The organism is bacterium (assembly GCA_019637795.1).
Lineage (GTDB): Bacteria > Desulfobacterota > Binatia > HRBIN30 > CADEER01 > JAHBUY01.
Genome location: JAHBUY010000003.1, coordinates 1 through 114,747, shown reverse-complemented (window position 1 = coordinate 114,747; position 114,747 = coordinate 1). Strand labels below are relative to the sequence as shown.

Genomic DNA, 114,747 nt, shown 5'->3' with positions numbered 1-114,747 from the left:
CGCGACGGTGCGCACCTACCTCGAGGGCGCGGGCGATTCGGAGCTGCTGGAGGCGCCGTTCGGCGCCGACGGGCGCATCGATCGCGACTGGCTGGCGCGGCACGTCGATCCGCGCACGTCCGCGGTCATCGTCGGCTACCCCAACGTCTTCGGCGTCGTCGAGGACCTGCGCGGCCTGCACGCCATCGCCGCGGCCCAGGGGGCGCTGCTGGTGACGGCGACCGCCGAGTCGCTGGCCCTGGCGCTGTTGCAGTCGCCGGGCGACTGCGGCGCCGAGATCGCGGTCGGCGAGGGGCAGAGCTTCGGCATCCCGCTGTCGTACGGCGGCCCGGGCGTGGGGCTGTTCGCGACGCGCAGCAAGCACGTGCGCAGCATGCCGGGCCGCCTGGTTGGCGAGGCGCACGACGATGCCGGACGACGCGGCTACGTGCTCACGCTGGCAACCCGCGAGCAGCACATCCGCCGCGAGCGGGCGACCTCGAACATCTGCACCAACCACGGGCTGGTCGCGCTCGCCGCGACCGTCTACCTCTGTCTCCACGGCAAGCACGGCCTGCGACAGCTCGCGCACCTCAACCTGACGCGCGCCCATCGCGCCGCCCGCGCGCTCACCGCCGGCGGACGCTGGCGGATGGCGTTCGACGGCCCGTTCTTCAACGAGCTGGCGCTGCGCGGCGCCGGCGCGCAGGCCGCGCTCGACGCCGCCCGCGCCGATGGCGTCCTCGCCGGGGTGCCGCTGGGCGAGTGGTACCCGGAGCTCGACGACGCGTTCCTGGTCGCCGTCACCGAGGTGCACGACGACGCCGCGCTGCTGCGGCTGGCGAGGGCGCTCGGCGCATGAGCGGGGCGCGGCGCGACAAGCAGGCCGGCCTGCTGCTCGACGAATCGCTGATCTTCGAGCACAGCGCGCCGGGGCGGCGCGGCGTCGACCTGCCGGCGGCAGCGGGCGCGCCGGAGGATCTCCTGCCGCCCGACCTGGTGCGGCCGCCGATCGAGGGCTTCCCCGAGGTGAGCGAGCCGGAGGTGTTGCGCCACTTCCTGCGCCTGTCGCAGTGGAACCTCGGCGCCGCCACCACCTTCTATCCGCTCGGCTCGTGCACGATGAAGTACAACCCGCTGGCCAACGAGGTGGCGGCGCGGCTGCCGGGCTTCGCGGATCTGCATCCGCTGGCGCCCGACGAGAGCGCCCAGGGGGTGCTGCAGCTCTGCTGGGAGCTGCAGGAGATGCTGGCCGAGATCTGCGGCATGGACGCCGTGTCGCTGCAGCCCGCGGCCGGCGCGCACGGCGAGCTGACGGGGATGAAGATGGTGCGCGCCTACCATCGCGACCGCGGCGGCGCGCGCAAGGTGGTGCTGATTCCCGCCAGCGCCCACGGCACCAATCCGGCGAGCGCGGCGCTCGCCGGGTACAGCGTCCAGACGGTGGAGGCGAACCAGGTCGGGCTGGTCGAAGCGGCGACGGTGCGGCGCGCGATGACCGACCAGGTGGCGGCGCTGATGATCACCAACCCCAACACGCTCGGCCTGTTCGAGCGCGAAATCGCCCAGATCGCCGCGGCGGTGCACGAGCGCGGCGCCCTGGTCTACTTCGACGGCGCCAACCTCAATGCCCTGCTGGGCGTCGCCAAGCCGGGCCGCATCGGCGCCGACGTGCTGCAGTTCAACCTCCACAAGACGTTCTCGACGCCGCACGGCGGCGGCGGTCCGGGGGCCGGTCCGATCGGCGTGCGCGCTCCCCTGGCGCCGTACCTGCCGGGGCCGCGGCTGGCGCGCGACGGCGACGTCCTGCGCTGGAGCGCGATGCCCGAGCGCTCGATCGGCCGGGTGCGCGCCTTCCACGCCAACGTCGGCATGCTGGTGCGCGCCTACGCCTACATCCTGGCGCTCGGCGGCGACGGCCTGACCCTGGCGACGCGCATGGCGGTGCTCGCCGCCAACTATCTCCGCGTCCGCCTCGCCGGCACGTATCAGTTGGCGCAGGACGCGATCTGCATGCACGAGTGCGTCTTCACCGACAAGACGCTCGAGCCGCACGGCGTGAAGACGCTCGACGTCGCCAAGCGCCTGCTCGACCACGGCTTCTACGCCCCGACCATCTATTTCCCCCTGGTCGTGTCGGGCGCGCTGATGATCGAACCGACGGAGACCGAGAGCAGGGAGATCCTCGACGCCTTCGTCGCCGCGATGGAAGCCATCGCCGCCGAGGCGGTGGCGTCCCCCGCCGCGCTGCACGCCGCGCCCACGCTCACGCCCGTCGGGCGCCTCGACGAGGCCCGCGCCGCCCGCCGGCCGGTGCTCCGCTGGTGGCCGCCAACCGACGCGCCACCGGGGGGCGCGGAGGACCGCTGAGCCTCCGGTCGTCCTCCGTGCCCCGCCGGGCGAGGCTCACCACCACCAGAGCAGCAGCAGTCCGACGACGATGCGGTAATAGGCGAAGGCGCGGAAGTCGTGGCTCTGCACGAAGGCGAGGAAGGCGCGGATGACCAGCAGCGCGCTGGCGAAGGCGGTGACGAGGCCGATCGCCAGTGACACGGCCTCGTCGGCGTGGATGTGGCCTGCGGCCTTCAGCAGGCTGAAGAGGCTGGCGGCGGTGAGGGTCGGGAGCGCGAGGTAGAAGGAGAACCGCGTCGCCGTCGGGCGGTCGAGGCCCGACAGCATGCCGCCGATGATGGTGGCGGCGGCGCGCGAGGTGCCGGGGTAGAGCGAGGCGATCTGCGCCAGGCCGATCGCGATCGCATCGCGCCAGCGAGTCGCCGCGAGGCTGTGCACCGTCGGCGTATGGGGGATGCGCTCGACCAGCCAGATGACGAGGCCGCCGACGATCAGCGCCCAGGCGACGGCGTGGACGCTGAACAGATGCTCCTCGATCCAGTGATGGACCAGGAATCCGACCGCCGCCGCCGGCAGGAAGGCGAGCAGCACGCGGCCGATCAGGCCCCGGGCGCCGGCATCGCGGGGCGCCCGGCGGGCGAGGTCGAGGAGATCCGCTCGGTAGTGCCAGAACACCGCCAGGATCGCGCCCAACTGGATGAAGATCTCGAACGTGTCGCGCTGCGCGACCGGAAAGTCGATCAGGTCGGCGGCGATGATCAGGTGACCGGTCGACGAGACCGGCAGGAACTCGGTGGCGCCCTCGACGATCCCCAACACCACGGCCTTCAGCCACACCAGCATCGGATCTCCCCTCACTTCAGGCCGGCGGCGAGGATGACGACGCCGCCCTGTGGTCCCAGCATCTGAATCTCGGTCGACAGGATGAAGTGGATGTTGCCGTCCTCCCAGCGCGCGCCGGGCGGCGGATTGCGGTCGAAGAAGCCGACGTTGCACGCCTGCTGCAGGCGCCGGTCGCTCCCCAGGGTGACGCGCGAGGAGCGGTTGGTGATGGTGAAGGCGATCATCTCACCGCGCGGGTCCATCACCGCCTCGGCCTCCACCTGCTCCTGGGCGGCGATCGGCGCCGTGAGGTCCTTCTTCAGCGAGATCCAGAAATTCTGGAAGACGCGGATGGCGACGCGGCGGACGAAGGGGGCGAACACCTCGGCCTTGGTGTTGAGCAGGGTGATGTCGCCCTCGCGCACGTCGGGCAGGTAGTCGAGCGTGCCCACCGGGCCGCTGGGAATGAACAGGCCGTCGTTGCCGCCGGTGAGCTGGCGCCGCGGTCGCTCCTCGGGCACGTCCTGCACGACTTCCGGCGGTTGGCCGTAGCCCTCCTGCGCCAGCCGCACCGCGTTCGGCAGCAGCCGGTCGATCGAGGGCAGCTTCGCCAGTTGCTGCGTCTCGCGTCCTGGCGGTCCATTGCGCGCCGGTTGCGGCCGCGGCGGCGCCGGCTTCGGCGGCGCCGGTTTGGCGGCCGGCTTGGTCTCCGGCTGCGACTCGCCCGGCTTCGGCTCGCCGCGCTTGACCTGCTGCTTCTCGACCGTGGTGTCGCGTTCGCTCTTGAATCGGGTGTCGGGCGGGACCTCGTTCTTGCCAGCGTCGGGCTGCTGCACGATCTGCTCGGGCAGGGGAATCTTCCGCTCGGGCTCCTGTTTCGGCGGCGGCGGCTCGGGTGGCGGGATCTCCGGCTTCGCCGGCTCCGGCGGCGGGGCCTTGGGGACCTGCTGTGGCGGCGGCTTGGGGGCCGGCGCCTTGGGGCGCGCCCGCGGCTCGATGATGCGCACCGGCATGGCGCCCGACTGCTGGAGCCGCGGCACCGAGACCGCGATCGTCGCCACCCACAGCAGCAGGAGCGCGTGGAGGGCGATGGACAGCGCGACACTGGTCGCCCGCCGGACGCGCGGATGCATCGCTTCAGACTAGCGAGGCGGGGGAAGGCAGGCCAGCGCGTGCGCGTGTCGGCGCCGCCGCGCGCGTGCCCAGGCGCGGCCCGCGGACGGCGTGTCGATGCCGCCTCGGTCTGCCTTGCGCCGTCGGCGGCCCTTGTCTAGGCTGCCGCCCATGTTCGGACTCGGCATCGGCGAGTTGCTCGTCATCCTCGTCATCGTCCTGATCATCTTCGGAGCCGGCAAGCTGCCGGAAATCGGCCAGGGGTTGGGGAAGGGGATCCGCAGCTTCAAGCGCGAGGTCGCGCGCCCGGACGAGATCGACATCACCCCCAAGCCGGACGAGGAGAAGCCGCCGGGTGGGGATCCGCCGCCTCAGGCGTAGCGCTGGGCGCGCACCACTTCCGTGGTGAAGGTGGCCGCCCCGGGCGGAACCTCGGTGAAGATCGAGACGAACGGGCAGTTGCCGCCCGGCTGCAGGCCCAGATCGGGCGGCGGCTTGATGCTGCGCAGGATGCCGACCTGGTGCACGCTGAGCTCGCGGATCTTCGCCTCCAGGGCGTTGCCGCAGGCGGTGACCTGACGGTCGAGCGGGCGTTCGCCGCCATCCTGCAGCGAGGCGACGATCTGCACCGAGCGAAGGGTGTCGGCCGACTGGTTGACCGCCTTGCCGGTGATCACGAACACCACCCTGCCGTCCTTGGTGCGCTCGTAATTGCCGCGGACGTCGACGAGCGCGATGTCGTCGCCTGGCGAGACGTCGCGCAGGGAGGCCCCGATCACCGGTATGCCGCGGGTCAGCCGGCTCGCCCAGTCCGGATCGTCGAGCAGGGACCAGGTCAGGGCGCCGTAGCCGCACACCACCACCGCCAGAAACACGAATACCGCTCGCACGCCGATGCCTCCCCGCCGCTCCACCTCTGCCGGCGCCGCTGCCGTCTTCTGCGCCGCGAACACGGGATCGACGAAGAGATCCTCGACGTCGTCCACGGCGGGTTGTGACGCCCGCGACTCGTCCTCTTCCTGGTCGTCGTCGCCCTCGTCGAAGCGGAGCGACTCCTGCTCGGGAACCGGCCGCGCCGGCCGCGGCCGCCGCGGCCGCGGCGCCGCCGCCCGTGCCCCCTCGCCGGGCTCGGCGGGAGCGTTGAGCAGGAAGGCGTCTTCCGGTACATCGTCCGAGGTCAGTTCGGGCGCCCGCCACTCGTCGTCGTCGTCGAACGAGAACGACATGTTGTCGTCCACCGGCGTCCGCCGCGGGCGGCGCGGCGACGCGGCCTGGCCGGGAGCGGGGAAGACGCGCCGACACCGCGCACACTTGAGCATCGACCGGCTGTCCGACAGTTTCGCCTCCAGACGGAAGCGCGTGCCGCAGTGGGGACACTCGATGATCATCAGCCGACGACGAGCGAGGGGATTCTATGAGTGACGAGGAAAAAGGCAAGGCGACGGGACCGGTGAGCGAGATCTCGGTGGTACTGCCGGCCTACAACGAAGAGGCCAATATCGAGCGCGTGATCCGTCAGGTCGCCGCCTATCTCGACCCGCTCGGGATCGATTACGAGATCCTGCCGGTGAACGACGGCAGCCGCGACCGCACCGGCGAGATCCTCGCCGCCGTCGCCCGCGAGCTGCCGCGGGTGAAGCCGCAGACCCACCCCCAGAACCGCGGCTACGGCGCCGCGCTGCGCACCGGCTTCGACGCGGCGCAGAAGCGCTACGTGTTCTACATGGACGGCGACGGCCAGTTCGACATCAGGGACCTCGACAAGCTGCTGCCGCTGGCCAGCGAGGACGTGATCGTCACCGGCTTCCGCATCGAGCGCCGCGACCCGCTCATCCGCCGCCTCAACGCCCGCCTGTTCGGCGGCTGGCTGGTGCGGGTGATGCTCAACGTCTACGTCAAAGACCTCAACTGCGCCTTCAAGCTGATCCCCAAGAAGGTCTTCGAGGCCATCAAGCTCGATTCGACCGGCGCCCTGATCAACGCCGAGCTCTACGGCCGCGCCATCCGCGCCGGCTTCGGCATCCGCGAGGTCGGCGTCCACCACTACCCGCGCGAGGCCGGCGTGCAGACCGGCGCCCACCTGAGCGTCATCCTCCGCGCCTTCTACGACCTGTTCCGCCTGCGCCAGCAGATCATCGCGACGCAGCCGGCCGTGAAGCCCCGGAACCACTGAGGAACATGAATGACCCAGAATGAACGCGAAGCCTCGCGCGAGGCTTCGCGTTCATCCGTGGTCATCGGTGTTCATCTGTGGATCCGGATCACTCCTTCGCCGCCGCGGGCGCCGGCGGCTGGAAGACCTGGATGCGGTTGTTCATGGTGTCGGAAACCGCGACCTTGCCGTCGGGGCCGGTGGCGATGCCGATCGGGCGGTTGAAGTCGCCGGCGCCGTTGCCGGTCTTGCCCCAGGCGCCGGTGAGCTTGCCGTCGGTGTAGCGCGCGAAGCGGTGCAGGTAGGAGTCGGTGACGTAGGCGCCGTCGCCGGCGAGCGCGATGTAGGGCTCGGTGTAGAACTCCTCCCAGCCGTAGACCGGGAACTCGCGCGAGAAGGTGCCGTCGCCGAGGAATACCTGGATCCGGCGATTGCCGGTGTCGCAGACGTAGACGTCGTTGTCCGGGCTCACCGCGATGCCCACCGGCTCGATGAGCTGCCCGGGGCCCGAGCCGTCGCTGCCCCAGTATTCGATCTGCACGCCCTCGCTGCTGAAGGCGACGATGCGCTTGTTGCCGGTGTCGGTCACGTAGACGTGGCCGTCCTTGCCGACGGCGATGCCGCGCGGGCCCCAGAAGCCCGGATCGGGCGCCCAGGTCTTGAGCAGCGTGCCGTTGGCGTCGAACTTCTGCACCCGGTGGTTCCAGGTGTCGGCCACGTAGACGTTGCCGTCGGGGCCGATCGCGACGCCGCTCGGGTCCTTGAACTGGCCCGGCTCACTGCCGTTGCTGCCCCACGTCGTCAGCACCGCGCCGTCGGGCGCGAGCTTGACGATGCGGCTGTTCTTGGTGTCGGCGACGTACAGGTTGCCCTGCGCGTCGTACGCCAGGCCGCGCGGCTCGTTGAACTGGCCGGCCTTGCCCCAGACCGCGAGCGGCTGCAACTGCTTCGGATTCTCCGGGTAGCCGCGCGCCGCCGGCGGCGGGTTCACGGTGACCTTGGAGAAGGTCATCCCCGGCTGGAGATCCTTGTGCACGTACATGATGCCGTCGCTCGAGCCGAGCGGGCTCCAGGCGTCGCGCGTGATCAGCCAGCGCGCCAACTGCGGGACGGTCGGCGTGTTCGGCTCCCACCAGCCGCGAATCTGGAACGGCACCTTCTCGTAGGAGTCGAGGAGCACCTCGTCGTGCACCTTGCCGACTTCCTTGTCGACGATCAGCACCGGCACGTCGATATCGCGCAGGTTGGCGGCCCAGTTGACCGGGTAGTCGCGCAGGTACCAACTGAACGGCCAGGTGGCGTTGCCCGACACCGCCAGCCGCGTCTGCTTGCCGGTGCCGAGCTGTTTGCCGACGTCCTCGATGCGCTCCATGACCTTGTTCACGTCGTAGGTCGACTGCACGTACGACAGCATCGTCTCGCGCCGGTGCGCCGGATCCTGGTCCGGCCGCGGCGCGTCGTAGAGGAAGTTGGCGTCGAGCAACGACCAGAGGGTCAGCGCGCCCACCGCCGCCGTCGCCAGCGCCGGGCCCGGCCGCCGCATGGCGCCGCTCTCGATCACCCGCCCGAACCAGCGCGCCGACAGGATGGTGAGCGGCAGCAGTTGCGGGATCAGCAGCCAGGGCACCTTCTCCTGCGCCCAGCCGTAGATGAACAGCATGCCCGCGCCCCAGACGACGCAGAAGCGCATGAAGCGGTCCGGCGCCGGTTTCTGCAGGATCGCCCCGAGGATCGCCGCCAGCGCCGGGAAGGTGATCAGCGGCTCGTAGAGCACCAGCTCGGGGACGTAGTAGTACCAGGGCCCGCCGATGCGCTTGATGGTCTGCTGGCCCCACCAGTAGGTGATCGCGTCGCGCACCGGCGCCAGGCCGAACCACTCCAGCTCCTTCGCGTTGGTGCCGAACGACGAGTACATCGCCACCCAGATGATGGCGAAGATCACCAACGAGGTGAGAATCGGCACGATGCTGCCGCCGAGGAAGCCGCCGGTCTCCCTCACCGCCTCGCCCAGCTTCTGTTCGCCGCGGGCGACCCCCCACAGCATCATCACGCCCAGGCCGAACAGGAAGATCGGCGTGATGAGGTACATGTCCTCCTTGTTGGTGAAGGCGAAGGCGAGGGCGATGGCGCTGACGTAGAGGTACTTCGACTTGCGGGTCTCGCCGTAGCGGAAGGCGAGGTAGACGGCCGCCAGGTTGCAGAGCGCCAGATAGATGTCGTGGCGGACGAAGCGGGTGAAGTACACCCAACTCGGCGAGAAGGTGACCAGCACCAGGAACGACAGCGCCCCCCAGCGGCCGATGTAGCGGCGCAGCGGCCAGGCGAAGGCGACCACGCCCAGGCCGAACACCACCGCGCTCAGCCGCCCGGTGAAGTCGTTGTCGCCGAACAGCAACATCATCAGGGCGGTCGAGAAGTAGAGCGTCGGCCCGTGGTAGACCGGGTCGTACTTGTACTCGCTGAACCCGTTCTTGAAGATCTTCCACGAGAAGAAGGCGTGGATCGATTCGTCGTGGTGGTACGGCCGCACTCCCAGCTCGTAGGTGCGCAGGAACACCGCCGCGAGGATGATCACGATATAGGCGACCTGCTCGATGGTGAGGCCGCCGATGGTGCGCCGGTCGAGCGCGCTCTGCTGTGATTCCATAGGGTTACGCCGCCCCCAAGCAGCTACGAAGCCACCGGTCCTAACGGGGCGGTTCCGCCTTGTCAAACCTGTCCGGCGGCGCGCGGACCGCGCCCGGACCGCCGCGATCACGCCGCCGGGGCATGCCGCGGCCCGCGACCGTCACCAGCGGGTCGCGCCGCCTCCTTGCGGCCGGCGCGCCGCCCGACTAGGTGCCCGGCGATGGAGCTGGAGCTGTCCGACACCGAACGCCTGCTGCGCGATACCTTCCGCCAGTACTTCACCACGCAGATCGACCCGCACGTACCGGCGATGGAGCGCGGCGAGCTGTTGCCCTATCCGCTGATGCGCCAGATGCACCAGGCGCTCGGCCTCGACCAGATGATGGCGTCGATGGGCAGGGAGCGCGGTGGCGGCGGCGATGGCGGCTTCGACGCCAACACGGCGCGTTACGCGCGCACCACCTTCACGGTCGAGATGGCGCGCGTCAGCCCGTCGTTCGCCCTCAGCTACGGCGCCAGCCTCGGCCTGTTCGGCGCCAACGTCGCCGGCAAGGGCTCGCCCGAGCAGGTGCAGCGCTTCGCGTTGCCGGTGCTGCGCTGCGAGAAGATCGGCTCTTGGGGGCTCACGGAGCCGGGCGCCGGCAGCGACGCCCTGCGCGGCATGAAGACCACCGCCCGGCGCGACGGCGACTCCTACATCCTCAACGGCAGCAAGACCTTCATCACCAACGCCCCGTTCGCCGACGTCTTCCTCATCTACGCCCGCGTCCAGGGCGGCGAGCTCGACGGCTCGATCCAGCCGTTCATCGTCGAGCGCGACACGCCGGGGCTCACCACCGGGCCGCCGATGCGGAAGATGGGGATGCGCGGCTCGCCGACCGGCGAGGTGTTCCTCGACGAGGTGCGGGTGTCCGCCGACCAGCTTCTCGGCGGCGGCGTGCGCCAGCGCGATCACGTCAAGTCGAGCCTCGCGGTCGAGCGCGGCGGCCTGTCGGTCCTCTCCTACGGCATCGCCGAGCGCTGCTTCGAGATCGCCCGCGACTACGCCCGCGGCCGCCAGCAGTTCGGCCAGGCGATCGCCAACTACCAGCTCGTGCAGGGCCGGCTGGCGCGCATGTACACGGCGCTCTCCAACTGCCGGCGCATCGTCTACGCCGACTACCTCGCCGGCCGGGCGCTCAAGGAATCGGTGGCCGACGTCTGCGCCGGCAAGCTCTATTGCGCCGAGATGGGCACCTTCGTCGCCTTCGAGGCCATCCACATCCTCGCCGGCAACGGCTACATGGAGGAGTACGTCGTCGAACGCCTGGCCCGCGACGCCAAGCTGATCGAGCTCGGCGGCGGCACCACCGAGATGCAGATCCTCACCATCGCGCGCGAGATCCTGCAGGGCTGAGGCGTCCGCCCCGCCGCGGCGCCGCGGCGATCGTCAGATCAGTTCCACGAAGCGCCCGATCATGGCGTTCACCTGATCCGGCACTTCCAGTTGGACGAAGTGGCCGGAGCCGACGACGCGGCCGGTGTGGGCGCGCCGACAGAGCTGGCGCAGGTGGGCGTGATCGGTGCCGCCGAGGCTGCGGGCGATGTGCAGGAAGGGAACGCGCAGCGCCGCGACCGCGCGCTCGGAGTCCCAGGCGGCGATGCCGGCGAAGCCGTCGCGCATCACGTGCTGCGGCAGGGCGGTCATCGCGGCGATGATCCGCTCGCGCCGCGCCGCGTCGTCCGAGGGCAGGAAGTAGAGCCGGCCGATGGCGTCGCGGGCGGCCGCCCGGAAGTCGGGTCCGGCGAGCGCGTCGAGCAGCGCCGCCCAGGCGCGGCGCGTCTCCGGCGCCGGTCCGATGGTGGTGTCGAGGGCGACGGCGGCGGCGACGCGCTGCGGCCGCTCCACCGCCATCTCGATGGCGATCGCGCCGCCCAGGCTGTGGCCGATCAGCAGCGGCCGCTCGAGCCCGAGGCGATCGCAGAGCCAGGCGACGTCGGCGGCGAGCGCCGGCACGCCGTAGTCGCGCCGCGGCGCGTCGTTCGTCCCGTGCCCGGGCAGGTCGATGGCGATCACCCGGTGGGTCGCCGCGAGCGCCGCCCGCTGCGGCGCCAGGTAGCTGCGATCGCAGCACCAGCCGTGCAGGAGGACCGCGGCCCGCTCGCCGCGCCCCGATTCCTCCCATGCCATCCGGCCGCCGCCGGGGGCGTCGCAATCCGGCATCCGCATGTCATAGGCGACGCGCGCCGCGCTCGCCAGGCGTCGCCTCCCGGCTGGTGCAGGGCTTGCTCGTGATGCGGCAGCAAAGCGATGACTTCCCGCACCACCGAGAGCTGACGTGACCTTGCGCGCACCAATCGCCCGGGCGCTTGCTGTGTGGGCCGCGGGCGTCGTGCTCGCCGCCGCGGCGCGCGCCGACCTCGCGGTGTACGGCGACGCCGTCGCATCCGGGTGGCAGGACTGGTCGTGGGGCGGCGTCAGCCGCGACTTCGGGCGCGCCGCGCCGGTGCACGGCGGCACGGCGTCGATCGGCGTCACCTTCACCGGCGGCTGGAGCGGGCTGCAACTCGGCCGCAACGACCCGGTCGACATCAGCGGCCTCGACCGCCTGCGCTGCTGGGTGCACGGCGGCAGCAGCGGCGGACAGGCGGTGCAGATCGTGGTCGGCAACCACCTCACCGGCGCCCACGTCGATCTCTCGTTCACGCCGGTCGCCGACACGTGGACGAAGATCGACGCCCCGCTCGATGCCCTCGGCACCACCCAGGTGACCTACGTCTACTGGTTCAACGCCACCGCCGGCGCGCAGGCGACGTTCTCGATCGACGACGTCGCCTTCGTCGCCAGCGGCCTGCCGACCCCGACCCCGCTCGGCCCCGCCGTCGGCCCCGCCCTGCAGGTCGACGCCGGCAGCGGCCGCCACCCGATCAGCGAGCTGATCTACGGCGTCAACTTCGCCGACGAGGCGCTGGCGGTGGCCCTGCGCCTGCCGGTGCGCCGCTGGGGCGGCAACGCCACCACCCGCTACAACTGGCGCACCGACACCGCCAACCGCGCCGCGGACTGGTACTTCGAGAACATCCCCAACGACAATCCGAATCCCGCCGCGCTGCCCAACGGTTCGAGCAGCGATCGCTTCATCGACGAGAACCGGCGCGCCGGCGCCGCGACGCTGCTCACCGTGCCGCTGATCGGCTGGACGCCGCGCGGCCGCGCCTACGGCTGCGGCTTCAGCGTCGCCAGGTACGGCGCCCAGCAGTCGGTCGACCCCTGGCGTCCCGACTGCGGCAACGGCGTGCGCGGCAACGGCACCCCGATCACCGGCAACGATCCGTCCGACGTCAGCGACCCGATCGGGCCGTCGTTCGTCCAGGACTGGATGGCGCACCTGATCGCCAACTACGGCACCGCCGCCGCCGGCGGCGTGCGCTTCTACAATCTCGACAACGAGCCGATGCTGTGGGCCGACACCCATCGCGACGTCCACCCGGCGCCGCCCGGCTACGACGAGCTGCGCGACCGCACGCTCGCCTACGCGGCGGCGATCAAGGCGACCGACCCGACGGCCGAGACCCTCGGTCCCGCCGAGTGGGGCTGGAGCGGCTACTTCTGGTCGGCGCTCGACGCCGCGCCGGGCGGCGCCTGGTGGAACAATCCGCAGGATCGCCTGGCGCACGGCAACCTGCCGCTCACCGCCTGGTACCTGCAGCAGCTCGCCGCCTACGAGCAGCAGCACGGCGTGCGCCTGCTCGACTATCTCGACCTCCACTACTACCCGCAGGCGAGCGGCGTCTCGCTCTCCGGCGCCGGCGATGCCGCCACCCAGGCCCGCCGCCTGCGCTCCACGCGCTCGCTGTGGGACCCGACGTACGTCGACGAGAGCTGGATCGGCGAGGCGGTGCGGCTGATTCCGCGCATGCGCGACTGGGCGGCGCAGAACTATCCCGGCACCAAGCTGGCGATCGGCGAGTACAACTGGGGCGCGCTCGACCACATCAACGGCGCCCTGGCGCAGGCCGACGTGCTCGGCATCTTCGGCCGCGAGGGCCTGCACCTGGCGACGCTGTGGGATCCGCCGACCGCCGCTCAGCCGGGCGCCTTCGCCTTCCGCATGTTCCGCAACTACGACGGCGCCGGCGGCGCCTTCGGCGACGTCGCCGTCGCCGCCGCCTCCGGCGACCAGGCCACCGTCTCGCTCTACGCCGCGCAGCGCAGCGGCGACGGCGCCCTGACCATCCTGGCGATCAACAAGACGGCGCAGCCACAGACCTCGACGCTCGCCGTCGCCGGGTTCCCCGCCGGCGGCGCGGCCCGCGTCTACCGCTACGCGCCGACCAACCTGGCGGCGATCGAGCGCCTGGCCGACCTGTCGATCGCCGGCGGCAGCGCCAGCATCACCTGGGCGCCGCAGTCGATCACCCTGCTGGTGGTGCCGGCGGCGAGCGGCGCCACCCCGACCGCGACGCCGAGCGCGACGCCGGTGCCGCCCAGCGCGACGCGGACGGCCACCGGCACGGCGACGCGCACGGCCAGCGCCAGCGCGACGCGCACGCCGAGCGCGACGCCGACGCGCACCGCGACCGCGACGCGGACGCCCAGCGCCACGGTCACGGCCACCGCTCCACCGGCGTTCCCGCTCTCCGGTCGCATCCGGACGAGCGCCGGCCAGCCGCTGGCCGGCGTCACCGTCGCGCTGCCGCCCAGCCTCCAGAGCGCGACCTCGGACGCCGACGGGTCCTATGCCGTCGCCGCCGCGCCGGGGATCGGGTTGCAGGTCGTCCCGCGCCGCGGCGGCGGCGCCGGCGGCGCCGGCGCCGCCATCACCGCGCTCGACGCCGCCTGGGTGCTGCAGGCGCTCGCCGGCCTGCGGCCGCTGACGCCGCTGCAGCGCCTCGCCGCCGACGTCACCGGCGACGGCACCCTGTCGACCCTCGACGCCGTCCTCATCCTGCAACGCGCCGTCGGCGGCGCGACGCCGTTTCCCGCCGCCCAGGCGTGCGCCTCCGACTGGCTCTTCGTTCCATCGCCGGCCCCGGCGCCCGGCCAGTCGCTCCTCCAGCCCGCGCTGGCGAGCGGCGCCTGCGCGCCCGGCGCCATCGCCTTCGCGCCGCTCGGCGCCGCCGCGAGCGGCCAGGATTTCACCGCCGTGCTGCTCGGCGACTGCACCGGCAACTGGTCGCCGTAGCGGGCGGACGCAGCGTCAGCTCGCCAGCTCGCGGTACACGGCGAGAACCCCCTGCAGCTTGTGCTCCCAGAGATGGCGGGCGCGGGCGAGCGCGGCGCCGCGCTCGCCGAGCTCCATGGCGCGCAGCGGATCGCGCATCAGGGCGATGGTGTGGGCGGCGAGGATCTCGACGTCGGGGTAGGAGCACACCAGGCCGGCGACGCCGTTCTCGACGACCTCGGGAATGCCGCCGGCGGGCGTCGTGACCACCGGCACGCCGAACAGCATCGCCTCGAGCGCCGTCATGCCGAAGGTCTCGAACGGGCTGGCGATCACCAACAGCAGCGCCGCCGTGTACTGGCGCTCCAGGACGTCGGGGCCGACCCAGCCGGTGAAGCGGGCGCGCTCGCGGATCGTCGGCGGCGCCTGCACCTCCCACCGCTTGCGCCACTGCAGCTCGGCGCGCAGGTTCGCCGGCACGCCGCCGGCGATCACCGCTTCCGCGTTGCGGATGCGCGCCAGGGCGCGCAGCAGGACGCCGAACAACATCGACGTCCCCTTCGCCTCGTCGAAGCGGCTCACCGCCAGCAGCGGCGCGTCGTCGTACGGCGTCGTGCGCGCCGCCACGCTGGCCCGCGCCGCCGGCGAGTCGTCGATGCCGTGCGGCGCCACGCGCAGGCGCGCCGCCACCGCGTCGCCGTACGGCGCCAGCGCCGCCGCCGCGGCCCGTGAGGGCACGATGATGCGGTCCGCCGCCGCCAGCGCCGCCTCCTGGCCGGCGAGGCTCCGGGTGTGCTCGGCGGTGCGGCGCAGGGCGTTCATCTCGCGCTGCACGACGTGCACCGTCTTGACCGCCGGCACGCCGAGGTCGTCGCGCAGGCTGGCGGCGAAGGGCCACAGCATGCCGTGATGGACGTGCAGCAGGTCCGGGCGCATGGCGCGCGCGAAGGCGCGCGCCGCGCCGAGGTGCTCGACCTGGGTGACGCGCAGCACCTGGACGCCGTTCTCGTCGGCCGGCTCGCAGGGCTCGGGCACCGCGGCGCGCGTCGGCCGCCAGGCGTCGAACGACAGCACGGACACCGACAACCCGTGGCGGGCGCTGGCGCGCACCAGGCCGCCGACCGCGGTCGAGATGCCGCCGAGACTGCGCGGCGGCAGGTCGCGGGTGAGGTGGAGGACGCGCATTCAGAGCCCGGCGAAGGGATCGCGCGCGTCCGGCGGCAGCGCCGGCCCGTGCGCGACGACGTACCACTCCTCGGCGAGCAGCGGCGCGAACAGGCGGCGGAAGAAGGGACCCGCGGTGTCGAGCTGCGAGTCGTGGGCGCGGCAGGCGGCGAGCTTGCGCTCCGCCAGGGCGCGCACGTCGAGCCGCAGCTCGACCTGTGCGGGGTCGACGCCGAGCGCGGCGGCGCCGGGCTCGCCGACCGCGCCGGCCCGCCGCCCGAGCTCGCGCAGGGGGGCGAAATGGTCGCGCGGGAAGACCGCGTGCAGCAGCCGCGGCGTCTGCGCGGCCGGCAGGGCGCGCACCGCGGCGGCGACGATCGCGGTCCAGGCGAGGTGGTCGCGGTGGCCGTAGGCGCCGTCCGGGCCGAGGCTCACCACCAGCGTCGGGCGCAATCGTTCGAGGTGCCGGCGCACCAGGGCGACGGCGGCGGCGCGGTCGGCGTCGGCGACGCCGCCGTCCGGCAGCTCGGCGAACGCCGGCGCGGCGACCCCGAGCGCCGCGCAGGCGTTCGCGAGCTCGCCGCTGCGGTGCGCCGCCAGCGCGCTGCCCTGGGGGATGTGGCGGCGGCGATCGACGCCGCGCTCCCCGCGGGTGGCGCACAGCAGGCGCACCTCGGCGCCGCGATCGGCGCACCAGGCGAGCAGGCCGGCGGCGAACATCTCGTCGTCGGGATGGGGAAAGCAGCCGAGCACGCGGCGCGCGGCGGCGGCCATCAGTGCAGCGCCGGGCGGACGGGCAGGGCGGCGACGATCTCCGCCTCCGCGTCGAGGAGCTGGGCCAGGCGGGCGGACACCGCCGCGCCCGGCGCGACGTCGTGCGCGAGGCGCACGAACAGGGCGTGGTGGCGCGCTTCGGCGCGCGTCAGCTCGGCGTAGAACGCCCGCAACGCGGGGTCCGGCAGGCCCGCGGCGAGGAGGCCGAAGCGCTCGCAGGCGCGCGCCTCGACGATGCCGAACACCAGCAGCCGGTCGAGCAGGAAGGTGTGGACGTCGGCCTTGCGGATGAGCCGGTGCAGCGCCCCCATGTAGGCATCGGGCGCGTCCTGGGCGAGGCCCTTGTCGCGCTGGCGGAGCAGCGCGTGGACGCGGGCGAAGTGCTCGAGCTCCTCGCGCGCCAGGGCCACCATGGCGTCGACCAGCGGGTGTCGCTCCGGGTGCTGCACCGCCAGTTGCAGGGCGCTTGCCGACACCTTCCGCTCGTTGGCGGCGTGGTCCTGGAGGAAGGCGTCGACGTGGTCGCGGACGGCGCCGACCCAGTCCGGCACGGTGGGCGTTCGCAGGCGCAGCATCGTGCCGAGACGGTTAGCCGAGGCGCGCGAATTTCACCACCGCGCCGGCGCCGGAGGGGGCCGCCGGCCGATTGCCATCGGGCCATCGCCATGCACAATGCGGACATGCAGACCGCGACCACCGCCGAGGAGGTCCTGCGCGCGTTCGATCGCTACGCCTACCGCGCCCGCCAGTACGGGCTGACGGTGTCGCTGGCCATCCCGGGGCGGCTGTTCGGCCTGCTCCGCTCGCCGTTCACCCGGTTCGACCGCGAGGTGATCGCCGTCCTGCAGCGCCGGTACGAGGCCCTCCTCGCGCGCGACCTGGCCAACGTCGAGCGCGGCGACTATCCGCGCGACCTGCTCTATCAGTTGCCGCTGCTGCGCTACCTGCGCCAGGTGCCGGCGGCGCTGACCGATCTGCCCCGCTTCCTGTGGCGCAGCGTCGCCGAGCGGCACGACGACCTGCCCGCCGACGTCGATCGCAGCCGCTACCCGCACTACTACCTGCGGACGTTCCACTGGCAGACCGACGGCTGGCTCAGCGACCATTCCGCCCGTCTCTACGACCCGAGCGTCGAATTCCTCTTCGCCGGCACCGCCGACACCATGCGCCGCATGGCGATCCCGCCCCTGGTGGCGGCGCTGCGCGGCATCGCCCGGCCGCGCCTGCTCGATGTCGCCTGCGGCACCGGCCGCTTCCTGCTGCAGCTCAGCCGCGCCCTGCCGGGCGCCAAGCTGTACGGCGTCGACCTGAGCCCCCCCTACCTCGAGCACGCCCAGACGCTCCTGGCGGGACGGGGGGTGAGCCTGGTGAACGAGAACGCGGAGGCGATGCCGTGGGCGGACGCCTCCTTCGACGCCGTCGCCTCGGTCTTCCTCTTCCACGAGCTGCCGTCCGACGCGCGCCGGCGCGTCGCCGAGGAGATGTTCCGGGTGGTCAAGCCCGGCGGCGCGGTCGTGGTCTGCGATTCCGCCCAACTCGCCGACAGCCGCGAGATCGAGCCGGTGCTGCGCCATTTCCCGGCCGCCTATCACGAGCCGTACTACAAGGGGTATCTGCGCGACGATCTCGCCGCGCTGCTGGCCGAGGCCGGCTTCGCGGTGGAGTCGAGCGAGCCGCATCTGGTATCGAAGGTCGTGGTCGCCCGTCGTCCGCGCCGCCCCGCGCGGCGGCGGACGGGACGCCCGTGAGGACAGGGAGAGGAACATGACGCAGTGGCGACGAAACGCGGCGATGGCGCTGGTGGCGATCCTGCTGGCGGGTGGCGCGCACGCCGCGCAGCCAGTTCCCACCGCGCCCGGGGTCGAGGAGCACGAGCCCAATCCGGGTGCCGCGCTGGCCGCGGCGGGCCTCAACGTGCTGTTCCTGCCGCTGCGCCTGCCGCTGACCGTGCTCGGCGCCGCGCTCGGCGGCCTGACCGGATTCATGACCTTCGGCGGCAAGCACGCGGCGGACGACGTCTTCGGCCTCGTCGACGGCACCCAGGTGATCAACGTGCGCGTGCTCGAGGGCCGCGAGCCCTTCTGCATCGGCAGCCTGGACTGCCCCGCCACCCGCTGATCGGGCGCTGGCCGCGGCGAACGAACGGGACGCCGCGGTTAGGCTGTTAGGCTGTTACGCTGTTAGGCTGCTACGGGCCTGAAGCTCATGACCCTAACAGCCTAACAGCCTAACGGCCTAACAGGCTAACAGCCTCGCGCGACGTCACACCCGCCGGCCGGCCAGGTGGCCGTCGAAGATGGCGCGATCGATCCAGCGCGCGGCGACCGCGTCGCCGACCCGCGCGACGCTCGGCACCCGCCCGCGCAACGCGTGGTACAGCCCGTCGTCCGCTGCCCCGTGGGTGCGGATGACGAGGCGGTCCACGTCGCGCACCACGTCCGTCTGGCGCGAGAACACGTCGACCAGCGTGACGCTGCGGTCGCCGGCGGCGACCACGCCGGTGTTCGGCCGCCAGCGCATGCCGGCCTGCGCGGCGCGCGGCAGCGCGTAGCCGGCGGTTTCGCGGTCGAGCAGCATCGGCGTCGCCAACGGCGTCGCCACCGTGACCTCGACGCCGCGGCGGGCCAACAGCTCGCCCAGGCCGATGCCCTCGATGTGGCCGACGACGTCGAAGACCACGACGCGCCCGGCGAGCTGGTCGAGCTGCACCAGCGCCGCTTCGTGGTCGAGCGCGAACGGCGGCGCGGCGCCGGGGATCGGCAGCAGCGGCCACGCCTTGGCCGGCGCGTCGAGGGTGGGGCGGGCGCCGGTGGCGACGATCACCGCGTCGGGGGCCAGCGCCAGCACGCTCTCCGGTGTCGCCGCGTGGCGCAGGCGGACGTCCACGCCGCGGCGCGCGCACTCGCCGATGCGCCAGTCGGCGAACGCCGCCAGCTCGCCGCGGCCGGGCAGGCGCTCGGCGAGGCGGATCTTGCCGCCGAGCGCGTCGCCGCGTTCGAGCAGCGTCACGCGATGACCGCGCGCCGCCGCCACCCACGCCGCCTCCAGCCCGCCGGGGCCGCCGCCGATGACCACGACGTGCTTCGCCGCCGCTGCCGGCGTCAGCGTGCCGAGGCCGAGCTCGCCGTCGCGGCCGACCGCGGGGTTGGTGACGCAGGTGATCGGCAGGCCCTGGGTCAGGTTGCCGTAGCAGCCCTGGTTGCAGCCGGTGCAGCGCCGGATCTCCGCCGTTGCGCCGCGCCGCGCCTTCGCCGGCCACTCCGGATCGGCGATCAGCGCCCGCACCAGCGTCACCGCGTCGGCGTCGCCGCGCGCCAGGATCGCCTCCGCCTCGGCGGGCTCGAGGATGCGATGGACGGTGAACACCGGCGTGCGGGCGACGGCCGCTTTCACCGCCCGCGCCGCGTACGAGGCGAAGGCGTGCGGCACGTACAGCGGCCGCACCATGCCGATGCCGGAGATGCCGACGCTGACGTCGAGGAAGTCCACCAGCCCGCCCGCTTCGAGCCGCGCCGCCACCGCCGCCGCGTCGTCGGCGGTCAGGCCGCCCGGCGTCTCCTCGTCGCCGACCAGGCGCAGGCCGACGGCGATGCGCGGCCCGACCGCCGCGCGCACGGCTTCCAGGACCTCGACGGTGAGGCGCAGGCGATGCTCCAGGCTGCCGCCGTAGGCGTCGTCGCGCCGGTTGCTGCGCGGCGAGAGAAACTCGTGCAGCAGGTAGCCGTGCGCGGCGTGCAGCTCGACGCCGTCGAAGCCGCCGGCCGCGGCGTGGCGCGCCGAGTCGGCGAAGCCGGCGATCACCGCGGCGATGTCCTCCGGCTCCATCGGCTTCGGCGGCTCGAGCGAATTCGCCACCGCCGACGGCGCCCACGCCGGCTGCTTCGACCACGGTCCCTGGTTGACGCCGCCGTTGTGCGCGAGCTGCAGGAAGGCGAGGGCGCCGTGCGCGCGCACCGCGCCGCTGACGGCGCGGAAGTGCGGCACCGCCTCGGGACGCCAGGCGCAGGCGTTGTTCGCCATCTGGTAGGCGGTCGTCGGATGCACCTGCGCCTGCCCGGCGATCACCACGCCGGCCCCGCCACCGGCGCGATCGGCGAGATAGCGGCCGAGCCGCGCGCCGAAGAAGCCCGGCTCGCCGACCACCGGATTCGGTTCCGAGAACATCGTGAAGTGGGCGCCGAAGACGATGCGGTTGCGCGCCTCGACCGGCCCGATGCGCAGCGGCGTGAACAGGTGCTCGAAGGCCACCCGGCGCTTGTAGCCCCGGGCTCGGGAAGGGCAAGGGCTCGGGGTGGGCGCGGGGCGATGGGCCACCGGGCAGCCCGCCGGCACGGCCGGGGCGCGGGCGGCACACGGTCACCGATCACTGGTCACCGGACGCGCCTTTGTTCTACAGGGCGACGCATGGACTACCGCCGACTGGGCAATTCCGGACTCAAGGTCTCTCGCGTCTGCCTCGGCACGATGATGTTCGGGCGCTGGGGCAACGCGGACGTCGACGACTGCGTGCGCATCATCGACGCCGCCCTCGACCAGGGCGTGAACTTCATCGACACCGCCAATCGCTACAACTGGGGCGAGTCGGAGGAGATCGTCGGCCGGGCGGTGCGCGGCAAGCGCGACCAGCTCGTGCTGGCGACCAAGGTGTTCATGCCGGGCGCCAACGGCGTGCTCGACCGCGGCACCTCGCGCCGCCACATCATGCTGCAGGTCGAGGAGAGTCTGCGCCGTCTCGGCACCGATTGGATCGACCTCTACCAGTTGCACCGCCACGACAAGGACACGCCGCTGGACGAGGTGCTGAGCGCGCTCGACGCGCTGGTGCAGCAGGGCAAGGTGCGCTACCTCGGCGTCTCCACCGGCCACGCCGCCGATCCGGTCGACCTGCAGTGGCAGGGCTGGCGCATGGTCGAGGCGCTGTGGCGGTGCGAGCGCAACCGCTGGCAGCGCATCGTCTGCACCCAGCCGCCGTACTCGATCTTCGCCCGCGACGTCGAGCGCGACGTCTTCCCGGTCTGCGAGCGCTTCGGCATCGGCGCCATCGTCTGGAGCCCGCTCGAGGGGGGCTGGCTCGCCGGCCGCTACCGCCGGGGACAGCCGGCGCCGCCCGACTCGCGCGGCGCCAACGAGACCGAGTTCGGCATGTTCGTGCGCGACAACTTCGATCTCGCGAGCCCGCGCGGGCAGCGCCGGCTCGAGGTGGTCGAGACCCTGGTCGGCATGGCCGAGGAGCTCGGCGTGCCGCTCGCCGCCTATGCGCAGGCGTGGGCGCTGCGCCACCCGGCGGTGACCAGCATCATCGTCGGCCCGCGGCTGATGCGGCATCTCGACGCCGGCATCGCGGCGCTCGCCGTGTCCATTCCCGAGCCGCACCTGGCGCGCATCGACGCGCTGGCGCCGCCCGGGACCCGGAGCTGACCGGCGCCGCCGCTCCCCTCACCGGGCGTCGCCGTTGGCGGGCGGCTGCTGCTTCTTGAAGAGTTGGTCCAGGATGCCGCCCAGGCCCTGCCCGATCGCGCCGCTGCCGCCCTTCTTGAGCAGGTCGCCGACGAAGCCGCCGACCTGTTTGCCGACGACGCGCTCGAGCTCGTCGGCGGCGACGGCGAGGGCGACGTCGCGCGCCACCGCGACGAGGATGATGCGGCCGACCTCCGCCGGCGCCACGCCGCCCTGCTTGACGCCGATCGCCGTCAGCTCGAACGGCGACAGTTGCTCGCTGCGCGTCGTGCCGCCGGCGGCGCGGCCGTCGATGGTCACCTCGCCGCGAAGCAGCTCCAGGCGGTGGATGATCAGCCGCCGCCCGCCCGCGGCCCCCCGGCGTCGCGTGCGTTCGGCCGTCGGGGTGCCGTCGGCGGCCGCGCGCGCGGCCCGCCGCTGCGTTTCCAGGTTGCGGCGGATGACGTCGATGTTCGCCGTGCCGGCCGCGTTCACCTGATAGAGGACGCGCGGGTCGACGACGCGAACGGTGTCGATGACCAGGGGGTCGCTGAACAGCGAGGAGAGGTCGAGATCGATCTCGACCTCCGCGAGCGACAGCGCGTTGGGGTCGGTGAAGCCGGGCGGATTGGCGACCGTCAGCCCGCGCAGCCGCGCCCGGCCGGTGACGAGCTGGATGTCGACGCCGTCGACGCGCACCGCGGTGCCGGTCACCGCCGCGCCGCGCTCCTCGATGGCGCGCCGCACCGCGCCGTCGAGGCGAACCAGGATCACGACGACGCCGACGCCGATCACCGCCGCGACCGCGGCGGCGGCGGTCAGCAGCGTCCGCCGGTTCATGCCGCGGCGGGCAGCGGAAAGGTGACGCCGGTGAGCTGTTCGGAGAGCGCCCACAGGCGGCGCGCCGCCGCGGCGTCGCGCGAGCGCGCGTTCGAGGTGACGGCGCGCGGGTGCCCCCACAGCTCGCCGAGGCCCGACGGTCCATAGTACGCGCCGCCGCGCGCCTCCGGCGCCACCGCGGCGTAGAGCTGCGGCAGGGCGCCCATCGCCGCGCTCTGCGCGAACAGCGCGTTGCCGAGGTCCATGAGGCGCTCGCCGAACGACGAGCCCTGCATGCGCGGTCCGGCGGCCTGCAGGTTGGTGGCGGCATAGCCGGGGTGGGCGGCGACGCTGATCGCGCCGGCGCCCGCCGCGACCAGCCGGCGCTGCAGCTCGTAGGCGAAGAGCAGGTTGGCGAGCTTGCTCTGCCCGTAGGCCGGCCACTTGCGATAGCCCTGCGCCCACTGCGGATCGTCGAAGCGGATGCGCCCCATGCGGTGGGCGCCGCTGCTCACCGTCACCACCCGCGCGCCGGCGGTCTCGAGCAGGCGGTCGAGCAGCAGGCCGGTGAGGGCGAAATGGCCGAGGTGGTTGGTGCCGAATTGCATCTCGAAGCCGTCTGCCGTCTGCCGGTAGGGCAGGGCCATGACGCCGGCGTTGTTCATCAGCACGTCGAGGCGCGGCTGCGCCTCGCGCAGCGCGGCGGCGAAGCGGCGGATGTCGGCCAGGCTCGAGAGGTCGAGCGCCATCAGGGTCGTCCGCGCCCGCGGATGGCGGGCGTGGATCTGCTCTTCGGCGGCGCGGCCCTTGGCCTGATCGCGGCACGCCAGGACGACCTGCGCCCCCTTGCCGGCCAGCGCCAGCGCCGCTTCGAAGCCGAGGCCGCTGTTGGCGCCGGTGATGACGATCGTCCTGCCGCCGAGATCGGGGATGTCCGCTTCGCTCCAGCCAGGCATGCGGCGGACGCTACCACAGAGCGCCGCGCGGGGCACCGAGGCTGGTGCCGCCGGTGCCGGGCGCGGGGCGATTCCGTTCACTGGCCGGTCAGCGCTTTGAACCGGGTGCTGGAGCTCTTGCGGTTGGTGGTGAAGACGGCCTCCCAGCAGGTGGATCCGTTGCTGAGCTGGGCGGTGACCCGGCTTTGCTGGTCGAACGGCAGACCGGCGCCCGCCAGGTCGAGACCCAGGCCGGAGCCGTAGAGGCGCAGCTTGGTCTTGCCGGCGGCGCCTGCCTTGAGCCGGATCGACTGGATGCCGTCCCGGGCGCGGGTCCGATCGACGTAGCGGAAGCCGCGCCGCGACTCGGTCCAGTTGGCGCCGGCCGGCACGCGGTGCCAGAGCGCGAGAACGTCGCTGCCGGCGGACTGATCGTAGACGCAGAAGCTGTACGCGGTGTCGAGACGCGGATCGCCGAAGTCGACCTTCGCCGTCGCCTCTCCGGCGCGCAGCTTCCAGGTCAGCTTGTCGCGACGGTCGGCGGCGGCATCCCGCACGGCGAGCGCCGCGCCGCGGTCGACGGTCGTATGACGGCACGCCGGCAGCGGCGGCCGCGTCGTGCACACCGACGGCTCGCCAGCGCAGATGTGGCAGGCCTCGATGTGGCAGGCGGCATCGCAGCCGTCGCGAGCGGTCGTGTTGCCGTCGTCGCATTCCTCTCCGGCATCGAGGCGGCCGTCGCCACATGCCGGCAGCGGTGTTGCGGTCGGCGGGGGCGTTGGTGTGTCGGTTGTGGTCGGAGTGGCGGTGGCGGTGTCCGCCGGTGTCGGCGTCTCGGTCTCGCTCGGGGTCTCGGTCGCCGTGCCGGTGCTGGTGGGCTCCGGGCTGTCGGTCGCCGTGGCGGACGGTTCCGGTGAGGCGGTGTCGGTGGGGGTCGGCACGGCGGTGTCGGTGTGGGTCGGCACGGCGGTGTCGGTGGGAGTCGGCACGGCGGTGTCGGTGTGGGTGGGCTCGGCAGTGTCGGTGGGGGTCGGCACGGCGGTGTCGGTGTGGGTGGGCACGGCGGTGTCGGTGGGAGTCGGCACGGCGGTGTCGGTGTGGGTGGGCTCGGCAGTGTCGGTGGGAGTCGGCACGGCGGTGTCGGTGGGGGTGGGCACGGCGGTGTCGGTGGGAGTCGGCACGGCGGTATCGGTGTGGGTGGGCACCGGGGTGTCGGTCGGGGTCGGCTGCAACGTCTCGGTGTACGTCATCGTTGCCGTCGCCGTCTCGGTGGGCGCGGGCGTGTCGGTATGCGTCGGCGTTGCCGAGTTGGTCGCGGTGAGGGTCGCCGGCGGCGTGGGGCTGGATGTCTGGGTCGGGGATGAGGTCGCCGTGCTGGTGGCGGTCGCGGTGGCGCTGGTGGTGTTCGTGGCCGGCGGGGTGTCCGTGTTGGTCGGTACCGCGGTCGAGGTCGCGGTGGCGGTTGCCGTCGCGCTCGCGGAGGCGGTGGCGGTCGCGGTCGATGTCCGGGTGGCGCTGGCGGTCGCGGTGACCGTCGCCGTTGGCGACGGGGCGGTGTAGTAGACGGTCACCGGGATGCAGTCGAGATAGTCCGGATTGACCGGCGACCCGAGGACGCTGTCGACGCGCAGCCGGAAGTTCGCGTCGCTGAGCTCGCCATCCGTCCAGGCGCGGCCCCACAGATCGCTCGGCCCGCCCAGCAGGTAGTCGGTCAGCGGCGCATTGGCCGGAAAGGCCGATGTCTGTTTGACGGCGGTGAAGGTGGTGCCGCCGTTCCAGGACAGGGAGACCTCGAGGCGGTGCGTGCCGGCGGTGCTGTCGGTGGCGCGCGCCCGCACTTCGATGCCGGTGATCGCGGCACCGCTCGGCAGGGAGAACCCGTAGACGTGGTAGTCCTGGATGCGGTTGTTCTTGGCGTCCGCCGACACGTCATCGCAGGCGAGGGCGTTGGTCGGGTTGTTGAACCCGCTGCCGACCGCCGTCGTGGCGCTGGGGTGGCGCTCACCGGTGGAGGCGGCGGGAGCAGCCGCTGGAGCCAGGACGAGGGTCAGGATGGCGAGATGCGGGGTCAGAGCGCGCAGCATGGTCTGGCCCGGAGAGCATGTCCTGTGCCGGGCCGGTGTGTGGCCGCCGGTCCATCGGGCTGCCGGTGCCATGCCACCTGCGGTGACACAGTGCGGCATAGTCCGCCGGCACTTCGCTGACGCAACTGACGCCGCATGGCACTGGCGAAGCGCCTGGCCGGTTGAGTGGCGGTTCGTCGCCGACCCGCCCTCCGTCGCCCGGGGCGGTCCACGACCGCTCCGGCGGCGCCCCGCCAGCCCTTCCGGCGCGGCGGGTCAGGGTTCGCGCGACGTGGCGGCGGCGAGGAACTCGACCACCGCCGCCGTGAAGGCGTCGTTGCGGTCGCCGGCGACCATGTGGCCGGCGCCGGAGACGTCGGCGAACCGGGCGTGCGGCGCGAGGGCGAGGAACTCCTCGGCGGCTTCCATGGTGACCAGGTTGCTCATGCGGCCGCGCACCAGCAGGGTCGGGATGCGCAGGGCGCGCGCGGCGGCGAACAGGCGGTCGTGCTGGCTGTGCACGTCGGGCGGCCGCTTGCCGCTCATGAACTGCGGATCCCAGTGCCAGCGGTAGCGCCCGTCGGGGTGGCGGCGGAGGTTCTTCGCCAGCCCGTCGAGGGTCTTCGGCCGGGTGCGGTGCGGCACGTAGGCGGCGATGGTGTCGGCCGCTTCCTCGAGCGAGGCGAAGCCGTCGTCCAGGCGCGCGTTCATGAACTGGATGATGTGCTGCGTGCCCTCGGGGTCGAGGCGCGGCGTGACGTCGACCAGGACCAGGGCCGAGAACACCCCGGTCTCCGCCTCGCCCTGGGCGATCAGGGCGGCGAGGCCGCTCAGCGACGCGCCCACCAGCGCCGGCGGGCGGTCGAAGGCGCGGGCGATGGTGACGAGGTCGCGGGCGAAGACGTCGATCGAATAGTTGCCGTCCGGCGACCAGCCGCTGTCGCCGTGGCCGCGCAGGTCGACGCACAGCGCGTACCAGCCGCCCTGCGCCAGCGCGCGCGCCGTGCCGCCCCAGGCGTGCCGCGTCTGTCCGCCGCCGTGCATCAGCAGCACCGGCGGCCGCGCCGGATCGCCGTAGCCGTCGCCGACCAGGGTGATGCCATCGCTGGCAGTGAACGCGCGCCGCATCGGAAGGAGAAAAGAGCCTCGCGCGCCGGCAGTCAATCCACCCGCGGCGGGCGGCCGATCCCGGCCGCGCGCCGCGTCTCCACGCCGGCTCTTTCTTTTGGCTGCCGACTCTGGTTGTGCCTCCGGCATGTCGCTCGAGCCCGCGCTCATCCGCTACTTCTCGGCCCGCCTGGACGACGCGCACGAGGTCGAGGTGACGCGCTGCTTCCGCATCCCAGGCGGCGCCTCGCGCGAGACGTGGTCGGTGGACGTGCGCTGGCTGGACAGCGTCGGCAAACGCCGGGCGCAGGGATTCATCGTCCGCCGCGATCCGGAGGCGAGCCTGGTCGAGGGCTCGGACCGGCGGGTCGAGTTCGACTTCTACCGCTCCTTCGCCGACTCGCCCGTCCCGGTGCCGCGGCCGCTGTTCCTCGAGACCGGGAGCGAATGGCTGGAACGGCCGTTCTTCGTCATGGAGCGGATCGACGGCTGCGAGTCGCAGTTCACGGCGCTGCTCGATCCCGGCTTCGCGCCGTACCGCGCCGGCCTGGCGCGCCGCATGTACGAGGTCCTGGGCGACATCGCCGCGACCCCGATCGCCGACCTGCCGGCGACCGAGAGCAGCGCCGTGCCGGCGCCGGCGGAGTGCTGGCGGCGGGAGCTCGACCACTGGTCGGGGATCATCGCCCGCAACGCCAGCGAGCCGCAGCCGATCGCCGAGGCGGGCATCCGCTGGCTGCGCCGCCATCCGCCGCCGCCGCCGCCGCGGGTGACGGTGGTGCACGGCGACTACCGCACCGGCAATTTCCTCTACCGCGGCAGCGAGATCCACGGCGTGCTCGACTGGGAGATGGCGCACTTCGGCGATCCGCTCGAGGACATCGCCTGGTCGTTCATGCCGGCGTGGCAGTGGGCGCGCGACGGCCGCGCCGGCGGCATCGCCGACGAGGCGGAGGCGCTGCGGGTCTGGGAGGCGCGCAGCGGCCTGCGCGTCGACCGCGACGCGCTGCGCTGGTGGCAGGTGTTCAGTTGCGTGAAGGCGCAGGGCATCTGGCTCACCGGGGCGCGCGAATTCGCCGACGGGCGGGCGCAGGACATCATGCTGGCGTTCACGTCGTACTGGCTGATCAACGCCCAGGATCGCTTCCTGCTGGCGGCGCTGGGGAGGTCGTCATGACGCCGACGGTGCCGATCGTCCTCAACGGGCTGGCGCGGACGATGCTGATGGAGCTGGCGCCGCAGGTGACGGGCGCCTACGCCGGACAGACGCTGCAGCTCGCCGGCGCGCTGGCGATGATGATCGCGCAGGAGTTCGACCGCGCCGCGGCGCGTCTGGTCGAGGAGAACGCGGCCATCGAGGCGATCCTCGCCGACAGCGGCGACGGCGAGCTGGCGGCGCTCGCGGCGGCGCGCCAGCCGTCGCTGCTGGTCAGCGACCTGCAGGCCCGCAACCGCGATCTGCGGGCGGCGCTGACCCGCCTGCACGCGCACGTCGAGACCCTGGATACGCCCGCGGCGCGCGCCCTCGAGGCGCGCATCTGGGCCGAGCTCGTCGCCTCCACCCGCCGCCGCCTGCTCGACATGGCCATGCCGAGCTGAGCGGCGGCCAGCGATCAGGGCGCCATGTCGAAGAGGTCGCGGAAGCCCGACGTCGCGTGCGGGCCGATGATGAGCTGCTCGAGCACGCCGATGCCCTGGCGCGCGCCGCAGGTGGCTTCGCACACCGCCTGGACGTGGAGATTGAGCGGCACCGCGGGATCGAGGTCGGCGAGGGCGAAGGACTCGCCGTCGGCGACGTCGTCGCCCACCCGCATGCCGTGGCCCCACGTCGGGTGCTGGTAGCCGAGGCCGACCATGGCGAAGTTGTAGAGCGGGCGCAGCGCGATCCGCAGCGGCTCGCCGCCGGCGCGGCCGAGGGTGACGGTGGCGCGGCGGGCGTGGCGGGTGCCGGGCTGGAAGTCGATCGCCCAGTCGACGCTGGTCGCCGCGACCGGCGCGCCGCCCACTGGCGCGATCGTGCCCGCCTCGTGCCAGCGGCTGCCGTCGGCGTCCTCGTTGACGTCGAAGTGGGTGCAGAGATCCTCGAAGTTGACCGGCGCCCACAGCCAGAAGAACTGCGTCGGGCCGACGGCATCGGGCTCGCGCTCGCCGACCGGGCGGATCCCCCACGAGCGATCGCGCGATCCCCAGGCGCGGTCGGGGGTCAGGGCGATGGTCTCCCCGGCGACCGTGACGTGGCCGCTGATCGCGACGTGCTGCGTCAGGCGCGTCGAGTCCATGAACACCATGCCCTGGTGGGCGCGGTGGAAGCGCGGCTCCTCGATGACCCCGGCGCGGGCGGTGAAGGTGAGATCGGCGCTCAGCTCCCACGGGTTGGGCTCGACGACCAGGCGCAGGCTGCGCAACGGCTCGACCACCTCGACCCGGATCGGTCCGACGCGGCTGTCCATGCGCTCGTCGCCCAGGCGGCGCGAGGCGCGGACGACGTACTGGCGGCCGCGGTGGACGACGTTGAACGCGGCGTCGGCGACGCCGCGGTTCGGGTACTGGCCCATCGCGCCGGCGAGGAACAGGGCGCCGTCGCGCGTGTAGCCGTTGAAGAAGTAGCGGTCGTAGAAGTTGCGCTGGCCGCCGCCGGCGACGGCGATGGGGTCGGCGGTCTGGTGGATCGGGTAGTCGTCGGCTCGGGTGATCATCGGCGCTCCTGTGGTCGGCGGGACGGCGCGGGACCTGGCGCCGGCCGGTCCGGCGTCCTCGCGGTCGCGGCGCCGCGACCGCGTCGGGTTGGGGCAGGGGGCAGGCGCACCGGAGTGTCATAGGCAGAGCGCCCGCCCAGCGTCCATGCGCGGGCGCCGGACGGGCGGAGGATTTCGCTCCGCGCCGTGCGCCGACCATTGCAATTCGCCGCGGGCGAATGCTCAACTTCGGAAACGCGTTCGGGGCTCGGTCGGCAGTCGATCGCAGCGGCCGACGCGGCGCGCATTCGAGGTTCGCGGGGGGACAGCATGGCGTACGGCAGAGCGGCACGATCGTGCCTGGGCTGGGTCGCGGTGGCGACCGTGGTGGCGTGCGCCGGCTGCGGCAGCGACGCCAACCTCGGCATCAGCAACACCCCGCAGTGCGGCGGCGGCTCGGGGACGCAGGTCCGCGGCGTCGTGCGCATGCCCAACGGCCGCCTGGCGGCCGGCCCGAGCAGCCTCGCCGAGCGCCTGGCGGCGCTGGCCGTGGCGCCGGTCGACGCCCTGTCCGGCGCGGTCAGCCCGGTGGGCCGCGGCGTCAGGGTCGAGCTCGCGCAACTGCGCCCGGAAGACCTCGCCAGCGGCCGCCAGCCGGGCGCGATCGCGCACGCCACCACCAACGGCAAGGGCGAGTTCTGCGTCGCCCTGGCGCGCGACACCAGCGTCGACGTCTGCCGCTACATGCTGCGCGTCGGCGACGCCGGCGCGGGCACGCTGACGCGCGCCTTCGTCCATTCGACGGACGGGCCGACGGACATCGACTACGCCAGCGAGGCCACCGTGCAGGTGATCCTGCAGGGCATCCCGCCGGGGGATCTGTGCGAATACTCGCCATCCGAGATCGGCGAGATCGACGACGCGGTGCGCGCCGTCCCCGGCAGCGTCGGCGGCGGCTCGGCCGCCGAGGTGAACGCGCTCGCCACCACCATGGCGGCGGCCGACGCCACCGTGCGCGCCCTGGTGCGCGCGGCCGGCAACCTGCCGCCGCCGACCGCCACCAACGTCCCCGGCAGCACCGCGACGCCGACCGCGCAGTCGACGGTGGCGCCGTCGCGCACCGCGACCCACGCCGGCCCGACCGACCCCCCGACCGCCCGGCCGACACGCACGCCGAACGGCCCGAGCGCGACGCCGACGACGACGCGCACCGCCGCTGCCACCCGCACGCCGACGGTCGGCGGCGCGACCGCGACCGCCACCCGCCCCGGCGCGACGGCCACCGCGACACGCGCCGCGGCGACGGCGACCGCCACCATCCCAGCCGCGACGCCGACCGCCACCATCCCGGCCGCGACGGCGACCGCCACCGTTCCAGCGGCGACGCCGACCTTCACCGCCACCCCGATGCCCGGCGTCGAGCTCGGCGAGCGGGTGTTCACGATCCGCGAGGACAGCATGTTCCCCGGCGACGATCCGCGCGTCGGCTTCTTCTCCAGCGCCCTGGCCGGCAAGTCGATCAGCGACCGGTTCTCGCCTGGACCGCTCGTCTTCGTCGCCGGCGCCCCGGACGCCAACGGCATCGCCAGCCTGCGGCTGAAACAGGATGCGTACTTCAAGATCAACGTGCCGGCCGGCGCGACCGTGCTCTGCCTGCGCCTGCTCGCCGCCGGCAGCACCGGCCGCATCGACTGCGACGGCGGCACCCCCTTCGGCGTGACCTTCACCGAGGCCTCCGGGGCGAGCGCTCCCGCCGGCACGCTCCAGACCGGACAGGGCGCGGACAGCGGGCCGGGGGCGGGCGAATTCCGCGTCATGCAGTCGATCGCCGAGCTGAACAACTTCAATGCCGCCTGCGACGCGACCGTGACCTTCCCGACGCCGTCGACGTCGGTCTACACCACGGCGACCTTCACGGTGATGAAGGGGACGCGGACGCTGGCGAAGACGGGCGAGAGCTTCGACTGCGCGACGTGGACCATGACGGACGGTCCCGGCATGTGGGTCAACGGCGTCGCCGCCTATGAAACGCGCGCCGGTGGCGATTCCGCCAGCGCCACGCGCCTCGCCGACCGCTGATCCGGCGCGGCGCGTCGCGCTCCGGCCGCGACGCGCCGCGCTTGCCTGTCCCCCGCCGCGGTGGCAAGCGGGCCGCATGACCGATCTGTTCAAAGACCGCACCGCGATCGTCGGCATCGGCCTGACGCCGTTCGCCAAGAAGCGCGATCGCTCCGAGCTCGACGCCGGCTGCGAGGCGATCAAGCTGGCGCTCGACGACGCCGGCCTGTCGCCGCGCGACGTCGACGGCATGGTGCGCTACGAGATCGAGAGCAACACGCAGGAGAAGTACGCCCGCGCCCTCGGCATCGAGAACCTGCGCTTCTACGGCTCGGTGGAGTACGGCGGCGGCGCCGGCTGCGGCACGCTGTTGCACGCCGCGACGGCGGTGGCCACCGGCATGGCCGACGTCGTCGTCTGTCTGCGCAGCCGCAACCGCGGCTCCGGCGGCCGGCCGTGGGCGAGGACCGGCAACTGGGTCGAGGGCGACTGGCAGTTCTCGTCGCCGTACGGCCTGGTGCGGCCGGTCGACCAGATCGGTATCATCGCCCGCCGCATGATGGTCGAGGCCGGCGTCCGCCGCGAGCACTTCGGCGCCGCCGCCATCGCCGTCCGCAAGCACGCCGAGCGCAATCCCATGGCGCTGATGCGCAAGCCGCTGACCATGGACGAGTACCTGGCGGCGCGCATGATCGCCGACCCGATGTGCCTGTTCGACTGCTGCCTCGAGTCCGACGGTTCGCTCGCCTGCGTCATCACCTCCGCCGAGCGCGCCCGCGATCTGCGCCAGCGCCCCGCCTACATCCACGCCGCGGCGCAGGGCATGGGTCCGAACGCCTCGATCATGACCAACTATTACAAGCGCGATTTCCTCTCGACCGCCAACGCCTACGTGGCGCGCGATCTCTGGCGCCGCTCCGACATCCAGGCGGCCGACCTGCGCTGCGCCCAGCTCTACGACGCCTTCACGCCGCTCATCCTCGTCTCCCTCGAGGAGTTCGGCTTCGTGAAGCCGGGCGAGGCGGGCGAGTTCGCGCTCGCCGGCAACCTCGAATGGCCGCGCGGCCGCCTGCCGACCAACACCTCCGGCGGCTCGCTCTCCGAGGCCTACGTGCACGGCTTCAATCTCATCTGCGAGGCCGTGCGGCAGTTGCGCGGCAGCGCGATCAACCAGGTGCCGGACTGCGAGGCGGTGCTGGTGACCAGCGGCGCCGGGGTGCCGAACGGCGCGGTGCTGTTGCGACGCTGAGCGCCGTCAGCCGCCAGCGCTGGGGACGACCATGACCGACTACGCGAAGCCGCTCCCGTATCCCGATGCCGACAGCGCGCCCTACTGGCAGTGGGCGAAGCAGCGCGAGCTGCGCATGCAGCGCTGCGCCGATTGCCACCAGGTCCGCTTCCCGCCGCGGCCGATGTGCCCGGCGTGCAACTCGCAGCGCGACGAGTGGGTGGCGATGTCCGGCACCGGCACCATCTACAGTTGGATCATCGTCCATCCGCCGGTCCTCCCCGCCTTCGCCGCCGAGGCGCCGTACGCGGTGGTGCTCGTCCAGCTCGACGACGATCCGGGCCTGCGCCTGGTGGGCGCCGTCTCCGACATCGCCAACGAGGATCTCGCCGCCGGCATCCCGGTGGAGGTCTGGTTCGACGACGTGACCGAGGAGATCACGCTGCCGAAGTGGCGCCGGAGACGCGCGTGAGCCGCCGATCGCCGCAGCGGGCTCCGCGCGTGCCCCGTGAGGCTGTTAGGCTGTCAGGCTGTTGGCTGTCAGGGCCTGAGAATTCCGCCCCGAACAGCTCTAACCCTGTTGTGACGAACACCTTTCACCACGGAGGCACGGAGACACGGAGGGCTCGGTGCCATAGCGAAGGCGCGGGGCCTCTTCTCACTCCATTTCTGATGAACTTTGGGATGAACGCTGAGCTTCGAGATCAGTACTCTCCGTGTCTCCGTGCCTCCGTGGTGAAAGTCTTTGGTGGTGTCGGTCAAGTGGTGGAAAAGAGTCGCGCCTCGCATCCGGCAGCGTAACCAGTAATGGACTCTATGCGGTCAGGCCGCGTTGCTCCGTTGGGTAACCGCCGGCATCTCCTGCCAGCCGACCATGCGCCGCAAGGTGATCTGCCCGCTGCGGATCAGGCCGAAGAGCAGCAGCAGGACGGCATCCTCGCTCGGCAGGCTCGCCTGGGTCTTGGTGCGGCGGCGGAACTCCTCGTTGATGCGCTCCAGCGCGTTGGTGGTGCGCAGCGCCTTCCACTGCGCCACGGGATAGCGCAGGAAGGTGAAGAGGCGATCCCCCGCCTCCTCGAAGCTGCTCCACGCCGCCTTGCAGCGCAGCTTCCACTTGCGGCTGAACGCCACGCGCGCCTTCTCCACGTCGGCCGCCGTCGCGGCGTAGATCATCCGGCGGTAGTCCTCCGCGAGCTCCTCGCGCAGGTGCGCCGGGGCCTTGGCGAGCAGGTTCCAGAGCTTGTGATTGGTGCAGCGCTGCACGTCGAGCTGCGGCCAGGTCGCCTGCAGGGCCGCCTCCAGGCCGGGGTTGCCGTCGATCACCGCCAACACCGGGCGTCCCAGCTGGCGCTTCTGCAGCGCCTCCAACACCTCCTGCCAGGCGGCCGTGCTCTCCTCGCCCGCCACGCGCAGATCGAGCAGCACCCGCCGCCCGTCCGCGCACGTCCCCAGCGTCACCAGCACCGGGACCCGTACCCGCTTCTTGCCGATGCGGACCCGCGGATACCAGCCGTCGAGAAACAGGTAGCGGATCTGCTCGGCCGCCAGGTCCCGCTGGCTCCACGTGGTGAAGTCTTCGCGCAACCGCCCGACCAGGCGCGAGATCGCGTCCTTGCCCAGCGGCGCGCCGCGCAGCAACGGCGCCAGCGCCCCGCGCAGCCGCCGCGTGTTGGTGCCGCTCAGGTAGATCCCCAACAGCCCCTCGTCGACCCGCGCCGTGCGCCGCGCGTAGCGCTCGAACATCGCGCTGCGCCACTCGCGCTCCTCGCCGGCGGCGTCGTGCAGCCGGGCACGCGGCAGCGCGAACGTCGTCGGTCCCAAGCTGGTGCTCAACGTCCGCGGCCGCCGGCCGTGGCGATAGCCCACTCGCTCGCCGCCCACTCGCGCCGATTTCGCCGCGCCCAGCGCCGCTTCCAGCTCCTCCTCGACCAACACCTCGATCGTCTCCCGAATCCGCTCCCGCATCACCTGCTCGATCGAATCGCGGCCGAACGCTTCTCCCGGTCTCGTCCCCTTGCTATCGCTTCCCATGGCGTCATCCTCCGGCACCCGCTCTGGCCAGCGGGCGCGAGCTGTGGGTTACAACTCGCCGGATGATGACGCCTTTTCGCTTTTCCACCAATCAGCCGACACTACCAAGTCTTTTGTCGCATCAGGGCTAACAGCTAACAGCCTCACAACCCATCGACACTCACCGCTCACGTCGTTCTTCCCAATGTTCGCCCCCACTCTCGCCGCCGAGCTGCGGCGCACCGCCCAGCGGCATCCCGGCGTCGCCGCCGTCCACTTCCACGGCCGCGACCACACCTATGCCGAGTGGGACGCGGCGGCGGATCGCTTCGCCCGCGGTCTGCTGGCCGCCGGCGTGCGGCGCGGCGATCGCGTCGTGCTGCTGCTGCCGCCGACCCCCGATTATCTCTTCTGCTACCTCGGCGCGGCGCGCATCGGCGCCATCACCGCCGGCATCAGCACCCGCTACCGGCGGCAGGAGATCGGCGAGATTCTCGCCAACGCCGATCCGCGCCTGGTGCTCACCGTCGAGCAGGGCGAGGGCGTCGACTTCCCGGCCGTGATCGAATCGGTGCGCGGCGGCGCGCCCAGCCTCGAGCGCGTCGTGCGCTTCGCCAGCGCCGGCGACGATGGCCTGGCGGCGCTGCTCGCCGCCGGCGAGGGGCGCGACCTGGAGGCCGCCGAGGCGGCGGTGCGCGGCGACGATCCCATCGCCATCGTCTACACCAGCGGCACCACCGGCACGCCGAAGGGCGCGGTCTACGACTCGGCGGCGATGATCGCGTTGACGACGCTCTTCTCCACCCGCCTGCCGGCGCCGCCCCCTCCGGGCGAGCCGAACCTGTGGCCGGGCATGTCGCTCACCCACGTCGGCTTCATGGTGCGCGTCCACATCCAGCTCGCGTTCGCCTCGACCCTGGTGCTGCACGAGCGCTTCGACGCCCGCTGGTGCCTCGACCAGTTGCAGCGCCTGCGCCCGGCGCGTCTGGGCGGCTTTCCGCCGGTCCTGGTGATGCTCATGCGCGCCCCGGAGCGCGCCGGCCGCGACTGGTCGTTCATCAAGCAGGTGACCTTCGGCGGCGCGCCGCTGGCGCCCCATCTGGTGGACGAGATCCGCGCCACGCTCGGCGTCGAGGTCTACACCGGCTACTCGTGCACCGAGACCGCGATCATCAGCGCCACCCTGCCCAGCGATCCGCCGGAGCGGCGTGCCGGGACCGTCGGCCGGCCGACGCAGGGCATCGAGCTGCGGATCGTCGACGGCGAGCGCCGGCCGCTGCCCGCCAACCAGCCGGGCCGCATCGCCGTGAAGTCGCCGGCGAGCATGCGCGGCTACTGGCGGCGTCCCGAGGAGACGGCGCGCGCCCTCGATGACCGGGGCTGGCTCTACACCGAGGACATGGGCTTCCTCGACGAGCACGGCTACCTGCACCTGATCGGCCGCGAGAAGGAGATGTACTTCCGCGCCGCCTTCAACGTGTATCCGGGCGAGGTCGAGGACGTGCTGCAGCAGCACCCGAAGGTGGCGCAGGCGGCGGTCGTCGGCGTGCCCGACGACGTCCTGGGACAGAAGGGCTGGGCCTTCGTCGTCGCCACCGATCCGGCGGCGCCGCCGTCGCTCGAGGAGCTGCGCGACTGGGTCGGGCGCGAGCTCGCCAGCTACAAGCGCCCCGACGGGCTGACCATCGTCGACGCGCTGCCCACCAACGCGATGTACAAGGTCGACAAGCGCGCCCTGCGGGCGGCCTGGGAACACCGATGAACACGGATGGGCACCGATGAACACGGAGCCTCGCCCCGGCCGCTCGGGTGAGGGCGCGTGACCGTCGGGGGCCGAAGGAGGAGGCGAGGGGAGTGAGCGACCTGGGAACACCGATGAACACGGATGGGCACCGATGGACACGGATGGGCGCCGATGAACACGGAGCCTCGGCCCGGCCGCTCGGGTGAGGGCGCGTGAGCGTCGGGGGCCGAGCGAGGAGGCGAGGGGGGTGGGCGAACCGCGGCGCGTCCTGATCCTCGGCGCGGCCGGGCGCGACTTCCACAACTTCCTGGTGGCGTTGCGCGACGATCCGGCGGTCGAGGTGGTCGGCTTCACCGCGGCGCAGATCCCCGGCATCGCCGGCCGCCGGCTGCCGGCGGCGCTGACGGGCCGGCGCTATCCGCAGGGGATCGCGATCGAGGACGAGGCGGAGCTGGAAACGCTGTGCCGGACGCGGCGGGTCGATCAGGTGGTCTTCGCCTACAGCGACGTCACCCACGCGCACGTCATGCACCTCGCGTCGCGGGCGCTCGCCGTCGGCGCCGACTTCCTCCTCCTCGGCCCCGCCCGCACCATGGTGGAAGCGCCGCGCCCGGTGATCGCCGTCTCGGCCGTGCGCACCGGCTGCGGCAAGTCGCAGGTGGCGCGCTGGCTGGGCCGGCGGCTGCGCGCCGCCGGCCGGCGCGTCGCCGTGCTGCGCCACCCCATGCCGTACGGCGACCTGGCGCGCCAGGCGCTGCAGCGCTTCGCCAGCCGGGCCGATCTCGACGCGGCGGCGTGCACGGTGGAGGAGCGCGAGGAATACGAGCCGCACCTCGCCGCCGGCAACGTGGTCTACGCCGGCATCGACACCCGCGCCATCGTCGCCCGCGCCGCCGCCGAGGCGGAGGTGCTGATCTGGGACGGCGGCAACAACGACTTCCCGTTCCTGCGCCCCGACCTGCACCTGGTGCTGGTCGACGCCCTGCGCCCGGGGCAGGCCGCCGCCTACCATCCCGGAGAGGCGGTGCTGCGCATGGCGGACGTGGTGGTGATCACCAAGGTCGACGCCGCCCTTCCCGCCGACGTCGCGCGCGCCGAGGCCGAGGCGCGCGCCGTCAACGCCGCGGCGCCGATCGTCCGCGCCGCCTCGCCGGTGCGCCTCGACGCCCCGGAGCTGGTGCGCGGGCGGCGCGTGCTGGTGGTCGAGGACGGGCCGACGCTGACCCACGGCGGCATGGCCTACGGCGCCGGCTTCGTCGCCGCCACCGCCGCCGGCGCGGCGGCGATCGTCGATCCGCGGCCGACGGCGGCGCCGGCGCTGCGCGAGGTGTTCGCGCGCTACCCCCACATCGGCCGCGTGCTGCCGGCGGTCGGCTACGGCGCGGCGCAGCTCGACGCCCTGCGCGCCAGCATCCGCGCCGCCGCCTGCGACCTCGTCGTCGCGGCGACGCCGATCGACCTCGCGGCGTTGCTGGCGCTCGATCGCCCGCCGGTCGTGCGGGCGCGCTACGAGCTGGGCGATGCCGGCTCGCCGACCCTCGGCGCCGTGATCGACGCCTGGACGGCGGCGCACCTGCCGGCGCCGACCGGGTGAGCGCCGGCGAACGGCGGCGCGCGCCGGCGTCGCGTCTCAGACGCGCAGCAGGACGGCGCGCGCCGGCGCGCCGGTGGCGATGGCGAGCGCGCGGGCGTAGAGGCCGACCTGGCGACGGTAGAGGTCGACGTGGGCGGCGAGCTCCTGGTCGGTCTTGTAGTCGACGACCGTCCAGCCGTCGTCGTCGCGAAAGGCCAGGTCGACGACGCCCTCGACCAGCGTGCCGTCGTCGTCGACCAGGCTGAGCGGCGTCTCGCGCCGCAGCACCGGCGCCACCGCCGCCGCGCGCAGCAGCGGATGGGCGAGCGCGGCGATCGCCGCCGCCACCGCGGCCGCCTGCTCCTCGGCGGGGGCGGCGAGGATGCGCGCCTGCACCGCGGCGACGGGTTCGATCGCGTCGGCGGTCGCGTCGAGCGGCGCCAGGGCGAGCACGGCGTGCACCAGGGCGCCGAACCGCGGCCCCGACGGGCGGCCGGCGGCGCGCGGCACGTCGGCGATCTCGACCGCCGGTGGCGGGCTCGCCAGCGTCTCGGCGGCGCGCGCCGTGGCGGTGCGCACCACGCAGGAGGGCGCGGCGCCGCGCGCCGTCGCCTCGTCGCGCGCCGCCTGCCAGGCGGCGAAGCGCTGCCGGCCGGCGGCCCTGACCTCCGCCGGCGCGTCCTTGTCCAGCAATTTCCCCTGACGGATGCCGAAGCGGGCGGCGACCTGCAGGGTGAGGATGGCGGGGTCCCACCAGGCGACGTCGTAGCCCTCGCGCCGGTGCCGGCCCGGCCGCACCGGGTCGGGTTCGGGGTCGAGCTCGGGCGGTCGTTCGAGGACCGTGTCGTTCCCGAACGCCGGACAGCCGGGAGCCGGCTCGGCGGCGCGGCGGTCGTCGGGGTAGAGCGCGTCGTTCAGGACGCTCACCCAGCCGGCCTCGAAGGGCGCGTCGCCGACGGCCGGGACCACCAGCAGGTCGCGCGCCCGCGTCGCCGCGACGTAGGCGACGCGCATCGCCTCCGCCGCGTCGCGCGCCGACTCCATCGCGTCGTGCCGGAGGAGCTCGGCCGGCGTCCAGCCGCCGAGGCTCAGCACGCACAGGTCGCGCGCCGGGTCGGTGTGGCGATCGGCCCGTCCGCTCAGCTTGCAGGTGATGTCGGCCAGCAGGACGACCGGGAACTCGAGCCCTTTGGCGCGATGCACGGTCATCAGGCGGACGCCGTCGCTGCCCTCCTCGAGGATCGGCGCTTCCGCCGTCTGCGCGCGATCCGCCTCCTCCCGCAGGCGCTCGACGAAGCCGCGGAAGGAGATTCCGCCATCGATCTCGTAGGTGCGCGCCAGCTCGGCGATGTGCAGGACGTTGGCGAGCGCCTGCTCGCCGGACGGGCGCAGGACGAATCCGGCGTGCGCGCGCGTCGCGTCGAGCAGGCGGGCGATGGTGTCGGCGACCGGCCGCCGGTTGCGGCCGCGGTGCAGCTCGCCGAGCAGCGTCAGCGCCTCGGCGATCGGCGCCATCTCGCCCGCCAGGTCGGCGGGGACGCGAAACGGGTGCAGCGTGTGCTGTCCCTGCCGGTAGAGGAACAGCGCTTCATCGCTGATCGCGAACAGCGAACCGCGCAGCGCCGCGTAGACCGCGAGCTCGTCGTCCGGCCACTCGATCGCCGCCAGCGCGGTGCGCAGCGTCTCCACCTCTTCCCGGTCGTGGAACGACTTGCCTCCCACCAGGAGGTGCGGGATGGCGCGCGCCTCGAGGGCGCGGACGTAGCCGCGCGTCACGTCGCCGGCCCAGAAGGTGTGGAAGCGGCGGAAGAGCAGACAGACGTGGCGCGGGGCGATCGGGACGCGGGTCGTGCCGCTCTGCCGCTCGGTCACCGTCCACCCGCTGGCGGTGAACAGCCATTCGAGAAACGCCGCGGTGGCATCGGGAAGCGATCGTTCGATCGCGTTCTTGGCGATGGCGGGCGTGCGGCCGCGGCCGTACGGGCGCGGCACGGGGAGCGCGACCAGGCTCGGCTGCGCCGGGTGTTCATCGCGCGCCGGGCGCAGCGGCACGTAGTCCGCCTGCAGCGCGGCCGCGTCCGCCCGCAGGCGCGGCGCGAAGGCGGCGTTGACGAAGGTCTGCAGCGACGGCACGGCGCGGAAGCTGGTGGTCAGCGCGACGCAGCGCGCGCCGGCGGCGAGCAACCGCTCCTTGACCGCCAGGTAGATGCCGACGTCGGCGCCGCGAAAGCGGTAGATCGACTGCTTCGGATCGCCGACCAGGAAGAGCTTGCCCGGCACCGGCCGCGCCCGGCGCCAGTCGTCCACCGTCGGGTCGTCGGCGGCGAGCAGCAGCAGGATCTCGGCCTGCAGGGGATCGGTGTCCTGGAACTCGTCGACGAACAGGTGCGTGCAGCGGCGTTGGAAGTCGGCGCGCACCGCCGGCGCGTCGCGCAGCAGGGCGCGGGCGCGCAGCAGGAGGTCGAGGAAGTCGAGCGCGCCGGCGCGCGCCTTCGCCTGCTCGTAGCGCGCCACGGCGCCGCGCAGCTCGCCGCGGATGGCGGCGGCGAGATCGGCGTCGGCATCGCGCTGGAACGCCTCCAGCGCCGCCAGCAGCTCGCCGTGCGCGTCGCGCACGGCGGCGCGCGTGATGCCCTTGGCGTAGAAGTCGCCGTGGCCGCGGCGCGGGCGGCGGAAGTCGCGGTAGGCGGAGTCGGTGGCGAGGTCCACCAGCGCCGCCTCGAGGCCGTCGGCGTCGCGCGGCCGCACCGCCTCGGCGCGCGCCGCGGCGTCGCGCAGGCGGCGCGCCGGGGCGGTGTCGCGGAACAGCGGATCGCTGCGCGGGCTGGCGCAGCGCTCGCTGAGGTCGGCGAACGCCACGAGCTGCGCGAAGGCGGCGTCGACGGCGGCGGCGTGGGAAAAATCGGGGCGTTGCCAGTCGGCGTCGAAGTGGCGCCAGGCGATCAACTGCCAGGCGGCGCGCGACAGCCGTTCGCTGGCGCCGCCCGCGCCGGCGGCGCGCCGGCGCAGCGAGCGGCGCAGGCCCTCCGGCGGCGCGTGCATCTGCTCCTGCAGCCAGGGCGCGAAAATGGCGCGGAACAGGCGCTCGGCGTCGCCCTCGGGGAGGACGGTGAAGAGCGGATCGACGCCGGCTTCGATCGGCCGCTCGCGCAGCAGGTCGGCGCAGAGACCGTGGATGGTGCCGACGCGCGCTTCCTCGAGACGCGCCAGCGCCTGTTCCAGGTGGCGGCGCTCGCGGCTGCCGGCGGGCGCCGCGTGGCGCGCCGTTTCGAGCCCGGCGCGCAGCCGCAGCTTGAGCTCGCCGGCGGCCTTCTCGGTGAACGTCACCGCCACCAGGCCGTCGATGGCGCCGCGGCCGGCGGCGAGCACGGCGACGATGCGCCGCACCAGCTCCGTCGTCTTGCCGGTTCCGGCGGCGGCCTCGACGATCAGCGTCGCGTCGAGGTCGCGGGCGATCGCCGCGCGCGCCTCGGCGTCGGCGAGCGGCGGCGCGCCGGTCATCGGCGCCACCCGCTGTCGCTGCGCGGCCACGTGTCGGCGCTCACGGGCGTCCTCGCAGGCTGGCGAGCTCCGGCAGCGGATCCTTGCGGCCGACCCGCTCCTCCTCGTACGGGCCGCAGACCGGGCGGAAGTCGCAGCGGGCGCAGGCGCCGGCGCGCGGCGCGGGGTGGAAGCGGCCGGCGGCGACGGCGCGGTCGATCAGCGCCAGGACGTCGAGCCCGGCGGTGCGGCTGCGCGGATCGAACGGCACGACGCGCTCGCTGAAGCCGCCGCGGCTGGTGCAGTACGACAGGCGGGCGTCGCGCACCGGCACGCCGAGCGCGGCCTCGACGGCGAGGGCGTAGAGGACCGGCTGCAGCACCTCGCCGCCGCCGACGATCAGCACCGGCTTGCCCGGGTCGGCGCCGGTCTTGTGGTCGATGACGCGGACGCTGCCGTCGCGGTGGCGCTCGATGAGGTCGACCGAGCCGCGGAGCTGCCAGCCGTCGCCGACCCGCGCCGGGGCGCGGCTGCTGGCCGGATCGCGTCCGGGATCCGGGGGCAGGCCGAAGCCGTACTCGACGTGCAGCGGCTGCCAGGCGTCGCCGCGCTCGGCGAGCTGGCGCAGCCAGGTGATCAGATCGGCGCGCAGGGCGGCGATCTCGTCGCTCCAGATGCGCGGGATCGGCGGCGCCAGGCGTTCCTCCTCCTCGGCGGCGACGCGCGCCAGGGTGTCGGCGAGCTGCCGCTCGGCGGCGGCGACGGTGGCGCCGCCGAGCGCGATGCCGGCGGCGGCGAGGGCGCGCAGCGTCTCGGCCTGGACGCGGTGGATGAGGCGGCCGCGGGTGAGCGGATCGAGCTGCTCCAGCGGCGCCGCGTCGAGGCGGGGCGCGAGGCGTTGCACGGCGGCGAGGAAGAAGCGGTACGGGCAGGCGGCATAGTGCTGCAGCGCCGACGGCGAGTACGGCCGCGCCGCCAGCCGGTGCGCCGCCAGGGCGTCGCGCGCCGCGGCGCCGGGCGCCGTCAGGCCGTCGAGCGGCGACCAGGCGTGCTGCTCCCAGCGGGCCCAGCGGCTGCGCAGCGAGCGCCCGAGGTGCGGGTTGAGGTCGAGCAGATACTGCACCGCGCCCTTCGGCCGCGTCGCGCCGGGGGTGCGCAGCAGCTCGGCGATGGTCGCGAGGTCGTGCTCGGCGGCGTCGATCGCGTCCGCCGGCCGCGCCGGCGCCGGCCAGGCCAGGCGCGCGCCGCCGGCGGCGGCCGCGTCGCGCTCGTAGGCCTCGACGTCGGGGAGGACGCCGCGCGTCGCGCGGGCGACGTCGAGACCGTAGAACGAGATGACGCGCGGCCGGCCCTGGATGACGTCGGCGCGCGGATAGGAGAGGACGACGCGCCGGGTGGCGGCGCCGACCGCCAGGCGCAGGCGCAGGCGTTCGCGACCGAGGCGATCCTCCTGGGTTCGCAGGTCGGGCGAGAGGGCGCGGCGCGCGGCGTCGAGCAGCAGCGGGTCCTCGCGCGGCCGCTGCGGGAAGAGACGCTCGGCGACGCCGGGGAGGAAGACGACGTCGGCGGCGCGGCCGCGCGCGTCGTCCAGCGTGGTGACCAGCAGGCGGCCGTAGCGGTCGGCGGGGGGATCGTCGCTGAGGCTGGTCAGGCGCGCCGCCAGGACGTCGCGCACCTCGTCGAGGCCGACCGGGCCGACGGCGGCCATCGGCGCCAGCTCGGCGAACACGGCGCGCACGCCGGTCGGCGCGCGCAGGGCGCGCAGCGCCAGGGCGTCGAGGGCGCGCAGCCAGTCCGCCCAGGGGGCGCGAGTGGGCAGCGCGGCGAGCTGTTCGATCAGCGGCAGCGCGAAGCGGCGCAGCTCGTCGAGCTGCGCGCGGGCGCGTTCGAGGCCGGCGATCCCCGGGGCGTCGGGCTCCTCGGCCTGGAGCGCGGCCTGGCGCAGCGCCAGCTCGGCGTCGAGGCCGGCGAGGCGGCGCGCCCAGCGATCGGCGCCGCCGATCACCGCCGCCTCGACCAGCAGCGCCTTCCACTTCCACGGCGACGCCAGCACGGCGCCCTCCGGCGCGCCGTCCTCGCCGGCCGCCGCCTCGGCTGGCGTCGGGCCGACCGCGAGCGCCTCGTCCCGTGGCGGCACCCACGCCGCGGCGGGGGCGTCGCGCGGCACCTGGCCGAGCGAGAGGTATTCGGCGAAGCGCCGGGCCGAGAGCCGCTCGCCGGCGCAGGCGAGGAGGGCGAGGAAGGCGCGACCGGCGGGGTTGGGGCGGCGCGTGCCGCGGGCGAACCACGCCGGCACGCCGGCGCGGCGCAGCGCCGTCTCGAGCAGCGCCGCGTAGGTCTCGGGGGCGCGCAGGAACACGGCCATCTGGTCGAACGGCGTGCCGGCCCGCGCCTCGGCGAGCACCCGGCGGGCGATCTCGACCGCCTCGCGGCCCTCGCCGGGAGCGGAGAAGAGCTGCAGCGAATCGTCCGGCTCGGCGGGGGGCGGCTCGCTGTCGGCGAACAGGTAGCGCTGCAGGCGGGCGAGGCTGGTGGCGGGCGCCGGCTCGTCGGCCGCGGCCGCCGCGCGCCAGGGCGAGTCGTCGCCCGCCGGGAGGGTGATCAGCGCCCGCGGCGCGGCGGCCACCAGGCGCTCCGCGAAGGCGCGCTCGGCGCGGCTGTCGAACGGCACGTCGAGCAGCAGCAGCGGCAGGCCGATCAGCGGATCGGCGGGCGCGCCGCCGACGGCGGCGCCGGCGGCGGCGAGGAGCGCCGCGCGATCGGCGAGCCCGGCGGTCGCGAGCTGCGCCTGGTAGGCGGCGAGGACGGCGGCGAGCTGGTCGACGGGCGCCGGCGCGGCGGCCAGCGCGGCGGCGTCGAGGCCGGCGGCGCGCAGTTCGCCGATCGTGTCGGCGAGGGTGCGGGTGAACCCGGGCGTCTCGGCGACGGGCGCGAAGTAGGGCAGGCGGCCGGCGGCGAGCGCGTCGAAGGCGGCCCGCGCCGTCACCGCGTGCGCCGCCAGCGCCGTGCAGGGGGCGCGGCCGGCGGCGCTGGTCGCCGGCGCCGCCAGGCGGGCGGCCAGTTGCGTCAGGGTGAAGCGGTGCAGGCCGACGGCGGCCCGGCGGCGGCGCGCGACGCGCCGCGCCAGCTCGTCGGCCGCGTCGCGCGAGGCGCCGACGATCACCACCTCGCCATCGGCGGCGACGCGGTCGAGGAACGCCTCGGCGGCGGCGAGGCGGGCGCCGGCGGCGCCGGACTCGACCACCTCGACGGGGCGACGCCGCGGCGAGACCATGCGGCGGCGAGCTTACGAAGCGCCAGCCGTCGGCCACGCGGCGCGCCGACCGGCCGCTGCCTGCCGAGCGCCGACGCCGGCCGCCCAAAAAGGGACGGGCCGGGAGGACTGCTCCTCCCGGCCCGTCGTGCGGTGTGGCATGCCGCGCAGCGCTCAGCTCTTGCCGGAGCGCGCCAGCTCGTCGTCGATGACGGCCTTGAAGTTCTGGAACGGCTGGGCGCCGCTGATCTTGCGGCCGTTGATGATGAAGGCCGGCGTGCCGGTGACGCCCACGGCGCCGCCCTCGGCCATGTCCGCCTTGACCTTCTCGAGGGTCTTCTTGTTGTCGAAGCAGTCGTTCCACTTCGCCATGTCGACCTTCGTGCCCTTCAGCGCCTCCTGCGACTTCTCCTTCACGTTCTCGGGCGTGATCTGCTGCTGGTTGTTGAACATGTAGTCGTAGAACGTCCAGAAGGCGGCGGGATCCTGCTGGTAGGCGCAGGCGCCGGCGATGGCGGCCGGCTCGGCCCACTTGTGGAAGCCGAGCGGGAAGTTCTTGTACACCAGCTTCACCTTGCCGTCGTACTCCTTCATCACCTGCTCGCTCATCGTCTGATGGGCGCGGGCGCAGTACGGGCACTGGAAGTCGGAGAACTCGACGATCGTGACCTTCGCGTCCTTCGGGCCGCGGACCGGCGAGTTGTCGGTCTTGATCTTCGACGCGATCGCCTTGAACGGATCGGAGGTGATGTCCTCGACCTCGGCGAAGACCACGTAGCGGCCGTCGGCGGACATGAGGATCTCCTCGGTCTGCGTCTGGCCGCCGCGCGACAGGTTCAACGTCGCCTGCTTGGCGCCGGGGATCTTGGCGTCGGTGACGTTGGTCACCGTCACGGCCACTTCCGGCGGCAGGTTCGACTTGCGCCGGTAGTAGTCGATGATCTTCTGGTTGGTGGCGTCGTCCGCCAGGGCCGCCGTCGCGTAGGCCATGCCGGCCACGGCCACGGCGAGGAACCCGATCCGCTGCAGTTGTGCTTTCACGAAGGCTCTCCTTTTGATGAGGGGGTGGGGCAAAAATTAAAGAGCAGCAGTACCAGGCCAGGTGGGGGTTGGCAAACCTTTCGCCCGCCGGCGGGGGACAGCGGGCGGGGCGGGGCCGCAGCGCGGGTCTCCAGGTCCGCCGGGCGCCGCCGGCGGTTGCCGTTCGACCGCGCCCGGAGTGCGGCGCGGCCACGCGGCGCGGCGCCCTGGCCGACCGTCTCGTCCCCGGCGCGGTCCTCCAGGTGACCGTCGTGATCGACCGCCCGGCAGCGCCCGGGCTCGCGACCGACGCTCGAGCATCCCCGGCCGGCTCTCGCGGTGATCAGGGTTTTCCCTAGGTTGCCTTCCCCGCGACGCTGGATGAGAGAAAGATGAGCGCCCGATGAGAGGCATCGGGTCGGCGATCACTGACACTGCCTGGAGGGGGAACGCGATGGAACATCTGCTGCGGTACGGGTTTGTCCTGGCGAGCCTGGCGCTCGCCGGCGGCGCTGGCGCGGTGACGCCGGCCGAGAAGTGCCAGGCCGGCAAGCTGAAGCTGGCCGGCAAGTACGACTTCTGCCGCCTGAAGGCGGAGGCCAAGGCGGCGCAGAGCGGCGGGGCGCCGGACTTCTCGAAGTGCGACGCCGGATTCGCCGGCAAGTGGGGCAAGACCGAGGCGGCGGGCGGCGGCATGTGCCCGTCGAACGGCGACCAGGCGGCGATCCAGGCGTTCATCGGCGAGTACACCGACGCGCTGGCGACGGCGCTGGCCGGCGGCGGCCTGCCGCCGCCGGTGCAGCAGTGCAACGACGAGCTGACCACCTGCACCACCGACCTCGACACCTGCGAGACCGACCTGGTGGCCGCCGAGCTGTGCGGCAACGGCGCCATCGACGGCGGCGAGCAGTGCGATCTGGGGACCCTCAACGGCGCCACCTGCGCCACCGAGGGCTACGTCGGGGGCGTGTTGCGCTGCGGCAGCGGCTGCGTCTTCGACACCAGCGGCTGTTGGAACGCCCGCTTCGCCGACAACGCCGACGGGACGGTCACCGACAACCAGAGCGGCCTGCAGTGGGAGAAGAAGGTCAAGCTCGACTACAACCCGGACTTCGCCAACCCGCACGACGCCGACAACTACTACCCGTGGTCGGGCACCTGCACGGTCAACACCAGCAAGTTCTGCCAGCCGGCGGCGGCGGCGGCGACGCTGTGCGCCGCCAACGCCGAGGGCGGCACCACCGGCTGCGACGAGTGCACCGGCGGCGACGGCACCTGCAACCAGTCGACCACTATCTGGACCTGGGCCGCCGATCTCAACAGCGCCAACTTCGCCGGCCACAACGACTGGCGCGTGCCGAGGCTGCAGGAGCTGCAGGGCATTCTCGACTATGCCGACACCACGCCGCCGGTGGTCGACGTGGCCTTCGACGGCGGGAGCTGCGGCGTTGCGTGCGCCGACATCACGAACGCGGCGTGCTCGTGCACGCGGTCCAGCCACCATTGGTCTGCTACTACCTCCGCGCCCGATCCGCTCTACGTGTGGCTGCCGTCCTTCGGCCATGGGTACGTGGACTTGGGCGGCCGCACCAGCAGCTACTACGTTCGCGCTGTGCGTAGCGGCTCGTGATCGATCATTGGACCATTTGATACGGGGGGGTGTGGGGCGGGAGCCCCCCACACCGGGCCGATGGCGCAGAGCGAGCACCTTCCCATCTACAAGGCCGCCTACGATCTCTGCCTGTACTTCGAGCCGCGTCGGCCTGCGCCACCTCCCTGCACCCATCCGGGACCGCGGGCGTCTCGCCCGCAGCGCAGCGCCGTCGGAGTCTCCGACCAGCGGCGCCCTCCACGCGGATCGTGTCGGGACGACCCAGCTCGAAGCGACGGGAGGTTCCTCGGTAGGCAACCGGAACGAGGGCGGCGGCGCTCGCACGTTGCGCGCTGCGCTGCGGGCGAGACGCCCGCGGTCCCGGGCGGCGGCTTCGGTGCGCCGCATCGGGCTCCTGTGCTACGGTCCGGCAATGGCCTACTACCCGGTCTTCCTGCAGATGGCGGGGGAGCGTTGCGTGGTCATCGGCGGCGGGCACAAGCGGCGAGGGCGACGCAGTCCAACAACTACTGGTCTGCTACTACCTACGCGCCCAATCCGGACAACGCGTGGATCGCGAACTTCAACGATGGGAACGTGAACGCGAACAACCGCACCAACAACAACTACGTTGGCGCCGTGCGTAGCGGATCGTGATCGGCCCCGTGGCGGGCGCCGCCCCGGCGGCGCCCGCCACACTTGCCATGGACGTCTCCTTCGCCGACCTGTGGCGGCACTACCGCGCCTGCCGGCGCAGCAAGCGCAACACGCTCAACGCCCTGGCCTTCGAGATCGACGCCGAGTCCAAGCTGCTGGAGCTGCAGCGCGAGCTGCGCCAGCACAGCTCCGGCCGGGGCCGCTACGTCGAGCTGCTCGGGCCGCAGCGCCTGCTGGCGCAACGGGCCCTCGACCTGCGCCCGGCGCGCATCCCGCGCTTCGGCTACGCGCTGACCGCCGGTTTTTCCCTGGCGCGCGAGACGCGCATGGTCGAACGGGCGCTGGCCGGTGGCTGGACCGTGCTGCGGCTCGGCAGCGGCCGGGCGCCGGTCGTGATCGGCGGCCGCTGATCGGTTGCCGGCGTGCGGCGCCGTCGGCTGCATGGGCTCGCCGCCGCGGCTCGGCCGCCGCGATGTCGGTTTCTCGCCTCGGCGGGCCGCTGGTATAGCGTGTGGGCGCATGGGGCGGGCGGTCTATGGCGATTTCGAATGGGACGACGCCAAGGCGCGCGCGAATCTGGTCAAGCACGGGGTGTCCTTTCCGGAGGCGCTGACCGTGTTCTCCGACCCCAATGCGATCGATGCGCCGGATCGCTTCGTTCCCAGCCGCTTCGTGATCATCGGCTGCTCGTCCCGACAACGCGTCTTGTTCGTGGTCCACGCCGAGAGAGGTGAGCGAATCCGCCTGATCAGCGCCCGGAAGGCGTCCGCGGCGCAGAGGAGAAGATATGAAGAAGGCATCGGCTAGCCGCCGCAAGCGACCGGCGGAGGATTCACTCGAACGCTACGATTGGAGCAGGGCGAGCCGCGGACGCTATGCCGCCCGTTTCCCGCGCCAGGCGCATGCGGTGGTGGTCGACCCCGAGCTGTGGCCCTACTTCGGCAACGCGCGGGCCGTGAACGAGGGGCTGCGGGCGCTCGTCCAGGTGGCCGCGCTGGCGAGACGGGCCACCCCGAGGCGATCGGTGCGATCCAGGGCAGGCAGCGCGGCATAGCGCGTGCGCGCGAGTCCCGCTGCGGGCGCCTGCGGCGTGGGTGCGTCTCGCGCGGCGACCCGGCTTGGCGATGGCGACGGCGCCCGCCGCGCTGCTGCTGAGCCGGCACGCAATGCGCAGATCGCGCTTGGTGATCATCGGTTGCTCGTGCGTGCGACGCATACGCAGCACAGCGGCTCGGGGACGAGCGGAAGGGCGGCGGCGCTCGCACGTTGCGCGCTGCGGTGCGGGCGAGACGCCCGCGGTCCCGGGCGGCGGCTTCGGTGCGCCGCGTCGGCCTCCTGTGCTACGGTCCGGCAATGGCCTACTATCCGGTCTTCCTGCAGATGGCGGGGGAGCGTTGCGTGGTCATCGGCGGCGGGGAGGTGGCGGAGCGCAAGGTCGAGTCCCTGCTGGCCGCGGGGGCGCGGGTGACGGTGGTGGCGCCCTCCCTGACCCCCGGTCTGGCCGAGCGGCTGGCGCGGGGTGAGATCGGCCACTTCCACCGGACGTACCAGGACGGCGACCTGGACGGCGCCCGGCTCGCCTACGCGGCCACCGACGACGAGGCGCTGCACGCCGAGCTGGCGCGGGCAGCCGAGGCGGCGGGCGTGCTGCTGAACGTGGTGGACCGGCCGCAATGGTGCCGCTTCATCGTTCCGGCGGTGCTGCGTCGGGGCGAGCTCGCGGTGGCGGTCTCCACGGGCGGCGGCAGCCCCGCCCTGGCCGGGCGGGTCCGCGACGAGATCGACCGCCTGCTCGGTCCCGAGTACGAGCGCGCGCTCGACGTCCTCGCCCGCCTGCGCGCCCACCTGCAGGCGCGGGACTTACCCAGCGCCGAGCGGCAACGCATCCTGCGCGCGCTGGTGGCCTCGGACCTCCTCGAATGCCTGCGCCGCCCCGATGCGGCGGCGGTCGATCGCCTGCTCGCCGCCCACGCCGGGGCGCAGGTGTCGCTCGCCAGCCTCGGCGCCCATCTCTGAGCCGGACCGCTCATGGAGCTGCTCCTCTTCGCCCTCAGCCTGGGCCTCTACCTGACCTCCGCGGCGGCGTTCGTCGCCCACATCACCAGCGGCCGCGTCCTCGCCCATCGCATCGCGCTGGTGGCGCTCACCGCCGCCTTCGCGCTCGACACCGTCGCCGTCGTGCTGCGCCTGCACAGCGTCGGCCTCGGCGCGCTCGGCACCTTCCACGACCAGCTCTCGCTGCTCGCCTGGCTGATCGTCGGCCTCTACCTCGGCCTGCAGTGGCGGGCGCCGCTGGCGGTGCTCGGCGCCCTGGTGACGCCGCTCGCGTTCCTGCTGACGCTCTCGTCCTACATCGTGTTCTCGGGCGCCGACCGCCTGCCGGCCGAGCTCGACACCGCCTGGCTGCCGGCGCACGTCGCGCCGGCGTTCCTCGGCTACGCCATCTTCGCCCTCGCCTCCTGCGTCAGCCTCGTCTACCTGCTGCAGGAGCGGCAGTTGAAGGCGAAGCGGCGCGGCCGCTTCCGCCTGCCCTCGCTGGAGACGCTCGACAACCTCAACTACCGCTGCGTCGCCTGGGGCTTCGCCCTCTTCACCATCGGCATCGTCACCGGCTCGCTGCTGGCGAAAGCGGCCTGGGGCACCTTCTGGTCGTGGGAGCCGGTGCAGGTGCTGTCGGTGCTCGCCTGGCTGCTCTACGCGGTGCTGCTGCAGGCGCGCTCGATCGGCTGGCGCGGGCGGCGGGCGGCGACGCTCACCCTGGTCGGCTTCGCGCTGCTGGTGGTGTCGCTGATCAGCCTCAACCTCGGCCTGCCGCACGGGAGGTCGTTCGGGTGAGCCAGCCCGACGTGCTGATCGTCGGCCTCAGCCACCGCACCGCGTCGCTCGACGTGCGCGAGTCGGTGGCGTTCGCCGACGACCAGATCGACGACGTCAACCGCCGCCTGCGCGCGCTCGACGGCATCGACGAGGCCGCCGTCGTCTGCACCTGCAACCGGGTCGAGGTGGTGTCGAGCACCCGCCACGAGCCGGCGGCCGCCGCCGCCGGCATCGCCGACTTCCTGCGCCACGCGCGCACCATTCCGGGCGCCGACCTGGCGCCGCACCTCTACCAGTACTGGGGCCGCGAGGCGGTCCGGCATCTCTTCCGCGTCGCCTCCAGCCTCGACTCGATGGTCGTCGGCGAACCGCAGATCCTCGGCCAGTTGAAGCAGTTCTACGCCCGCGCCGCCGGCGCCGGCACCACCGGCACGGTGCTGCACCGCTGGTTCCACAAAGCCTTCTCGGTGGCCAAGCGGGTGCGCAGCGAGACCGGCATCGCCGGGCGGGCGGTCTCGGTGAGCTCGGCGGCGGTCGAGCTGGCGACCGACATCTTCGACCACCTCGCCGGCAAGACGGCGATGCTGATCGGCACCGGCAAGATGGGCGCGCTGACGGCGCGCCACCTGATGGCGAGCGGGGTGGGCACCCTGATCGCCACCAACCGCACCTTCGAGCGCGCCGTCGACGTGGCGCGCGAGTTCCACGCCACGCCGGTGCCGTTCGAGCAGTTCCCCAAGTACCTGCCGATGGCCGACATCGTCATCGGCTGCGCCGCCGCGGGCGAGCCGGTGCTGGTCGAGTCGCAGGTGCAGGAGGCGCTGCGCGAGCGCAAGGGACGGCCGATGTTCTGCATCGACCTGAGCGTGCCGCGCAGCTTCGACCCGCGCATCAACGACCTCGGCAACGTCTACCTCTACGACATCGACGACCTCTCCCAGGTCGCCGCCGACAACCTCGGCGAGCGGGCGCGCGAGGCGGAGAAGGCGGAGGCGATCGTCGTCGAGGAGGTCGAGGCGTTCTACCGCTGGCTCGGCCACCTCGAGGTGGTGCCGACCATCGTCGCCCTGCGCGACAAGATCGACGCCATCCGCCGCGCCGAGCTGCAGAAGACGCTCAACCAGCTCAAGGATCTCGGGCCGCGCGAGCGCGAGCTGCTCGACGTCATGACCACCGCCATCGTCAACAAGATCCTGCACGCCCCGATCGCGCGCCTGAAGCAGCAGGACCACCGCGCCGAGACCTTCTACCTCGACGCGGCGCGCCGCCTGTTCGACCTGGAGGACCCCGAGGATTCATGACCGCCGTCCTGCGCATCGGCACCCGCGGCAGCAAGCTGGCGCTCGCCCAGGCGGAGTGGATCCGCCGCCGCATCGAGGCGGCCAACCCCGGCCTGCGCGCCGAGCTGGTGGTGATCCGCACCTCGGGCGATCGCATCGTCGACGTGCCGCTGCACCAGGTCGGCGGCAAGGGGCTGTTCGTCAAGGAGCTGGAGACGGCGCTGCTCGAGGGCCGCATCGAGGCCGCGGTGCACTCGCTGAAGGACGTGCCCGGCGAGCTGGCGCCGGGACTGTGCATCGCCGCCGTGCCCGAGCGCGAGGACGCGCGCGACATCATGATCACCCGCGCCGGCGGCGGCTTCGCGGCGCTGGCGCCGGGGGCGCGGGTCGGCACCTCCAGCCCGCGCCGGGCGGCGCTGCTGCGGTCGCTGTATCCGGGGCTCGCGGTGGTGGACCTGCGCGGCAACGTCGACACGCGGCTCGCCAAGCTCGAGCGCGGCGAGGTCGACGGCATCGTCCTCGCCGCCGCCGGCCTGCGCCGCCTCGGCGTCGCGCCGCCGCACGCCCTGCCGTGCGACCCGCGCCAGTTCCTGCCGGCGATCGGGCAGGGCGCGCTGGCCCTGGAGAGCGGCGACGGCGCGGTGGTGGCGCAGTTGCGCGCCGTCGAGCACGCGCCGACCCGGCAGGCGATCGACGCCGAGCGCGCCTTCCTCACCACCATCGGCGGCACCTGCACGACGCCGCTCGCCGGCCACGCCGAGATCGACGGCGCGCGCCTCACCCTGCGCGCCGCGATCGCGCATCCGTCGGGTCGGCCGGTGGTGCGCGGCGAGCGCAGCGGCGCCGTCGCCGACGGCGCCCGACTCGGCGCCGAGCTGGCGCGGGCGCTGCTCGCCGAGGGCGGCGCCGCGGTGCTGCGCGAGCTGGGCTGGAGCGGATGACGCCCGGCACGGTGTATCTGGTCGGCGCCGGGCCGGGCGCGCCCGAGCTGATCACGCTGGCCGGCGCGCGCGCCCTCGGCCGCGCCGACGTCGTCATCTACGACTATCTGGCGAACCCGCGCCTGCTCGAGCACGCGCCGCCGCAGGCCGCCCGCATCCTGGTCGGCAAGCACGGCGGCGGCCAGCGCACCGAGCAGCCGGTGATCACCGCGCTGCTGCTCGAGCACGCGCGCGCCGGGCGGACGGTGGTGCGCCTGAAGGGCGGCGATCCCTTCGTGTTCGGCCGCGGCGGCGAGGAGGCGGAGGCGCTGGCGGCGGCGGGCATCCGCTTCGAGATCGTGCCCGGCGTCAGCTCGGCGATCGCGGTGCCGGCGTACGCCGGCATTCCGCTCACCCACCGCGAGCTCGCCTCGTCCTTCACCGTGCTCACCGGCTACGAGTATCCCGACAAGCCGGAGATGGCGGTGCACTGGGACGCGGTGGCGCAGCGCGGCAACACGCTGGTGTTCCTGATGACGACGCGGCAGCTCGCCGCCAACATGGCGAAGCTGGTGGCGCACGGCCTGGCGCCGGACACGCCGGCGGCGGTGATCCGCTGGGGGACGGTGGGCGAGCAGGCGACGGTGGTCGGCACGGTCGCCACCATCGCGGCCGCGGTCGCGGCGCGGCAGCTCCAGCCGCCGGCGATCGCGGTGGTCGGCCAGGTGGTGCGCCTGCGCGAGACGATCGCCTGGTACGAGCGCAAACCGCTGTTCGGCCGTTCGCTGGTCGTCACCCGACCGCGCGCCCAGGCGGCCGGGTTCATCGACGCCCTGACCGATCTCGGCGCCGACGTGCTGCCGTGTCCGACGATCGAGATCGTGCCCCCGGCGTCCTGGGCGCCGCTCGACGACGCCATCGAGCGCCTCGACGCCTACGACTGGCTGGTGCTGACCAGCGTCAACGGCGTCGCCATGTTCTTCGACCGGCTGCGCGCGCGGCGGCGCGACGTCCGCTCGCTGCACCGGGCGCGCATCGCCGCCGTCGGCTCCGAGACCGCGGCGGCGATCGCCGAGCGCGGCCTGCAGGTCGACGTCGTGCCGGAGGAATTTCGCGCCGAGGCGGTGGCGGCGGCGATGTGCGCCGCCGGCGTCGCCGGCGCGCGCGTCCTGCTGCCGCGCGCCGCGGTGGCGCGCGAGATCCTGCCGGTGACCCTGCGCGCCGCCGGCGCGCACGTCGACGAAGTGCCCGCCTACGAGACGGTGCCGGCGCGGATCGATCTCGGCGAGCTGCGCGACCGCCTGGCGCGCCGCGCCGTCGACCTCGTCACCTTCACCAGCTCGAGCACGGTGCGCAATTTCGTCGCCCTGCTCGGTGCCGACGCCCCCTCACTGCTCGCCGGCGTCCGCGCGGCCTGCATCGGGCCGATCACCGCCGACACCGCCCGCGAGGCTGGGCTCGAGGTCGTCGTGCAACCGAGCACGTACACGATCGCGGCGTTCACCGCGGCGATCGAGACGTACCTCCGGAAGCCTCAGATGAACGCAGATGGCCACAGATGAACACGGGTCCGCCTCCCACCCCAGCCGGCGGGGAGGGGGGCGGACCCGTGTTGATCTGTGGCCATCCGTGTTCATCTGTGGTTAGCGCAACGACATGGAATTCCCCATCTATCGCCCGCGCCGGCTGCGGCGCACGGAGACGCTGCGGCGGATGGTGCGGGAGACGCGGCTCAGCGTCGACAACCTCATCCTGCCGCTCTTCGCGGTGCCGGGGCGCGGCGTCGAGCATCCGGTGGGTTCGATGCCCGGGGTGGCGCAGCAGTCGGTGGACCGGCTGACCGAGACCTGTCGCGAGGCGCGCGATCTCGGCATCCCGGCGGTGATCCTGTTCGGCATTCCCGAGAAGAAGGACGCCACCGGCTCGCACGCCTACCGCGACGACGGCGTGGTGCCGCAGGCGGTGCGCGCGATCAAGCAGGCGGTCGCGGACCTGGTGGTGATCACCGACGTCTGCCTGTGCGAGTACACCGATCACGGCCACTGCGGCGTCATCGCCGAGGGCGAGGTCGACAACGACGCCACCCTCGATCTGCTCGCCAAGGAGGCGCTGACGCACGCCCGTGCCGGCGCCGACCTGGTGGCGCCGTCGGACATGATGGACGGGCGGGTGAACGCGATCCGCGAGGCGCTCGACGAGGAGGGCTTCGACCAGGTGGCGATCATGTCCTACGCCGCCAAGTTCGCCTCCGGGTTCTACGGCCCGTTCCGCGAGGCGGCGGAGTCGACGCCGCAGTTCGGCGACCGGCGCGGCTACCAGATGGATCCGCCCAACGCCCAGGAGGCGCTGCGCGAGGTCGAGATGGACATCAACGAGGGCGCCGACATCGTCATGGTGAAGCCGGCGCTGCCCTACCTCGATCTCGTCTGGCGGGTGAAGGAGCACTTCGGCTACCCGGTCGCCGCCTACCAGGTGAGCGGCGAGTACGCGATGATCAAGGCGGCGGCGCGGAATGGCTGGCTTGACGAGGAGCGGGTGATGCTGGAGACCCTGACCGCCATCCGCCGCGCCGGCGCCGATCTGATCCTGACGTACTACGCCCGCGAGGCGGCGAGGCTGCTGCGCCACGGATGAACGCCGCTGGCCGCCGATGAGCACGGATCCTCTCCGCGCCCTCGGCAGGGGTCAGTCCTGCATCCGCGGTTCTTGGTGGTTCTTGGCTAGGCGCGGCGGGTGCGGGTGTGCTAGGCGGTGAGGGATACCTTTCCCAGCCAGAGGAGCACCGTGTGGCGCGAGACGACCTGATTCAGATCGAAGGCACCGTCAAAGAGGTGATGACCGGCGGCCTCTTCAAGATCGAGTCCGACAAGGGGCAGCAGTTCACGGCCAAGATCAGCGGCCGCATGCGGCGCTACCACATCAAGGTCATTCCCGGCGATCGGGTGACCGTCGCCGTGTCGCCGTACGACCCCACCCACGGGTTGATCGTCTACCGCAACACCTGACCCCGTGGCGGGCCCGCCGGCCCGCCACGCCGCGGCGCGAGCGCTCTCAGGCGCGGCGCCGCCGCCAGCGCAGCGCCAGGATCAGCGCCGGCAGGAGCACCGCCAGCACGTCGCCGCTGCGGCCGCGGGCGCCGGGATCGATCTCGCAACTGCACCCCCCGCCCCCGCCGCTCTTCCTCGTCGCGGTGGGCGTGACGGCGACGCACATGTTGTTCACGCACACCTGGCCGTTGGGGCAGTCCTGGTCGCCGGTGCAGTAGCCGATCGGGGTGCGGGTCGGCGTCGGGGTGACGCACATGTTGTTCACGCACACCTGGCCGTTGGGGCAGTCGCGGTCGCCGGTGCAGTAGCCGATCGGGGTCCTGGTCGGCGTGGCGGTGACGCAGGTGTTGTTCACGCACACCTCGCCGCTCGGGCAGTCGTCGTCGTTGGTGCAGCGCGGAGTCGGGGTCGGCGACACGTCCTGCACGGTGATCGTGCAGTCGCCGGCGGTGGTCGGGACGACCATGCCCTGCGGGTTGCTGGCGCGGACGTTGACGTTGGTGAGGACGTGCTCGCCGAGCTCGGCGCTGCCGCGGACGTGGAAACTGCAGGTGTAGAGCGCTCCGGAGGGAATGGCGTTGGTGTTGTCGAGCGCCACCACCAGGTTGCGCACGCTCGGGATCTCGCCCGGCGGCAGGCTGGTGCTCAGGGTCTTGTCGGCCTCGGTGTCGGGTCCGATGGCGGGATTGATGACGCAGTCCCGCGGCGCGATGTCGAACGCGTCGCTGTCGAACTGGAGGTCGTTCTGGGTGCCGGCGACGACCTCGTCTCCCTCGAGCTGGAGGGAGATCGTCACCGGAGCGGAGCTGCCGCGCACGGCAGTGACGCTGCCACAGGAGATGATCGCCGCGCGGGCGGCGGCGGAACAGAACAGCACCGCCGCGACGGTGCCGACGACGCCTGCGAGACGCTTCATGGGAGCCTCCTCTAACCCGGCCTAGCCGCAGCACTGGGCCGCGTGCTCCGACAGTTGGCAGGCGCCGAAGTCGGTGCACGTGTCGCCCAGGCTGTTGTTCACGGCGCGGATGATGTCGTCGACGGTGATGCGGCAGTCGCAGTTGGCGTCGCCCGCCAGGCAGCCGCCGCCGCCCTCGCCGGGGCACAACGGCTGCAGGTCGAGGGCGATGTTGACCATGCGGATCAGGTCGTCGACGGTCACCGTGCCGTTGCCGTTGCAATCGCCGACGCAGGGGCCGCTCGGGCCGCTCGTCGTCGCGGTCGGCGTGGCCGGCGGCGTCGGCGTCGCGGTGGCGGTCGGCGCGCCGCCGTCCGGCGTCATGGTCGCGGTGCGGGTCGCCGTCGGCGTCGCCGGGCCGCCGGCGCAGCAGATCATCTCGTGCTCGGCGAGCGGGCAGACGTCGAAGGTCGCGCAGCCCATGAGGCTGTTGTTCACCGCCTGGATGATCTCCTCGACGGTGATCTGGCAGTCGCAGTTGGCGTCGCCGGCCAGGCAGGCGCCCATGCCCTGGTCGTCGCCGCAGACGCCGCGCAGGCCGAGGGCGATGTTCACCATGCGGATGAGGTCGTCGATGGTGACCTGATCGTCGCCGCTGCAGTCGCCGACGCACGGCAGCTCCGCCGGCGGCTCCGTCGGCGTCGGGGTCGGCGTCGGCGCCGCGCACTGGAAGGCGTCGAACGGGTTGCAGGCGAGGAAGGCGTCGAGATCGTTGTTGAGATCGTTCGGCACCAGGTTCGAGGCGGCGGAGGCGAAGCCGATCCAGCGGCCGTCGGCGCTGATGCTGACCGGAAAGTCGGCGACGCCCTGGTCGGGCTCGCCGAAGTTGTTGTACGCGATGGTCACGCGGGCGATCCGGCCCTGGTTCCGTCCCGGCGGGAAGCGGTCGTACACGTAGACGTCGCTGAAGCCGTTGCCGTCGTCGGGCACGAAGTTCGAGGCGAACGAGGCGAAGGCGACGAAGCGGCCATCGGCGCTGATGCCGGGACCGCCGCTGAGGCCGTTCGACTGGTTGCCGAAGTCGTCGACGCTCACCCGCTGCGTGGTGTTGGTGGTGAGGTTGCGGACGAAGACGTCGGGCACGCCGTTGGTGTCGTTGGGAACCAGGTTGAACGCTTCCGACTTGAACGCCACCTCGCCGCCGTCGGCGGTCAGGTCGGGCAGGAAGCTTCGCGCATTGGCGGCCTGGCCCTGGTCGTTCACCGACCCCAGTTGCACCGACTGCGTCTCCCAGTCGGCGACGTAGATCTGCTCGAAGGCGTCGCTCGGCGACGGGTTCACCAGATTCGTGGCGCGCGAGGCGAAGGCGACGTAGCGGCCGTCGTCGCTGATCGCCGGCGTGATGCTGGCGCCGTTGGCCTGGGCGCCGTCGCTGCCGACGCTGACCCGGCGCATGATCCCTTCGGCGCGATCGTAGAGGAAGATGTCGGTGACGTTGTTGGTGTCGTCGGCCACCAGGTTCCTGGCCGCCGACTGGAAGACGACGTAGCGGCCGTCGGCGCTCAGGCGCGGGAAGCCGCTGACCCCGTTGGCCGGGCCGTCGATGCCGCGACTGATGAGCTCGACCTCGCCGGTGGCGACGTTGGCCACGAAGACGTCCTCGAGGCCGTTGGTGTCGTCGGGCACCAGGTTGGTGGCCTGCGACGAGAAGGCGACGAACCGCCCGTCGGCGCTGATGCCCGGCGCGAAGCCCCCCGACTGGCTGGGGCGGTTGCCGGCCTTGCCGTCCGGCGCCTTGCTGACCAGCGACGAGGCGGTTTCGTCGAGGTCGCGCAGGTAGACCTGATTGCGCGAGGTCGTCTGCGGTGGCGAGGTCAGGTTGATGGCGTTGGAGTTGTAGACGCTCAGCAGCCCGTTGCCGTCGACCGCCGTCCCCTCGCTGCGCCCCTCGGCGGCATAGCCGCGCGCCGTCTGACTCAGCAGGTAGATGGCGCGTTCGAGCGCCCCGGCATGGGCCGGTACGAGCGCCGCCATGGCGGCGGCCAGGAGCAAGCGCGTCGCGTACTTGGTCATGTACCCCTCAACCAGCCCAGCGGCGCGCAGTTTCGTTGAATGGGGGTCGGAAAGTCAAGATCAAGGGCAAAGAAGGCGCGCGGATTTCGGAGATTTTCCGCCCCACTACGTCGCGCGTCGGCCGTCGCGGCGACGCCGACCGCGATCCGGCGTGGCGGTCGACGCGCTGGTCGAAGGCCGCGCTCCGCGCGGTCGCACGCCCCAACCGCGGTGGTCTCTCAGCCCGCGGGACGCCCGAGGAAGGCGCGCAGCGCGGCGCCGATTTCCGCGCGCGCGGCGTTGGCCGAGATGATGACGTCCACCGCCGGGATGGAGCCGTGGATCTGGCCGCGGCAGGCGAGGTGGCGCGTCGGCACGCCGGCCGCGGCGAGCGCGGCGGCATAGGCGGCGCCCTCGTCGCGCAGCGGGTCGAATTCGGCGGTCACCACCAGCGCCGGCGGCAGCCCGGTCAGATCCGCCGCGCGCAGCGGCGCGGCGCGCGGATCGCCGCGGTCCGCGGGATCGGCATAGCAGTCCCAGAACCAGCGCATCAGCGCCGTGGTGAGCAGGTAGCCGGCGCCATTCTCGCGGTACGAGGCGCGGGTGAGGTCGGCGTCGGTGACCGGGGCGACCAGCACCTGGCCGGCGATCGCCGGGCCGCCGGCGGCGCGCGCCAATTGGCAGACGACGGCGGCGACGTTGCCGCCGGCGCTCCAGCCGCACACCGCCAGCCGTCCCGGCAGGCCGCCGAGCGCCGCCGCCTGCTCGGCGATCCAGCGCACGGCGGCGCAGCCGTCCTCGATCGGCGCCGGGAAGCGCGCCTCGGGCGCGTGCCGGTAGTCGGCCGAGACGACGGCGGCGTCGGCCCGCACGCACAGGTCGCGGCAGAAGGCGTCGTCGGACGTGCTGTCGCCGAGCACCCAGCCGCCGCCGTGGAAGTAGACGACGATCGGATGCGGCCCCGGGCTGGCCGGTCGATAGAGCCGATAGGCGAGCGGGCCGGCGGCGCCGGGGAAGGTGCCGTCCACCACCGCGCCGACCGCCGGCCCCGGCGGCTGGCCGGCGATGCCGGCCAGGTAGGCGGCGCGCGCCGCGGGCACCGGCAGGGTGTCGAGGGGCGGCAGCTTCAGCTCCTCGATCAGCTCGATCACCGCCGCCGCGTCGGGTTGCAGCCGGCGCACGACGCCGTCGCGGCAGCGGGCGCCGCCCGGACCGTCGAAGGCGAAGCCGAGGTAGTCGCGCCGCACCACCTCGTCGCAGGCGCGCCGGTAGCGGTCGACGCCGCCGATGTAGGGGAGGAAGACGCGCGGCTTCCCCGGGACGTTGGCGCCCATGTACCAGGAGTCGGCGCGCGGATAGAGGGTGATGTCGGCGCAGTCGTTGACGTGCTGCACCCATCCCGCCTCCGCCAGCGGCGTCGGCTCGACGACCTCCAGGCGCTGCGCCCGCATGTGCGCCAGGCAGTCGCCGATCCACTCGACGTGCTGCTCGATCGACACCGCCATGTTCGACAGCACCGAGGGGCTGCCCGGTCCGGTGATCGTGAACAGGTTGGGGAAGCCGGCGGTCATCAGCCCGAGGTAGGTGCGCGGCCCGCCGGCCCATTTGGCGGCGAGCGCCGCGCCGTCGCGGCCGCGGATGTCCACCGCCAGGATGGCGCCGGTCATGGCGTCGAAGCCGGTGGCGAAGACGATGGCGTCGACGGTGACGGCGCGCGCCGCCGTCTCGATGCCGTGCTCGGCGATGGTGCGGATCGGCTCGCGGCGCAGGTCGACCAGACGGACGTGCGGCAGGTCGAAGGTCTCGAAGTAGTCGGTGTCGAGGCACGGCCGCTTGGTGCCGTAGTAGTGGTCGATCGGAGCGAGCGCCGCCGCGGTCTCGGGATCGCGCACCCGGGCGCGGATCTTGTCGCGAAGGAACTCGGCCACCGTGGCGTTGGCGTCCGGGCTGATGCCGATGTCGACGAACGCGTTGCCGAAGGCGAGCAGGTCGCCCGAGGCGTAGGCCGCTTCGTAGGCCGCCCGCCGCTCCGCCGCCGACACCTGCAGGGCGCGCGCCAGGGTGCGCTCGACCGGCACGCCGGCCGGCGACTGCCGCGCCGCCTGGCGGTAGGCGCGCGGATCGGCGGCGAACGCCGCCCGCTTCGCCGCCGCCACCGGGCCGTTGTGCGCCGGGCGGGAGAAGTTGGGCGTGCGCTGGAAGACCGTCAGCTCCGCCGCCTGCTGGGCGATGATCGGGATCGATTGGATGCCGGACGAGCCGGTGCCGATGACCGCGACCCGCTGGCCGGTGAAGTCGACGCCGGCGCGCGGCCAGCGGCCGGTGTAGTAGGTCGCGCCGCGAAAGCGCTCCACGCCGGGCACGTCCGGGATCTTCGGCAGCGACAGGCAACCGGTGGCCATGACGAGGACGCGGCCGCGCAGCGCGTCGCCACGATGGGTGCGGACGTCCCAGCGACGCGCCGCCGCATCCCAGGCCGCGGCGGTGACCCCGGTGGCGAAGCGGATGTCGCGCCGCAGGTCGTGCTTGTCGGCGACGTGCTCGAGATAGCGCAGGATCTCCGGCTGGGTAGCGTAGCGCTCCGACCACTGCCACTCGCGCTCCAGCTCGGGGTCGAAGCTGTACGAGTAGTCGACGCTCTCGATGTCGCAGCGGGCGCCCGGATAGCGGTTCCAGTACCAGGTGCCGCCGACGTCGTCGCCCTGCTCGATCCCGACCGCGGTGAATCCGAGGCGGCGCAGCCGGTGCAGCATGTACAGGCCGGCGAAGCCGGCGCCGACGACGACCACGTCGACGTCGCCAGCGGTGTCTTCGGCATGCGGCGGTGCGGCGCCCATCGATCCCCCGCCGGGCATTGTCACACGGCGGGCACTGTTGGCACCAGCGAATGATCGGCCGCGCGCACGGTGGCGGGTGCCGCGCCGCTCACGACCCCGGGGCGGCGAGGGACGGGCCTGCGTGGCCGCGACGGACCGGAGAGATCCGGATTGCGCGTCAAGCGGCGGTCGCCAGCGGCCCTTTGCGATCCCCGGATGGCTCACCCATGAAAATCCGCCTCATGATGATCGATTTTCGTGGTATGTTCTGGGTCCATGGTCACTCGCCGCATTCTCCTCACGGCTCTGACCGCCGCGCTGCAGCGCAGCCGGATCGTCTTGTTGGTCGGGCCGAGGCAGTGCGGGAAGACGACGCTGGCGCGCGAGCTGTTGAGCGAGGAGTCCGCCAATTACTTCGATCTGGAGGATCCCGCCAGCCTGGCGCGGTTGGACGAGCCGATGACGGCGCTGCGGCCGCTCAAGGGTCTGGTGGTGATTGACGAGGTGCAGCGGCGGCCGGAGCTGTTTCCCGCGTTGCGGGTGTTGGCGGACCGGCGCGCGGCGCCGGCGCGCTTCCTGATCCTGGGCAGTGCCTCGGGCGATCTGTTGCGCCAGAGCTCGGAAAGCCTGGCCGGGCGGGTCGAACGCATCGCCATGGGCGGCTTCTCGCTGGCCGAGGTGGGGGCCGAGGGGGCGCAGGTTTTGTGGCGCCGCGGCGGGCTGCCGCGGTCGTACCTGGCGGCGAGCGAGGCGGACAGCCTGGCCTGGCGCAAGCAGCTCATCCAGACGTTGCTGGAGCGCGACCTGCCGCAGTGGGGCGTTCGGGTGCCGGCGGTCGCGCTGCACCGCTTCTGGACGATGCTGGCGCACTATCATGGGCGGCTATGGAACGCCGCCGTGCCAGCGCGGGCGTTGGGGGTGAGCGAATCGACCGCGCGCCGCTACCTCGACCTACTCGTCGACGCTTTCATGGTTCGACAGCTCCAGCCCTGGCACGCCAACCTGCGCAAGCGCCAGGTGAAGGCGCCGAAGGTGTACGTGCGCGACAGCGGCTTGCTGCACCAACTCCTGGGCATCGCCAGCGACAAGGCCTTGCTGAGCCATCCCGCCATCGGGCCATCCTGGGAGGGATTCGTGATCGAGCAGGTGCTGGCGATCGAAGCGCACGACGAGGCGTTCTTCTGGGCGACGCACCAGGGGGCCGAGATCGACCTGCTCTTGCGTCGCGGCGACACCTTGCTGGGCATCGAGTGCAAACGCACGGATGCGCCGCGGCTGACGCCGTCCATTCGCATCGCGCTCGACGATCTCGGTCTGGCACGGGTAGCGGTGGTCTACCCCGGCGGCAAGCGTTTCGCGCTGGCGGAGCGGGTCGAGGCGGTGCCGCTCGACGAACTGGGCGAGGGGCGGCCGCTGTTCACGATGGCCGGCCAGTGAGGCGAGGACCTGGCGCTCGCCGCGCTCGCGGGGACGCGGCCGCGGTCAGTCGGCCACCCGTTCCTTGCGGGTCAGGAACGGGCGCTCGATCCAGCGGTAGGTGAGGGTCGAGACGGCGAGGCAGGCGGCGGTCGCGACCGCCGCGACGGCGATCGTGCGGGCGTTCCAGGCGAGCGGCAGGGGGATGCCGAGCTGGCGGGTCCAGCGGAAGGCGAACTGCTGGATCGGCAGGTGCCAGATGTAGACCGAGTACGAGAGCACGCCCAGCCAGATGGTGGCGCGGTTGGTGATCAGGCGCGCGCTGCGCAGCGGCGCGACGAGGACGAGGAGCACGACGGACGCCCACAGCGCGCCTTCCAGGACGTGCCAGACGTGCCGCGGCGGCGCCTCGGCCCGCGTCGGCGTGCCGACGATCACCCATTGCAGCAGCAGGCCGAGCGCGAGCAGCACGGCGAGCAGGATGGCGTCGGCGCCGCCGCGGCGCAGCAGCGGTCGGGCCGCGAGCCGCTGCCGCCAGGCGGCGCCGTGTCGGCGATAGAGCGCGGCGGCGGCGATGCCGCACAGGAACAGCGGCGCGCGTCCGAGCAGCGAGTAGGCGAGGCGCACCTGTCCGGGGAGGGTGTCCATGCGCAGGGCGCGGGTGAGGAATGCGCCGTACGCGGCGAGCCAGGCGAGCAGCAGCACGACGCCGGCGATCCGCCCGGCGCGCGTCGCCAGGAGCAGCGGCAGCAGCGGCAGGACGAGGTAGAATTGCGCCTCCGTCCCCAGGCTCCACCAGGCGCCGCTGTAGGGCAGCATCGGCGTCGACCAGTCGGTGACCGAGTTGAGGAAGAACATGTAGGGCAGGGCGCGCGCCAGATCGACCAGTCGCTCGGCGGTGAGGATGGTGGCGACGGCGATCGCGAACCAGTAGAGCGGCAGGATGCGCAGCGCCCGGCGGCTCGCGTAGGCGGGCCGCGACACGTGCCGTCCGCCGTCCGCCTCGGCGAGAAACGGCAGCGCCAACAGGAAGGCGCTGAGGACGAAGAACAGGCTGACGCCGGTGTGGCCGGCGAGCACGAACGCGGTCAGCGGCGTCGGTTCGTCGGCGGTGCCCGCCGAGCGGCGGACGACGGTGCCGTTGAGATGGAAGGCGTAGACCAACAGCATGGCCCAGCCGCGCAGCGCCTCGAGCTCGGGGAGGTAGCGGTGGGCGCGCCCGACTCCGACCGGGCGCTCGGCGGCGGGCGCTGCGACTGCGTCTGTCATCGAGCGATCGACGGGCCGCGCCCGCCGCGCCGCGTGCGCTCAGCCGAGGCCTTCGACCAGGGCGGTGCTGAGATAGCGCTCGGCGGAGCTGGCGAGCACGGCGACGATCAGCTTGCCGGCGCTCTCCGGCCGGCCGGCGACCTGCAGCGCGGCCCAGACGGCGGCGCCGCTGGAGATGCCGCAGGGGATGCCTTCCTCGCGGCCGACGCGGCGCGCCATGGCCAGCGCGTCGTCGTCGGCGACCTGGACGATCTCGTCGATGATGCCGGTGTTGAGGATGGCCGGCACGAAGCCGGCGCCGATGCCCTGGATGGCGTGCCGGCCGGGTTGGCCGCCGGAGAGCACCGGCGACTTGCTCGGCTCGACGGCGACGGCGCGAAACGACGGCTTGCGCTGCTTGAGGACCTCGGCGACGCCGGTGATGGTGCCGCCGGTGCCGACGCCGCTGATCAGGACGTCGATGCGCCCGTCGGTGTCGTCCCACAGCTCGAGGGCGGTGGTGCGGCGGTGCACGTCGGGATTGGCGGGATTCTGGAACTGCTGCGGGATGAAGGACTTGCCGTGCTGGCGCGCCAGCTCCTCAGCCTTGCGGATGGCGCCGGTCATGCCCTCGGCGGCGGGCGTCAGCACCAGCTCGGCGCCGAGGAAGTGCAGCAGCTTGCGCCGCTCCATGCTCATCGAGTCCGGCATGGTGAGGATCAGTCGATAGCCGCGCGCGGCGCAGACGAAGGCGAGCGCGATGCCGGTGTTGCCGCTGGTCGGCTCGATGATCACCGTGTCGTGGTCGATGCGCCCCGCCTGCTCGGCGGCGTCGATCATGTTGACGCCGATGCGGTCCTTGACGCTCGACAGCGGGTTGAAGAACTCGCACTTGGCGTAGATCTCCGCCCCGACGCCGGCGGCGACCCGATTGAGCCGGATCAGCGGCGTGTGGCCGATGGTCTCGGTGATGTCCTTGTGCAAGCGGGCCATGACGCCTCCCTTTAGCAAGTTGTTAGGTTGTTGGTTGTTAGGTTGTTAGGTTGTTAGGTTATCAGTATGAGTCGCCCGGAAAACCTAACAACCTAACAACCTAACAACCTAACAACTAGCAACCTAACAACCTGTCATTCTGCCAACCGTTGCTTGAGCAGCTCGTTCACCTTCCCCGGATTCGCCTTGCCCTGCGTGGCCTTCATCACCTGGCCGACGAAGAAGCCGAAGAGCTTGTCCTTGCCGGCGCGGTACTCGGCCACCTTGTCGGCATTGGCATCGAGCACCGCGGCGATGGCGGCCTCGATGGCGCCGCTGTCGCTGACCTGGCTGAGGCCCTGCTCGGCGACGATCGCCGCCGGCGCCTTGCCGGTCGCGACCATCTGCTCGAACACGGTCTTGGCGATCTTGCCGCTGATCGTGTCGTCGTCGATCAGCGTCAGCATCTCCGCGAGATGCGCCGGCGACACCGGCCAGTCGCGGATGACCAGCGCCTCGTCGAGCTTGCGCTCGCGGACGATGCGCAGGATGTCGCCCATCACCCAGTTGCTGACCGCCTTGGCGCTGCCGCCGGCGCGCACCGCGGTCTCGAAATAGTCGGCGATGTCCTTGCGCGCGGTCAGCACCTCGGCGTCGTAGGCGGGCAGGCCGTAGGCGCTGGCGAAGCGCGCCCGGCGCGCGTCGGGCAGCTCGGGCATGGTCGCCTGCACGTCCGCGATCCACTGGCGCGAGACTTCCAGCGGCAGCAGGTCGGGATCGGGGAAGTACCGGTAGTCGTGCGCCGACTCCTTGGAGCGCATCGAGCGCGTCTCCTCGCGGTCGGGATCCCACAGCCGCGTCTCCTGGACCACCTTCTCGCCGTGGCGGACGAGGTCGATCTGGCGCTCGATCTCGTGCTCGATCGCCTTCTCGACGGCGCGGAAGGAGTTCATGTTCTTCACTTCCGCCTTGGTGCCGAACGCCGCGGTGCCGCGCGGCCGCACCGAGATGTTGGCGTCGCAGCGGAAGCTGCCCTCCTCCATGTTGCCGTCGCACACCTCGAGGTACTGGAGGATCTGGCGCAGCTTGCGCAGGTAGGCGCCGGCCTCCGCCGGGGTGCGGAGGTCGGGCTCGCTGACGATCTCGAGCAGCGGCACGCCGCAGCGGTTGTAGTCCACCAGGCTGGCGTCGCCGTGCTGGTCGTGGATGTTCTTGCCGGTGTCCTCCTCCATGTGGATGCGGGTGAGGCGCACCGGGCGGGTGGTGCCGTCGACCTCGATGTCGATCCGTCCGTCGAGGCAGATCGGCAGCTCGTACTGGCTGATCTGATAGCCCTTCGGCAGGTCGGGGTAGAAGTAGTTCTTGCGCGCCCAGCGGCTGAGCGGCGCGATCGCGCAGTGGGTCGCCAGGCCGGCCTTGATCGCGAACTCGACCACCCGCCGGTTGAGCACCGGCAGCACCCCCGGCAGGGCCAGGCAGAGCGGGCAGGTGTTCTCGTTCGGCGCCGCGCCGAACTTCGCCGAGCAGCCGCAGAAGATCTTCGACTCGGTGAGCAGCTCGGCGTGCACTTCCAGCCCGATGACCGCTTCGTAATCCGTCATGATTTCTCACCACGGAGGCACGGAGACACGGAGGTGAGTCCCGTGCTCCGTGTGTCCGTGCCTCCGTGGTGACGTTCTCCGTTCATAGGTCCGGGCGGCGCTGGTGCCAGTCGGTGGACTGTTCGTAGGCGTGCGCCGCGCGCAGCACGGTCTCCTCGTCGAAGGGCCGGCCGATGATCTGCAGGCCGATGGGCAAGCCCTGGCGGTCGAAGCCGCACGGCAGCGACAGCCCCGGCAGGCCGGCCAGGTTCACCGAGATGGTGAAGATGTCGGACAGGTACATCTCCAGCGGATCGGTGATCTTCTCGCCCAGCCTGAAGGCCGTGGTCGGCGCGGTCGGCGTGACGATCGCCTGGCAGGTCGAGAAGACCTGCTCGAAGTCGCGGCGGATCAGGGTACGGACCTGCTGTCCCTTCAGGTAGAAGGCGTCGTAGTAGCCGGCCGACAGGGCGTAGGTGCCGAGCATGATGCGGCGCTTCACCTCGGCGCCGAAGCCGGCGCCGCGGGTCTGCTGGTACATGTCGAGCAGCCCCTGCCCGCGGTCGACGCGCAGGCCGTAGCGGGTGCCGTCGTAGCGCGCCAGGTTCGAGCTCGCCTCGGCGGTGGCGATCAGGTAGTACGCCGCGACCGCGTACTCGGTGTGCGGCAGCGAGACGTCCTCGACGACCGCGCCGAGCGCTTCGAGCTGGCGCACCGCGCCGCGCACCGCGTCGGCCACCTCGGGCGACATGCCCTCGACGAAGTACTCCTTCGGCAGCCCGATGCGCAGGCCGCGCACGCCGCCGTCGAGCGCCGCCGCGTAGTCCGGCACCGGGCGCGGCACCGAGGTCGAGTCGAAGCGGTCGTGGCCGGCGATGCCGCCGAGCAGGTGGGCGCAGTCGCGCACGGTGCGCGCCATCGGGCCCACCTGGTCGAGCGACGAGGCGTAGGCGATGACGCCGTAGCGGCTCACCCGCCCGTAGGTCGGCTTCAGCCCGACGATGCCGCAGTGCGCCGCCGGCTGGCGGATCGAGCCGCCGGTGTCGGTGCCGAGCGCGCCCAGGCACTGCCGCGCCGCCACCGCCGACGCCGAGCCGCCGGACGAGCCGCCCGGCACGCGCGTCGGATCCCACGGATTGCGGGCCCCGCCGTAGGCCGAGCTCTCGTTCGACGAGCCCATCGCGAACTCGTCGCAGTTGGCCTTGCCGACGCAGACCGCGCCGGCGGCGCGCAGCCGCTGGGTGACCGTCGCGTCGTAGGGCGAGACGAACTGCTCGAGGATGCGCGAGCCGGCGGTGGTGCGCACGCCGCGGGTGTTGATGATGTCCTTGATCGCGAGCGGGATGCCGTCGAGCGGTCCGCGCGGCGCGCCGGCGGCCAGGCGCGCGTCGGCCTCCCGCGCCTGCGCCAGCGCCAGCTCGGGCGTGACGGTGATGAAGCTGTGCAGCGTCGGTTCGGTCGCCTCGATGCGGGCCAGGGCGGCGGTCGTCAGCTCCGTCGAGGAGACGCGGCGGGCGCGCAGCGCGGCCGCCGCGGCGTCGATGGTGAGGTCGACCAGCGCCGACCCCGGCGCGCCGCCGCCGCCCCCTGTGGCGGGCGTCGTCATTCGATGATCTTCGGCACTTTGAAGAAGCGCCCGTCGCGCGCCGGGCCGTTGGCGAGCCAGGCGTCGGGGTCGGGCGTGGTGCTGACCACGTCGTCGCGGAACGGCGTCGCCAGCGGCGCGATGTGCGCCGTCGGCTCGACGCCCGTGGTGTCGAGCCGGTCGAGGTTGGTGAACGCCGCGAGGATGTGATCGAGCTGCTGCGCGAAGGCGATCTCCTCGTCCGCGTTCAGCGGCAGGCGCGCCAGGAGCGCGATGTGCCGGACCTCCTCGCGCGTGATCGCCATGCGCGGTCGGTACCATAGGGGGGTAGGGGGTTCAACGCAGCGTGCCGCGCGCGCGCTCGTATCGCCCGCGCAACTGGTCGGCGATCGTGCCGCGCCACAGCGGCACGCCGACGAGATAGGCGGCGCGGCCGATCACCTGCGCCGCCACCGGCGCGGTGAGGAGCAGGAACAGCGCCCCGGCGCCGGCGCGCGCGGCGGCGCCGAGGGCGCCGAAGTGCAGCGCCGCGCCGAGCAGGCAGGCGACGATGCCGAGGGTCGAGGCCTTGGTGCTGCACGACATGCGCAGGAACAGGTCCGGCATGCGCAGCAGGCCGATCGCCGCCAGCAGGATGAAGGCGGCGCCGACGACGAAGAGCGCGGCGACGAGCAGGTCAGCCATCGCCGCTGGTCCGTTCGACGTAGAAGGCGAAGGCGACGGTGCCGAGGAAGGTGACGAGCCCGACCGCGAGGATGATGTCGAGGAACACCGCCTCGCCGACGCCGACCGCGAAGGCGGCGAGGATGCCGATGACGATGATCGCCAGCAGGTCGAGCGCCACGGCGCGGTCGGGCAGGCTGGGGCCGCGCAGCAGGCGCGCGGTGGCCAGCACGGCGGCGGCGCAGAGCATCGGCAGCGCCGCGTACCAGATCGCCAGCGAGGTCATCATTCGCAGAGCTCCTTGATGCGGCGTTCGAACGTCCCCTTGAGGTCGCGGACGAAGGCGTCGACGTCGTCCCCGACGTGGGCGACGTGCACGTAGAGCGTGCGCCGGTCGCTGGCGACGTCGATGCTCAGCGTCCCCGGGGTGAGGGTGATGGTGGCGGCGAAGGTCTGGATCGCCAGGTCGCTGCGCACGTCGAGCGGCACGGCGACGATCGCCGGCCGCAGGTGCCGGTGCGAGCTGAGCACCAACCAGGCGACCCGCAGGTTGGCGAGCAGGAGCTCGCGGGCGAAGAAGCACGCGAAGCCGATGCCCCGGCCGATCCGGCGCAGGCCGTTCATCGCGCCTCCAGCACCGCCGCGACGTAGACGGCGGGATCGAGCAGTTGCGCCGCCGTCTGCCGCGCCAGCGCCACCGCCGGCTCGGCGGCGAGGCCCATCGCCACCGTCAACAGCGCCAGCGCCGCGGTCGGGGCGCCGAGGAGGAGCGCGGCGCGACGGTCGAGCCGCGCCGGCGCGACCCCGTCGGGGCGCGGCGACCAGAACGCCGCCGCCCAGATCTTGGTCATCGAGAAGAGCGTCAGCAGGCTGACCCCCAGCGCCGTCGCCGTCGCGGCCCAGTACATGCCGGCGAGGCCGGCGTCGATCAGCAGCAGCTTGGCCCAGAAGCCGGAGAGCGGCGGCACCCCGGCGAGCGCCAGCGCCGGCACGAGGAAGAGCAGCGACACCCAGGGGTGGTCGCGATAGAGGCCGCCCAGTCGGGCCAGCTCGAAGCTGCCGCACAGCCGCTCGGCGATGCCGCCGACCAGGAACAGCGCCGATTTCGCCAGCGTGACGTGGACGAGGAAGAACACCGCCCCGGCCAGCGCCAGCGGCGAGGCGAGGCCGAGCCCCATGATGAGGTAGCCGATCTGGCTGACGACGTGGAAGGCGAGCAGGCGCCGCATGTCCTGCTGGGCGACGGCGCCGAGCACGCCGCTGACCATGGTCAGCCCGGCGACCGCGAGCAGCAGCGTCCGCATGCCGTCGTCGATCGGGAAGGCGAGGGTGAAGACGCGGATCAGCGCGTAGACGCCGACCTTGGTGAGCAGGCCGGAGAACAGCGTCGTCACCGCCACCGGCGGCGTGTGGTACGAGGCCGGCAGCCAGAAGAAGAGGGGGAAGATCGCCGCCTTCAGCCCGAAGGCGACCAACAGCAGCAGCGCCAGGGTGCGCGCCACCCCGCCGCCGGGCAGCGTCGGCAGGCGCTGCGCGAGGTCGGCGAAGTTGAGCGTGCCGACGGTGCCGTAGGTGATGCCGGCGGCGGCGAGGAACACCGCCGAGGCGATGAGGTTGAGGGTGACGTACTTCACCCCGCCCTCGAGCTGCGCCCGCTCGCCGCCGAGCACCAGGAGGACGAAGGAGGCGATCAGCATCACCTCGAACCAGACGTAGAGGTTGAACAGGTCGCCGGTGAGGAAGGCGCCGCAGACCCCCATCAGCAGCACGTGGAACAACGGGTAGTAGCCGAAGCGCTCGCGCTCGGCGTCGAGGCTGCCGAGCGCGAACACCGCCACCGCCACCGCCATCACGCCGGCCAGCAGCACCATGATGGCGCTCAACAGGTCGGCCGCCAGGGTGATGCCGGACGGCGCCGGCCAGTTGCCGGCCTGCAGCACCAGCATCCCGTGGGTCCGCACGGAGGCCAGCAGGGCGACGCCGGCGGCCAGCAGCGCCACCGATCCGGCGACGCTCAGCAGCCGCTGCGTCGCGAGCGATCGCCGCGCCAGCAGCGACGCCACCGCGCAGGCGAAGGGAATGAGGATGGGCAGGACGAGGAGCGGCATGTCGTGCGTCACCGCGGCGGCGTCAGTGGTCGGTCGAGCGCATGGCGTCGAGATCGTCGCTGCCCACCGCCTGGTAGGCGCGCTTCAGGAGGACGAGGGCGAACGCCTGCACCCCGAAGCCGATGACGATGGCGGTGAGCACCAGCGCCTGGGGCAGGGGATCGGCGTACGGCGGCAGCAGCGCGGTGGCGCCCTCGGCGACCAGCGGCGGCCGGCCGTGGGTGATGCCGGCGGCGCCGACGATCAACAGGTTGGCGGCGTGGCCGAGCAGCACCAGGCCGATGATCAGTTTCACCAGGCTGCGGCGCAGCATGAGATACACGCCGCAGGCGTAGAGGACGCCGACCGTGACCGCGAGCAGCAGCGCCACCTCAGTCCTCCGCCAGGCTGAACAGCATCAGCAGCACGACGCCAACCACCACCAGGTAGACGCCGCCGTCGAACAGCAGCGGCGTCCCCAGCGCGCCGGCCCACAGCCCCGTCAGGTAGGGCTGCCCGACGGCCATCGCCGGCAGGCCGCTCAGGCCCGCCAACAGCAGGCCGCCGCCGATCAGCGCCTGCGGCGCGACGCGCAGCCGCTGCCGCGCCGCGGCGGTGCCGAAGGCGAGCAGATAGAGGGCGAAGGCGGCCGCCGCCGTCAGGCCGCCGACGAAGCCGCCGCCGGGCGCATCGTGGCCGCGCAGCAGCAGGAAGATCGAGAACAGCAGCAGCAGCGGGAACACGTAGCGGGTGGCGATGCGGAAGAGCAGCGACGGCGGGAAAGCCGGCGCCGGCGCCATTGGCGCCGCGTCGCGGCGCAGCCGCATCAGCGACCACACGCCGATGGCGGCGACCGCCAGCACCACGCTCTCGCCCAGCGTGTCGAGGGCGCGGAAGTCGACCAGGATCACGTTGACGACGTTGCCGCCGTGTCCGCCGGGCACGCTCTGGGCGGCGAAGTAGGGCGCCAGGCGCGACGGCAGGGGCGAGGCCGAGGCGACCAGCACCAGCGCCGCCATCAGGGCGCCGACGCCGCCCGCCAGCAGCGCGTCGCGGCGGTGCACCGCCGGCGAGGAGAGCAGCGAGAAGGGCGGCAGGCGATAGATCACGAGCAGGAACAGGATGACGGTGAGGGTCTCGATCGCGAACTGGGTCAACGCCAGATCCGGGGCGCCGAAGAAGACGAACAGCAGCGCGATGCCGTAGCCGACCGCGCCGAGCGCGGCGATCGCCGCCAGCCGCGAGGTCGTCCGCGTCGCCGCCAGCGCCGCCGCGATCATCATCAGGCAGACCGCCACTTCCGGCAGGTTGACCGGCGCCAGCATCAGCCGCCGCCACCAGATCGGGTGCCACAGCACCGCCGTGCCGACGGTCGCCAGCAGGGTCGCGAAGACGATCAGCACGTAGGCGCTCAACGAGCCGCTCTGCAGCACCCGGGTCTGCATGCCGGCGACCGCCAGCAGGCCGGAGACGGCGCGCTGGTAGGCGCGCCCCGGGGTCAGCCACGCCCACGACCGCAGTCCCGTCGCCACCTGCTCGGCGCGCCGCCGCGCGTCGACGGCGTGCAGCGCGACGCCGGCCGCGATGGTGACGGCGCTCAGCGCCAGCACCGGGTTGAGGCCGTGCCACAGCGCCAGCGCGATCGTGGTCGGCTCGCCGCGCACCGCCCCGGCGGCGGCCGCGATCAGCGGCGCCAGCAGCGCATCGGGCGCGGCGCCGATGACCAGGCCGAGCGCCGCCAGCACCAGCGGTCCGAGGAGCAGGGCGAGCGGCGGCTCGTGCGCGCCCGGCGGCGCGCCGCGCGCCGCTCCCCAGAACGGCCGCACGGCGACGGCGCCGGCGACGGCCACGGTGAGGACGTTGGCGAGCACGCCCGCGGCGGTGATCCACGCCGCGGCGGCGGGCGCCTGCAACTTCGCTTCGTACAGCAGTTCCTTGCTGATGAAGCCGAGCAGCGGCGGCAGCCCGGCCATCGACAGGCCGGCGGCCAGCGCCGCGGCGGCGAGCCAGGGCATGGCGCGGCGCAGGCCGCCCAGCGCCGTGACGTCGCGGCGGCCGGTTTCGTGGTCGACCGCGCCGGCGACCATGAACAGCGCGCCCTTGTAGAGCGAGTGCACGACCAGGAAGAGCATCGCCGCCTGCGCCGCCAGGGCGGTGCCCAGCCCGAGCAGCAGCACCAGGGTGCCGAGCGCGCTCACCGTCGAGTAGGCGAGCAGCCGCTTCAGATCGCGTTGGGCCAGCGCCAGGACCGCGCCGGTCACCATCGTCGCCGCGCCGGCGAGGCTGACGAGGTAGTGCCAGGCCGGCGAGCCGCCGAGCGCCGGCTGCAGGCGGGCGAGCAGGTAGACGCCGGCGGTCACCATGGTCGCCGAGTGCAGGTAGGCGCTGACCGGCGCCGGCGCTTCCATCGCGCCGGGCAGCCAGAAGTGGAACGGCACCTGCGCCGACTTGGTGCAGGCGCCGGCGAGCACCAGCAGGAGGATGGGCAGGTAGAGCGCGCTGGCGTGGATGGCCGCCGCCTGCTCGCTCAGGCGCCAGAGCTCGCCGCCGCCGGCGACCTGGCGCAGCAGCAGGAGGCCGGCGAGCAGCGCCAGGCCGCCGCCGCCGGTGACCAGCAGCGCCTGCAGGGCGGCGGCGCGCGCCGCCGCGCGCTCGTGATCGAAGCCGATCAGCAGATACGAGCTGATGCTGGTCAGCTCCCAGAAGACGAAGAGGGTGATGACGTCGCCGGCGCAGACGAGACCCACCATGGCGACGGTGAACAGCAGCAGCAGCGCGTAGAAGCGGCCGAGCTGCGGATGGCCGGAGAGGTAGCCGCCGGCGTAGATGGTGATCAGCGTGCCGATGCCGGAGATGAGCAGGGCGAACAGCAGGCTCAGGCCGTCGAGCTGGAGGCTGAACGCGACGTCGAGGCTCGGCACCCAGGCGAGCGCGAGCCGCGGCGTCGCGCCCGCGACCACGGGCGCGATCTGGGTCGCGAAGCCGGCGAACGCCGCCAGGGGCAGCAGCGCCAGCAGCCACCCGGCGCGCGCCGGCGGCGCGGCGTGATGTGGATCGGCAGACAAGGCCTGCCAGCATACAGGGCGCGGGCGCTCGGTCCAGCCGTCGCCGCGGGCCTCTGGTCGCCGCGCCGCCGGCGTCGCGGCGGAGGGCCCGCGGCGGCGGCGCTCGCCGCGGCGTTTCAGGTGGCGCGCGCCGCTACAGGTCGGCGACGAATGCCGCCGCCGCCGCCGCCGCGTTGTGCGCGGCCAGCGGGTAGTAGGCGTAGAACTGCTCCGGGAAGCCCGGCAGGTCGAGCGGATCGCCGGCGCCGTCGGAGACGCCGCGGAAGGCGATGAAGGGCAGGCCGTGCTCGGCGGCGACGCGCGCCACGGCGGCGCTCTCCATGTCCTGGATCAGGATCTCGAGCGCATCGCCGGCGCCGCCGCGCGGCGCCGCCGCGGCGGCGGCCGCCGGATCCGCGGCGTCGCAGCCGTAGACGTCCGCCAGGCTGCCGGCGTTGCGCGAGCAGCGGAAGGCGCCGCCGAACGGATCGTCGCTCATCCCCGCGCCGCCGACGACCAGCACCGGCGGGCTCGCCAGGCACACCGGGTCCGGCGAGTGCTTGGGCACCAGCGTGCAGCGGGCGAAGGCGACGGCGTCGCGCGCCGCCAGGCGCCGGGCGAGTCGCTGGTAGCGGGGATCGACCGGATAGCGGCTGCCGTCGGGCAGCGCCCAGGTGGTGACGGCGACGACGTCGGCGACGTTGAGCGGGCTGCCGGCGACGCCCGAGACCACCACGCCGCGGATGTCGAACGCGGCCAGCACCGCGGCGGTGGTGGTGGCGGCGTTGACCAGCCCGATGCCGGTCATCGCCGCCACCACCGGGGTGCCGCCGAGCGTTCCGACCCGGACGTTGCGCTCGGCGATCGTCACGTGATCCTCGATCGTCATCCGCGCCAGCACCGCCGCCAACTCGCCCGGGAAGGCGCTCAACACCGCGATCCGCCCCTGCGGCGCGCCGCCGCCGCCGCCGTCCCCGCAGCCGCTCGCCAGCGCCAGCAGGGCGACGGCGAGCGCGCCGCGCGCCGCGGCCTGTCTCCCCCCGATGCCCACGATCCCGTCCGTACCGCGTCGCCGCGCGTCTCACCAGCGTGGCGCGATCCCGCCGGGTGTTGCCACCCCGCGCGCCGGCGACGTAGGAGATCGGCATGGCATTCGCGGAATACGCCCAGTACGACGGACTCGGCCTCGCCGAGCTGGTGGCGACCAGGCAGGTGACGCCGATCGAGCTCGCCGAGGCGGCCATCGCCCGCATCGAGAAGCACAACCCGACGCTCAACGCGGTCATCCGCCCGCTCTTCGACTACGGCCGCGGCGTGGCGGCGGCGCCGGGCGGCGGTCCGTTCCGCGGCGTGCCGTTCCTGCTCAAGGACATCCTCGGCAACCTCGCCGGCGTGCCGACGCAGAGCGGCGCCCGCTTCCTGGTCGACCTGCCGAGCGCCCAGGACGACACGCTGGTCGTCCGCTTCCGCGCCGCCGGCCTGGTGCCGCTCGGCAAGACCAACGTGCCGGAGTTCGGCCTGCTGCCGACGACCGAATCGGCGCTCTACGGTCCGGCGCGCAATCCGTGGAACCCCCGCCACTCGACCGGCGGCTCGAGCGGCGGCTCGGCGGCGGCGGTCGCCGCCGGCATCGTGCCGCTGGCGCACGCCAACGACGGCGGCGGCTCGATCCGCATCCCGGCCTCGTGCTGCGGCCTGGTCGGCCTCAAGCCGAGCCGCGCCCGCAATCCCCTCGGCCCGATGCTCGGCGACATCATGAGCGGCCTGATCGCCGAGCACGTCGTCAGCCGCAGCGTGCGCGACACCGCGGCGCTGCTCGACTGCACCGCCGGACCGGAGCCCGGCGATCCCTACATGGTGGCGCCGCCGGCGCGCCCGTTCGCCGAGGAGGCGCGCACGCCGCCCGGCCGACTGCGCCTCGCCTTCGCCACCCGGGCGCCCGGCGGCGTCGCGATCCATCCCGAGTGCGTGGCCGCGGTCGAGGCGACCGCCCGGCTGTGCGAGGAGCTCGGCCACGTCGTCGAGGAGGCGGCGCCGCCGGTCGATCCGGGCCAGTTCTCGCAGTCGTTCATGGCGCTGTGGACCGCCGGCCTGGCGATGCAGATCGAGGCCGTGTCGATGCTGGCCGGGCGCGCGATCCGCGAGGCCGACTTCGAGGGCCTCACCTGGTCGCTGTATCAGCAGGGCCGGCAGGTGACCGGGTCGCAGTACCTGCTGGCGCTGGCGATGCTGCAGATCACCGGGCGAGCGGTCGGCCAGTTCCACGAGCGCTACGACGCCTGGCTCGCGCCGACGCTCGCCGCGCCGCCGATCGCCCTCGGCACCATCGACATCGACGAGCGCGACGTGCTCAAGGCGTTCGCGCCGATCATCGACTACGTGCCCTTCACCCCGCTGCAGAACGCCACCGGCCAGCCGGCGATCTCGCTGCCCCTGCACTGGACCGCCGACGGCCTGCCGGTCGGGGTCATGTTCAGCGCCCGGCTGGGCGACGAGGCGACGCTGCTGCGCCTCGCCGGTCAACTCGAGCAGGCGCGGCCGTGGAAGGATCGCCGGCCGGCGGTCTGGGACTGAGCAGCGGCGGCCCGCCCGACGACCTCAGAGGGGGGGAGAGCCGGCGGCCGGCCGAGGGGGGACACGGCCGTTGCTGCCGCCGGCTCTGCTGCGGCGCGGCGGTGCCAGCCGCCGAGCGGCCGCACGCACCGCGTGCACACGTCGAAAGGTCCAGGCGCGCAGGGCGTCCACCTGCGTCGCCAACGCCGCGGCGCTGCACAGCAGCGCGCCGGCGAGGCTCCACGCCAGCGCCGCGGCGAGCTCCGGATAGGGGAGCGCCGCGGCGGGCAACCCGTTGCCCGCCGGCGCCGGCGCGAGCATCGCGGCGGTGAGGGTCTCGAATGCGTCCATGCGTTTCCCGGCTCCTTCCGACACCGCCACCCCCACTCGCGTCGCGGGCGCATCGCGCTCGCTACTGCTGACCATTGGCATTCGCACTCACGCGCTGACGGACATCTGCCCCGCATGATGAGCAACCGGCAGGCCAACGCCTCGCCGATGTGAAGCGTTGCTCATGCCGCATCGCGTCAGCGGCGCCGCTGCCCACGGCGCGCGCTGCTGCCGTGCGAATGGGCAAGGCGGACGGCGACGAGCCGCGCGTCCGGCGCGGCGACGGCTCACGCCGGCGGGCCGGCGGTCGGCAGCCAGACGCGGAAGGTCGAACCGGCGCCGGGCGCGCTCTCGACGCTGACCGCGCCGCCGAGCATCGACAGGAGGCGGCGCACGACGTGCAGGCCGAGGCCGACGCCGCCGTAGCGGCGGGTCATCGAGCTGTCCGCCTGGCGGAAGGCCTCGAAGATGATCGGCAGCGCCTCGGGGGCGATGCCGATGCCGGTGTCGGCGACCACCACCTCGATGCCGTCGTCGCGCCGCGCCGCGCCGAGGCTCACCGCTCCGCGTTCGGTGAACTTCACCGCGTTGCTCACCAGGTTCTTCACCACCACCTTCAACTTCGCCGCGTCGGTGCGCAGCCGCGGCAGGTCGGGGGCGAGCGCGCAGCGCAGCGCCACCGCCGGCTTGTCGCGCAGCAGCTCGCGCGCCTCGCCGGCGACGGCGGCGAGCAGGGCCGGCAGGTCCACGGGGGCGAGATCGAGCGTCGCCCGCCCCGATTCCAGTCGGCTGAGGTCCAGGGTGGCGGTGATCAGCTCCAGCAGCTCGTCGCCGCTGCGCGCCACCCGCGCCAGCACCTCGCGCTGCTCCGCGGTGACGTCGCCGAAGCTGCCGCCGCGCAGCAGCTCGGTGTAGCCGAGGATGATGTTCAGCGGCGTGCGCAGCTCGTGCGACATGGTGGCGACGAACTCGGACTTCACGCGGTTGGCGCGCGCCAGCTCCTCGAGGGCGCGCGCGTGGGCGAGCGCGATCGCCGCCAGATGGGCGATGCCGCGCGCCACCCGCACGTCCGCGGCGGTGAACGGCCGCCGGCGCTCGCGGCCGCCGGCCATCAGCACGCCGTCGCAGGCGTCGCCGCGGCGGATCGGGAAGAAGATCGCCGCGCCGCACGGCCGTCCGCCGGGGCGCAGCGCCGCCGGCAGCGCCGCGCAGGCGGCGGCGTCGAGCACCACCACCTCGTCGCGGGCGAGGCGCTCGAGCAGCGGCGCCAGCGCCGCCGGCGACACCGGCGTCGCGGCCGGGGCGGCGCCCGCCTCGCGGTCGGCGGCCGCGACCGGCACGTAGGCGTCGCGCGCCGCCAGCCAGAGCAGGGTGTGGCTCCAGTCGCACGCGAGGGCGTCGAGCGTGACCTCGCACAGGCGTTCGAGGATGGCGGGCGAGTTGATCGAGGCGATCAGCGCCTCGCCGACGCGCACCAGGGCCGCCGCGACCGCCGCCTCCTCGCGTTCGGCGGCTTCGGCGTGCTTGCGGGCGGTGATGTCGACGACCGTGCCCTCGTAGTGGCGCAGCCGGCCGTCGGCGTCGCGCACGGCGCGCGCGTTCTCGGAGATCCATACCACCGCTCCGTCCCGGCGCCGCACCTCGGATTCGAAGCTCTGCACCGCGTCGCGCTCCTCCAGCAGGCGGCGGAACTCGCGGCGGCGCCCGGCGTCGACGTACAACTGCTCGGCGATGTCGGTGAGGTGCGCCATCAGCTCCGCCGGCGAGGCGTATCCATAGATGCGCGCCAGCGCCGGATTGGCGGTGAGATACTGGCCGTCCGGCGTGGTCTGGAAGATGCCCTCGATCGCGTTCTCGAAGATGCTGCGGTGCTGCTCCTCGGCGCGGCGGCGCTCGCGGATGTCACGCAGCGTCACCAGCACGAGCTCGCGCCCGTCGACCGTCGTCGGCCGCGCCCGCAACTGGATCGGGCAGCGCGAGCCGTCGATGCGCCGCAGCTCGCAATCCTCCACCACCAGGCCGTGGCGCCAGGCGCGGGCGGCCACCGACGGCGATCCCGGCGGCCGCAGCAGCCCGAGCGAACGGCCCACCAGCCAGGCCGGCTCGTAGCCGAGGAGCTGGCGCACGGCGCGATTGACGGCGACCACGCGGTCGTCGGCGCTTTCGATCAGGGCGATGCCGTCCGGCAGATCCTGCAGCGCGGCGGCGAGCAGGTCGGGCGCGGGCGGCGCGGCGACGCGCGGCGCGGCGAGGGAGGCGGTGGCAGCCATCGCCGCGGAGGGGAGCAAGCGATGTGCCCCGGCGGCGGGCATCGCACAGCATCCGCGCGGGGACGTCCGCGCAGCGCCGCGGCGCCGCCGCCGTGCCTCAGCGTCGCGTCGATGTCATCGGCCGCGCCGATGGCGGGCATTCACCGCGTCGATGCGCAGGGCATCGCGCGCCGCGCGGCATGCGCGACCAACGTCGCGAGTGCGCGCAGCGCGCGAGACGCGACGCCGCAATCCGTCGCGTGCGGCGGCGCGCGCCGCCGCGATGCGGTGCGTCGCGCCATGGCAGCGCGCGCGAGACGCCACATTGCTGCGGCACCGTGCATGTATGATGCGCGGCAGGATGAAATTACATGCAAATTGTATCTTGTCAGCGAAGATAATTTGTGAACGAGTGCAGCAACCATGGCGCAATCGGTCATCTCTGACGCTGTCGAGACGGCGAGCGCAGCAAACGTAACATGCAGCGATGCAGGTGAATCATGGACGCGAGAGTGCCGGCTGCCCACGACAGCATCAGCACTGGGCAACTTTCGGGCAGGCGGCCCTCCGCACGCGAGCGGCGTGCGTGATCCGATGCGCGATCGCGGGGGCGGTCGCGCTGGTACGGGAGTGGCAACGACGCGGGGCATGAGGCGGAGGTGAGGCGAGACGATCGGCGCTGATCGCCGATCGCCGCCGCGCGCGTGACGCGCGGGGCGGCAGCGGGGCGAGGCGTTCCGCCGCGGGGCGGAGCGGATTGGGAGCAGGCGTGGAGCGGGCTTCACGCCGGCGGAAGCATTGCAGCGGGAGCGGCAGGGGCGCGTACGGACGTTCCCCGGCGGCCGGAAGGGGAGTCCGGCTCGTCGGGCGGAGCTGTGGCTCCGGTCGCCATCGGCATCCGCGAGGCGGGGCGCGTGATGGCGGCGGCGTGGTACGTGGTGGAGACGCAGCGGCATCGCGAGCTGGTGGCGCGCGCGGTGCTCGCCGACCGCGGCATCACCAGCTACCTGCCGCGCGTGCGGCAGTGGCCGCGGCCCGCCGTCGGGTCGGCGGTGGCGCCGCTCTTCCCCGGCTATCTCTTCGTGCGGGTCGCCTTCGGTGAGCAGGGGCACCAGGTGCTGCGCAGCAACGGGGTCAAGGCGTTCGTCGCCTTCGGCGGCGAGCCGGTTCCGGTGCGGGACGAGGTCGTCGCCTTCCTGCAGACGCGCGAGGGCGCGGACGGCGTCATCCGCTGCGGCGAGCCGAGCGGCGGCGCCGCGGTGCGCATCGTCGACGGTCCGTTCCGCGGCCTCACCGCGGTGGTCACCGAGCGGCTCGCCGCCGGCGACCGGGTGCGGGTGCTGATGGAGCTGCTGCAACGCCAGACGTCGGTCGAGCTGCCGGAGCGCTGGGTCAGGAGGCTGTGATGACGATCATTCGTTGGCCGCGCGGCGCCGCGCCGCGCCCGCTGCGCCGCGCCGCGCGCGTCGCCGTGCTCGTGGGCCTGCTCGGCGGCTGCGCGAGCGCGCCGCCGGCGGCGCCGCTGCCGCCGCCGGAGCCCGCCGGGCCGTACGTGATCGAACCCGGCGACACGTTGACGCTGCGCTTCGCGCGCAACCCCGAGCTCAACGAGGACGCCCTGGTGGTGCGGCCGGACGGCATGATCGCGCCGCAACTGGTCGGCGAGGTCGCGGCCGCCGGACTGACGCCGGCGGCGCTCGCCGCGCAGCTCGCGCAGGCCTACGCCGGGGAGCTCGCGCATCCGCAGGTCACGGTCGGCGTCCGCACCTTCACCCGGCACCGGGTGTCGGTCGCCGGCGAGGTGGCGCAGCCGGGGGTGCAGCCGCTGCTGCACGGGCTGACGCTGTCGCAGGCGATCCACCACGCCGGCGGCTTCCTCAAGACCGCCAATCGCGCCCAGGTGATCGTCATCCGCCACCACGGCGACGGCACGGTGAGCGGCCACGCCGTCGACCTGGAGGCGGTGGAATCCGGCCAGCAGCCGCAGGACGACGTGACGCTGCAGGCGCTCGACCAGATCTACGTGCCGAAGACGCAGATCGCCAACATCAACGTCCTCGTCGAGCAGTACATCCGCAACAACATCCCGGTGAACAGTCTGGGCATCGGGATCACGCCCTTCTGAGGAGGCCGACGTGCGCGAGCTCGAGCTGCTCACCTGGAGCGACCTGATCGACGGCCTGCGCCGCCGCCGCGCGCTGATCCTGCGCGTCGGCGTCGGCGGCGTGCTGCTGATGGCGGCGCTGGCGCTGGCGATGGCGCCGACCTACGAGTCCACCGCGACCCTGCTGGTCACGGCCGCCCGCTCGCGGTCGATCTCGCCCGACGCCGAGGCGATGCCGCTGATCGACCGGGTGGCCGAGGAGGATCTCAACTCGCAGGCCGAGCTGCTGCAGAGCCCGCTGCTCATCCGCCGCGTGCTCGAACCGCAGCTCGACCAGATGCCGCCGCGCGGGCTGCTGTCGCGGCTGCTCGGCGCGCCGCGCGAGCTGGCGCGCGCCCTGCACCGCCTGCTGCACGGCGTACCGGCGCCGAGCCCGCTCGACCAGTGGACCGACGACGTCGCCGAGCACCTGGCGGTGGCGGTGCGCAAGAAGACGAACCTGATCGACGTCGCCTATCGCCAGCGCGGCGTCGACCCGGCGTGGGCGGCGGCGTTCGTCAACGGCCTGGTCGACGCCGCCCTGAGCCAGCAGGGGGCGGCGAGCCAGCAGGAGCGGGCGTCGTCGTTCTTCGCCGAGCAGCGCGGCCTGCTGACGGCGCGCGTGCAGGCGGCGGAGCAGGCGAAGCGGGCGTTCTTCGTCCGCGAGGGGCTCGACGCGGTGCCCGATCAGCGAGCCCAGCTCCGCGCCCGCCTGATCGAGCTCGGCGTCGGCCTGGAGGACGCCGAGGCCGGGCTGGCCAGCGCCTCGGCGCGGGTGGCCAGCCTGCAGCGCGAGATCCGGCGGCATCCGCAGACCGTCTCCAAGGAGGTGCGCCAGGCGCAGAACCAGGCGGTGCAGTTCATCAAGCCGCGCGTCCTGGAGAAGGAGATGGAGCGCGACGAGCTGCTGTCGCGCTACGCGCCGACCAGCAGCCGCGTGCAGGACGTGGAGCGCGAGCTCGCCGCGGCGCGCCGGCTCCTCGCCCGCGAGCAGGCGACGATCGCCGAGACGACGACGACGATGAACCCGACCTATCAGCAGCTCGACGGCGACCTGGCGCAGGCGACGGTGGACGCGGCGGCGCGGCAGGCGCATGCCGAGGCGCTGCGGGCGCAGATCGCCTCGGCCCGGGCGGCGCTCGACCGCCTCGATCAGGTGGCGGCGGAGAACAGCCGCCTCGACCAGGAGCTGGCGGCGGCGAACGAGGCCTTCCTCACGTACACCCGCAAGCAGGAGCAGGCGCGCCTCGGCAGCGCCCTCGACGCCTCGCACCTCGTCAACCTGGCGGTGGTCGAGCCGGCGGTCGTGCCCGATCGGCCGGCGCGGTCGCACGGGCTGTTGCTCGTCGTGCTCGCCGGCATCCTGAGCCTCGGCCTCGCCGTCGCCGCCGCGCTGCTGCTCGAGCTGCTCGATCCCACCATCCGCGGCCCGCGCGACGCCGAGGCGGCGAGCGGCCTGCCGGTGCTCGGCCGCGTGCCGGCGTGAGGGAGGGGCGCATGTACGAGGCGCATTTCGGGCTCACCGCCGATCCCTTCTCGCTGTCGCCGGATCCGGCCTTCCTCTATCCCAGCCCGGCGCACGCCGAGGCGCTGGCCGGCCTGCGCATCGCGCTGGCGAGCCGGCGCGGCCTGGCGACCCTGATCGGCGAGGTGGGCACCGGCAAGACGACGCTGCTCTACGCCCTGCTGCGCGACGCCGAGCCGGCGATCGCCGCCGCCTACCTCGCCAACCCCAGCCTCGGCTTTGCGGCGCTGTTGCGGCAGGCGCTCGCCGACTGGGGCGTGCCCTGCGACGGCGGCGACCGGGCGGCGATGCTGGCGGCGCTGCACGCGTTCCTGCGCCGCTGCGCCGAAGACGGCCGCATCGCGGCGCTGGTCATCGACGAGGCGCAGCACCTCGACGCCGATGCCTTCGAGCAGGTGCGGCTGCTCACCAACTTCGAAACGTACTCGGCGAAGCTGCTGCAGGTCGTTCTCGTCGGCCAGCCGGAGCTGGCGGCCATCCTGCGCCGCCCGGCCCTGCGCCAGGTGAACGAGCGCGTCGCCCATCGCTGCGCCCTGGGGCCGCTCGCCGCCGGCGAGGCGGCGCGCTACCTGGCGCACCGCCTGGCGCGCGCCGGGGCGCCGCCGGCGCTGCTCACGCCCGCGGCGCGGGCGCTGCTCGTCGTCGCCGCGCGCGGCCTGCCGCGCCGCCTGAACGTCCTGGCGCACACCGCGCTGCTCTCCGCCTACGGCCGCGGCGCCCGGCGCGTGCGCGCCGGCGACGTCTGGGCGGCGATGCGCGCCAGCCGCCGCTGACGGCGATCGCGCGCTGGCTGCCGCGACGGGCGCGGCGCGGCGCCGCCTGGGCGGCGCCGCACCGGCGTGCTGGCGGCGGCGGGCGTCCGCGACGGCGCTCAGCTCGCTGCGCGCGCCACCGCCGCCAGCCGCGCCCGCGGCCGTGTCGGTCGCATCCGCCGCGCCCGCCGCGCCGGCGCCGGGCGGTGACGCCGGGCTCGAATCGGGTCTCGCCGCGCCGCCGCCGCCGGGCGACCAGGTGGTGGTGGTGCGGAAGGGACAGACGCTGTCGTCGATCGCCCGCCGCCATTACGGCAGCGGCGGCCCGGCGGCGGTGCGCCGCCTGCGCGCCGCCAATCCGGAGCTGCGCGGCGGCGATCGCCTCACCGCCGGCGACACGTTGCGCGTGCCGCCGGCCGCCAACCGGCAGGGGGACGAGGGATGAGCACGTACATGCGAGCCTTGCGACGACTGGAGCGCGAGGGACGAATGGCGGCGCCGCCGGCGCCGCGGGCGCCACGCGGCGCCGGCAACGATCGCGGCGAGCCGCTCGCGGCGCGCGACACCTGACGCCACCCGGCGCCGGCGTGAATGGCGGCGACCGGCGACCGCGCCCGCCACTCAAACCGAGACTCGACGCGCTGCTCGATCGGCTGCGCGCTCGCCCGCCGCGACGGCGCGCCGTGCGCCTCTCCCACCGGTGGTCACTTTCGGTCGACGCGCTGCAGCCGCGGCGCGCGCCACCCGACCTCTTTCGGTTTACGCCGGCGGCGCCGGAACGGCGGGTGGCGCTCGCCGTCGCCGGGCGCGACCGGACTTGACGCGCCGCTGCTCCGGGCGCGCGACGGCGACGCGGCGCCACTGCCGCTGCCGCTCGACGGGCCGGAGCTCGGCGCGGCGCTGCGCGCCTGGCTGGACGCGCAGCCGCCGGCGCCGCTGCGCCTGATCGAGGCGCCGCCGCTCCAGCGCTCGCTCGATGCCGTGCTCCTGGCCGGCGCCTGCGACGGCCTGCTGCTGGTCGCCGAGACCGGCGTCACCACGCGCGCCGCCCTGCGCGCCGCCGCCGAGCGCGCGCGCGAGGGCGGCTGCGTCACCGTCGGCGTGGTGCTGACGGGCCGCGACACCTGAACCGGCCGCGGCCGCACGGAGGAGGAGGCATGACCCCACGTCGCCAGATGCTGCTCACCGGACTGGGCGCCGTCGACCTGCTGCTGGTGCTCTGCGCCATCGCCGCAGCGCTGGCGCTCAGCGCCGGGCTGCCGCTCCCCGGGCTGCTGGAGCGCTCGCTGAGCCTCGCCGAGGTGCTGCTGCTGGCGCTGTACCTCTTCTACTGGCACCTGGCGCTGGCCAGCATCGGGCTCTACGGCTCGTATCGCCTGGCCACCGCCAGCCGCGAGCTGCGCGACGTCGCCTTCGCCGCCGCGCTCGCCGCCGCGCCGGTGCCGCTGCTCGGCGCGCTGCTCGGCTACCAGCGCCTCGGCGGCGCGCTGGCGGTGACGCTGTGGGCGCTGAGCGTGCTGCTGCTGGCCGCCGGCCGCCGCCTGCTGCGCGCCGTCGGCGCGCTGGCGCGCCGCGCCGGGCGCAATCTGCGCGACGTCATCGTCGCCGGCGAGGGCGAGGCGGCGCGCCGCGCCGCCGATGACCTCGGGGCGCGCGGGACGCTCGGCTACCGCATCGTCGAGGTCATCGACGCCGCCGGCAGCGGCGACACCGCGGCGGCGCGGGCGCAGGCGGCGCTGGTGCGCCTGGAGGCGGCGCTCGACCGGCAGCCGATCGACGAGGTCTTCCTCGCCTTCCCGCTCGACCGCTCGCAGCCGGTGGTCGCGAAGATGGTGTCGCTGTGCGAGGAGCAGGGCGTGCTGGTGCGGCTGCTCGCCGACCTCAGCGTCGTCCCCGGCGCCTGGGCGGCGGCGGACAGCCTGGTCGGGCGCGCGGTGATGACCATCGGCAGCGGCCCCGACGATGCCGCCCTGCTCGCCGCCAAGCGGCTGATCGACCTCGCCGGCGCCCTCGCCGGCCTGGCGCTGCTGGCGCCGGCGCTGCTCGCCATCGCCATCGCCATCAAGCTCGACTCGCCCGGGCCGGTGATCTTCGCCCAGGAGCGCATCGGCCTGAACCGCCGCCGCTTCCGCGCCCTCAAGTTCCGCACCATGGTGCCCGACGCCGAGCGCCTGCAGGCGGCGCTCGAGGCGCGCAACGAGGCCGAGGGGCCGGTGTTCAAGATCAGGGCCGATCCGCGCGTCACCCGCCTCGGGCGCTGGCTGCGCGCCACCAGCCTCGACGAGCTGCCGCAGCTCGTGAACGTGCTGCGCGGCGAGATGAGCCTGGTCGGGCCGCGGCCGCTGCCGGTGCGCGACGTCGAGCGCATCGACGTGCGCTGGCACAAGCGCCGCTTCAGCGTGAAGCCCGGCATCACCTGTCTGTGGCAGGTGCGCCGCCGCACGCCGGAGTTCGACGCCTGGATCCGCTCCGACATGGAGTACATCGACAACTGGTCGCTGGCGCTCGATCTGAAGATCCTGGCGCAGACCATCCCCGCGGTGCTGTCGCGGCAGAACGCCTACTGATGGACGGTCGCGCCCCAGCGCCGGCGGCGCCCGCGCCGCGCCCGATGCGCCGGTCCTCGCTCCCCGAGCGGCTGATCGTCGCCTACTTCACCGCCCTGCCGCTGCTGTGGGCGATCGGGCTGGTGCTGCCGTGCGCGGTGCTGCTGATCGGCGGCACGGCGCTGTTCGCGGTGCGGTCGCCGCGCGCCTGGGGATTCGCCTGGCCGTGGCTCGCGGTCGCCGCCTGCCAGTTGCTCTCGTCGGGCGCCAACCTGATCGCCGCCGGGCAGCCGCCGTTCCTCATCGTGCGCCACGCGCTCGCCAGCTACGTGCTCGGCTGGCTGATGCTCGGCGCCTGCATCGCCATCGGCGCCAGCGGCGTGCTCGACGCCCAGCGCCTGCTGCGCGCCGCCGCGCGGGTGGGCTACGCCTGCGCCGCCCTGGCGCTGGTGCTCTACCCGCTGGCGCTGGCGCAGGGCTGGCAGTACCTGCACGTGCTGACCCCGATCGGCCGCCTGCTGCCGGTGAGCCTGCCGTCGACCTCGTTCTACTTCGGCATGCTGCTCTACAATTGGGAGGAGCTGTTCGGCGTCCTCCTGCCGCGCCTGTCGCTGCTCTTCCCGTGGACCACCGCCATGGGCTTCGGCGGCCTGTGCCTGATCTTCGTCGCCGCCAACGAGCCGGCGCGCTGGCGGCGCCGACTGGCGATCGGCTGCGGCCTCTTCATGGTCGCCGCCAGCATGAGCCGCCTGGCGGCGCTGCTGCTCATCCTCACCGCCGGCCTGCGCCGCTTCCTCGACTGGCCGCGCGCCGTGCAGGGGCTGCTGGTGGCCGCTGGGGTCACCGCCGGCGCGGCGATCGGGATCGTCGGCACCATCGGCTGGGGGACGCCGACGGCGCTGGTCGACCGGGTGCACGAGCGCTTCGACGACCTGCGGCCGAGCGCCACCCGCTCGCGCGATCTCGTCTACCTGGCCACCCGCGAGGGTCTGGCGACGGCGCCGCTGCTCGGCCACGGCTGGCCCGGCGATCCGGTGTACCCGGAGGACTTCCCGCAGGTGATGGCCGGTGGCGGCACGATGGTGCCGGGCAGCCACTCGACCTACCTCGGCCTCATGTACCTCGGCGGCGCGCTCACCCTCGCCGCCTTCCTCTTCGCCCTGCTGCGCACCGCCTGGCTGGTCGCGCGCGCCCCCGGGCCGCCGGCGCTGCGGCGGAACACCCTCATGCTGCTCGCCGCCGTGGCCCTCACGGGCATCGGCGAAGGCCTCTACAGCCTGGTCGTGCCGACCCTCTACGCCTTCCTCTGGCTCGGCGTCGCGCTCGACGCGCTGAGCGCGCCGCGGCCGGCGCGCGCCCCGCTCGCCGCCGCGCTCCGCCCCCGCCTCCTCGCCTCCGCCACGTGACCGCCGCCCTCCGCGACCCCGGCCCGTTGCCGCGCCAGCTCACCGTCCTCCGCCGGGCGGCGGTGCCGGCGCGGCGCCTGCGCCTCTCCGTGATCGTGCCCAGCTACGACACCGCGCCCTACGTCCGCGACACCCTGGCGTCGCTGTTCGCGCAGACCATGCCGGATCTCGAGGTGGTGGTGGTCGACGACGGCTCGCGCGACGACAGCCTCGCGGTGCTGGCCGGCATCGCCGACCCGCGCCTCACCGTCGCCGTGCAGGCGAACCGCGGTCTCGCCGGCGCCCGCAACAGCGGCCTGCTGCTGGCGCGCGCGCCGCTGATCGGCTTCTGCGACGCCGACGATCTCTGGTTCGCCCGCAAGGCGGAGCGGCACCTGGCGCTGCTCGCCGCCGCGCCGCGCGTCGGCCTCACCTTCTCGCACTCCGCCTACCTCGACGAGCGCGGCGCCCGCACCGGCCAGTACCTGCTGTCGCGCTGCCGGGCGCCGTCGGCGCGCGACCTGATCCGCCGCAACCACGTCGGCAACGGCAGCACGGTGGTGGCGCGGCGCGAGGTGTTCGCCCGCGCCGGCCTGTTCGACGAGTCGCTGGGGAGCTGCGAGGACTTCGAGATGTGGGTGCGCGCCGCGGCGTGCAGCGGCTACGAGGTCCGCCTGCTGCCGGCGGTGCTCACCGGCTACCGGGTGCGCGCCGGCAGCATGTCGACCACCTACGACGACTTCGTCCGCGGCTACGTCCGCGCCCTCGAGCGCTTCCGCGCCTACGTGCCCGGCTTCACCGCCCGCGACGCGGCGCGCAGCCACGCCGAGGGCCTGCGCATCGCCAGCCGCAAGGCGTTCTCCAACGGCCAGGTGGCGCGCTCGCGGCAGCTCTTCGCCGCCGCCCTGCGCCAGGCGCCGACCCTGCCGCTGCGCGATTGGCGGGCGCTCGGCATGCTCGCCCTGCACCTCGGCGCCTGGCCGCTGCCGCCGGCCGGACAGCAGCGCTTCTACCGCGCCGTCCGCGGCGCCATGCGCGCCGGCTTCCACGCCGTCCTGGCGACCCGTCCGCGACCCGCGGCCGAGCCCTGAAGGCGACCCCACCGCATCCCGCGCACCCCGGAGGCTCCCGTGTCGGACGCCCCCCTCGACATCCTCTACATCGGCGGCTTCGGCCGCAGCGGCAGCACGCTGGTCGAGCGCTGCCTCGGCCAGCTCGACGGCTTCTGCGCCGCCGGCGAGCTGCGCCACGTCTGGGAGCGCGGCGTGGTGCAGAACCAGCTCTGCGGCTGCGGCGTGCCGTTCCGCGACTGCGCCTTCTGGCGCGAGGTGATGGCGGTCGCGTTCGGCGGCATCGACCGCGTCGACGGCGGCGACCTGGTGGCGCTGTCGCGGCGCGTCAACCGCACCCGCTACATCCCCTACCTGACGCTGCGGCCGAGCGCCGCCTATCGGCGCGACCACGCCCGCTTCGCCGCCGCGCTGCTGCCGCTCTACCGCGCCATCCGCCAGGTGTCGGGCTGCCGCTGGCTGATCGACTCGTCGAAGGAGCCCTCCTACGCCTTCCTGCTCGCCACCCTGCCGGGGGTGCGCCTGTCGGTGGTGCACCTGGTGCGCGACAGCCGCGCCGTCGCCTTCTCCTGGATGAAGCGCAAGGAGATTCCCGACGTCCACTGGAAGCGCGCCTACATGCACCGCTACTCGGCGGCGCAGAGCGCGGCGTGGTGGGCGGTCTTCAACGGCCTCTGCCACGTCTTCCGCTGGACGGCGGCGCGCGCCGTGCGCGTCGCCTACGAGGACTTCGCCCGCGACCCGGCGGCGGTGCTGCGCCGCATCCTGACGGCGATCGGCGAGCCGCCGGCGCTGCCGTTCCTGCGCGGCGCGACGGCGACGCTGCGTCCGAACCACACGGCGTCGGGCAACCCGACCCGCTTCCTCGTCGGCGAGGTCGCGATCCGCCCCGACGAGGCGTGGCGGTCGCAGATGGCGCCCCGCGACCGGCGCCTGGTGGCGGCGCTGACCCTGCCGCTGCTCGCCGGTTACGGGTACTGGGAGCGGCGGCGTCCCGCCCGCGGCGCGGGGGGCTGAGCGCGCGATGCGAGAGCTGCCGCCGGACGATCCCGACGTGCTCGTCATGCCGGCCGCCGCGCTGCGGGCGGGGCGCCCGCGCCGCGCGCCGCGCTCGTGGGCGATCGACATTCCCGCCGAGCAGCGGGGCTCGCTGCTGCTGCTCGTCGGGCGCGGCGTGCAGTTGGTGAACGGGCTGCTGCTGTCGATCGTGCTCGTGCAGCGCTTCGGCCTCGCCACCGTCGGCGCCTTCGCGCTCGGCATCGCGGCGGTGAACATCCTGGCGACGGTATGCGCGCTCGGCCTCGGCGCCTACCTGCCGCGGCAGCGACAGTCGCACGGCCAGTCGTGCTTCGCGGCGCTGCTGCTGTTCCTCGTGCAACTGCCGCTGGTGGTGCCGCTGCTGGCGCTCTACGCGACCGCGCAGGCGCACGACCGCGGCGAATGGCTGGTGATCTTCGTCGTCGCCCTGAGCGGCTTCTTCATCGGCCTGCAGAACCTCGGCATGATGCTGTCGATCATGATCCGGCGCTTCCACCCGGGTCTGATCGCGCCGCTGTGCGAGACCGCCGGCCTGCTCGTCGGCTGGCTGTGGTGCGCCAGCGCGCCGGCGCTGGCGCTGACCCTGCTCGCGGCCCGCGTCGGCTCGGTGCTGCTGATCTGGGGCGGCTTCCGCCTCGAGCGCCTGCCGCTGCGCCGCGTCGGCGCCATCGCCCGCGACGGCGCGCGCTGGCTCGCCCCGGACCTGCTCGGCCTGCTCGGCGAGCAGGCGGCGCCGCTGGTGCTCGGCGCCGTCGTCGCGCGCGGCGAGCTCGGCGTCTTCCGTCTCTGCCAGCAACTGCTGATGGCCGCCGACTCGGCGTGCTGGACCTTCGTGCAGTCGAAGTACCCCGAGATGGTCGAGCGCGGGCCGGCGCTGGTGGGCCGCGTGCACGGACAGGTGCGGCGCATGGCGCTGGGCGTCGCCGCGGCGCTGCTGGTCGGCGCGACGGTGCTCGCCTACGGCTTCTTCCACGTGCCGGCGGTGGCGCCGCTGATGGCCGTGCTCGCCGCCGCGCTGCCGTGGCGGTACGAGAGCTACCTGTTCGGGCAGGCGCTGCGCGCCGTCGGGCGGGTCGACGCGGTCACCTGGCTGGGCGGCGCCAAGCTGCTGGTCTTCCTGCTCCTCATCACCGCCGGGACGTGTCTCGCCGGCGTCTGGGGCGCGGTGGTCGCGCTCGCCGGCTGCTCCGTCCTCTCCGGGCTCGCCTACGCGTGGGCCTATCGCCGATCCATTGCCGTTGCCGCGGAGGTGCCCCGATGATCACTCCCCACCCGCAGCCCGATGCCGTGCCGTACGTCAACGGCGCGCCCGCCCTCGCCGTCGCGCCGCCGCCGCCGGAGCCCGACCTCGCGGCGCGCTACCGCGACCGGCGCGTGCTCATCACCGGCGGCCTCGGTTTCCTCGGCAGCACGCTGGCGCACCGCCTGTGCGGCTACGGCGCCGAGGTGACGGTGATCGACTCGCTCGATCCGCGCTACGGCGGCAACTGGTTCAACGTCCACGACGTCGACGGCGAGCGGTTGACCACGCTGGTCCACGACCTGCGCGATCTCGGCGCGGTGCGGCCGCATCTCGCCGCGGCCGACTTCGTGTTCCACCTGGCGGCGCAGGTGGCGTACATCGACAGCCTCAGCATGCCGTTCGAGGACCTCATGCTGAACGCCGGCCTGACCCTGCAACTGCTCGAGGAGTGCCGCCAGCTCCGGGTCGCGCCGGTGATCGTGCTGGCGTCGAGCCGCATGGTGATCGGCAAGGTGGCCGAGGCCTGCGTCAGCGAGGAGTCGCCCGCCAATCCGGTCAGCCTCTACGGCGTCCACAAGCTCGCCTCGGAGAAGTACCTGGCGATCTACCACCAGAACTTCGGCCTGCCGACGATCGCCCTGCGCATCACCAACCCGTACGGGCCGCGGCAGCAGATCCACCACAACCGCTACTGCATGGTCGGCTGGTTCATCCGCCAGGCGCTGGAGGGCCGCACCATCCAGGTGTTCGGCGACGGCCAGCAGCGGCGCGACTACGTCTACATCGACGACCTCGCCGAGGCGTTCCTGCGCTGCGCCGTCTCGCCGCAGGCGATCGGCGGCGTCGTCAACATCGGCTCCGGCGTGCCGACCCGCTTCCGCGACATGGTCGAGACGGTGGTCGAGGTGGTCGGCCGCGGCCGCATCGACTACGTGCCGTGGCCGGCGGCGTACGAGAAGATCGAGACCGGCGACGTGGTCGCCGACCTCAGCCGCCTGCGCCAGCTCACCGGCTGGCGCTCGCGGGTCGACCTGCGCGCCGGCGTCGAGCGGACGACGGCGTACTACCGGCGCCACTGGCGCCACTACGTGCGGGACGGCGCCGCCCCGCCCTGAGGCACCGCCGCCAGCGATGGGGTGCCCGGGGCGCCGCGCCGCCGTCGGGAGGAGGGGAGCGTCATGTCACGACCACTGCGCATCGCGGTCATCGGGCCGCGCGGCATTCCGAGCGCCTACAGCGGCGTCGAGCGGGTGACCGAGAGCCTGTACGGGGCGCTGGCGGCGCGCGGCCACGAGGTGACCGTCTACTGCCGGCCCGAATACGCGCCGCGCTCGCCGCAGCGCTACCGCGGCATGCGGCTGCTGCGCACGCCGGCGCTGAACGGCCGCAGCCTGGGGACGGTGTCGCACGTCTTCACCAGCAGCGCCCACGCGCTGTGGCGCGGCGGCTACGACGTCGTGCACCTGCACGCCCTCGCCCCCGGGCTGGCGGCGCCGCTGCACCGCCGCGCCGGCGTGCCGACCGTGGCGACGGTCCACGGCATCGACTGGCAGCGCGCCAAGTGGCGCGGCCTGGGGGCGCGCGTCCTGCGCCGCGCCGAACGCTGGCTGGTGCGCAGCGTCGACGAGCTGATCACCGTGTCGCGCGATCTCGAGACGTACTACCGGACCACCTACGGGCGCGGCTCGACGCTGATCCCGAACGGCACCGACCTGACGCCGGAGGCGCCGCTCGACGCGGCGCTGCTGCGGCGCTTCGGGCTGACCGCCGGCGACTACGTGCTGTTCGTCGCCCGCCTGGTGCCGGAGAAGCGCGTCGAGGACCTGATCCGCGCCTTCCGCGGCGTCGACACCGCGGCGCGCCTGGCGATCGTCGGCGACTCGAGCCACACCGACGCCTACGCCGCCGGCCTGCGCCGCGAGGCGGCCGCCGACGGGCGCGTCGTCTTCACCGGCGTGCAGCCGCGCCAGCACGTCGAGTCGCTCTTCCGCGGCGCCGCCGCCTTCGTGCTGCCGTCGGAGCTCGAGGGCATGTCGATGGCGCTGCTGCAGGCGCTGGAGATGGGGGTGCCGTCGATCGTCTCCGGCCTGCCGGTGCACCACGAGCTGCTCGACGGCATCGCCGGCTACGACCTCTTCTTCCCGGCCGGCGACGTCGCCGCGCTGCGCGACCGCCTGCGCCGCCTGCTGGCGCGGCGCGACCACTACCTGCCGGTGGCGCGGCGCGCCCAGGCGCACATCCGCCGCGCCCATTCCTGGCCGGCGATCGCCGAGCGCACCGAGCGCCTCTACGAGCGGCTGGTGGCGCGCCGGCGCGCATCCCCGGGGGCGGCCGCCTGGGCCCTCGGCGACGGCGCCGCCGGGGAGGGGGGACGATGAGCGCCGCCGCCGGCGCCGCGCCGCCGCCGCGGGTGCCGCCGTTGCCGCCGCGGCCGCTCCACCATCCCGGCGTGGTGCGCGCCGCCGCCATCGCCGGCGCGGCGCTGCGCCTCTCGGTGGTGGTGCCCTGCTACAACGTCGGCCGGCTCGCCGCCGCGGCGGTGGCGTCGCTGCTGGGCCAGACGCTCACGGCGTTGGAGGTGATCGCGGTCGACGACGGCTCGACCGACGACACCCTGGCGCACCTGTTGGCGGTCGCCGACCCGCGCCTGACGGTGGTGACGCAGGCGAACCGTGGCCTCGCCGCGGCCCGCAACGCCGGCATCGCGCAGGCGCGGGCGCCGCTGATCGGCTTCTGCGACGGCGACGACGTCTGGTTCCCGGAGAAGGCGGCGAAGCAGGTGGCGGTGATGGACGCCGACCCCGGGGTCGGCCTGACGTTCTCCCATTCCGCGTATCTCGACGAGAGCGGAACGCCCACCGGCCAGCTCCTGGTCAGCCGCTGCCGGCGGCCGACGACGCGCGACCTGATCGCCCGCAACCACATCGGCAACGGCAGCACCGCGATCGTGCGCCGCGCCTGCTTCGCCGCCGCCGGCCTGTTCGACGAGTCGCTGGCGAGTTGCGAGGACGCCGAAATGTGGACCCGCCTCTCGGTGCGCGCGCCGCACGCCTTCCGCCTGGTGCCCGAGCCGTTGACCGGCTATCGGGTGCGCGCCGGCAGCCAGATGCACACCTTCGACAGCTACATCGCCGGCAGCCGCGCCTACCTCGAGCGCTACCGCAGCTACGTGCCCGGCTACGGCGACCGCGAGGCGGCGCGCACCTGGGCGCTGCACCTGCGGGTGCTCAGCCGCAAGGCGTTCTCCAGCGGCGACGTGGCGCTGTCGCGCCGCATCCTGGCGGCGGCGCTGCGCGCTTCGCCGGGGAGCGTGTTGGGCGACGCGCGCGGGCTGGCGATGGCCGGCCTGCACGCGCTGGCGCTGGTCCTGCCGCCGCCGGCGCGGACGCTGCCCTATCGCCTCGGACGCGTCGCCCTGCGCGGCGCCTACGGCCGGCTGGTCGGGACGCCGCGCCGCGCATGAGCCGCCGGCGCGCCTGCCCGCCGCTGGCGCTGCTCGTCCTCCTCGCCGCGGGCGCGGCGGCGGCGCAGTCCGCGGCCACCCAGCCCGCCACGGCGCCGGGCCGCGACTGGCGCCAGCAGCCGTTCAGCCGCCGCTCGCCGTGGAACCATCCGCTCGGCAGCGCCGCCGCGTACGCGCCGGTGCCCGGCCTGTCGGCGGTGCCGATCGGCTTCAACTACGAAGGCCGGTGGACGGCGTCGGTCGTCATCGCGAGCGCGGAGGATCCGACGGTGGCGATGCTGTTCAGCCCCAACTGGGGCCCGACGTCGTCGTGGAGTTTCCTCGACCGCGGCCACCCCAACTGCGGCAACCCCGCCGCCGCCGAGCGCGCCCTGCGGCGCGCCGCCGCGGCGTCGCCGCCGCCGACGGCGATGAACTACTACTCGACCACCGCGGCGGCCAACGACCACCGCTGGGTGGGGCCGTCCGGCTACCATCCGGCGACCGCCGACTGGCGCGGCACGTTCCGCCTCCCGGCGGGCGCCTGTCCGTCGCCCGACTCGGACGGGCTCATGGCGGTGTTCCAGCCCGACGGCTGGGTGATCGACATCTACGCCGCCGTCGTGCTGTCGAGCGGCGAGGTGGTGGGCACGATGGCGAGCTGGATCGACGCCCGCGGCGACGGCACGGGGTGGTGGAACGGCCGCCGCGCCAGCATGTTGCCGTCGTTCGCCGGCCTGATCCGCGCCGGCGAGATCGCCGCCGGCCGCATTCCGCACGCCCTCGCCCTGCAGGTTCCGCCGTCGTTGCTGAAGCGCCAGGCGGTATGGCCGGCCTACGCCTTCGACCGCGACTCCGGCTACTCGGGCGCGCTGCCGATGGGCGCGCTGCTGGCGATCCCGCCCGACGTCGACGTCGAGCGGCTCGGGCTCTCCCGCGCCGGGCGGGTGATCGCGCGGGCGCTGCAGGACTACGGCGCCTACGTCGTCGACCGCGGCGGCCGCGGCATCACCGTCCTCGCCGAGCTCGGCGATCCCGACATCCAGTGGGACGCCCGCGGCGGCGGGCCGGCGAGCTGGCAGGACCTGGCGACCCTCCGCGACCACCTGCGGTGGGTGACCAACAACGGGCCGGCCAGTCGCGGCGGCGGCGGGACGCCGCGCCGGCCCCTGGCCGCGCACCCGCGCCGCGACTGACCCGCCCGGCGCCGGCGTCGCGCCCCGCGCCGGCGGGGGGCGCCGGAAAATCCGTCGCCGCCAGGGCTCGGCCCCTGTTCAAGCTCCGCCGTCCATGGATGACTGTGGAGCATGAAGGGCAGAGCCGTGCTCGCGTTGCTGCTGGCCGCCGCGGCCGCGTCGGCCGAGGTCGAGCATCCGCCGGGCAGCCTCGAGCAGACGCGGCTGATCGTCGACCGCTTCGCGGCCCGCTTCGCGCGGGTCGGGCCGGAGATGGGCGAGGAGCTGGAGGCGCTGTACAGCGCCGATGTCGCCTTCCGCGATCCGCTCACCAGCGTCGTCGGGATCGCGCCGCTGCGGCGCTACCTGGCGCACTTCGGCGAGACCGCCGGCGGCGCCCGCTTCGTCATCACCGACACGGTGATCCAGCCCGGCAACGCCGTCGTCTTCTGGACCATGGTGCCGGCCGGCGGCGGGCCGGCGGTCGACGGCGTCAGCCATCTGCGCATCCGCGACCGCGTCTACGACGAGCGCGACTACTTCGACCTCGGCGTCGTCTACGACCAGGTGCCGGTGCTGCGCTGGCTCACCGGCCTGGTGAAGGGGCGGCTGGCGCCGCCGGACTCGTGAGGCCCGGCGTGCGCTTCGGCCGCGGCCTCAACTTCGCGCTCTACTACGCCGGCTGGTTCGCCTGCGTGCTCGGCCCGGCCTGGGGGTACCCGTGGACCGGGACGGCGATCGCGCTGGCGTTCGTCGCCTGCCATCTCGCCCTGGTGCGGCGGCGGCGCGACGAGCTGGCGCTGATGGCGACCGCCGCGGTCATCGGACTGGTCGCCGACACGCTGCAGATCGCCGCCGGCCTGCTCCGCTTTCCCACCGGCACGCTGTTCGGCGTCCTGCCGCCGGTGTGGCTGATCGTGCTGTGGGCGCAGTTCGCCGCCACCTTCCACTACTCGCTGCAGTGGTTGCAGGGTCGGCCGTGGACCGCGGCGCTGTTCGGCGCCTGCGGCGGCCCGCTGGCCTTCCTCGCCGGGCAGCGCCTCGGCGTCGTCGCCTTCCACCCCGCCATGTGGCGCAGCCTGCTGTCGCTCGGCGTCGTGTGGGCGATCGCCATGCCGCTGCTGCTGGCCGTCGCGGCGCGGCAGCGCGGCCGCGAGGGGGTCGGCCAGTATCGCTCGTGGCGGCGGGCGGCGGCGTGACGCGGCGCGGGCGGCCTGCGGGGCGGCGCATCAGAGGAAGGGGATCCGTCCCTTGAAACGGCCGATGAGCGTGCCGGTGGCGGCGGGCATGAGGCGCATCGCCAGATCGATGGCGTGCGTCTCGCGGCCGATGAGGACGCGCGGCCGGCCGCGTTCGACGGCGTCGCAGATGCGGCGGGCGACGGTGGCGACCGGCAGGGCGCGGGCGGCGACGAACTGCGCTTCCATCGCCTGCTTGGCGGCATCCCAGGCGCGGCCGCGCGCCACCAGACCGGTGGCCACCGGACCCGGATAGGCGCAGGTGAGGCGCACGCCGGTGCCGACCAGCTCGGCGCGCAGCGACTCGCTGAAGCCGCGCAGCGCGAATTTCGAGGCGCAGTACGCCGACTTGGTCGGCAGGCTGAACAGGGCGAAGTCGGACAGCACGGTGCCGATGCGGGCCGCCGGCGCCGCCAGCAGCAGCGGCAGGAAGAACTTGCAGGCGTGGACGGTGCCCCAGAAGTTGACCCCCATCAGCCACTCGAGATCGGCGAGCGGCAACTCGGCGACCGGCGCCGCGACCGAGACCCCGGCGTTGTTGAGCAGCACCTGGGCGCCGCCGTGGGCGGCGCGCACCGCCTCGGGCAGGGCGGCCATGGCGTCGCGGTCGGCGACGTCGACGCGGTGCGCGCTGCTGCGGGTGGCGATCAGGCGCTGCGTCTCGGCCAGCCCCTCGCCGTCGATGTCGACCAGCGCCACCGCGCAGCCGCGGCGCGCCATCTCCAGCGCCAACCCGCGCCCGATGCCGCCGCCGGCGCCGGTGACCACCGCCGTGACGTCCGCTCCGAATCGCATCGTATCCTCCCTCGTGTCCATCGTGGCGGCGCTTGTCCGGTAGCGGTGTCAGGTGACTCGCCGGGTGGCGCGCGATGCCGCATCGGCGCGCCCCGACCGATCGCGACCGGTTACGGGTCACTGGCCGCGCCCGGGGGTTACAACTCCACGGCGACCTTGAAGCCGCCGTAGATCATCCGCGTGCCGTCGAAGGGCATCGCCGCAGACGTGCCGCACAGGCGCGGATCCTTCATCACTCTGGCGAGCACGGCATCGCGATGGCGACGCGACTTGTAGACGATCCACGAAAACCACACCACCTCGCCGGGCTTCAGCTTCACGCTCTTCGGGAACGAGGTGTGCTTGCCGCGCCTGACGTCGTCGCCGACGCACTCGACGTAGGCGAGCGCGCCGTGTTCGCGCCAGACCTTGCCGGCCCGTCGCGCCAGGGCGCGGTAGGCGGCGATGTTCTTGCGCGGCACCGGCAGGACGAATCCATCCACGTAGTTGGCCATTGCGGCATCTCCTTTCGAACGGCGGTCGGCCGTCGGCATGGTCTCGGGCTTCCATGGTCCATGTCGCACGACGCCGCCGCCGATCGACCGATCGGTCCGGATCCTCCCTGCCTCCGTCGCTTCGACCTTTACCACGCGCCGCGATCGTGGTGTGGTACGGCCATGCAGCGCATCCCATTCGGGCGCACGGGGCACGACAGCTCGCGGGTGCTGTTCGGCGCCGCGGCGCTCGCCGCCATGCGCCAGGACCGGGCGGACCAGGTGCTCGAGCTCCTGCTCGAGTTCGGCGTCAACCACATCGACACCGCCGCCTCCTACGGCGACGCCGAGCTGCGCATCGGGCCGTGGATGGCGCGCCATCGCGACCGCTTCTTCCTCGCCACCAAGACCGGCGAGCGCACCGCCGCGGGGGCACGGGCCAGCATCGAGCGGTCGCGGCAGCGGCTGCGGGTCGAGCAGCTCGACCTCGTCCAGCTCCACAACCTGGTCGACGAGGACGACTGGCGCGCGGCGATGGGCCCCGGCGGCGCGCTCGAGGCCCTGGTGGAAGCGCGCGAACGGGGGACGGTGCGCTTCCTCGGCGTCACCGGCCACGGCACCTGGGCGCCGGCGATGCACCGCCGCAGTCTCGAGCGCTTCCCCTTCGACAGCGTGCTGGTGCCCTACAACTTCAGCCTGCTGCAGGATCCCGTCTACGCCGCCGACCTCGAGGCCCTGCTCGCCCTGTGCGGCGAGCGCGGCGTCGCGGTGCAGACCATCAAGTCGGTGGCGCGGCGCCGCTGGCGCGAGGACGACACCAGCCATCGCTTCAGTTGGTACGAGCCGCTGCGCGATGCCGACGCGATCGCCCGCGCCGTCAGCTTCGTGCTGGCGCGCCCCGGCCTCTTCCTCAACAGCTCGAGCGACGCGACGCTGCTGCGGCCGATCCTCGTCGCCGCCTTCCAACCGGCTCCCGCCCCCGCCGACGACGCGCTGCGCGCCGACGCGGCGCGCTACGCCATCGAGCCCCTGTTCGTGCGCGGCGTCAGCGACGCCATCTGACCCGGGCCCCGCGCGGCGTTGGCGCCCTGGCGGGCCGCGCTCCCGCGCGACCGCCCGCCGCCGCCGCGTGGCAAGCCCGGCGCCGAGAACGAACGCGCAGCGCCGACGCTGCGGCGCGCCACCGCGTCCGTCCCACCTGGAAGGCCCGCGCACGCGCAGCACGCGGACCGCGCTTCTCCGTCTGGGCGCCGCTCGCGGCGCCCAGACGGCCGGCTTGACCTAATTGAGGCCGCGGCTGTTCAGCCGCGGAAGGGCTTCTGGTCGAGGTCTGCCTGCACCAGCGTCGAGTGGCTTCAATGAGGCCGCGGCTGTTCAGCCGCGGAAGGCCGCATTCGTCAGCGGTGGTGAGAGCGGTGGCAGCGCTTCAATGAGGCCGCGGCTGTTCAGCCGCGGAAGGCCGGCCCCTTTTTGAATGGAGGTGAGGGATGGCGGCGATGCTTCAATGAGGCCGCGGCTGTTCAGCCGCGGAAGGGTGGCTCGCGCGACGCGACGTGGGAACGCCTGAGGCTGCTTCAATGAGGCCGCGGCTGTTCAGCCGCGGAAGGTACCTCAGTTTCCACTGGCACGTAAAGTTTATCTTGTTGCTTCAATGAGGCCGCGGCTGTTCAGCCGCGGAAGGACAAGAACGCGGCGCAGCAGAAAGCCGCCGAGCTGGCTTCAATGAGGCCGCGGCTGTTCAGCCGCGGAAGGGTGCGGAGACCCGACACCACCTCACCGACAATCTGGCTTCAATGAGGCCGCGGCTGTTCAGCCGCGGAAGGCCCCGTGAACTCCAAGATGTACCGTGGGTCGAGCGCGCGCTTCAATGAGGCCGCGGCTGTTCAGCCGCGGAAGGAGCCGTGGGGCAGATCGAGGCCGCCAGGGTAGGCCGGCTTCAATGAGGCCGCGGCTGTTCAGCCGCGGAAGGCCGGGCACGGCCAAGAAGGATGGGCCGCGCGTGACCGTGCTTCAATGAGGCCGCGGCTGTTCAGCCGCGGAAGGTGGGAGTCGTGACTCAGGGAGCGGAAATGAGGGGGCTGGCTTCAATGAGGCCGCGGCTGTTCAGCCGCGGAAGGGTCGACGATCTCGTAAGTGTCCGTGTCAGCTTGCCAGGCTTCAATGAGGCCGCGGCTGTTCAGCCGCGGAAGGGTCCGCGCCAGCCTCGTCGGCGCCAGCCTCGACGGCGCGCTTCAATGAGGCCGCGGCTGTTCAGCCGCGGAAGGGTGCGATCGACGGCTATCGTCACGACACCGAGCAGGCTTCAATGAGGCCGCGGCTGTTCAGCCGCGGAAGGATAATTGAGATACGCGGCAGACGGCGCTTGCGTGCGCGGCTTCAATGAGGCCGCGGCTGTTCAGCCGCGGAAGGTCGACGCTGCCGGCCGAGACGCGGCGGATCTATGAGGAGGCTTCAATGAGGCCGCGGCTGTTCAGCCGCGGAAGGCGTTGCGCGGCTTCGCCAACGCGCAACGCTGGCTCGCTTCAATGAGGCCGCGGCTGTTCAGCCGCGGAAGGTCGATCCATCGCGCGCCCATGTCGCGGTGCAGGCGGCTTCAATGAGGCCGCGGCTGTTCAGCCGCGGAAGGCCTTTCTAGCGGATTGAACCGCCGATTGTGGTGGGTGGCTTCAATGAGGCCGCGGCTGTTCAGCCGCGGAAGGTCGGCGTCGCGTAGATGCCCTGCGCGGCGAAGGTGAGGCTTCAATGAGGCCGCGGCTGTTCAGCCGCGGAAGGCGCGATGGCGTGCTCTCCATCCGCGTCGGTTGCCGCGAGCTTCAATGAGGCCGCGGCTGTTCAGCCGCGGAAGGTGGGGAGCCTTCTGGGCGAGCTGGGCCCCGAGCAGGTGCTTCAATGAGGCCGCGGCTGTTCAGCCGCGGAAGGCAGGTGTCGTTGGTGACGCCGAAGCGATAGGTGTCGCTTCAATGAGGCCGCGGCTGTTCAGCCGCGGAAGGCGGAGGTGCAGCGATGAGCGCGGCGGACGAGGCGGCGGTGCTTCAATGAGGCCGCGGCTGTTCAGCCGCGGAAGGCGGCTTCGGCGTGGCCGTGCCGCCCGCGCCGGGCGTGCTTCAATGAGGCCGCGGCTGTTCAGCCGCGGAAGGGCGGCGTGTCGCGATACCGCCCGAAGCGCACGAGATCGGGCTTCAATGAGGCCGCGGCTGTTCAGCCGCGGAAGGAGTTCTTGTGGAGTGAGGCGCCGGGGCGGCTCTTCGCGCTTCAATGAGGCCGCGGCTGTTCAGCCGCGGAAGGGTGCCGCAGCGGACCATGGATTGCGAGCAAGCCCGCGCTTCAATGAGGCCGCGGCTGTTCAGCCGCGGAAGGCGACGCGAAGGCCCTCGACTACGGACGGCTGCAGGCTTCAATGAGGCCGCGGCTGTTCAGCCGCGGAAGGGGCGTTGGCGCGGATCCTCGGGGTCGATGGCGCGATCACGCTTCAATGAGGCCGCGGCTGTTCAGCCGCGGAAGGGAGAATCAGGCGGACCGACATCTCGCGGCCGCGCAGGCTTCAATGAGGCCGCGGCTGTTCAGCCGCGGAAGGGCGGACCTTGTCCTCCACCAGGCGCAGACCGGCGTCGCTTCAATGAGGCCGCGGCTGTTCAGCCGCGGAAGGAGTTCCACTGCAAGTTGTCGAAAGTCAAAGACCACGGGTGCGGATTGCGAGCGGCTCGGGGCGACGCGCGGGGACGTGCAGTAGTCCGTGGCGCGCGGTGCTGCAAGGGTTGGTGGGGGCAACGGATTCTCGGCGCGAGCGGGGGCCGGGGAATCGCCGTCACCGAGGCGCTCGCGCGGTCGGGCGGGTTGGCGAGAGCGGGCTCGCGGGAGTCGGTCATCGGGTTTCGAATCCGGGATAGCGGAGGATCTCGCCGCTGATGAAGCGGGCCAGGAGACGGGCCTGGATCTCGAACACGCGGCGGTAGGTGACGCGATAGCCGAACAGCGGATGGGTGACCAGGGTGTCGATGCGTTGCTCGTAGGCGCGAATGAAGCCCTTGCGGCCGGCGGGGGTGAGCGCGACGGCGTCGCCGGCGCGGATGAAGTCGGTGTCGCCGACCATGCGGCTGTTGATCGCCGTCAGCACGGCGGAGTCGGCGACCAGCGGGCGGAAGCCCTCCATCAGGTCGAGGGCGAGGGCGGGGCGGCCGTATCGCGGCTGGTGATAGAAGCCGACGAACGGGTCGAAGCCGATGCCGTGGCAGGTGATCATCAGATCCTTGCTGAGCAGCGCGTAGGCGAACGACAGCAGCGCGTTGACCGGATCGCGCGGCGGGCGGCGGTTGCGGGTGCGGAAGTCGAAGGCGGGCGCGCCGCCGTCGCCGTCCTCGACCTTGAGCATGCCGGCGAAGTGCTCGAAGTAGAGGCGCGCCGCCGTGCCCTCGATGCCGAGCAGCTCGTCGAGCGCGGTGGCCGCCTGCGCCTGCTGCGCCAGGCGCTTCAGGCGCAGCAGCGCGACCGGCGGCGGCTCGACGTGGTTGCGCTGCAGCAGCGTGCGCTGGTTGCGGATCTTGCTCGCGACGAGGTCGCGCGCCACCCGCAGGGCGAAGCGCGGATCGTCGGCGCGGCGAAACTGCTCGCGGCGCAGGAACACGTTGCGCAGGCCGAGCCCCTGCGTCAGGCCGTAGAACCAGCCGCCGAACGAGAAGTACGCGACCGGCTTCTCGGCGGCGCACAGACCTTGAACGGCGGCGGGCGTCAGTTGCACGTTGCCGAACAGGTTGATCTGCGAGATCTCGTTGAGGCGCACCTCCTGGATCAGCTTCGACGGCGCGCCCTTGGCGCGGCCGTACTCGCGTACCTGCAGCACCTCGCCGCTCTTGCCGACGGTGAGGCCGTGGCCGGTGAGGTAGAGCGGGCGCAGGTCGTCGCGGGCCGGCATCAGGCGGCGCACCTCGCCGAGCCCGTCGCCGTCGGCCTCCGCGGCGGCGCGCGGCGGCTCGTCGGTGGCGAAGAGCGCGAGCTGCGCGGCGTCGTCCGGCTCGGCGGGCAGCGTCGCCGCGGCGCGGGTCTCGTCCGGCAGGCAGATGGTGACCAGCGAACAGCGCGGGCATTTGGGGCTGTCGACCAGCGGTGGCGGGATGCGGCCGCCGGCCGCCAGGGCGCGGGCGGTGGCGATGGCGGCGGTGATCTCGTCGACCAGGGCGGCGTCGAGCGCGACGCGGACCCGCTGCCGGGTGGCGCTGTAGTAGAGGACCGCCTCGTCGCAGGCGTAGCCGTTGTCGCGCAGGATGAGCGCCTGGGCGCCGACCTGGACGCGATCGGCGGGCCACGCTTCTGGGCTGCCGTCGTCGCCCTGGCGCGGCGCGCCCTTCTTGTAGTCGACGGGGGAGAGCGTGCCGCCCTCGCCCTCGACCAGGTCGATGCGGGCGATGATGCCGAGCCGATCGCTGGCCAGCTCCACCGAGCGGGCGCGGATCGACTCGCCGGTCTCCGCCTCGGCCGCTGTGGGCAGCGGGTCCTCCTTGCGCTCGAGCTTCTCGTGGCGGAGGGCGCCCTCGACGGTGTCGGCGTTGTGGACGAACACGCCCTCGACCCACTCGTAGAAGAAGAGGCGCGGGCAGTAGACGACCTCGTTGAGCATGCGCGCCGGCACGTAGGCGGGCGATGCCGGCGTGGCGTGGTCCGGCGCATCGGCAGCGGCCGCCGCGGGTTGATCCGGGGCCATGGGCGTCACTCCCGTCCGTCGATCACCAGGCAGGGGCTGTCGATCGGCGAGTAGGCCCGGCCGACGGCGGTGATGACCCGCTCGCCGCGCCCCGCCGACGGGCCGAGGTCGACGAACAGCACCTGGTCGTCGCGGTGGTCGATGATCTCGCTCAGCGCGTGCCGGCAGCGCAGCAGATCGCTCTCGGTGAACTGGCACTCGAAGATCGAGTACTGCAGGTGATCGCCGAAATCGCGCATGGTCCTGTGGACCGCGCGCAGGCGTTTGTCGTCGCAGATGTCGTAGCAGACGAGAAACGTGTTGCGCATGGCGGGACCGGCGGGGAGCAAGAACCCGTCCAGCGCCATCCCCGCCGGTCGCGCCGGGCGCCCAGCCAGGAGGGGCGCGCGCCGGGCGTCACCGGGCGTGGCGGTGGTGGCGCCTGGCGTCCGGCGCGCCTGGGCGTTCGGGCAGGGCCGCTGGGAGACCTGCCGGCGCGCGTGGGCCTGGTTGCCGCTCAGGAGGCGCGGCGCTCGCGCGCGTGGGTGATCTCGCCGGGGGAGATCGGACGGAACTCTGAGTGGTCCACCGTCACCACCGCCGCGGTCTCACCGCCCAGCGTCACGAACTCGACCTCGCAGGCCGCGCCGTCCCCGTAGACATGGACCACCGTGCCGACGTCGCCGGGCTCCAGGCCCTCAGCGGGAATAGGGGCGGTCAGGACGACGCGTTGGTGTTCCTTCGGCATCATCGTGGATGACTCTCAAATATTCGCCCCACGCCGCTGACGCCACCACCGCGAGCGAATACTGCGCGGCATCGAGCGCGAGATGCGCTCAGTGGAATCCGCTCGGGGCTGTGTGGGGCAGCTCTCGCCGGCGTCGAGGCTCAATGGTTCGCGGCGCGCAGACAGCCGCTGTCGGGCCCGGACCATGACTGGCGCGAAGAAGCTTGCAGAAGCGGGATGAGGTCGATAACCAGCCGAGGTCTGTGAATGCGAAGGATCGGCGCGGTTGGGTCTCCAGCCCACCGTTCGGCGATCCTGGCGTGGGTGGACCTCGAAAGGTCTGGGATACTGTCCGGTGAGTGACTTTCGGCGCTATTTCGCACGCGTAACCGGGATCGAGGCGGGCTCCTACCCGTGGCAGGAGGAGTTGGCCGGTGAGCCGCTGTCATCGGAGCGTCTGATCCGCATCCCGACTGGCTTCGGCAAGACTGCTGGGGTGTTGTCGGCCTGGCTGTGGCACCGCGTAGAACGCGACGATGACGGGTGGCCGCGCCGACTCGTGTGGTGCCTGCCGATGCGGGTGTTGGTCGAGCAGACCGCCGACGAAGTGCGCGCGAGTCTCCGCCGGCTCGCCCTTCTCCGGGAGGGCGCTGCGCCGCACCACGGCGTTGGCGTGTACGTTCTCATGGGCGGTGCCGATGCGGGCGAGTGGCATCTCCACCCGGAAGACTGCGCGGTACTGATCGGCACGCAGGACATGTTGCTCTCGCGCGCCCTCAATCGCGGTTACGGGAGTCCGCGGGCGCGCTGGCCGATGGAGTTCGGGCTCCTCAACCACGACGCGCTGTGGGTGATGGACGAGGTGCAGCTCATGGACGTCGGCCTCGCCACCTCGGGACAGCTCCACGCCTTCCGCCGCGAGGAGGGCCGCAAGGCGTTTCGCCCGTGCGCCACATGGTGGATGAGCGCCACGCTTCAGCGCGAATGGCTTGCAGCGAGTCCCGAGACGCGAGGCTTCAGCGAAACCATCTCCCTGACGAACATCGCCGCACCTGCTCGCCACGGCCACCTGTGGGAGGACGTCGAAAAGCCGGTGCGCGTCGTCGAGGCCGATGGCGCGAAGTCGGTCGCCGACACGGTGATCGCGGCGCATCTCGAGCGCGGCAAGGGCAAGGACGGGCCGACACTCGTGGTGCTGAACCGGGTCGACGACGCGTGCGAGACCTTCGAGGCGATCCAACGCGACCGCCGGCTGCAGGGCACGGACATCCGGCTGATCCACAGCCGCTTCCGCCCGCACGAGCGCGAGGCCTGGCGGCGTGAGTTCCTCGACCGGGCCTTCTGCGGGCGCGGAACGGACCGCATCATCGTCGCCACTCAGGTCATCGAGGCCGGCGTCGACATCTCCGCCACGGTCCTGGTGACGGCACTCGCTCCATGGACGAGCCTGGTGCAGCGATTCGGCCGGGCGGCTCGATGGGGGGGGGCTGCCGACGTCGTGATCATCGACCCGCAACCCGCTGACGAAAGGACGGCCGCGCCCTACGCAAAGAGCGAGATCGACTCCGCCCGCGAGGCCTTGCGTCATCTGGCCGACGTGTCACCCGCTGCACTCGAGCGTTTCGAGGATGCGCATCGAGATCTGCTGCCCCGGCTGTATCCTTACGCGCCGAAGCACCTGCTGTTGCGGCATGAGGTGGACGACCTCTTCGATACCACCCCAGATCTCTCTGGCGCCGATGTCGACATCAGCCGCTTCATTCGCAGCGGGGAGGAGCGCGACCTCCAGGTGTTCTGGGAGCGGGTCCCCGCTGGCGCGACGCCCGAACCGACGCTGCGCCCCGCGCGCGCCGCGCTCTGTGCCGTGCCGTTTCTGCGGGCGCGGGACTGGTTGTGTGGCAAAGAGGCTGGCAAGCAGCGCGCGCCGCGTCTCCTTCCCGGTGTGCGCGCGTGGGTCTGGAGCTGGCTGGATGGCATCTGGCGCCCGGCGGTGCGGCGTGACCTGTACCCAGGGCAGACCGTTCTCGTGGCAGCCGACGTCGGCGGGTATTCCGCGACCATGGGATGGTCACCGCGCAGCCGCGCAACAGTCGAGCCGGTGGCGCCGCCGGCTCTCTCGCCCGAAGAGCTGGCGGATTCCAGCGAGGACGACGAGGCGCTGAGCGCCTATCCGTGGCAGACCATCGCCGTGCACGGGCAGCAGGTTGGGCGCCTGGCGGCGGAGTTCGGCCGAACGCTGCTGCCCGGCCGGGAGCACCTCCTGGACCTCGCTGGTCGATGGCACGATCTCGGCAAGCGACACGAAGCCTTCCAGGGCTCCATTGTCGGCGCAGGACGTCCCGCGCGACGCGATCTGGCGAAGGCCCCCAATGGTGCCTGGCTGCCGCGCCACCAGCTCTACCCCAGCGGGGGGGGGCAGCGGCGGGCGGGCTTTCGCCACGAGTTGGCGAGCACGCTGGGCATGTTCGCCGTGCTCGGGCGCCACCGTCAGGATCATCCGGCCTTACTCGGCCGATGGCGTGAGCTGCTCGAGGCGATCGGCCAGGCGCCAGCCCCGGCAGCGACTGGCGAAGCGTCGCCCTCGAAGCTCGAATTGGAGATCCTCGACCTGAGCGAAGACGAATTCGACCTCGTCGCGTATCTCGTCTGCGCGCATCATGGGAAGGTGCGAGTGACGTGGCACGCATCGGCTGCCGATCAACGCGCCGAGGACGATCGCCTCCGCATCCGCGGCATCCGCGATGGTGATGTTCTTCCGCCGGCGTTGCTCGCCGCGACGGACGGTGACTTCTGCGAGCTTCCGGCGTCGCTTCTGGATTTGGCGCCAGCGTCGGTCGGTCTCAATCCGTACACCGGGTGCGGCTGGACGGAACGGGTCCTCTCGCTGCTGGAACGACATGGTCCCTTCGCGCTGGCCTGGATGGAAGCGGTGCTGCGCGCGGCGGACCAGCGCGCATCGCGTCGGCCCCTTGCCGATCCGCTGCTGGAGAGCGATCATGAAGTCCGTGGACTGGGAACAGGCGATTCAGGCGTGGCGCATGCTTCCGGAGGACGAGAAGCACCGCCGGCGCTGGCAGCGAATTCCCGCCAACGTGGCGGCGAGCATGGCGTTCGAAGGGGAGCCGGTGAGTCTCGAGATGCTGGAAGCGGAGCACGCGCGCCGGCCGATTCCACCCGTCACGTCGAGACACGACTCGGAATCCTGAGCTACGCCGAGCTGGCACCGCATCTCGCGCGCCAGGTCCAGGTGATCGAGGAGGCGATCGAAGCGGGAGAGCTCGACGCACGTCCGCTCGACGCCGGCCTCGTCGAGGAGGTCCAGCGGCGGATGTGCGCCGACTTGACGCCGCAGCTCGCGGGATGGCGACGCCACGACGTTACCGTGGGTACCCACACGCCGCCGAGCTTCGTCGAGGTTCCAGCGTTGATGGACGGCTACGGGCTCGATCTGTCGGCGCGCTTGAGCTCGCTCGGCACGCGCCCCGATCTCCTGCTCGAGACGCTCGCCTTTGCCGAGGGGAGGTTGCTGTCGATCCACCCGTTTGCCGATTTCAACGGCCGGACCACCCGCGTCCTGCTACGGCTCCTGCTGCGACGCCTGGACCTGCCTGCGGTGGATCTGTTGCCGGCGTCGCACGAGGTCGGCACCTATCTCGATGCACTCCGCGCGGCGGACCGACTCGACTGGCAGTCGCTCATGGCGGTCTGGCGACGCCGCTTCGAGCGCGAGCTGCAGCCGTGAACGTGCATCGCCTGGAAGGCTGCGCGCCGACGCCGCTGGCCCACTACCTGAAGGCGTTGGGGATCCTACGGGTAGTGGCGGAGCAGGCCGATGCGGAGGCACGAGGTTGCTGGCATCAGGAGCGGTTCAGTCTCGCGACGCGGCTCGATCGCAAGGCGCTCCTGGCGTTCTTCCTCTTCCGTTACTCGCCGACACCGCTCGTTTCCCCATGGAACAAAGGATCGGGCTTCTACTACGAGAACGATCCTCCCCTGATGGCGATCGAAGGGACGACCGCTGCCAGATTTGACGCCCTCCGGACCGGGGTTGCGGCCGCGCGCGCGCCCTTGGCGACGATCGAGGCCGCCGACGGATTGATCCGTGCAATCAAGAACGAGACGAAGCGCAAGGAACTTTCAAGAGTCGAGCGGGAGTCGATTCGGAAGAAACCAGAGTACAAAAAGCGCCTCGCGGAGGCCGAAAGGCGCTTCAAGGAGCTGAAGGCCGACCTCATTCCGAATCTGCGTGAGGCGTGGCGCGGTCCGCACCGCGAATGGCTCGACGCCGCGCTGGTGCTCGACGACGACGGTACGGCGAGGTTCCCAGCGCTTCTGGGCACAGGTGGGAACGACGGTCGCTTGGACTTCACGAACAACTACTTCCAGCGGATCGGTGAGGTCTTCGATCTGTCAGACCCTGATGGACGGCCCAGACCGGATGCCGGCGAGTGGTTTCAGCAGGCGCTCTTCGGCGACACCCTCCGCGCCCTCTGCACCGGGCTTCCGGTGGGACAGTTCGCACCCGGAGGCGCCGGTGGGGCCAACATGAGCACCGGCCCCGTGGGCGGGAGCCTCCTCAACCCCGTCGACGTGCTGCTGACGTTCGAAGGAGCGGTACTGTTCACCGCCTCGCTCACTCGCAGGATCGACGCGCACCAATCCGGCCGGGCCGCGGCGCCGTTTGCTCTCGCGGCGCAGGGGGCAGGTTACGCAAGCGCCGCAGACGGCGACGAGAGCGCGAGAGGCGAGCAGTGGATGCCTCTTTGGCGACGGATGATCCGTCTCGCCGATCTTCGGCATCTGCTTACCGAGGGTCGCGCCCAGATCGGGGCGCGAGCTGTGTCGGAACCACTGGATCTTGCCCGCGCGGCGGCCCGGCTCGGCATTGCACGAGGTGTCGTCGCGTTTCAGCGCTTCGGCTACATCGAGCGCAATGGCCAATCGAACTTGGCTGTTCCTCTCGGCCGGATTTCCGTCTCCGACCGCATCGCGCCGCGGCTCGCGTGTCTCGACGATCTCGACGCATGGCTGCCGCGGATCCGCCGCGCCGCCCGCGCCAAGGGGGCGCCGTCGCGACTGATGTTGGCCGAACGGCGGCTGGCGGATGCGCTGTTCGCCCTGACCCAGCACGCGGACGAGCCGCTCCGCTGGCAGATGGTGTTGCTTTGCCTGGCGGACATCGAAGCGGTGCAGGTGAGCGGAAGCGGATTTGTCGCCGGGCCCATCCCTCGGCTGCGCCCCGAATGGATAGCGGCCGCGGACGACACATCCCCCGAGCTGCGACTCGGCGTGGCGTGCGCCCTGCAGGCCGGGGGGTTCACTCGGGACGGGCGGGCGATCGACCCGGTTCGCCGTCACTGGCTGCCGCTGGAGCGCGGCCGCTTTCGGGTTGCGGGTAGCGGTGTGCAGGCACGGCTTCGGATCGACAGCGATGTCGTGCTGCGCGGGCGCAGCGGACTCGACGATGCGATCGCGCTGGTCGAGCGACGGCTCATCGAGGCGGCACAGCGGGGCCAGCGCCGCGTGCCGCTCGTCGCCGCGCGCTGCGCGGCTGCCTCCGCTGGCGACCTGACCGAACTCTTGGCGGGTCGTGTCGATGTCAATCGAGCGCTGGCTCTTGCCCGCGCGCTCATGGCGATCGATGCGAGACGATGGGCGGTGGCGCCAGTGCCGCCACGGCGCCCTCCTGACCCTCGCAACATGCCAGATGATGCATGGCTGGCGATCCGTCTCGCGCTGCTGCCCTGGTCCCTGGCTGGCAGTCCAGAGATCGGCGCCGATCCGGCTATCGTGCGCCGCCTCAGCAGCGGGGATGCTGCCGCGGCGCTCGATGTCGCCCTGCGGCGCCTGCACGCGGCCGGCGTCGGCGCCACCGTGCGTACCGGCGCTGTCTCCGCGGACATCGCCCGCCGCTGGTGTGCGGCGCTTGCCTTTCCCATCACCGTTGCGACCGCCACTGCGTTCGTGCGGCGGCTGGCGCCCCCGAACCCGAAGGAGGCTTCTGCATGAGCATCGATCTGAGTCCGCTGAGCTCGGTCCCGCGACTGCTGTTCGAGGTCCCGCTGGTGCCATTGCAGGGCCAGCGCTTCCAGCCGACGGGGTTTCCGGGCCTCGGGGCGGCAACCTTCCAAACGGCTGTGGGCGCGTCGCTGCTCGTCGAGAGCACCCAGAGCATGGCGAACCGGCTCGAGCTCGTTTGCTGGGATCCAGGGTCGAACGATCTCCTTCACGACCTTCACGGGCTCTCGCATGTCCGAGTAACGCGGAAGGGTGCGTTTCTGACGGATACCGTGCTCGAGGCCCATCGCCTCAACAGTCCCTACTTGCTCGAGGGGAAGGACACCCGCTTCGCCAAGTTGCTCCAAGAGGAGCTGGGTGCGCTCGATGTTGGTCCCATCGATCGCCGGAAGCTCGGCGACGCGCTGCTGAAGTACGACGTCGGTTCTCTCCTCCACGGCGTATTCCTCGCCAAGAAGGATCTCGCTGGTGGCCGTCTCCGCGTCTCTCGAGCCCTGAGCGCGTTCATCGAGGCAGATGGCGTGCGCGTCGCCGCTTCCGGAGGCGTCAAGAACGATCACGTCAATCCATCGGGCGACACCAAGAGCGGCTTCGGGAACGTGCCGTTCGCTCGCGACGAGTTCACCGCCGAACGGATCACCCTCTACGCGAACCTCGACCTGGCGCAGATCCGCGGTTACGGGCTGGGCGCGGACGTCGAGGAGCTGCTCATACTGCTCGCCCTCTACAAGTTGCGCTCACTCCTCGACGGCAGCCTCCGGCTGCGCACCGCCTGCGACCTGCGTGCAGCGGGCGATTCGATCGCGGCGACCCGACCAGCGAGCTTTGTCCTGCCGGGTCGGAGCGCGATCATCGCCGATCTGCAGCGCGGCATTGGCGCGTGCAGGGATCGTATGACGGTTACTGAGGTCACGTTCGAAGGCGATCTCAAGAAGGGAAAGGGCGAGCCCGAGGAGACGAGGGACGACGAGGGCGAAGGGGACTGAGACGTGCCGACGCTGCTGCTCCGCTTCCCCGGCGGCCGCTATCACGCCACGCCGTGGGGCAGCCATGTGAACGAGGGCTTGATCGAATGGCCCCCATCGCCGTGGCGCGTCGTGCGCGCGCTGCTCGCGACCGGCTATACCAAGCTCGGGTGGACATCCGACCGCCCACCGCCGGACGCGCAGGCATTGATGGAGAAGCTAGCCGCGACCCTTCCGCGTTACCGCCTGCCGCCAGCCGTCGGGACGCACTCCCGTCACTACATGCCAGTGGGGACGCTCGATAAGGGCCGCGAGCGTACCACGTTGGTGTTCGACACGTGGGCGCAGATCGCGTCTGGGGGCATAGCGATCACGTGGGACATCGCGCTTGCCGACGGCGAGAGGCAACTGCTGTCTGGGCTCGCCGAGAACCTCGGTTACCTCGGGCGATCCGAAAGCTGGGTGGATGGGACGATCATCGACGCGGAGACGGCTCTGCCCGACGGGACGGATGCTCGGCCCTGCGACGGCGCCATCGATCATCGGCCCGGCTGGGAACAGGTATCGCTCCTCGCCCCGATGGCTGCACCTGCCTACAGCTCCTGGCGCGAGACGGTCGTTGCCGACGAGCTGCGCAAGCTCGGAATCGAGACCGGGAAGGCCCGACGTTCGAAGGAGGAGCAGCGGAAGCTCGAGGCCATTCGCGACGCGTATCCAGCGGATCTGATCGCCTGCCTCCAGGTCGAGACGGAATGGCTGCGCGCACTGGGGTGGAGCCAGCCGCCGGGAAGCCAACGGGTGCTCTATTGGCGACGCGTCGATGTGCTCGAAGCCGGCGCGCCGGTGCCGCGCCGAACCCGCCGCGCATCGGAGCCGGTCGAGAGCATCCTGCTGTCGATCGCGACCGCCAGTGGGAATTCGCATGCGCTTCCTGCCGTCACCCGTACGCTTCCGCAGGCCGAGCTCTTGCATCGCGCGGTCGTGGCGCACGCGTCGCAATCGCCGCGTCATTCGAGAGTCATCACTGGACGTGCGGCGGACGGAGCACCGCTCAAGGAGCGCCATCAACACGCACACGTGTTGCCGCTCGATCTCGATCTCGATGGCCATCTCGACCACGTGCTCATCTGGGCGCCTGCCGGGTTGGACGGCGACGCGCAGGACGCTGTGCGCGCCGTGCGGCGCACGTTCACCAAGGGGGGGACCGGCCCGCTGCGCGTGGCGATGGCGGCGCTCGGTGCGTTGTCGAATCTCACGAGCCTGAGGCACCCGTTCGGTAACTCGATGGCGGGGCTGCTGGGCGGAGCGGAGGGTTCCCCTGTCTGGCGATCTGCGACACCTTTCGTTGCACCGCGATTCCTCAAGAAGCGCGGCGGCAACTCGCTGCCGGGACAGATCAGGGCCGAGTTGGAAGCCCGCGGATTGCCACCCGTGACCCACATCGAGGTTCTGGATCAACGCGATCCATCCATGGCGCGGTTCCGCCACTTCGTCCGCGTTCGCCGTCACGGTCCGGCACCCTGCGTCGACCAGGGGTGGGCGCTGGAGCTCCGCTTCGCGGAGCCCATTCGCGGGCCACTCGTGCTGGGCTACGGGAGCCATTATGGGCTGGGGATGTTCCGTGCCGGATGATGCCACCGCAGTAGCGTAGTGACGCTCCGCACGTCGTGGCTCGGTCTTGCCCGGAGTCGGATGCCTGCGCGCCGCCGCACGTGCGGGGCGCAGCGACTGCTACAGCGCGGTCCAGGGGATGGCGCGGACGCGGTCGCTGAGCTGCTCCGGGGTCGGGCAGCGGCAGACGACGTAGCCGCGGCGCGCGCGCTCGGGGTGGGCGGCCAGAAAGGCCTCGACGTGGCGGGCGTCGGTCGGGCGCGGGCGGGCCGTCCATTTGACCTCGATGGGCACGTCCTCGCGCGGCGCCTCCCAGACGAAGTCGACCTCGGCGCCGGAGCGGGTGCGCCAGAAGCTGACGCGATGCCCACGACCGAGGTAGCTGGCGCGCGCGATGAGCTCCAGTGCCACCCAGTGCTCCAGCAGCGGGCCACCGGCCGCGTCACCGATGCGGCCATCGAGCGGGACTTCGGCGGCCGCGTTCCGCACGCCGAGGTCGAAGAGGTAGAAGCGCGGCGTGGTCAACAGCCGCCGGCGCGCTCGCCGCGCATACGCGCCCATCCAGTGGCCGACGAAGGTGTCGGCGAGCACCTGGTAGTAGCCCTTCAGGGTGGTGGCGGCGATGCCGCTCTCGCTGGCCAGGCGGGCGAGATTGATCTGCCGACCCGATTCGAGCGCGGCGAGCCGGAGAAATACCGCGAAGGGGCCCATCTCGCGCACCAGCGCTTCACGGCGCACCTCCTCCTCGAGGTAGTGGTCCACATAGGCGGAGAGGGTCAGGCGCGCCGCCGGCGCGCTCTCCATGCGCACGCCGGGCAGGCAGCCGAGGGCCAACACGCGCCCCAGATTCTGACGGGGGAACGGCGGCGCGGCGAGGTCGACCGGCGGTGGCGCGATGGTCGGCGATGCACCGTCGAGCTCCCAGGCGCAGACGGGATGGAGGCGAAAGGCGTGGCTGCGCCCGGGCAGCAGGTTCGCCGCGCCGCGGCGCAGGCGCCGCGCCGAGCTGCCGGTGAGGAACCACTGCCAGCGGCGCGGCGCCGCGTCGTAGAGCGCTTGCACCTCGTCGAGCAGGGCCGGCACCTTCTGAATCTCGTCGACGACGATCACGCGCAGGCGCGCGGGGAGGGCGCGCACCATGCGGCTGAATGCCGCCGGATCGGCCTCGTAGCGCCGCCGGTCGGCGGATTCCTGCAGGTTGACGGCTAGCGTGCGGTCGTCCGCCAGCAGGTGCCGCAGCAGCGCCGTCTTGCCGGTCTGACGGGCGCCGAAGAGGAGCCGGACCTTGTGACGCGAGGCGGGCGCGACGAGTTGCGGTCCGACGACGCGGCGGTAGAACATGCCGCCGTCAATAATCCAGGAAAATCCACAAGTCGACGTGGATATGTCAGACGCGGCCGCGGGCGGTCTCGCGGGCGGCCTGCTCGCCGCCGGCGCGGTGGCGAGGGCGGCGGTGGGTTGGCTATGAGGTGCGGATGAGCGCCGGCCCGTCCACGCGCCCGCCGCAGGGCGAGACGCTGGTCGTCCACGATCGCGCCAGCGGGGCGGTGATGGCCGAGCTGCCGGTCGACGATGACGACACCGTCGCCGCCGCGG

At 73.0% G+C, this 114,747-nt stretch carries 91 protein-coding genes, 3 pseudogenes and 1 CRISPR repeat array (1 of these 95 only partly in view); of the genes and pseudogenes, 52 read left to right on the top strand and 42 right to left on the bottom strand.

What is annotated here, in order from left to right:
* Both gcvPA and gcvPB read left to right on the top strand, forming a co-directional pair.
* Positions 1-841, top strand: the 3' portion of a protein-coding gene (gcvPA, locus tag KF840_10440) for an aminomethyl-transferring glycine dehydrogenase subunit GcvPA (protein MBX3025316.1). 500 nt of this gene lie to the left of the window's left edge; only the last 841 of its 1,341 coding nucleotides appear in the window; its start codon lies beyond the left edge, outside the window; it ends in the stop codon at positions 839-841.
* Positions 838-2,349, top strand: coding sequence for an aminomethyl-transferring glycine dehydrogenase subunit GcvPB (gcvPB, locus tag KF840_10435; protein MBX3025315.1), 1,512 nt, complete (start codon positions 838-840; stop codon positions 2,347-2,349). Before gcvPA ends, gcvPB begins: the two co-directional genes overlap by 4 nt.
* A gap of 36 nt (positions 2,350-2,385) precedes the next feature.
* On the opposite strand, the gene KF840_10430 is transcribed toward gcvPB, so the two are convergent.
* Complete coding sequence (locus KF840_10430) at positions 2,386-3,174, bottom strand: undecaprenyl-diphosphate phosphatase (GenBank protein MBX3025314.1); 789 nt, start codon at positions 3,172-3,174, stop codon at positions 2,386-2,388.
* A gap of 11 nt (positions 3,175-3,185) precedes the next feature.
* On the bottom strand, positions 3,186-4,286 hold the full coding sequence (locus tag KF840_10425) for a hypothetical protein (protein ID MBX3025313.1): 1,101 nt from the start codon (positions 4,284-4,286) through the stop codon (positions 3,186-3,188).
* Between the two features lie 151 nt (positions 4,287-4,437).
* On the opposite strand from KF840_10425, the gene KF840_10420 reads away from it, so the two are divergent.
* Complete coding sequence (locus KF840_10420; protein MBX3025312.1) at positions 4,438-4,647, top strand: twin-arginine translocase TatA/TatE family subunit; 210 nt, start codon at positions 4,438-4,440, stop codon at positions 4,645-4,647.
* Here KF840_10420 and KF840_10415 read toward each other — a convergent pair.
* Positions 4,638-5,654, bottom strand: coding sequence for a zinc-ribbon domain-containing protein (locus KF840_10415; protein MBX3025311.1), 1,017 nt, complete (start codon positions 5,652-5,654; stop codon positions 4,638-4,640). The genes KF840_10420 and KF840_10415 overlap by 10 nt on opposite strands.
* A 26-nt stretch (positions 5,655-5,680) precedes the next feature.
* Here KF840_10415 and KF840_10410 point away from each other — a divergent pair, with 26 nt between their 5' ends.
* Positions 5,681-6,439, top strand: coding sequence for a glycosyltransferase family 2 protein (locus tag KF840_10410; GenBank protein ID MBX3025310.1), 759 nt, complete (start codon positions 5,681-5,683; stop codon positions 6,437-6,439).
* Between the two features lie 88 nt (positions 6,440-6,527).
* Here the strand turns inward: KF840_10410 and KF840_10405 are convergent, their stop codons facing one another.
* Positions 6,528-9,065, bottom strand: coding sequence for a TIGR03663 family protein (locus KF840_10405; GenBank protein ID MBX3025309.1), 2,538 nt, complete (start codon positions 9,063-9,065; stop codon positions 6,528-6,530).
* Positions 9,066-9,266: 201 nt separating this feature from the next.
* Here KF840_10405 and KF840_10400 point away from each other — a divergent pair, with 201 nt between their 5' ends.
* The gene (locus KF840_10400) at positions 9,267-10,442 is read left to right on the top strand and encodes an acyl-CoA dehydrogenase family protein (GenBank protein ID MBX3025308.1); all 1,176 of its coding nucleotides are present in this window, start codon (positions 9,267-9,269) and stop codon (positions 10,440-10,442) included.
* Between the two features lie 33 nt (positions 10,443-10,475).
* On the opposite strand, the gene KF840_10395 is transcribed toward KF840_10400, so the two are convergent.
* Positions 10,476-11,255 (bottom strand): alpha/beta fold hydrolase, encoded by a 780-nt coding sequence (locus KF840_10395; GenBank protein MBX3025307.1) that lies wholly within the window; start codon positions 11,253-11,255, stop codon positions 10,476-10,478.
* A 592-nt stretch (positions 11,256-11,847) separates the two neighbouring features.
* On the opposite strand from KF840_10395, the pseudogene KF840_10390 reads away from it, so the two are divergent.
* Positions 11,848-13,356 (top strand): annotated as a pseudogene (locus KF840_10390) (glycoside hydrolase family 44 protein).
* Between the two features lie 870 nt (positions 13,357-14,226).
* Here KF840_10390 and KF840_10385 read toward each other — a convergent pair.
* Genes KF840_10385 through KF840_10375 form a run of 3 tightly spaced genes read right to left on the bottom strand, consistent with a single transcriptional unit; the run spans position 14,227 to position 16,703 of the window.
* A complete protein-coding gene (locus tag KF840_10385) occupies positions 14,227-15,375 on the bottom strand; it encodes a glycosyltransferase family 4 protein (GenBank protein MBX3025306.1) in 1,149 nt (382 codons plus the stop codon).
* Positions 15,376-16,128 carry a PIG-L family deacetylase gene (locus KF840_10380; protein MBX3025305.1) on the bottom strand — a complete coding sequence of 251 codons (753 nt, stop codon included), beginning with the start codon at positions 16,126-16,128 and terminating at the stop codon, positions 15,376-15,378.
* On the bottom strand, positions 16,128-16,703 hold the full coding sequence (locus KF840_10375) for a tRNA-(ms[2]io[6]A)-hydroxylase (GenBank protein ID MBX3025304.1): 576 nt from the start codon (positions 16,701-16,703) through the stop codon (positions 16,128-16,130). Before KF840_10375 ends, KF840_10380 begins: the two co-directional genes overlap by 1 nt.
* Before the next feature lie 90 nt (positions 16,704-16,793).
* On the opposite strand from KF840_10375, the gene KF840_10370 reads away from it, so the two are divergent.
* Entirely contained in the window at positions 16,794-17,876 is a 1,083-nt protein-coding gene (locus KF840_10370; protein ID MBX3025303.1) for a class I SAM-dependent methyltransferase, read from the top strand.
* 16 nt (positions 17,877-17,892) lie between these two features.
* Positions 17,893-18,246, top strand: coding sequence for a hypothetical protein (locus tag KF840_10365; GenBank protein ID MBX3025302.1), 354 nt, complete (start codon positions 17,893-17,895; stop codon positions 18,244-18,246).
* Positions 18,247-18,390: 144 nt separating this feature from the next.
* Here the strand turns inward: KF840_10365 and KF840_10360 are convergent, their stop codons facing one another.
* On the bottom strand, positions 18,391-20,376 hold the full coding sequence (locus KF840_10360; GenBank protein MBX3025301.1) for an FAD-dependent oxidoreductase: 1,986 nt from the start codon (positions 20,374-20,376) through the stop codon (positions 18,391-18,393).
* A 156-nt stretch (positions 20,377-20,532) separates the two neighbouring features.
* Here KF840_10360 and KF840_10355 point away from each other — a divergent pair, with 156 nt between their 5' ends.
* On the top strand, positions 20,533-21,546 hold the full coding sequence (locus KF840_10355; protein MBX3025300.1) for an aldo/keto reductase: 1,014 nt from the start codon (positions 20,533-20,535) through the stop codon (positions 21,544-21,546).
* 18 nt (positions 21,547-21,564) lie between these two features.
* On the opposite strand, the gene KF840_10350 is transcribed toward KF840_10355, so the two are convergent.
* The 5 genes and pseudogenes from KF840_10350 to KF840_10330 all read right to left on the bottom strand — a co-directional run bounded on the left by KF840_10350 (position 21,565) and on the right by KF840_10330 (position 26,509).
* Positions 21,565-22,404 carry a hypothetical protein gene (locus KF840_10350; protein MBX3025299.1) on the bottom strand — a complete coding sequence of 280 codons (840 nt, stop codon included), beginning with the start codon at positions 22,402-22,404 and terminating at the stop codon, positions 21,565-21,567.
* The gene (locus tag KF840_10345; GenBank protein MBX3025298.1) at positions 22,401-23,339 is read right to left on the bottom strand and encodes an SDR family oxidoreductase; all 939 of its coding nucleotides are present in this window, start codon (positions 23,337-23,339) and stop codon (positions 22,401-22,403) included. The genes KF840_10350 and KF840_10345 overlap by 4 nt, the downstream gene beginning before the upstream one ends.
* Before the next feature lie 77 nt (positions 23,340-23,416).
* Positions 23,417-24,073: a hypothetical protein gene (locus tag KF840_10340; GenBank protein MBX3025297.1), complete on the bottom strand. Its 657-nt coding sequence runs from the start codon at positions 24,071-24,073 to the stop codon at positions 23,417-23,419.
* 105 nt (positions 24,074-24,178) lie between these two features.
* A pseudogene (locus tag KF840_10335) lies at positions 24,179-24,568 on the bottom strand (type VI secretion system tip protein VgrG).
* A gap of 1,089 nt (positions 24,569-25,657) precedes the next feature.
* Positions 25,658-26,509: an alpha/beta hydrolase gene (locus tag KF840_10330; GenBank protein MBX3025296.1), complete on the bottom strand. Its 852-nt coding sequence runs from the start codon at positions 26,507-26,509 to the stop codon at positions 25,658-25,660.
* Between the two features lie 127 nt (positions 26,510-26,636).
* Here KF840_10330 and KF840_10325 point away from each other — a divergent pair, with 127 nt between their 5' ends.
* Both KF840_10325 and KF840_10320 read left to right on the top strand, forming a co-directional pair.
* On the top strand, positions 26,637-27,665 hold the full coding sequence (locus KF840_10325) for a phosphotransferase family protein (protein ID MBX3025295.1): 1,029 nt from the start codon (positions 26,637-26,639) through the stop codon (positions 27,663-27,665).
* Positions 27,662-28,087: a hypothetical protein gene (locus KF840_10320; protein MBX3025294.1), complete on the top strand. Its 426-nt coding sequence runs from the start codon at positions 27,662-27,664 to the stop codon at positions 28,085-28,087. Before KF840_10325 ends, KF840_10320 begins: the two co-directional genes overlap by 4 nt.
* A 14-nt stretch (positions 28,088-28,101) precedes the next feature.
* Here the strand turns inward: KF840_10320 and KF840_10315 are convergent, their stop codons facing one another.
* Positions 28,102-29,184: a hypothetical protein gene (locus KF840_10315; GenBank protein ID MBX3025293.1), complete on the bottom strand. Its 1,083-nt coding sequence runs from the start codon at positions 29,182-29,184 to the stop codon at positions 28,102-28,104.
* Positions 29,185-29,493: 309 nt separating this feature from the next.
* On the opposite strand from KF840_10315, the gene KF840_10310 reads away from it, so the two are divergent.
* From KF840_10310 to KF840_10300, 3 genes are all read left to right on the top strand, one after another.
* Positions 29,494-31,242, top strand: coding sequence for a hypothetical protein (locus KF840_10310; GenBank protein ID MBX3025292.1), 1,749 nt, complete (start codon positions 29,494-29,496; stop codon positions 31,240-31,242).
* Between the two features lie 76 nt (positions 31,243-31,318).
* Positions 31,319-32,470, top strand: a complete 1,152-nt coding sequence (locus KF840_10305) for a lipid-transfer protein (GenBank protein ID MBX3025291.1) — start codon at positions 31,319-31,321, stop codon at positions 32,468-32,470.
* A 31-nt stretch (positions 32,471-32,501) separates the two neighbouring features.
* On the top strand, positions 32,502-32,921 hold the full coding sequence (locus KF840_10300) for an OB-fold domain-containing protein (GenBank protein MBX3025290.1): 420 nt from the start codon (positions 32,502-32,504) through the stop codon (positions 32,919-32,921).
* 350 nt (positions 32,922-33,271) lie between these two features.
* On the opposite strand, the gene KF840_10295 is transcribed toward KF840_10300, so the two are convergent.
* The gene (locus KF840_10295; protein MBX3025289.1) at positions 33,272-34,480 is read right to left on the bottom strand and encodes an IS256 family transposase; all 1,209 of its coding nucleotides are present in this window, start codon (positions 34,478-34,480) and stop codon (positions 33,272-33,274) included.
* A 184-nt stretch (positions 34,481-34,664) separates the two neighbouring features.
* On the opposite strand from KF840_10295, the gene KF840_10290 reads away from it, so the two are divergent.
* Both KF840_10290 and KF840_10285 read left to right on the top strand, forming a co-directional pair.
* Positions 34,665-36,221, top strand: a complete 1,557-nt coding sequence (locus KF840_10290; GenBank protein ID MBX3025288.1) for an acyl--CoA ligase — start codon at positions 34,665-34,667, stop codon at positions 36,219-36,221.
* Between the two features lie 229 nt (positions 36,222-36,450).
* Positions 36,451-37,797 (top strand): GTPase, encoded by a 1,347-nt coding sequence (locus tag KF840_10285; GenBank protein MBX3025287.1) that lies wholly within the window; start codon positions 36,451-36,453, stop codon positions 37,795-37,797.
* Positions 37,798-37,833: 36 nt separating this feature from the next.
* Here the strand turns inward: KF840_10285 and KF840_10280 are convergent, their stop codons facing one another.
* The 3 genes from KF840_10280 to KF840_10270 form a co-directional block, all read right to left on the bottom strand.
* Positions 37,834-41,277 (bottom strand): UvrD-helicase domain-containing protein, encoded by a 3,444-nt coding sequence (locus KF840_10280; GenBank protein ID MBX3025286.1) that lies wholly within the window; start codon positions 41,275-41,277, stop codon positions 37,834-37,836.
* A 40-nt stretch (positions 41,278-41,317) separates the two neighbouring features.
* Positions 41,318-44,530, bottom strand: coding sequence for a PD-(D/E)XK nuclease family protein (locus tag KF840_10275; GenBank protein ID MBX3025285.1), 3,213 nt, complete (start codon positions 44,528-44,530; stop codon positions 41,318-41,320).
* A 153-nt stretch (positions 44,531-44,683) separates the two neighbouring features.
* A complete protein-coding gene (locus KF840_10270; protein MBX3025284.1) occupies positions 44,684-45,550 on the bottom strand; it encodes a DsbA family protein in 867 nt (288 codons plus the stop codon).
* A 433-nt stretch (positions 45,551-45,983) separates the two neighbouring features.
* Here KF840_10270 and KF840_10265 point away from each other — a divergent pair, with 433 nt between their 5' ends.
* The 11 genes from KF840_10265 (at position 45,984) to infA (ending at position 55,799) form a co-directional block, all read left to right on the top strand.
* Positions 45,984-47,159, top strand: coding sequence for a DUF1566 domain-containing protein (locus KF840_10265; GenBank protein MBX3025283.1), 1,176 nt, complete (start codon positions 45,984-45,986; stop codon positions 47,157-47,159).
* A 665-nt stretch (positions 47,160-47,824) separates the two neighbouring features.
* On the top strand, positions 47,825-48,187 hold the full coding sequence (locus tag KF840_10260; GenBank protein ID MBX3025282.1) for a hypothetical protein: 363 nt from the start codon (positions 47,825-47,827) through the stop codon (positions 48,185-48,187).
* 109 nt (positions 48,188-48,296) lie between these two features.
* A complete protein-coding gene (locus KF840_10255) occupies positions 48,297-48,584 on the top strand; it encodes a BrnT family toxin (protein MBX3025281.1) in 288 nt (95 codons plus the stop codon).
* Positions 48,565-48,831, top strand: a complete 267-nt coding sequence (locus KF840_10250; GenBank protein ID MBX3025280.1) for a hypothetical protein — start codon at positions 48,565-48,567, stop codon at positions 48,829-48,831. The genes KF840_10255 and KF840_10250 overlap by 20 nt, the downstream gene beginning before the upstream one ends.
* Positions 48,832-49,130: 299 nt before the next feature.
* On the top strand, positions 49,131-49,793 hold the full coding sequence (locus tag KF840_10245) for a bifunctional precorrin-2 dehydrogenase/sirohydrochlorin ferrochelatase (protein ID MBX3025279.1): 663 nt from the start codon (positions 49,131-49,133) through the stop codon (positions 49,791-49,793).
* A 12-nt stretch (positions 49,794-49,805) separates the two neighbouring features.
* Positions 49,806-50,612: a cytochrome c biogenesis protein CcsA gene (ccsA, locus tag KF840_10240; protein MBX3025278.1), complete on the top strand. Its 807-nt coding sequence runs from the start codon at positions 49,806-49,808 to the stop codon at positions 50,610-50,612.
* Entirely contained in the window at positions 50,609-51,895 is a 1,287-nt protein-coding gene (hemA, locus tag KF840_10235; GenBank protein MBX3025277.1) for a glutamyl-tRNA reductase, read from the top strand. The genes ccsA and hemA overlap by 4 nt, the downstream gene beginning before the upstream one ends.
* Positions 51,892-52,815: a hydroxymethylbilane synthase gene (gene hemC, locus KF840_10230; protein ID MBX3025276.1), complete on the top strand. Its 924-nt coding sequence runs from the start codon at positions 51,892-51,894 to the stop codon at positions 52,813-52,815. Before hemA ends, hemC begins: the two co-directional genes overlap by 4 nt.
* Entirely contained in the window at positions 52,812-54,356 is a 1,545-nt protein-coding gene (gene cobA, locus KF840_10225; protein MBX3025275.1) for a uroporphyrinogen-III C-methyltransferase, read from the top strand. Before hemC ends, cobA begins: the two co-directional genes overlap by 4 nt.
* Positions 54,357-54,450: 94 nt before the next feature.
* On the top strand, positions 54,451-55,428 hold the full coding sequence (gene hemB, locus KF840_10220; GenBank protein ID MBX3025274.1) for a porphobilinogen synthase: 978 nt from the start codon (positions 54,451-54,453) through the stop codon (positions 55,426-55,428).
* Positions 55,429-55,580: 152 nt separating this feature from the next.
* Positions 55,581-55,799, top strand: a complete 219-nt coding sequence (gene infA, locus KF840_10215) for a translation initiation factor IF-1 (protein ID MBX3025273.1) — start codon at positions 55,581-55,583, stop codon at positions 55,797-55,799.
* A 46-nt stretch (positions 55,800-55,845) separates the two neighbouring features.
* On the opposite strand, the gene KF840_10210 is transcribed toward infA, so the two are convergent.
* The 3 genes from KF840_10210 to KF840_10200 all read right to left on the bottom strand — a co-directional run bounded on the left by KF840_10210 (position 55,846) and on the right by KF840_10200 (position 61,625).
* On the bottom strand, positions 55,846-56,757 hold the full coding sequence (locus KF840_10210) for a hypothetical protein (protein MBX3025272.1): 912 nt from the start codon (positions 56,755-56,757) through the stop codon (positions 55,846-55,848).
* A 21-nt stretch (positions 56,758-56,778) separates the two neighbouring features.
* Positions 56,779-58,809, bottom strand: coding sequence for a PD40 domain-containing protein (locus tag KF840_10205; GenBank protein ID MBX3025271.1), 2,031 nt, complete (start codon positions 58,807-58,809; stop codon positions 56,779-56,781).
* A 218-nt stretch (positions 58,810-59,027) separates the two neighbouring features.
* A complete protein-coding gene (locus KF840_10200; GenBank protein ID MBX3025270.1) occupies positions 59,028-61,625 on the bottom strand; it encodes an alpha/beta hydrolase fold domain-containing protein in 2,598 nt (865 codons plus the stop codon).
* Positions 61,626-61,880: 255 nt separating this feature from the next.
* Between KF840_10200 and KF840_10195 the strand changes: the two genes are divergently transcribed.
* A complete protein-coding gene (locus KF840_10195) occupies positions 61,881-63,041 on the top strand; it encodes an ATP-binding protein (protein ID MBX3025269.1) in 1,161 nt (386 codons plus the stop codon).
* A 45-nt stretch (positions 63,042-63,086) separates the two neighbouring features.
* Here the strand turns inward: KF840_10195 and KF840_10190 are convergent, their stop codons facing one another.
* The 12 genes from KF840_10190 to KF840_10135 all read right to left on the bottom strand — a co-directional run bounded on the left by KF840_10190 (position 63,087) and on the right by KF840_10135 (position 75,250).
* Positions 63,087-64,289: an acyltransferase gene (locus KF840_10190; protein MBX3025268.1), complete on the bottom strand. Its 1,203-nt coding sequence runs from the start codon at positions 64,287-64,289 to the stop codon at positions 63,087-63,089.
* A gap of 39 nt (positions 64,290-64,328) precedes the next feature.
* A complete protein-coding gene (cysK, locus tag KF840_10185; protein MBX3025267.1) occupies positions 64,329-65,261 on the bottom strand; it encodes a cysteine synthase A in 933 nt (310 codons plus the stop codon).
* 134 nt (positions 65,262-65,395) lie between these two features.
* Positions 65,396-66,841, bottom strand: coding sequence for an Asp-tRNA(Asn)/Glu-tRNA(Gln) amidotransferase subunit GatB (gatB, locus tag KF840_10180; GenBank protein MBX3025266.1), 1,446 nt, complete (start codon positions 66,839-66,841; stop codon positions 65,396-65,398).
* Positions 66,842-66,923: 82 nt separating this feature from the next.
* Complete coding sequence (gatA, locus tag KF840_10175; protein MBX3025265.1) at positions 66,924-68,426, bottom strand: Asp-tRNA(Asn)/Glu-tRNA(Gln) amidotransferase subunit GatA; 1,503 nt, start codon at positions 68,424-68,426, stop codon at positions 66,924-66,926.
* A complete protein-coding gene (gene gatC / locus KF840_10170; GenBank protein ID MBX3025264.1) occupies positions 68,423-68,710 on the bottom strand; it encodes an Asp-tRNA(Asn)/Glu-tRNA(Gln) amidotransferase subunit GatC in 288 nt (95 codons plus the stop codon). Before gatC ends, gatA begins: the two co-directional genes overlap by 4 nt.
* Before the next feature lie 31 nt (positions 68,711-68,741).
* The gene (gene mnhG, locus KF840_10165; protein MBX3025263.1) at positions 68,742-69,089 is read right to left on the bottom strand and encodes a monovalent cation/H(+) antiporter subunit G; all 348 of its coding nucleotides are present in this window, start codon (positions 69,087-69,089) and stop codon (positions 68,742-68,744) included.
* On the bottom strand, positions 69,082-69,357 hold the full coding sequence (locus KF840_10160; GenBank protein ID MBX3025262.1) for a cation:proton antiporter: 276 nt from the start codon (positions 69,355-69,357) through the stop codon (positions 69,082-69,084). Before KF840_10160 ends, mnhG begins: the two co-directional genes overlap by 8 nt.
* A complete protein-coding gene (locus tag KF840_10155) occupies positions 69,354-69,692 on the bottom strand; it encodes a Na+/H+ antiporter subunit E (protein ID MBX3025261.1) in 339 nt (112 codons plus the stop codon). The genes KF840_10160 and KF840_10155 overlap by 4 nt, the downstream gene beginning before the upstream one ends.
* A complete protein-coding gene (locus KF840_10150; GenBank protein MBX3025260.1) occupies positions 69,689-71,176 on the bottom strand; it encodes a Na+/H+ antiporter subunit D in 1,488 nt (495 codons plus the stop codon). The genes KF840_10155 and KF840_10150 overlap by 4 nt, the downstream gene beginning before the upstream one ends.
* A 22-nt stretch (positions 71,177-71,198) precedes the next feature.
* The gene (locus tag KF840_10145; protein ID MBX3025259.1) at positions 71,199-71,546 is read right to left on the bottom strand and encodes a Na+/H+ antiporter subunit C; all 348 of its coding nucleotides are present in this window, start codon (positions 71,544-71,546) and stop codon (positions 71,199-71,201) included.
* 1 nt (position 71,547) lies between these two features.
* Positions 71,548-74,220 carry a putative monovalent cation/H+ antiporter subunit A gene (locus tag KF840_10140; protein ID MBX3025258.1) on the bottom strand — a complete coding sequence of 891 codons (2,673 nt, stop codon included), beginning with the start codon at positions 74,218-74,220 and terminating at the stop codon, positions 71,548-71,550.
* Positions 74,221-74,353: 133 nt separating this feature from the next.
* Complete coding sequence (locus KF840_10135; protein ID MBX3025257.1) at positions 74,354-75,250, bottom strand: hypothetical protein; 897 nt, start codon at positions 75,248-75,250, stop codon at positions 74,354-74,356.
* Positions 75,251-75,345: 95 nt separating this feature from the next.
* Here KF840_10135 and KF840_10130 point away from each other — a divergent pair, with 95 nt between their 5' ends.
* The gene (locus KF840_10130) at positions 75,346-76,773 is read left to right on the top strand and encodes an amidase (protein ID MBX3025256.1); all 1,428 of its coding nucleotides are present in this window, start codon (positions 75,346-75,348) and stop codon (positions 76,771-76,773) included.
* A gap of 24 nt (positions 76,774-76,797) precedes the next feature.
* On the opposite strand, the gene KF840_10125 is transcribed toward KF840_10130, so the two are convergent.
* Together KF840_10125 and KF840_10120 are read right to left on the bottom strand one after the other, a co-directional pair.
* A complete protein-coding gene (locus KF840_10125) occupies positions 76,798-77,103 on the bottom strand; it encodes a hypothetical protein (GenBank protein MBX3025255.1) in 306 nt (101 codons plus the stop codon).
* 266 nt (positions 77,104-77,369) lie between these two features.
* Positions 77,370-79,352 (bottom strand): PAS domain-containing sensor histidine kinase, encoded by a 1,983-nt coding sequence (locus tag KF840_10120; protein ID MBX3025254.1) that lies wholly within the window; start codon positions 79,350-79,352, stop codon positions 77,370-77,372.
* 129 nt (positions 79,353-79,481) lie between these two features.
* Between KF840_10120 and KF840_10115 the strand changes: the two genes are divergently transcribed.
* The 18 genes and pseudogenes from KF840_10115 (at position 79,482) to KF840_10030 (ending at position 96,849) form a co-directional block, all read left to right on the top strand.
* Positions 79,482-79,739 carry a hypothetical protein gene (locus KF840_10115; protein ID MBX3025253.1) on the top strand — a complete coding sequence of 86 codons (258 nt, stop codon included), beginning with the start codon at positions 79,482-79,484 and terminating at the stop codon, positions 79,737-79,739.
* Between the two features lie 467 nt (positions 79,740-80,206).
* Positions 80,207-80,737, top strand: coding sequence for a transcriptional activator RfaH (locus tag KF840_10110; protein MBX3025252.1), 531 nt, complete (start codon positions 80,207-80,209; stop codon positions 80,735-80,737).
* Complete coding sequence (locus KF840_10105) at positions 80,737-81,456, top strand: polysaccharide biosynthesis/export family protein (protein ID MBX3025251.1); 720 nt, start codon at positions 80,737-80,739, stop codon at positions 81,454-81,456. Before KF840_10110 ends, KF840_10105 begins: the two co-directional genes overlap by 1 nt.
* Before the next feature lie 10 nt (positions 81,457-81,466).
* On the top strand, positions 81,467-82,960 hold the full coding sequence (locus KF840_10100) for a hypothetical protein (protein ID MBX3025250.1): 1,494 nt from the start codon (positions 81,467-81,469) through the stop codon (positions 82,958-82,960).
* A gap of 11 nt (positions 82,961-82,971) precedes the next feature.
* Positions 82,972-83,772 carry an AAA family ATPase gene (locus KF840_10095; GenBank protein ID MBX3025249.1) on the top strand — a complete coding sequence of 267 codons (801 nt, stop codon included), beginning with the start codon at positions 82,972-82,974 and terminating at the stop codon, positions 83,770-83,772.
* A 142-nt stretch (positions 83,773-83,914) separates the two neighbouring features.
* Positions 83,915-84,196, top strand: coding sequence for a LysM peptidoglycan-binding domain-containing protein (locus KF840_10090; GenBank protein ID MBX3025248.1), 282 nt, complete (start codon positions 83,915-83,917; stop codon positions 84,194-84,196).
* 146 nt (positions 84,197-84,342) lie between these two features.
* Positions 84,343-84,879: a hypothetical protein gene (locus tag KF840_10085; GenBank protein MBX3025247.1), complete on the top strand. Its 537-nt coding sequence runs from the start codon at positions 84,343-84,345 to the stop codon at positions 84,877-84,879.
* 29 nt (positions 84,880-84,908) lie between these two features.
* Positions 84,909-86,318: an exopolysaccharide biosynthesis polyprenyl glycosylphosphotransferase gene (locus KF840_10080; GenBank protein MBX3025246.1), complete on the top strand. Its 1,410-nt coding sequence runs from the start codon at positions 84,909-84,911 to the stop codon at positions 86,316-86,318.
* Between the two features lie 44 nt (positions 86,319-86,362).
* Positions 86,363-87,703 (top strand): hypothetical protein, encoded by a 1,341-nt coding sequence (locus KF840_10075; protein ID MBX3025245.1) that lies wholly within the window; start codon positions 86,363-86,365, stop codon positions 87,701-87,703.
* Positions 87,604-87,927: pseudogene (locus tag KF840_10070) on the top strand (glycosyltransferase family 2 protein). The gene KF840_10075 and the pseudogene KF840_10070 overlap by 100 nt, the downstream one beginning before the upstream one ends.
* Before the next feature lie 885 nt (positions 87,928-88,812).
* Positions 88,813-89,769, top strand: a complete 957-nt coding sequence (locus KF840_10065; protein ID MBX3025244.1) for a sulfotransferase — start codon at positions 88,813-88,815, stop codon at positions 89,767-89,769.
* Positions 89,770-89,776: 7 nt separating this feature from the next.
* Positions 89,777-91,051, top strand: a complete 1,275-nt coding sequence (locus tag KF840_10060; GenBank protein ID MBX3025243.1) for an oligosaccharide flippase family protein — start codon at positions 89,777-89,779, stop codon at positions 91,049-91,051.
* Complete coding sequence (locus tag KF840_10055; protein MBX3025242.1) at positions 91,048-92,148, top strand: NAD-dependent epimerase/dehydratase family protein; 1,101 nt, start codon at positions 91,048-91,050, stop codon at positions 92,146-92,148. Before KF840_10060 ends, KF840_10055 begins: the two co-directional genes overlap by 4 nt.
* 63 nt (positions 92,149-92,211) lie before the next feature.
* Positions 92,212-93,411: a glycosyltransferase family 4 protein gene (locus KF840_10050; GenBank protein MBX3025241.1), complete on the top strand. Its 1,200-nt coding sequence runs from the start codon at positions 92,212-92,214 to the stop codon at positions 93,409-93,411.
* On the top strand, positions 93,408-94,496 hold the full coding sequence (locus KF840_10045) for a glycosyltransferase (GenBank protein ID MBX3025240.1): 1,089 nt from the start codon (positions 93,408-93,410) through the stop codon (positions 94,494-94,496). Before KF840_10050 ends, KF840_10045 begins: the two co-directional genes overlap by 4 nt.
* The gene (locus tag KF840_10040) at positions 94,493-95,671 is read left to right on the top strand and encodes a hypothetical protein (GenBank protein MBX3025239.1); all 1,179 of its coding nucleotides are present in this window, start codon (positions 94,493-94,495) and stop codon (positions 95,669-95,671) included. The genes KF840_10045 and KF840_10040 overlap by 4 nt, the downstream gene beginning before the upstream one ends.
* 111 nt (positions 95,672-95,782) lie before the next feature.
* Entirely contained in the window at positions 95,783-96,280 is a 498-nt protein-coding gene (locus KF840_10035; GenBank protein ID MBX3025238.1) for a nuclear transport factor 2 family protein, read from the top strand.
* Positions 96,281-96,288: 8 nt separating this feature from the next.
* Positions 96,289-96,849 (top strand): DUF2878 domain-containing protein, encoded by a 561-nt coding sequence (locus KF840_10030; protein MBX3025237.1) that lies wholly within the window; start codon positions 96,289-96,291, stop codon positions 96,847-96,849.
* A 30-nt stretch (positions 96,850-96,879) separates the two neighbouring features.
* On the opposite strand, the gene KF840_10025 is transcribed toward KF840_10030, so the two are convergent.
* A complete protein-coding gene (locus KF840_10025) occupies positions 96,880-97,683 on the bottom strand; it encodes an SDR family NAD(P)-dependent oxidoreductase (protein MBX3025236.1) in 804 nt (267 codons plus the stop codon).
* A 137-nt stretch (positions 97,684-97,820) separates the two neighbouring features.
* Positions 97,821-98,177, bottom strand: coding sequence for a DUF1428 domain-containing protein (locus KF840_10020; GenBank protein MBX3025235.1), 357 nt, complete (start codon positions 98,175-98,177; stop codon positions 97,821-97,823).
* A gap of 162 nt (positions 98,178-98,339) precedes the next feature.
* Here KF840_10020 and KF840_10015 point away from each other — a divergent pair, with 162 nt between their 5' ends.
* Positions 98,340-99,218 (top strand): aldo/keto reductase, encoded by an 879-nt coding sequence (locus KF840_10015; protein ID MBX3025234.1) that lies wholly within the window; start codon positions 98,340-98,342, stop codon positions 99,216-99,218.
* Between the two features lie 217 nt (positions 99,219-99,435).
* Positions 99,436-101,802: direct repeats of the CRISPR family, unit length 36 nt; unit sequence GCTTCAATGAGGCCGCGGCTGTTCAGCCGCGGAAGG.
* Positions 101,803-102,018: 216 nt separating this feature from the next.
* Here the strand turns inward: KF840_10015 and cas1 are convergent.
* The 3 genes from cas1 to KF840_10000 form a co-directional block, all read right to left on the bottom strand.
* Positions 102,019-103,767: a CRISPR-associated endonuclease Cas1 gene (gene cas1, locus KF840_10010; protein MBX3025233.1), complete on the bottom strand. Its 1,749-nt coding sequence runs from the start codon at positions 103,765-103,767 to the stop codon at positions 102,019-102,021.
* A gap of 89 nt (positions 103,768-103,856) precedes the next feature.
* Positions 103,857-104,159, bottom strand: coding sequence for a CRISPR-associated endonuclease Cas2 (cas2, locus tag KF840_10005; protein ID MBX3025232.1), 303 nt, complete (start codon positions 104,157-104,159; stop codon positions 103,857-103,859).
* A gap of 188 nt (positions 104,160-104,347) precedes the next feature.
* Entirely contained in the window at positions 104,348-104,578 is a 231-nt protein-coding gene (locus KF840_10000) for a DUF4926 domain-containing protein (GenBank protein MBX3025231.1), read from the bottom strand.
* 334 nt (positions 104,579-104,912) lie between these two features.
* Here KF840_10000 and KF840_09995 point away from each other — a divergent pair, with 334 nt between their 5' ends.
* From KF840_09995 to cas5u6u, 4 genes are read left to right on the top strand one after another with little or no spacing between them, the layout of a single operon-like run.
* Positions 104,913-108,299, top strand: coding sequence for a Fic family protein (locus KF840_09995; GenBank protein ID MBX3025230.1), 3,387 nt, complete (start codon positions 104,913-104,915; stop codon positions 108,297-108,299).
* Complete coding sequence (csx17, locus tag KF840_09990; GenBank protein ID MBX3025229.1) at positions 108,296-110,566, top strand: type I-U CRISPR-associated protein Csx17; 2,271 nt, start codon at positions 108,296-108,298, stop codon at positions 110,564-110,566. The genes KF840_09995 and csx17 overlap by 4 nt, the downstream gene beginning before the upstream one ends.
* Entirely contained in the window at positions 110,563-111,561 is a 999-nt protein-coding gene (gene cas7u, locus KF840_09985; protein MBX3025228.1) for a type I-U CRISPR-associated protein Cas7, read from the top strand. The genes csx17 and cas7u overlap by 4 nt, the downstream gene beginning before the upstream one ends.
* A gap of 3 nt (positions 111,562-111,564) precedes the next feature.
* On the top strand, positions 111,565-113,172 hold the full coding sequence (gene cas5u6u, locus KF840_09980) for a type I-U CRISPR-associated protein Cas5/Cas6 (protein ID MBX3025227.1): 1,608 nt from the start codon (positions 111,565-111,567) through the stop codon (positions 113,170-113,172).
* Positions 113,173-113,271: 99 nt separating this feature from the next.
* Here cas5u6u and KF840_09975 read toward each other — a convergent pair whose 3' ends face one another.
* Positions 113,272-114,492, bottom strand: a complete 1,221-nt coding sequence (locus KF840_09975) for an ATP-binding protein (GenBank protein MBX3025226.1) — start codon at positions 114,490-114,492, stop codon at positions 113,272-113,274.
* Positions 114,493-114,747 lie beyond the last annotated feature (255 nt).

What these genes read in the sequence shown, in the direction of transcription:
- gcvPB (MBX3025315.1), top strand. Translation starts at nt 838, where the DNA reads ATGAGCGGGGCGCGGCGCGACAAGCAGGCCGGCCTGCTGCTCGACGAA.
- KF840_10430 (MBX3025314.1), bottom strand. Translation starts at nt 3,174, where the DNA reads ATGCTGGTGTGGCTGAAGGCCGTGGTGTTGGGGATCGTCGAGGGCGCC.
- KF840_10425 (MBX3025313.1), bottom strand. Translation starts at nt 4,286, where the DNA reads ATGCATCCGCGCGTCCGGCGGGCGACCAGTGTCGCGCTGTCCATCGCC.
- KF840_10420 (MBX3025312.1), top strand. Translation starts at nt 4,438, where the DNA reads ATGTTCGGACTCGGCATCGGCGAGTTGCTCGTCATCCTCGTCATCGTC.
- KF840_10415 (MBX3025311.1), bottom strand. Translation starts at nt 5,654, where the DNA reads ATGATCATCGAGTGTCCCCACTGCGGCACGCGCTTCCGTCTGGAGGCG.
- KF840_10410 (MBX3025310.1), top strand. Translation starts at nt 5,681, where the DNA reads ATGAGTGACGAGGAAAAAGGCAAGGCGACGGGACCGGTGAGCGAGATC.
- KF840_10405 (MBX3025309.1), bottom strand. Translation starts at nt 9,065, where the DNA reads ATGGAATCACAGCAGAGCGCGCTCGACCGGCGCACCATCGGCGGCCTC.
- KF840_10400 (MBX3025308.1), top strand. Translation starts at nt 9,267, where the DNA reads ATGGAGCTGGAGCTGTCCGACACCGAACGCCTGCTGCGCGATACCTTC.
- KF840_10395 (MBX3025307.1), bottom strand. Translation starts at nt 11,255, where the DNA reads ATGCGGATGCCGGATTGCGACGCCCCCGGCGGCGGCCGGATGGCATGG.
- KF840_10385 (MBX3025306.1), bottom strand. Translation starts at nt 15,375, where the DNA reads ATGCGCGTCCTCCACCTCACCCGCGACCTGCCGCCGCGCAGTCTCGGC.
- KF840_10380 (MBX3025305.1), bottom strand. Translation starts at nt 16,128, where the DNA reads ATGGCCGCCGCCGCGCGCCGCGTGCTCGGCTGCTTTCCCCATCCCGAC.
- KF840_10375 (MBX3025304.1), bottom strand. Translation starts at nt 16,703, where the DNA reads ATGCTGCGCCTGCGAACGCCCACCGTGCCGGACTGGGTCGGCGCCGTC.
- KF840_10370 (MBX3025303.1), top strand. Translation starts at nt 16,794, where the DNA reads ATGCACAATGCGGACATGCAGACCGCGACCACCGCCGAGGAGGTCCTG.
- KF840_10365 (MBX3025302.1), top strand. Translation starts at nt 17,893, where the DNA reads ATGACGCAGTGGCGACGAAACGCGGCGATGGCGCTGGTGGCGATCCTG.
- KF840_10355 (MBX3025300.1), top strand. Translation starts at nt 20,533, where the DNA reads ATGGACTACCGCCGACTGGGCAATTCCGGACTCAAGGTCTCTCGCGTC.
- KF840_10350 (MBX3025299.1), bottom strand. Translation starts at nt 22,404, where the DNA reads ATGAACCGGCGGACGCTGCTGACCGCCGCCGCCGCGGTCGCGGCGGTG.
- KF840_10345 (MBX3025298.1), bottom strand. Translation starts at nt 23,339, where the DNA reads ATGCCTGGCTGGAGCGAAGCGGACATCCCCGATCTCGGCGGCAGGACG.
- KF840_10330 (MBX3025296.1), bottom strand. Translation starts at nt 26,509, where the DNA reads ATGCGGCGCGCGTTCACTGCCAGCGATGGCATCACCCTGGTCGGCGAC.
- KF840_10325 (MBX3025295.1), top strand. Translation starts at nt 26,637, where the DNA reads ATGTCGCTCGAGCCCGCGCTCATCCGCTACTTCTCGGCCCGCCTGGAC.
- KF840_10320 (MBX3025294.1), top strand. Translation starts at nt 27,662, where the DNA reads ATGACGCCGACGGTGCCGATCGTCCTCAACGGGCTGGCGCGGACGATG.
- KF840_10315 (MBX3025293.1), bottom strand. Translation starts at nt 29,184, where the DNA reads ATGATCACCCGAGCCGACGACTACCCGATCCACCAGACCGCCGACCCC.
- KF840_10310 (MBX3025292.1), top strand. Translation starts at nt 29,494, where the DNA reads ATGGCGTACGGCAGAGCGGCACGATCGTGCCTGGGCTGGGTCGCGGTG.
- KF840_10305 (MBX3025291.1), top strand. Translation starts at nt 31,319, where the DNA reads ATGACCGATCTGTTCAAAGACCGCACCGCGATCGTCGGCATCGGCCTG.
- KF840_10300 (MBX3025290.1), top strand. Translation starts at nt 32,502, where the DNA reads ATGACCGACTACGCGAAGCCGCTCCCGTATCCCGATGCCGACAGCGCG.
- KF840_10295 (MBX3025289.1), bottom strand. Translation starts at nt 34,480, where the DNA reads ATGGGAAGCGATAGCAAGGGGACGAGACCGGGAGAAGCGTTCGGCCGC.
- KF840_10290 (MBX3025288.1), top strand. Translation starts at nt 34,665, where the DNA reads ATGTTCGCCCCCACTCTCGCCGCCGAGCTGCGGCGCACCGCCCAGCGG.
- KF840_10280 (MBX3025286.1), bottom strand. Translation starts at nt 41,277, where the DNA reads ATGACCGGCGCGCCGCCGCTCGCCGACGCCGAGGCGCGCGCGGCGATC.
- KF840_10275 (MBX3025285.1), bottom strand. Translation starts at nt 44,530, where the DNA reads ATGGTCTCGCCGCGGCGTCGCCCCGTCGAGGTGGTCGAGTCCGGCGCC.
- KF840_10265 (MBX3025283.1), top strand. Translation starts at nt 45,984, where the DNA reads ATGGAACATCTGCTGCGGTACGGGTTTGTCCTGGCGAGCCTGGCGCTC.
- KF840_10260 (MBX3025282.1), top strand. Translation starts at nt 47,825, where the DNA reads ATGGACGTCTCCTTCGCCGACCTGTGGCGGCACTACCGCGCCTGCCGG.
- KF840_10255 (MBX3025281.1), top strand. Translation starts at nt 48,297, where the DNA reads ATGGGGCGGGCGGTCTATGGCGATTTCGAATGGGACGACGCCAAGGCG.
- KF840_10250 (MBX3025280.1), top strand. Translation starts at nt 48,565, where the DNA reads ATGAAGAAGGCATCGGCTAGCCGCCGCAAGCGACCGGCGGAGGATTCA.
- KF840_10245 (MBX3025279.1), top strand. Translation starts at nt 49,131, where the DNA reads ATGGCCTACTATCCGGTCTTCCTGCAGATGGCGGGGGAGCGTTGCGTG.
- ccsA (MBX3025278.1), top strand. Translation starts at nt 49,806, where the DNA reads ATGGAGCTGCTCCTCTTCGCCCTCAGCCTGGGCCTCTACCTGACCTCC.
- hemC (MBX3025276.1), top strand. Translation starts at nt 51,892, where the DNA reads ATGACCGCCGTCCTGCGCATCGGCACCCGCGGCAGCAAGCTGGCGCTC.
- cobA (MBX3025275.1), top strand. Translation starts at nt 52,812, where the DNA reads ATGACGCCCGGCACGGTGTATCTGGTCGGCGCCGGGCCGGGCGCGCCC.
- hemB (MBX3025274.1), top strand. Translation starts at nt 54,451, where the DNA reads ATGGAATTCCCCATCTATCGCCCGCGCCGGCTGCGGCGCACGGAGACG.
- KF840_10210 (MBX3025272.1), bottom strand. Translation starts at nt 56,757, where the DNA reads ATGAAGCGTCTCGCAGGCGTCGTCGGCACCGTCGCGGCGGTGCTGTTC.
- KF840_10205 (MBX3025271.1), bottom strand. Translation starts at nt 58,809, where the DNA reads ATGACCAAGTACGCGACGCGCTTGCTCCTGGCCGCCGCCATGGCGGCG.
- KF840_10200 (MBX3025270.1), bottom strand. Translation starts at nt 61,625, where the DNA reads ATGGGCGCCGCACCGCCGCATGCCGAAGACACCGCTGGCGACGTCGAC.
- KF840_10195 (MBX3025269.1), top strand. Translation starts at nt 61,881, where the DNA reads ATGGTCACTCGCCGCATTCTCCTCACGGCTCTGACCGCCGCGCTGCAG.
- KF840_10190 (MBX3025268.1), bottom strand. Translation starts at nt 64,289, where the DNA reads ATGACAGACGCAGTCGCAGCGCCCGCCGCCGAGCGCCCGGTCGGAGTC.
- cysK (MBX3025267.1), bottom strand. Translation starts at nt 65,261, where the DNA reads ATGGCCCGCTTGCACAAGGACATCACCGAGACCATCGGCCACACGCCG.
- gatB (MBX3025266.1), bottom strand. Translation starts at nt 66,841, where the DNA reads ATGACGGATTACGAAGCGGTCATCGGGCTGGAAGTGCACGCCGAGCTG.
- gatA (MBX3025265.1), bottom strand. Translation starts at nt 68,426, where the DNA reads ATGACGACGCCCGCCACAGGGGGCGGCGGCGGCGCGCCGGGGTCGGCG.
- gatC (MBX3025264.1), bottom strand. Translation starts at nt 68,710, where the DNA reads ATGGCGATCACGCGCGAGGAGGTCCGGCACATCGCGCTCCTGGCGCGC.
- mnhG (MBX3025263.1), bottom strand. Translation starts at nt 69,089, where the DNA reads ATGGCTGACCTGCTCGTCGCCGCGCTCTTCGTCGTCGGCGCCGCCTTC.
- KF840_10160 (MBX3025262.1), bottom strand. Translation starts at nt 69,357, where the DNA reads ATGATGACCTCGCTGGCGATCTGGTACGCGGCGCTGCCGATGCTCTGC.
- KF840_10155 (MBX3025261.1), bottom strand. Translation starts at nt 69,692, where the DNA reads ATGAACGGCCTGCGCCGGATCGGCCGGGGCATCGGCTTCGCGTGCTTC.
- KF840_10150 (MBX3025260.1), bottom strand. Translation starts at nt 71,176, where the DNA reads ATGCCGCTCCTCGTCCTGCCCATCCTCATTCCCTTCGCCTGCGCGGTG.
- KF840_10130 (MBX3025256.1), top strand. Translation starts at nt 75,346, where the DNA reads ATGGCATTCGCGGAATACGCCCAGTACGACGGACTCGGCCTCGCCGAG.
- KF840_10125 (MBX3025255.1), bottom strand. Translation starts at nt 77,103, where the DNA reads ATGGACGCATTCGAGACCCTCACCGCCGCGATGCTCGCGCCGGCGCCG.
- KF840_10120 (MBX3025254.1), bottom strand. Translation starts at nt 79,352, where the DNA reads ATGGCTGCCACCGCCTCCCTCGCCGCGCCGCGCGTCGCCGCGCCGCCC.
- KF840_10115 (MBX3025253.1), top strand. Translation starts at nt 79,482, where the DNA reads ATGGCGGGCATTCACCGCGTCGATGCGCAGGGCATCGCGCGCCGCGCG.
- KF840_10105 (MBX3025251.1), top strand. Translation starts at nt 80,737, where the DNA reads ATGACGATCATTCGTTGGCCGCGCGGCGCCGCGCCGCGCCCGCTGCGC.
- KF840_10095 (MBX3025249.1), top strand. Translation starts at nt 82,972, where the DNA reads ATGTACGAGGCGCATTTCGGGCTCACCGCCGATCCCTTCTCGCTGTCG.
- KF840_10085 (MBX3025247.1), top strand. Translation starts at nt 84,343, where the DNA reads ATGGCGGCGACCGGCGACCGCGCCCGCCACTCAAACCGAGACTCGACG.
- KF840_10080 (MBX3025246.1), top strand. Translation starts at nt 84,909, where the DNA reads ATGACCCCACGTCGCCAGATGCTGCTCACCGGACTGGGCGCCGTCGAC.
- KF840_10075 (MBX3025245.1), top strand. Translation starts at nt 86,363, where the DNA reads ATGCGCCGGTCCTCGCTCCCCGAGCGGCTGATCGTCGCCTACTTCACC.
- KF840_10060 (MBX3025243.1), top strand. Translation starts at nt 89,777, where the DNA reads ATGCGAGAGCTGCCGCCGGACGATCCCGACGTGCTCGTCATGCCGGCC.
- KF840_10055 (MBX3025242.1), top strand. Translation starts at nt 91,048, where the DNA reads ATGATCACTCCCCACCCGCAGCCCGATGCCGTGCCGTACGTCAACGGC.
- KF840_10050 (MBX3025241.1), top strand. Translation starts at nt 92,212, where the DNA reads ATGTCACGACCACTGCGCATCGCGGTCATCGGGCCGCGCGGCATTCCG.
- KF840_10045 (MBX3025240.1), top strand. Translation starts at nt 93,408, where the DNA reads ATGAGCGCCGCCGCCGGCGCCGCGCCGCCGCCGCGGGTGCCGCCGTTG.
- KF840_10040 (MBX3025239.1), top strand. Translation starts at nt 94,493, where the DNA reads ATGAGCCGCCGGCGCGCCTGCCCGCCGCTGGCGCTGCTCGTCCTCCTC.
- KF840_10035 (MBX3025238.1), top strand. Translation starts at nt 95,783, where the DNA reads ATGAAGGGCAGAGCCGTGCTCGCGTTGCTGCTGGCCGCCGCGGCCGCG.
- KF840_10025 (MBX3025236.1), bottom strand. Translation starts at nt 97,683, where the DNA reads ATGCGATTCGGAGCGGACGTCACGGCGGTGGTCACCGGCGCCGGCGGC.
- KF840_10020 (MBX3025235.1), bottom strand. Translation starts at nt 98,177, where the DNA reads ATGGCCAACTACGTGGATGGATTCGTCCTGCCGGTGCCGCGCAAGAAC.
- KF840_10015 (MBX3025234.1), top strand. Translation starts at nt 98,340, where the DNA reads ATGCAGCGCATCCCATTCGGGCGCACGGGGCACGACAGCTCGCGGGTG.
- cas1 (MBX3025233.1), bottom strand. Translation starts at nt 103,767, where the DNA reads ATGCTCAACGAGGTCGTCTACTGCCCGCGCCTCTTCTTCTACGAGTGG.
- cas2 (MBX3025232.1), bottom strand. Translation starts at nt 104,159, where the DNA reads ATGCGCAACACGTTTCTCGTCTGCTACGACATCTGCGACGACAAACGC.
- KF840_10000 (MBX3025231.1), bottom strand. Translation starts at nt 104,578, where the DNA reads ATGCCGAAGGAACACCAACGCGTCGTCCTGACCGCCCCTATTCCCGCT.
- cas7u (MBX3025228.1), top strand. Translation starts at nt 110,563, where the DNA reads ATGAGCATCGATCTGAGTCCGCTGAGCTCGGTCCCGCGACTGCTGTTC.
- KF840_09975 (MBX3025226.1), bottom strand. Translation starts at nt 114,492, where the DNA reads ATGTTCTACCGCCGCGTCGTCGGACCGCAACTCGTCGCGCCCGCCTCG.